This is a genomic window from Micromonospora sp. WMMD967 (genome assembly GCF_029626165.1).
GTDB classification, from domain to species: Bacteria; Actinomycetota; Actinomycetes; order Mycobacteriales; family Micromonosporaceae; genus Micromonospora; species Micromonospora taraxaci.
Genome location: NZ_JARUBK010000001.1, coordinates 4,015,715 through 4,128,559, shown reverse-complemented (window position 1 = coordinate 4,128,559; position 112,845 = coordinate 4,015,715). Strand labels below are relative to the sequence as shown.

Annotated in this window: 113 protein-coding genes and 4 pseudogenes (2 of these 117 only partly in view); 44 read left to right on the top strand and 73 right to left on the bottom strand. The window is 69.9% G+C overall.

All coding sequences use genetic code 11. From position 1 onward, the window contains the following. The 3 genes in view from O7631_RS19095 to O7631_RS19085 are tightly spaced (at most 54 nt apart) and all read right to left on the bottom strand, a layout consistent with a single transcriptional unit that may run on beyond the window. On the bottom strand, positions 1-357 hold the beginning of the coding sequence (locus O7631_RS19095; RefSeq protein ID WP_278145449.1) for a hypothetical protein. Its footprint begins 2,172 nt before the window's first position; the window shows 357 of its 2,529 coding nt (coding positions 1-357); the start codon lies at positions 355-357; its stop codon lies beyond the left edge, outside the window. Beyond that, positions 354-1,679, bottom strand: a complete 1,326-nt coding sequence (locus tag O7631_RS19090) for an SWIM zinc finger family protein (RefSeq protein ID WP_278145448.1) — start codon at positions 1,677-1,679, stop codon at positions 354-356. The genes O7631_RS19095 and O7631_RS19090 overlap by 4 nt, the downstream gene beginning before the upstream one ends. Before the next feature lie 54 nt (positions 1,680-1,733). Beyond that, positions 1,734-3,461 carry a phosphodiester glycosidase family protein gene (locus O7631_RS19085; protein ID WP_278145447.1) on the bottom strand — a complete coding sequence of 576 codons (1,728 nt, stop codon included), beginning with the start codon at positions 3,459-3,461 and terminating at the stop codon, positions 1,734-1,736. Positions 3,462-3,639: 178 nt separating this feature from the next. Between O7631_RS19085 and O7631_RS19080 the strand changes: the two genes are divergently transcribed. The 3 genes from O7631_RS19080 (at position 3,640) to O7631_RS19070 (ending at position 6,312) form a co-directional block, all read left to right on the top strand. Beyond that, positions 3,640-4,383, top strand: coding sequence for an SDR family oxidoreductase (locus O7631_RS19080; protein ID WP_278145446.1), 744 nt, complete (start codon positions 3,640-3,642; stop codon positions 4,381-4,383). A gap of 190 nt (positions 4,384-4,573) precedes the next feature. Next, entirely contained in the window at positions 4,574-4,939 is a 366-nt protein-coding gene (locus O7631_RS19075; RefSeq protein WP_278145445.1) for a PadR family transcriptional regulator, read from the top strand. Then, complete coding sequence (locus O7631_RS19070; RefSeq protein ID WP_278145444.1) at positions 4,936-6,312, top strand: permease prefix domain 1-containing protein; 1,377 nt, start codon at positions 4,936-4,938, stop codon at positions 6,310-6,312. Before O7631_RS19075 ends, O7631_RS19070 begins: the two co-directional genes overlap by 4 nt. Here O7631_RS19070 and O7631_RS19065 read toward each other — a convergent pair. From O7631_RS19065 to O7631_RS19030, 8 genes are read right to left on the bottom strand one after another with little or no spacing between them, the layout of a single operon-like run. After that, entirely contained in the window at positions 6,303-7,109 is an 807-nt protein-coding gene (locus tag O7631_RS19065; RefSeq protein WP_278145443.1) for an IclR family transcriptional regulator, read from the bottom strand. The two genes, O7631_RS19070 and O7631_RS19065, sit on opposite strands and share 10 nt — an antisense overlap. Further along, entirely contained in the window at positions 7,106-7,486 is a 381-nt protein-coding gene (gene pcaC / locus O7631_RS19060; protein ID WP_278145442.1) for a 4-carboxymuconolactone decarboxylase, read from the bottom strand. Before pcaC ends, O7631_RS19065 begins: the two co-directional genes overlap by 4 nt. Next, complete coding sequence (gene pcaD, locus O7631_RS19055) at positions 7,483-8,262, bottom strand: 3-oxoadipate enol-lactonase (protein WP_278145441.1); 780 nt, start codon at positions 8,260-8,262, stop codon at positions 7,483-7,485. Before pcaD ends, pcaC begins: the two co-directional genes overlap by 4 nt. Next, positions 8,259-9,599 carry a 3-carboxy-cis,cis-muconate cycloisomerase gene (gene pcaB / locus O7631_RS19050; protein WP_278145440.1) on the bottom strand — a complete coding sequence of 447 codons (1,341 nt, stop codon included), beginning with the start codon at positions 9,597-9,599 and terminating at the stop codon, positions 8,259-8,261. Before pcaB ends, pcaD begins: the two co-directional genes overlap by 4 nt. Beyond that, positions 9,574-10,146, bottom strand: a complete 573-nt coding sequence (gene pcaG, locus O7631_RS19045; protein ID WP_278145439.1) for a protocatechuate 3,4-dioxygenase subunit alpha — start codon at positions 10,144-10,146, stop codon at positions 9,574-9,576. The genes pcaB and pcaG overlap by 26 nt, the downstream gene beginning before the upstream one ends. Further along, entirely contained in the window at positions 10,139-10,888 is a 750-nt protein-coding gene (gene pcaH, locus O7631_RS19040; protein ID WP_278145438.1) for a protocatechuate 3,4-dioxygenase subunit beta, read from the bottom strand. The genes pcaG and pcaH overlap by 8 nt, the downstream gene beginning before the upstream one ends. Continuing rightward, the gene (locus O7631_RS19035; RefSeq protein WP_347403541.1) at positions 10,885-11,631 is read right to left on the bottom strand and encodes a CoA-transferase; all 747 of its coding nucleotides are present in this window, start codon (positions 11,629-11,631) and stop codon (positions 10,885-10,887) included. The genes pcaH and O7631_RS19035 overlap by 4 nt, the downstream gene beginning before the upstream one ends. A gap of 38 nt (positions 11,632-11,669) precedes the next feature. Further along, entirely contained in the window at positions 11,670-12,488 is an 819-nt protein-coding gene (locus tag O7631_RS19030) for a CoA transferase subunit A (protein WP_278145436.1), read from the bottom strand. 266 nt (positions 12,489-12,754) lie between these two features. Here O7631_RS19030 and O7631_RS19025 point away from each other — a divergent pair, with 266 nt between their 5' ends. From O7631_RS19025 to O7631_RS18995, 7 genes are all read left to right on the top strand, one after another. Continuing rightward, positions 12,755-14,215 (top strand): benzaldehyde dehydrogenase, encoded by a 1,461-nt coding sequence (locus O7631_RS19025; protein ID WP_278145435.1) that lies wholly within the window; start codon positions 12,755-12,757, stop codon positions 14,213-14,215. A gap of 18 nt (positions 14,216-14,233) precedes the next feature. Continuing rightward, complete coding sequence (locus tag O7631_RS19020) at positions 14,234-15,415, top strand: 4-hydroxybenzoate 3-monooxygenase (RefSeq protein WP_278145434.1); 1,182 nt, start codon at positions 14,234-14,236, stop codon at positions 15,413-15,415. 195 nt (positions 15,416-15,610) lie between these two features. Continuing rightward, on the top strand, positions 15,611-16,585 hold the full coding sequence (locus tag O7631_RS19015) for an ABC transporter substrate-binding protein (protein WP_278145433.1): 975 nt from the start codon (positions 15,611-15,613) through the stop codon (positions 16,583-16,585). 65 nt (positions 16,586-16,650) lie between these two features. Beyond that, positions 16,651-17,451 carry an ABC transporter permease gene (locus tag O7631_RS19010; RefSeq protein WP_278145432.1) on the top strand — a complete coding sequence of 267 codons (801 nt, stop codon included), beginning with the start codon at positions 16,651-16,653 and terminating at the stop codon, positions 17,449-17,451. Then, positions 17,448-18,272, top strand: coding sequence for an ABC transporter permease (locus O7631_RS19005; protein WP_278145431.1), 825 nt, complete (start codon positions 17,448-17,450; stop codon positions 18,270-18,272). The genes O7631_RS19010 and O7631_RS19005 overlap by 4 nt, the downstream gene beginning before the upstream one ends. Continuing rightward, complete coding sequence (locus O7631_RS19000) at positions 18,265-19,077, top strand: ABC transporter ATP-binding protein (RefSeq protein ID WP_278145430.1); 813 nt, start codon at positions 18,265-18,267, stop codon at positions 19,075-19,077. Before O7631_RS19005 ends, O7631_RS19000 begins: the two co-directional genes overlap by 8 nt. A 39-nt stretch (positions 19,078-19,116) precedes the next feature. Then, positions 19,117-20,004: a PaaX family transcriptional regulator C-terminal domain-containing protein gene (locus O7631_RS18995; RefSeq protein WP_278145429.1), complete on the top strand. Its 888-nt coding sequence runs from the start codon at positions 19,117-19,119 to the stop codon at positions 20,002-20,004. Here the strand turns inward: O7631_RS18995 and O7631_RS18990 are convergent. The 10 genes from O7631_RS18990 to O7631_RS18945 form a co-directional block, all read right to left on the bottom strand. Beyond that, positions 19,928-21,451: a long-chain fatty acid--CoA ligase gene (locus O7631_RS18990; protein ID WP_278145428.1), complete on the bottom strand. Its 1,524-nt coding sequence runs from the start codon at positions 21,449-21,451 to the stop codon at positions 19,928-19,930. The genes O7631_RS18995 and O7631_RS18990 overlap by 77 nt on opposite strands. Before the next feature lie 60 nt (positions 21,452-21,511). Beyond that, entirely contained in the window at positions 21,512-21,964 is a 453-nt protein-coding gene (locus tag O7631_RS18985) for a MaoC family dehydratase (RefSeq protein WP_278145427.1), read from the bottom strand. 17 nt (positions 21,965-21,981) lie between these two features. After that, entirely contained in the window at positions 21,982-22,863 is an 882-nt protein-coding gene (locus O7631_RS18980; RefSeq protein WP_278145426.1) for an amidohydrolase family protein, read from the bottom strand. A gap of 23 nt (positions 22,864-22,886) precedes the next feature. Beyond that, positions 22,887-23,813: an SDR family NAD(P)-dependent oxidoreductase gene (locus tag O7631_RS18975; RefSeq protein ID WP_278145425.1), complete on the bottom strand. Its 927-nt coding sequence runs from the start codon at positions 23,811-23,813 to the stop codon at positions 22,887-22,889. A 76-nt stretch (positions 23,814-23,889) separates the two neighbouring features. Further along, on the bottom strand, positions 23,890-24,621 hold the full coding sequence (locus tag O7631_RS18970) for an IclR family transcriptional regulator (protein WP_278145424.1): 732 nt from the start codon (positions 24,619-24,621) through the stop codon (positions 23,890-23,892). A gap of 54 nt (positions 24,622-24,675) precedes the next feature. Next, positions 24,676-25,629, bottom strand: coding sequence for a PDR/VanB family oxidoreductase (locus tag O7631_RS18965; protein ID WP_347403513.1), 954 nt, complete (start codon positions 25,627-25,629; stop codon positions 24,676-24,678). Beyond that, entirely contained in the window at positions 25,626-25,832 is a 207-nt protein-coding gene (locus tag O7631_RS18960; protein WP_278145423.1) for a hypothetical protein, read from the bottom strand. The genes O7631_RS18965 and O7631_RS18960 overlap by 4 nt, the downstream gene beginning before the upstream one ends. Continuing rightward, a complete protein-coding gene (locus tag O7631_RS18955) occupies positions 25,829-26,872 on the bottom strand; it encodes an aromatic ring-hydroxylating dioxygenase subunit alpha (protein WP_278145422.1) in 1,044 nt (347 codons plus the stop codon). Before O7631_RS18955 ends, O7631_RS18960 begins: the two co-directional genes overlap by 4 nt. Before the next feature lie 231 nt (positions 26,873-27,103). Next, positions 27,104-27,433 carry a TraR/DksA C4-type zinc finger protein gene (locus O7631_RS18950; RefSeq protein ID WP_278145421.1) on the bottom strand — a complete coding sequence of 110 codons (330 nt, stop codon included), beginning with the start codon at positions 27,431-27,433 and terminating at the stop codon, positions 27,104-27,106. 614 nt (positions 27,434-28,047) lie between these two features. Continuing rightward, a complete protein-coding gene (locus O7631_RS18945) occupies positions 28,048-28,824 on the bottom strand; it encodes a hypothetical protein (RefSeq protein WP_278145420.1) in 777 nt (258 codons plus the stop codon). A 446-nt stretch (positions 28,825-29,270) separates the two neighbouring features. Here O7631_RS18945 and O7631_RS18940 point away from each other — a divergent pair, with 446 nt between their 5' ends. The 3 genes from O7631_RS18940 (at position 29,271) to O7631_RS18930 (ending at position 30,905) form a co-directional block, all read left to right on the top strand. Then, positions 29,271-29,540, top strand: coding sequence for a GlsB/YeaQ/YmgE family stress response membrane protein (locus O7631_RS18940; protein ID WP_269678253.1), 270 nt, complete (start codon positions 29,271-29,273; stop codon positions 29,538-29,540). A gap of 156 nt (positions 29,541-29,696) precedes the next feature. Beyond that, positions 29,697-30,251, top strand: coding sequence for a hypothetical protein (locus O7631_RS18935; RefSeq protein WP_278145419.1), 555 nt, complete (start codon positions 29,697-29,699; stop codon positions 30,249-30,251). A 219-nt stretch (positions 30,252-30,470) separates the two neighbouring features. Then, positions 30,471-30,905: a hypothetical protein gene (locus tag O7631_RS18930; RefSeq protein ID WP_269678248.1), complete on the top strand. Its 435-nt coding sequence runs from the start codon at positions 30,471-30,473 to the stop codon at positions 30,903-30,905. A gap of 146 nt (positions 30,906-31,051) precedes the next feature. On the opposite strand, the gene O7631_RS18925 is transcribed toward O7631_RS18930, so the two are convergent. From O7631_RS18925 to O7631_RS18910, 4 genes are all read right to left on the bottom strand, one after another. Next, a complete protein-coding gene (locus O7631_RS18925) occupies positions 31,052-32,245 on the bottom strand; it encodes a low temperature requirement protein A (protein ID WP_278145418.1) in 1,194 nt (397 codons plus the stop codon). 130 nt (positions 32,246-32,375) lie between these two features. Beyond that, the gene (locus O7631_RS18920) at positions 32,376-33,089 is read right to left on the bottom strand and encodes a GPP34 family phosphoprotein (RefSeq protein ID WP_278145417.1); all 714 of its coding nucleotides are present in this window, start codon (positions 33,087-33,089) and stop codon (positions 32,376-32,378) included. Positions 33,090-33,142: 53 nt separating this feature from the next. Next, positions 33,143-33,862, bottom strand: coding sequence for a hypothetical protein (locus tag O7631_RS18915; protein WP_278145416.1), 720 nt, complete (start codon positions 33,860-33,862; stop codon positions 33,143-33,145). A gap of 19 nt (positions 33,863-33,881) precedes the next feature. Next, positions 33,882-34,781 (bottom strand): ABC transporter ATP-binding protein, encoded by a 900-nt coding sequence (locus tag O7631_RS18910; RefSeq protein WP_278145415.1) that lies wholly within the window; start codon positions 34,779-34,781, stop codon positions 33,882-33,884. 107 nt (positions 34,782-34,888) lie between these two features. Between O7631_RS18910 and O7631_RS18905 the strand changes: the two genes are divergently transcribed. From O7631_RS18905 to O7631_RS18895, 3 genes are all read left to right on the top strand, one after another. Continuing rightward, on the top strand, positions 34,889-36,037 hold the full coding sequence (locus O7631_RS18905; protein ID WP_278145414.1) for a histidine kinase: 1,149 nt from the start codon (positions 34,889-34,891) through the stop codon (positions 36,035-36,037). After that, the gene (locus tag O7631_RS18900) at positions 36,034-36,636 is read left to right on the top strand and encodes a response regulator transcription factor (RefSeq protein ID WP_278145413.1); all 603 of its coding nucleotides are present in this window, start codon (positions 36,034-36,036) and stop codon (positions 36,634-36,636) included. The genes O7631_RS18905 and O7631_RS18900 overlap by 4 nt, the downstream gene beginning before the upstream one ends. 119 nt (positions 36,637-36,755) lie before the next feature. Then, positions 36,756-38,603, top strand: coding sequence for a glycoside hydrolase family 15 protein (locus tag O7631_RS18895; protein WP_278145412.1), 1,848 nt, complete (start codon positions 36,756-36,758; stop codon positions 38,601-38,603). Between the two features lie 104 nt (positions 38,604-38,707). Here the strand turns inward: O7631_RS18895 and O7631_RS18890 are convergent, their stop codons facing one another. Further along, complete coding sequence (locus O7631_RS18890; protein WP_278145411.1) at positions 38,708-39,238, bottom strand: HAD domain-containing protein; 531 nt, start codon at positions 39,236-39,238, stop codon at positions 38,708-38,710. A gap of 130 nt (positions 39,239-39,368) precedes the next feature. Further along, a complete protein-coding gene (locus O7631_RS18885) occupies positions 39,369-40,079 on the bottom strand; it encodes an AAA family ATPase (RefSeq protein WP_278145410.1) in 711 nt (236 codons plus the stop codon). Between the two features lie 194 nt (positions 40,080-40,273). Here O7631_RS18885 and O7631_RS18880 point away from each other — a divergent pair, with 194 nt between their 5' ends. The 4 genes from O7631_RS18880 (at position 40,274) to O7631_RS18865 (ending at position 45,598) form a co-directional block, all read left to right on the top strand. Next, the gene (locus O7631_RS18880; protein WP_278145409.1) at positions 40,274-40,741 is read left to right on the top strand and encodes an NUDIX domain-containing protein; all 468 of its coding nucleotides are present in this window, start codon (positions 40,274-40,276) and stop codon (positions 40,739-40,741) included. A gap of 97 nt (positions 40,742-40,838) precedes the next feature. Then, a complete protein-coding gene (locus O7631_RS18875) occupies positions 40,839-42,029 on the top strand; it encodes a radical SAM protein (protein WP_278145408.1) in 1,191 nt (396 codons plus the stop codon). Between the two features lie 14 nt (positions 42,030-42,043). Beyond that, complete coding sequence (locus O7631_RS18870; protein WP_278145407.1) at positions 42,044-43,048, top strand: alcohol dehydrogenase catalytic domain-containing protein; 1,005 nt, start codon at positions 42,044-42,046, stop codon at positions 43,046-43,048. A gap of 66 nt (positions 43,049-43,114) precedes the next feature. Beyond that, entirely contained in the window at positions 43,115-45,598 is a 2,484-nt protein-coding gene (locus O7631_RS18865; protein ID WP_278145406.1) for a tetratricopeptide repeat protein, read from the top strand. Positions 45,599-45,610: 12 nt separating this feature from the next. On the opposite strand, the gene O7631_RS18860 is transcribed toward O7631_RS18865, so the two are convergent. Further along, positions 45,611-46,270 carry an MSMEG_1061 family FMN-dependent PPOX-type flavoprotein gene (locus tag O7631_RS18860; RefSeq protein WP_278145405.1) on the bottom strand — a complete coding sequence of 220 codons (660 nt, stop codon included), beginning with the start codon at positions 46,268-46,270 and terminating at the stop codon, positions 45,611-45,613. 250 nt (positions 46,271-46,520) lie between these two features. Between O7631_RS18860 and O7631_RS18855 the strand changes: the two genes are divergently transcribed. Both O7631_RS18855 and O7631_RS18850 read left to right on the top strand, forming a co-directional pair. Then, a complete protein-coding gene (locus tag O7631_RS18855) occupies positions 46,521-48,695 on the top strand; it encodes a UvrD-helicase domain-containing protein (RefSeq protein ID WP_278145404.1) in 2,175 nt (724 codons plus the stop codon). Positions 48,696-48,811: 116 nt separating this feature from the next. After that, the gene (locus O7631_RS18850) at positions 48,812-50,038 is read left to right on the top strand and encodes a PQQ-dependent sugar dehydrogenase (RefSeq protein ID WP_278145403.1); all 1,227 of its coding nucleotides are present in this window, start codon (positions 48,812-48,814) and stop codon (positions 50,036-50,038) included. Positions 50,039-50,146: 108 nt separating this feature from the next. On the opposite strand, the gene O7631_RS18845 is transcribed toward O7631_RS18850, so the two are convergent. From O7631_RS18845 to O7631_RS18815, 7 genes and pseudogenes are all read right to left on the bottom strand, one after another. Beyond that, positions 50,147-50,983 (bottom strand): CocE/NonD family hydrolase, encoded by an 837-nt coding sequence (locus tag O7631_RS18845; protein WP_278147970.1) that lies wholly within the window; start codon positions 50,981-50,983, stop codon positions 50,147-50,149. 21 nt (positions 50,984-51,004) lie between these two features. Beyond that, positions 51,005-51,151 (bottom strand): annotated as a pseudogene (locus O7631_RS18840) (CocE/NonD family hydrolase); the annotation flags it as partial. Positions 51,152-51,272: 121 nt separating this feature from the next. After that, positions 51,273-51,803, bottom strand: a pseudogene (locus O7631_RS18835) (CocE/NonD family hydrolase); the annotation flags it as partial. A 354-nt stretch (positions 51,804-52,157) separates the two neighbouring features. Next, positions 52,158-52,736: a TlpA disulfide reductase family protein gene (locus O7631_RS18830; RefSeq protein WP_278145402.1), complete on the bottom strand. Its 579-nt coding sequence runs from the start codon at positions 52,734-52,736 to the stop codon at positions 52,158-52,160. Beyond that, complete coding sequence (locus tag O7631_RS18825; protein ID WP_278145401.1) at positions 52,733-53,167, bottom strand: hypothetical protein; 435 nt, start codon at positions 53,165-53,167, stop codon at positions 52,733-52,735. The genes O7631_RS18830 and O7631_RS18825 overlap by 4 nt, the downstream gene beginning before the upstream one ends. Before the next feature lie 85 nt (positions 53,168-53,252). Beyond that, positions 53,253-55,295, bottom strand: coding sequence for a M6 family metalloprotease domain-containing protein (locus tag O7631_RS18820; RefSeq protein ID WP_278145400.1), 2,043 nt, complete (start codon positions 55,293-55,295; stop codon positions 53,253-53,255). A gap of 181 nt (positions 55,296-55,476) precedes the next feature. Beyond that, positions 55,477-56,394 carry a dihydrodipicolinate synthase family protein gene (locus O7631_RS18815; protein ID WP_278145399.1) on the bottom strand — a complete coding sequence of 306 codons (918 nt, stop codon included), beginning with the start codon at positions 56,392-56,394 and terminating at the stop codon, positions 55,477-55,479. A gap of 238 nt (positions 56,395-56,632) precedes the next feature. On the opposite strand from O7631_RS18815, the gene O7631_RS18810 reads away from it, so the two are divergent. Together O7631_RS18810 and O7631_RS18805 are read left to right on the top strand one after the other, a co-directional pair. Next, a complete protein-coding gene (locus O7631_RS18810; RefSeq protein WP_278145398.1) occupies positions 56,633-57,862 on the top strand; it encodes a PucR family transcriptional regulator in 1,230 nt (409 codons plus the stop codon). 121 nt (positions 57,863-57,983) lie between these two features. After that, positions 57,984-59,324 (top strand): glycosyl hydrolase family 18 protein, encoded by a 1,341-nt coding sequence (locus O7631_RS18805; RefSeq protein ID WP_278145397.1) that lies wholly within the window; start codon positions 57,984-57,986, stop codon positions 59,322-59,324. 40 nt (positions 59,325-59,364) lie between these two features. Here the strand turns inward: O7631_RS18805 and O7631_RS18800 are convergent, their stop codons facing one another. Further along, complete coding sequence (locus O7631_RS18800; protein WP_278145396.1) at positions 59,365-59,634, bottom strand: hypothetical protein; 270 nt, start codon at positions 59,632-59,634, stop codon at positions 59,365-59,367. Positions 59,635-59,874: 240 nt separating this feature from the next. On the opposite strand from O7631_RS18800, the gene O7631_RS18795 reads away from it, so the two are divergent. From O7631_RS18795 to O7631_RS18785, 3 genes are all read left to right on the top strand, one after another. After that, positions 59,875-64,026, top strand: a complete 4,152-nt coding sequence (locus O7631_RS18795; RefSeq protein WP_278145395.1) for a SpoIIE family protein phosphatase — start codon at positions 59,875-59,877, stop codon at positions 64,024-64,026. After that, entirely contained in the window at positions 64,023-64,322 is a 300-nt protein-coding gene (locus O7631_RS18790; RefSeq protein ID WP_269678218.1) for an STAS domain-containing protein, read from the top strand. The genes O7631_RS18795 and O7631_RS18790 overlap by 4 nt, the downstream gene beginning before the upstream one ends. 67 nt (positions 64,323-64,389) lie before the next feature. Continuing rightward, positions 64,390-65,259, top strand: a complete 870-nt coding sequence (locus O7631_RS18785; protein ID WP_278145394.1) for an oxygenase MpaB family protein — start codon at positions 64,390-64,392, stop codon at positions 65,257-65,259. A gap of 638 nt (positions 65,260-65,897) precedes the next feature. Here O7631_RS18785 and O7631_RS18780 read toward each other — a convergent pair. Then, on the bottom strand, positions 65,898-66,365 hold the full coding sequence (locus O7631_RS18780) for an ArsI/CadI family heavy metal resistance metalloenzyme (RefSeq protein WP_278145393.1): 468 nt from the start codon (positions 66,363-66,365) through the stop codon (positions 65,898-65,900). 77 nt (positions 66,366-66,442) lie between these two features. On the opposite strand from O7631_RS18780, the gene O7631_RS18775 reads away from it, so the two are divergent. From O7631_RS18775 to O7631_RS18765, 3 genes are read left to right on the top strand one after another with little or no spacing between them, the layout of a single operon-like run. Further along, positions 66,443-66,817, top strand: a complete 375-nt coding sequence (locus tag O7631_RS18775) for a metalloregulator ArsR/SmtB family transcription factor (protein ID WP_278145392.1) — start codon at positions 66,443-66,445, stop codon at positions 66,815-66,817. Next, the gene (locus O7631_RS18770) at positions 66,814-67,551 is read left to right on the top strand and encodes an MIP/aquaporin family protein (RefSeq protein WP_278145391.1); all 738 of its coding nucleotides are present in this window, start codon (positions 66,814-66,816) and stop codon (positions 67,549-67,551) included. Before O7631_RS18775 ends, O7631_RS18770 begins: the two co-directional genes overlap by 4 nt. Further along, positions 67,548-67,955, top strand: coding sequence for an arsenate reductase ArsC (locus O7631_RS18765; protein WP_278145390.1), 408 nt, complete (start codon positions 67,548-67,550; stop codon positions 67,953-67,955). Before O7631_RS18770 ends, O7631_RS18765 begins: the two co-directional genes overlap by 4 nt. A gap of 49 nt (positions 67,956-68,004) precedes the next feature. On the opposite strand, the gene O7631_RS18760 is transcribed toward O7631_RS18765, so the two are convergent. From O7631_RS18760 to O7631_RS18750, 3 genes are all read right to left on the bottom strand, one after another. Beyond that, on the bottom strand, positions 68,005-68,178 hold the full coding sequence (locus tag O7631_RS18760) for a hypothetical protein (protein ID WP_278145389.1): 174 nt from the start codon (positions 68,176-68,178) through the stop codon (positions 68,005-68,007). Next, a complete protein-coding gene (locus O7631_RS18755) occupies positions 68,175-68,393 on the bottom strand; it encodes a hypothetical protein (protein WP_088946984.1) in 219 nt (72 codons plus the stop codon). The genes O7631_RS18760 and O7631_RS18755 overlap by 4 nt, the downstream gene beginning before the upstream one ends. A 644-nt stretch (positions 68,394-69,037) precedes the next feature. After that, on the bottom strand, positions 69,038-70,249 hold the full coding sequence (locus O7631_RS18750) for a helix-turn-helix transcriptional regulator (protein ID WP_278145388.1): 1,212 nt from the start codon (positions 70,247-70,249) through the stop codon (positions 69,038-69,040). A gap of 332 nt (positions 70,250-70,581) precedes the next feature. Here O7631_RS18750 and O7631_RS18745 point away from each other — a divergent pair, with 332 nt between their 5' ends. Then, positions 70,582-70,926, top strand: a complete 345-nt coding sequence (locus tag O7631_RS18745) for a cupin domain-containing protein (protein ID WP_278145387.1) — start codon at positions 70,582-70,584, stop codon at positions 70,924-70,926. A gap of 65 nt (positions 70,927-70,991) precedes the next feature. Here O7631_RS18745 and O7631_RS18740 read toward each other — a convergent pair whose 3' ends face one another. The 3 genes from O7631_RS18740 to O7631_RS18730 form a co-directional block, all read right to left on the bottom strand. Then, positions 70,992-71,573, bottom strand: a complete 582-nt coding sequence (locus O7631_RS18740) for a dihydrofolate reductase family protein (RefSeq protein ID WP_278145386.1) — start codon at positions 71,571-71,573, stop codon at positions 70,992-70,994. Between the two features lie 63 nt (positions 71,574-71,636). Continuing rightward, positions 71,637-72,476 (bottom strand): helix-turn-helix domain-containing protein, encoded by an 840-nt coding sequence (locus O7631_RS18735; protein WP_278145385.1) that lies wholly within the window; start codon positions 72,474-72,476, stop codon positions 71,637-71,639. A gap of 75 nt (positions 72,477-72,551) precedes the next feature. Beyond that, entirely contained in the window at positions 72,552-73,133 is a 582-nt protein-coding gene (locus O7631_RS18730; RefSeq protein WP_278145384.1) for a hypothetical protein, read from the bottom strand. A gap of 324 nt (positions 73,134-73,457) precedes the next feature. Between O7631_RS18730 and O7631_RS18725 the strand changes: the two genes are divergently transcribed. The 4 genes from O7631_RS18725 to O7631_RS18710 all read left to right on the top strand — a co-directional run bounded on the left by O7631_RS18725 (position 73,458) and on the right by O7631_RS18710 (position 76,849). Continuing rightward, a complete protein-coding gene (locus O7631_RS18725; RefSeq protein ID WP_278145383.1) occupies positions 73,458-73,751 on the top strand; it encodes a hypothetical protein in 294 nt (97 codons plus the stop codon). Positions 73,752-73,998: 247 nt separating this feature from the next. After that, the gene (locus O7631_RS18720) at positions 73,999-74,352 is read left to right on the top strand and encodes a hypothetical protein (protein WP_278145382.1); all 354 of its coding nucleotides are present in this window, start codon (positions 73,999-74,001) and stop codon (positions 74,350-74,352) included. Positions 74,353-74,709: 357 nt separating this feature from the next. After that, positions 74,710-76,743: an acyl-CoA dehydrogenase gene (locus O7631_RS18715; RefSeq protein WP_278145381.1), complete on the top strand. Its 2,034-nt coding sequence runs from the start codon at positions 74,710-74,712 to the stop codon at positions 76,741-76,743. Beyond that, entirely contained in the window at positions 76,715-76,849 is a 135-nt protein-coding gene (locus tag O7631_RS18710) for a hypothetical protein (protein ID WP_278145380.1), read from the top strand. The genes O7631_RS18715 and O7631_RS18710 overlap by 29 nt, the downstream gene beginning before the upstream one ends. Positions 76,850-76,878: 29 nt before the next feature. On the opposite strand, the gene O7631_RS18705 is transcribed toward O7631_RS18710, so the two are convergent. From O7631_RS18705 to rpmB, 21 genes and pseudogenes are all read right to left on the bottom strand, one after another. Continuing rightward, positions 76,879-77,187: a metalloregulator ArsR/SmtB family transcription factor gene (locus O7631_RS18705; protein WP_278145379.1), complete on the bottom strand. Its 309-nt coding sequence runs from the start codon at positions 77,185-77,187 to the stop codon at positions 76,879-76,881. Then, positions 77,184-78,020: a metal ABC transporter permease gene (locus O7631_RS18700; RefSeq protein WP_278145378.1), complete on the bottom strand. Its 837-nt coding sequence runs from the start codon at positions 78,018-78,020 to the stop codon at positions 77,184-77,186. The genes O7631_RS18705 and O7631_RS18700 overlap by 4 nt, the downstream gene beginning before the upstream one ends. Beyond that, positions 78,004-78,891 carry a metal ABC transporter permease gene (locus O7631_RS18695; RefSeq protein WP_278145377.1) on the bottom strand — a complete coding sequence of 296 codons (888 nt, stop codon included), beginning with the start codon at positions 78,889-78,891 and terminating at the stop codon, positions 78,004-78,006. The genes O7631_RS18700 and O7631_RS18695 overlap by 17 nt, the downstream gene beginning before the upstream one ends. Next, on the bottom strand, positions 78,888-79,658 hold the full coding sequence (locus O7631_RS18690; protein WP_278145376.1) for a metal ABC transporter ATP-binding protein: 771 nt from the start codon (positions 79,656-79,658) through the stop codon (positions 78,888-78,890). The genes O7631_RS18695 and O7631_RS18690 overlap by 4 nt, the downstream gene beginning before the upstream one ends. A 1-nt stretch (position 79,659) precedes the next feature. After that, positions 79,660-80,649, bottom strand: coding sequence for a metal ABC transporter substrate-binding protein (locus tag O7631_RS18685; protein WP_278145375.1), 990 nt, complete (start codon positions 80,647-80,649; stop codon positions 79,660-79,662). 130 nt (positions 80,650-80,779) lie between these two features. Further along, the gene (locus O7631_RS18680; protein WP_278145374.1) at positions 80,780-81,532 is read right to left on the bottom strand and encodes a class I SAM-dependent methyltransferase; all 753 of its coding nucleotides are present in this window, start codon (positions 81,530-81,532) and stop codon (positions 80,780-80,782) included. A gap of 108 nt (positions 81,533-81,640) precedes the next feature. Continuing rightward, a complete protein-coding gene (locus O7631_RS18675) occupies positions 81,641-82,831 on the bottom strand; it encodes an aminotransferase class V-fold PLP-dependent enzyme (protein WP_278145373.1) in 1,191 nt (396 codons plus the stop codon). Between the two features lies 1 nt (position 82,832). After that, positions 82,833-84,137 (bottom strand): pyridoxal-phosphate dependent enzyme, encoded by a 1,305-nt coding sequence (locus O7631_RS18670; protein ID WP_278145372.1) that lies wholly within the window; start codon positions 84,135-84,137, stop codon positions 82,833-82,835. A gap of 11 nt (positions 84,138-84,148) precedes the next feature. Continuing rightward, positions 84,149-85,552 carry a Y4yA family PLP-dependent enzyme gene (locus O7631_RS18665; protein WP_278145371.1) on the bottom strand — a complete coding sequence of 468 codons (1,404 nt, stop codon included), beginning with the start codon at positions 85,550-85,552 and terminating at the stop codon, positions 84,149-84,151. Positions 85,553-85,931: 379 nt separating this feature from the next. After that, complete coding sequence (locus O7631_RS18660; RefSeq protein WP_278145370.1) at positions 85,932-86,585, bottom strand: choice-of-anchor M domain-containing protein; 654 nt, start codon at positions 86,583-86,585, stop codon at positions 85,932-85,934. Continuing rightward, on the bottom strand, positions 86,582-87,238 hold the full coding sequence (locus tag O7631_RS18655) for a choice-of-anchor M domain-containing protein (protein WP_278145369.1): 657 nt from the start codon (positions 87,236-87,238) through the stop codon (positions 86,582-86,584). Before O7631_RS18655 ends, O7631_RS18660 begins: the two co-directional genes overlap by 4 nt. Positions 87,239-87,302: 64 nt before the next feature. Continuing rightward, positions 87,303-88,220 carry an anchored repeat-type ABC transporter permease subunit gene (locus O7631_RS18650; protein ID WP_278145368.1) on the bottom strand — a complete coding sequence of 306 codons (918 nt, stop codon included), beginning with the start codon at positions 88,218-88,220 and terminating at the stop codon, positions 87,303-87,305. Further along, positions 88,220-88,963 carry an anchored repeat-type ABC transporter ATP-binding subunit gene (locus O7631_RS18645; protein WP_278145367.1) on the bottom strand — a complete coding sequence of 248 codons (744 nt, stop codon included), beginning with the start codon at positions 88,961-88,963 and terminating at the stop codon, positions 88,220-88,222. The genes O7631_RS18650 and O7631_RS18645 overlap by 1 nt, the downstream gene beginning before the upstream one ends. Then, positions 88,960-89,951, bottom strand: a pseudogene (locus O7631_RS18640) (choice-of-anchor M domain-containing protein). The gene O7631_RS18645 and the pseudogene O7631_RS18640 overlap by 4 nt, the downstream one beginning before the upstream one ends. Then, positions 89,951-91,531 (bottom strand): anchored repeat ABC transporter, substrate-binding protein, encoded by a 1,581-nt coding sequence (locus tag O7631_RS18635; RefSeq protein ID WP_278145366.1) that lies wholly within the window; start codon positions 91,529-91,531, stop codon positions 89,951-89,953. The pseudogene O7631_RS18640 and the gene O7631_RS18635 overlap by 1 nt, the downstream one beginning before the upstream one ends. After that, positions 91,528-93,108 (bottom strand): TIGR03773 family transporter-associated surface protein, encoded by a 1,581-nt coding sequence (locus O7631_RS18630; protein ID WP_278145365.1) that lies wholly within the window; start codon positions 93,106-93,108, stop codon positions 91,528-91,530. The genes O7631_RS18635 and O7631_RS18630 overlap by 4 nt, the downstream gene beginning before the upstream one ends. A 79-nt stretch (positions 93,109-93,187) precedes the next feature. Beyond that, complete coding sequence (locus O7631_RS18625; RefSeq protein WP_278145364.1) at positions 93,188-94,267, bottom strand: DUF916 domain-containing protein; 1,080 nt, start codon at positions 94,265-94,267, stop codon at positions 93,188-93,190. A 128-nt stretch (positions 94,268-94,395) separates the two neighbouring features. Next, positions 94,396-95,868 (bottom strand): choice-of-anchor M domain-containing protein, encoded by a 1,473-nt coding sequence (locus tag O7631_RS18620; protein ID WP_278145363.1) that lies wholly within the window; start codon positions 95,866-95,868, stop codon positions 94,396-94,398. A gap of 53 nt (positions 95,869-95,921) precedes the next feature. After that, positions 95,922-96,227, bottom strand: a complete 306-nt coding sequence (gene rpsN, locus O7631_RS18615; protein WP_278145362.1) for a 30S ribosomal protein S14 — start codon at positions 96,225-96,227, stop codon at positions 95,922-95,924. Then, positions 96,227-96,394 carry a 50S ribosomal protein L33 gene (rpmG, locus tag O7631_RS18610; RefSeq protein ID WP_089006390.1) on the bottom strand — a complete coding sequence of 56 codons (168 nt, stop codon included), beginning with the start codon at positions 96,392-96,394 and terminating at the stop codon, positions 96,227-96,229. Before rpmG ends, rpsN begins: the two co-directional genes overlap by 1 nt. Further along, on the bottom strand, positions 96,394-96,630 hold the full coding sequence (gene rpmB / locus O7631_RS18605; protein WP_278145361.1) for a 50S ribosomal protein L28: 237 nt from the start codon (positions 96,628-96,630) through the stop codon (positions 96,394-96,396). Before rpmB ends, rpmG begins: the two co-directional genes overlap by 1 nt. Before the next feature lie 189 nt (positions 96,631-96,819). On the opposite strand from rpmB, the pseudogene O7631_RS18600 reads away from it, so the two are divergent. After that, positions 96,820-98,114 (top strand): annotated as a pseudogene (locus tag O7631_RS18600) (GTP-binding protein). Continuing rightward, positions 98,111-98,371, top strand: a complete 261-nt coding sequence (locus O7631_RS18595) for a type B 50S ribosomal protein L31 (protein WP_278145360.1) — start codon at positions 98,111-98,113, stop codon at positions 98,369-98,371. Before O7631_RS18600 ends, O7631_RS18595 begins: the two are co-directional and overlap by 4 nt. Positions 98,372-98,609: 238 nt before the next feature. On the opposite strand, the gene O7631_RS18590 is transcribed toward O7631_RS18595, so the two are convergent. The 3 genes from O7631_RS18590 to O7631_RS18580 all read right to left on the bottom strand — a co-directional run bounded on the left by O7631_RS18590 (position 98,610) and on the right by O7631_RS18580 (position 100,699). Then, positions 98,610-99,842: a GTP-binding protein gene (locus tag O7631_RS18590; protein WP_278145359.1), complete on the bottom strand. Its 1,233-nt coding sequence runs from the start codon at positions 99,840-99,842 to the stop codon at positions 98,610-98,612. Further along, on the bottom strand, positions 99,839-100,018 hold the full coding sequence (gene rpmF / locus O7631_RS18585; RefSeq protein ID WP_278145358.1) for a 50S ribosomal protein L32: 180 nt from the start codon (positions 100,016-100,018) through the stop codon (positions 99,839-99,841). Before rpmF ends, O7631_RS18590 begins: the two co-directional genes overlap by 4 nt. A gap of 264 nt (positions 100,019-100,282) precedes the next feature. Further along, complete coding sequence (locus O7631_RS18580; RefSeq protein ID WP_278145357.1) at positions 100,283-100,699, bottom strand: transcriptional repressor; 417 nt, start codon at positions 100,697-100,699, stop codon at positions 100,283-100,285. Positions 100,700-101,614: 915 nt separating this feature from the next. On the opposite strand from O7631_RS18580, the gene O7631_RS18575 reads away from it, so the two are divergent. The 5 genes from O7631_RS18575 to O7631_RS18555 all read left to right on the top strand — a co-directional run bounded on the left by O7631_RS18575 (position 101,615) and on the right by O7631_RS18555 (position 105,153). Beyond that, positions 101,615-102,556, top strand: coding sequence for a permease (locus tag O7631_RS18575; protein WP_278147969.1), 942 nt, complete (start codon positions 101,615-101,617; stop codon positions 102,554-102,556). Beyond that, positions 102,553-103,344: a TIGR03943 family protein gene (locus O7631_RS18570; RefSeq protein WP_278145356.1), complete on the top strand. Its 792-nt coding sequence runs from the start codon at positions 102,553-102,555 to the stop codon at positions 103,342-103,344. The genes O7631_RS18575 and O7631_RS18570 overlap by 4 nt, the downstream gene beginning before the upstream one ends. 95 nt (positions 103,345-103,439) lie before the next feature. Beyond that, a complete protein-coding gene (locus tag O7631_RS18565) occupies positions 103,440-103,727 on the top strand; it encodes an LPXTG cell wall anchor domain-containing protein (RefSeq protein WP_278145355.1) in 288 nt (95 codons plus the stop codon). 103 nt (positions 103,728-103,830) lie between these two features. After that, positions 103,831-104,361 carry a GNAT family N-acetyltransferase gene (locus O7631_RS18560; RefSeq protein ID WP_278145354.1) on the top strand — a complete coding sequence of 177 codons (531 nt, stop codon included), beginning with the start codon at positions 103,831-103,833 and terminating at the stop codon, positions 104,359-104,361. A 117-nt stretch (positions 104,362-104,478) separates the two neighbouring features. Beyond that, on the top strand, positions 104,479-105,153 hold the full coding sequence (locus O7631_RS18555; RefSeq protein WP_278145353.1) for a hypothetical protein: 675 nt from the start codon (positions 104,479-104,481) through the stop codon (positions 105,151-105,153). Between the two features lie 128 nt (positions 105,154-105,281). Here O7631_RS18555 and O7631_RS18550 read toward each other — a convergent pair whose 3' ends face one another. The 3 genes from O7631_RS18550 to O7631_RS18540 form a co-directional block, all read right to left on the bottom strand. Beyond that, complete coding sequence (locus tag O7631_RS18550) at positions 105,282-105,818, bottom strand: GNAT family N-acetyltransferase (RefSeq protein WP_278147968.1); 537 nt, start codon at positions 105,816-105,818, stop codon at positions 105,282-105,284. 167 nt (positions 105,819-105,985) lie between these two features. Further along, positions 105,986-106,378 carry a nuclear transport factor 2 family protein gene (locus O7631_RS18545; protein WP_278145352.1) on the bottom strand — a complete coding sequence of 131 codons (393 nt, stop codon included), beginning with the start codon at positions 106,376-106,378 and terminating at the stop codon, positions 105,986-105,988. 59 nt (positions 106,379-106,437) lie between these two features. Beyond that, positions 106,438-107,499, bottom strand: a complete 1,062-nt coding sequence (locus O7631_RS18540; RefSeq protein ID WP_278145351.1) for a PQQ-binding-like beta-propeller repeat protein — start codon at positions 107,497-107,499, stop codon at positions 106,438-106,440. A gap of 201 nt (positions 107,500-107,700) precedes the next feature. On the opposite strand from O7631_RS18540, the gene O7631_RS18535 reads away from it, so the two are divergent. Beyond that, on the top strand, positions 107,701-109,971 hold the full coding sequence (locus tag O7631_RS18535) for a glycoside hydrolase family 44 protein (protein WP_278145350.1): 2,271 nt from the start codon (positions 107,701-107,703) through the stop codon (positions 109,969-109,971). A gap of 166 nt (positions 109,972-110,137) precedes the next feature. Here the strand turns inward: O7631_RS18535 and O7631_RS18530 are convergent, their stop codons facing one another. The 3 genes from O7631_RS18530 to O7631_RS18520 all read right to left on the bottom strand — a co-directional run bounded on the left by O7631_RS18530 (position 110,138) and on the right by O7631_RS18520 (position 112,599). Then, positions 110,138-110,365, bottom strand: a complete 228-nt coding sequence (locus O7631_RS18530; RefSeq protein ID WP_278145349.1) for a ferredoxin — start codon at positions 110,363-110,365, stop codon at positions 110,138-110,140. Further along, positions 110,362-111,591 carry a cytochrome P450 gene (locus tag O7631_RS18525; protein ID WP_278145348.1) on the bottom strand — a complete coding sequence of 410 codons (1,230 nt, stop codon included), beginning with the start codon at positions 111,589-111,591 and terminating at the stop codon, positions 110,362-110,364. The genes O7631_RS18530 and O7631_RS18525 overlap by 4 nt, the downstream gene beginning before the upstream one ends. 216 nt (positions 111,592-111,807) lie before the next feature. Further along, the gene (locus O7631_RS18520; protein ID WP_278145347.1) at positions 111,808-112,599 is read right to left on the bottom strand and encodes a hypothetical protein; all 792 of its coding nucleotides are present in this window, start codon (positions 112,597-112,599) and stop codon (positions 111,808-111,810) included. Between the two features lie 153 nt (positions 112,600-112,752). Here O7631_RS18520 and O7631_RS18515 point away from each other — a divergent pair, with 153 nt between their 5' ends. Continuing rightward, positions 112,753-112,845, top strand: the start of a protein-coding gene (locus O7631_RS18515; RefSeq protein WP_278145346.1) for a hypothetical protein. It continues 2,997 nt past the right edge of the window; the window shows 93 of its 3,090 coding nt (coding positions 1-93); it begins with the start codon at positions 112,753-112,755; its stop codon lies beyond the right edge, outside the window.

Here is a 112,845-nt window from a genome sequence, read left to right as displayed (position 1 = left end):
GCCCTCCCACGGGCGGCTGCGGGGAATCCGCTCGGCCAGCCGGTGCGCGAGGTCGGCGAGCCAGCCCACGCCCCGCTGCCGGGCCACGTTCACCACCGGCGCCGGATCGGCATCCGTGAGCATGACCGAACTCCGGCCGAGCAGGGCCGCGACCTTCGTCGCTGTGCTCAGCGTGCCAACCGCCGCCACCGCCAGGGCTGTCGCTTCGTGGTGCGCCCACCAGTTGTCCCGCCGCTGCCGGACGTGTGCGACCAGTTCGTCGCCGAGCACGCGTCGGCCCGGTTCGTCCACCTCTTGCAGCACCGCCGCGACGGCGGACACATCACCGCGGGTCAGGGCCTGGAAGAGATCCGTCACACCGTCACCTCCGCCGTCATCGCCACCGCGAGAGCGTGCTTGCACGGGCCGCGCTGACCCCGGTGCTTCGCCCACCAGTGGCAGGTACACGTGAGGCTCCCGTCGGGCAGCCGGCGGACCCGATAGTCCTCGTCGCCGCTGCGTACCGTGGCATGCTCCTCGTCCCGGCGGACGGCGCCCTGCTCCACCAACGTCCGCGCGCCGACCAGGCGGGGGTTGTCCCGCTCGGCTCGACCCGCGTCGTAGGGCATCGCGCGGTGGAAGTACGCCCCCTCGGCGACGTCGAACCCGACCCGACCGGCGGTGCCGAGCTGGGCCAGCGCGGCGCGGACGCGGTCGTCGGGCAACCCGGTCGCGTCGGCCAGCGCGGCGACGTCGACGGTCGGATCCCAGGCGAGCAGCCCGCCGACCAGCTCCGCGTCGTCGATCACCTCGTCACCGGCGAGTGCGAGCAGGGCGGCCCCCTCGCCGGAGAACCCCCGGTACGGCTCGGGTGAGAGGGTCAAGGACAGCCGCAGGGCGCCGGTGTCCAGTTCCCAGGTGCTCGGCACGGCCGGTGACCCGGCGCGCACCGCCGGCCCGTACACCCGCAGGCTCCGTGCGTGTCGGAGCAGCCCGCGCAGCGCCGCGAGCCGGCCCGCGCCGGCCAGGCAGACGGCGCCGGGCACCGGCCGTGAGGTCAGTCGGAGGGTACGTCCGGCGGGCACCGCCCAGAGCACCGAGCGGTCGCGGGCGCCGGGCAGCCGACGCAGGAACGCCACCGCCTCGGCGGCGGGGATCTCGGCGCGCGGTTCGAAGCCGGCGGTGAGCACCTGCACCTCGGCGAAGCCGCGCAACCAGCGACGCGGCAGGGGGACCTTCCGCTCCACCACTGCGCCGTCCATGGTGGAGACGGTGAGGTCGTCGGGGCCGACCGCCACGTGCAGCGGTTCGATCCCGCCGACCCGGGCGAGCGCTTCGCGCAGCGGCGGGTTGACGTCCACGTTCGTGGTGCCGTGCCCGACGACCTCGCCGTCGAAGCCGGCCGGAACGACGTCCATCCGGGCGTACACCCCGCAGCAGCCGGAGAACGACTCGAAGCGCAGCCGCTCCCGGCTGCCGGTGACGACCGGGTCCAGGCTGGCGGAGCTGACCGGCTGGTGGTAGCGGGTGCGGGCCACCTCGGCCACGGCGAGCAGGCCGGCGGCGGCCGCGACCGGTGTGGTGAGAAACCCGGAGAAGAAGCGCGGGTTGGCGGCCGGGCCGCCGCTGGTCTGGAGGTCGAGGCCGGCGGCGCGCAGAGCGGACGGCTGGAGATATCGGTACGTCTGAACGGCGTTCACGGGACACACCGTAGGAGTCCCTACCGACACTTCGAACCTCTGATCGCGCCCGGTCTACCCCGCCTTGGGCAGGAGCACGATCGCGTTGCCGACGCGCCGCTCGGTCACCGGCTCGTGCCCCCAGTAGTCCGTGGGCCTGTTGTAGAGGATGTCGTTGATCACGAGGGTGCTGTCCCCGCCGATGCCGAGCATGATGGCGTCGACCGCCCCCAACCACTTCATCACCGCGGCGGCCTCCGGCATGGTCACGCCGACGCTCACCCCCGGCCGCCGCCCGTCGATCACCACCAGCAGGAGCTGACCGGCGGCGGTGATGCCGGCGAGGGTCCGCGGGTGCCGGTCCAGGAAGAGACTGGTGTGGTAACCGTCGCGGGACCGGTAGCCGTTCGCGCCCACATTGATCCACACCTGGCCGCCCCGCACCAGTGCCGGGCCGCCGGAGACCGCGGCGAACGTCGGGCTGGTCACCCGCTGCCCCTGCGGGTCGAGGATCTGGGTGCCGGGCTGGAAGGCCTTGTTGAGCACGGTGTGGTCGCGCAGCCACTGCCCGCCGGCACCGATCCCCTGGAGTACGCGGGCACCGGCGGGGATGGGGCCACCGGCCGGACTGCGCAGCTGCTTCGCCACCCAGTTGCCGTCCACCACCACGTCCACACTGCCGGTCGGTCCGACCGGCGTCTCCGTCCCCCACTCGGGGCGGAAGACGACGATCTCGTCCGGGTCGGTGCAGGTCTCGAATCGCCACGGCTGGTCGGCGTAGGGCAGGTCGCCGGGCGTACCGCCAGGCGTGGACGGCGGCCGGAGGTCACCGCCGACACCACCGCAGTGCGCGATCTTCCCCGGTTTGCGGTGCAAGCCGTCGACCTGCCACTGCGCACCGTCCGGTGCCTTCACGGTGGTCGTCGAGATCAGCTCCGTGATGCGCAGCGGACCGTTCGCTCCGTTGAGCAGCAGCGCGGTACGCCCGTTCACGGCCTCGCTCAGCAGGTTGTTGCCCTGGACGTAGATGCCCAACGGGTCGCCGTCGAAGCCGTTGAAGTCGGGGTTGTTCGGACTGTCGATGTCGAACTCGCTCGCGTTCACCCCGGCCAGCGCGCCGGCGTACCGGGCGATGTCGCGGACCCGGTCGGCGCTGCGCAGCTCGGGCCCGTGCGCGGCGCCGATCGTCACGGCGGCGTCGGGTTCCACGACCAGGGCCCGGACCTCCCACGGGCCGGTGCTGACCTGCTCCCGGAACGCCTGGTGTTCGACGACACCGGTGATGCCGGCGCTCCGGACCTGCGCGAGCCTCGCCTCCGCCGCCGTGCTGTCGCTGAACGTGCCGAGGTGCACGGCGTAGAGCATGGTCGCGTCGGCCGGCGGGCGATACTGCAGGTCCGCCGGCAGGGGTGGGTCGTAGGTGACCTTTGTGGCCTCCGGGTACCCGGCCGCGTGCAGGTCCGCTACGAAGGTGTCGGCCCGTTGCGAGTCGCGGGTGACCAGGTCGGCGCGTGCCGGCGGGAAGTGCAGCACGATGGTCCACGACGACGAGGCGTGGCCCTGGGTGTACTTGCGGTAGGTGACTCCGGGGGCGGGCGTCTGCACCGACCCGATCCTGGTGACCAGGCTCGCCGGCCCCAGGGGCATCCGGTCCACCGGGTCGGTGAAGGGACGTGAACCGCTCGGGGCGATCGTGCTGGCCTCTGCGGTGGCCGGCGGGGACACGGCCGACGTGACGACCGCCGACCCGATGACGCCGACGAGGGCCAGGACGGTCAGACGAACGCGGTGACGGTGATTCAAGGCGGTTGCCCCGTGGATCGATGCTTGCGGCCACCAGGTGGCGCAGTGGAGTCTCGCATCCGGCGCGACGACGCGCGGCCCGTCGCATCGCCGAGACGGCATCTGCTCGTCGACGCGCCGGAACGCGACGTCCGATCGTCGCCAGACGAATGGTCTTTCGCCGACCAGGCTTGCCGTCATGAACAACGCACTTGACGGCAAGGTGGCCCTGGTCACCGGTGGTGGTCGCGGTATCGGCGCAGCGGTGGCGTTGCGCCTGGCGGAGGAGGGCGCCGATGTGGCACTGACGTTCCAGCGCAATCAGCAACGCGCGGACGGTGTGGTGGACCAGATCAAGGCCGTGGGACGGCGGGCTGTGGCCATGCGGGCGGACAGTTCCGACCCGGTGGCGGTGGTCGGCGCGGTCGACCGGGTCGCCGGCGATCTGGGCCGACTGGACATCCTGGTGAACAACGCCGGCGCGTTCCTGCTCGGCCCGTTGGAGCAGTTGAGCCTGGAGGAGTTCGAGCAGACCGTCGCGGTCAACGTCCGGGCGCCGTTCGTCGCCGCGCAGGCGGCGGTACGCCACATGAGGGCCGGCGGTCGGGTCATCACCATCGGCAGCAACGTGGCCGAGCGGGCGGTCTTCCCGGGTTTCGCGCTGTACGCGATGAGCAAGACCGCACTGATCGGCCTGACCAAGGCGCTCGGACGCGAACTCGGCGGAAGGGCGATCACCGTGAACCTGGTCAATCCTGGGGCCACCGACACCGAGTTGAACCCGGCCGACGGCCCCAATGCCGACACGATCAACGGGTTCACCGCCCTCGGCCACTTCGCGGAGCCGAGCGACGTGGCCGCCACGGTGGCCTTCCTCGCCGGCCCGGGCGGGCGCTACATCACCGGGGCGACGGTCAACGTCGACGGTGGCTTCACCATCTGATCGTCGGCTCACCACGGTCACGTCCATCCTCAACGGTCACGGCCCGTCCCGCCTCAGTCCTGGCGGGTACGGGCCGTGACCGCATCGGCGCGGGGACGACGGTCCCTGGTCGACAGCGTCCGTTGCGTCGCGCTAATACCTAGCAGTACTATGCCTTGCACCTCTAGGGTTGGGAGCGGGGTGATGTCTGGTGAAGGTCGCGAAGGACCTGGTGGCCGCCTCGGCCACGCCGATGGTGCTCGGCATCCTGACCGAGGGTGAGAGCTACGGCTACGCCATCCTCAAACGGATCAACGAGCTGTCCGGCGGCGAGCTCGACTGGACCGAGGGACTGCTGTACCCGTTGCTGCACCGGCTCGAACGGCTCGGCCACGTGGAGTCGAGCTGGCAGTCGGCCACCGGCGAGCGCAGGCGCAAGTACTACCGCATCACCGACAAGGGCCTCGCCGAGCTGGCCGAGCAGCGCCGGCAGTGGGACACCGTCGTGGGCGCGTTGAAGGAAATCTGGCACGACCGGGTGCCACCGACGGTGGACCCCCTGGAGGGCCTCGCATGACGGACCACGACGGGCAGCAGGAGCTGGAGGCCCAGTTCGAGCAGTGGCGCCGGTACGTGCTCCGCCGCCGGGAGCTGCAACCGACGGACGCCGACGAGCTGGAGGACCACCTCCGTGGCTCCGTCGACGAACTCGTCGCGAGAGGGCTGAGCCCGGACGAGGCGTTCCTGGTCGCTGTCAAACGAATGGGCAGCCTCGACGAGCTCTCCCGCGAGTTCGCCCGGGAGCACTCGGAACGGCTGTGGAAGCAACTGGTGCTGACCGGCGACCCGAGCAGCCCGGTCGCCGGCACGCGCTCCCGGCGGGACCTGTGGGCGATGCTCGCCTGCGCGGCGGGCGCGGTGGCGTCGGTCAAGGTGCCCGCGCTGTTCGGGTTGAGCTTCGACGACGACGGCTCGTTCTACGCGCGGAACTTCGCCCTGTTCGCGCTGCCCTGGCTGGCGGCGTTCCTGGCCTGGCGGCGCGGCGCACGACGGTCGGTGATCGTGACCTTGGTGGCGCTGTTCGTTCTCGGCGCGGTGGCGGCCAATGTCTATCCGCTGGCGGACGACTCGCAGTCCATCGTCGTCACCAGCATCCACCTCCCCATCGCCCTGTGGCTGGTGGTCGGTCTGGCCTACGTGGCCGACGACTGGCGGTCCTCGCGTCGACGCATGGACTTCATCCGCTTCACCGGCGAGTGGTTCATCTACCTCGTCCTCATGGGCCTCGGCGGCGGCGTGCTCTCCGCGTTCCTGTTCAACACGTTCGCGGCCATCGGCATCGCACCGGAGGAGTTCATCTCGCAGTGGCTCCTACCGTGCGGCGCGGCAGCCGCGGTCGTGGTGGCCGGGTGGCTGGTCGAGGCCAAGCAGAGTGTCGTCGAGAACATCGCGCCGGTCCTCACCCGACTGTTCACTCCACTCTTCACGGCAGCCCTCCTCGCGTTCCTCGTCGCTGTCGTCTGGACCAGTCACGGCATCGACGTCGAACGCGAGACCCTGATCCTGTTCGACCTGTTGCTGGTCGTGGTGCTGGGGTTGCTGCTCTACTCGCTGTCGGCCCGTGATCCGCTGGCCCCTCCCGGCCCGTTCGACAAACTCCAACTGGCGCTCGTGGTCAGCGCGTTGGCCATCGACGTGCTCGTGCTGGTGGAGATCACCGGGCGCATCACCGACGACTACGGCAGCACGCCCAACCGGGCAGCCGCGCTCGGCGAGAACGTCATCCTGCTGGTCAACCTCGCGTGGTCGGCGTGGCTGCTGCTGACCTTCATCCGTCGGCGCGCGCCGTTCGCCGCCCTCGAACGGTGGCAGACCGGCTACCTGCCGGTGTACGCCGGGTGGGCGTGGATCGTGGTCCTCGTCTTCCCGCCGTTGTTCGCCTACGCCTGACCGACCAGCCGGCTCGGGCCGCCCCGAACGTCCTCCTCGATCCGCTTCGCGGCGACCAGCAGCGGCGGAAGCAGTTCCCGGCGGATCATCTCGAAGGATCCTCGGGTGGCGTGCGCGGAGACGTTCACCGCCGCGACCACCGACCCGTTCTCGCCGTGGATCGGGGCGGCCACCGACCGCAGCCCCTCCTCCAACTCCTGGTCGACGATGGCGTACCCCTGGGCGGCGATCTTCGTCAGGGCGGCGCGGAGCTTCGCCGGGTCGGTGACGGTGCGCCGGGTCAGCGGCCGCAGTTCGGCAGTGGCGAGGTAGTCGTCCAACCAGTCCGCCGGTTGCGCGGCGAGCAGGACCCGGCCCATCGAGGTGGCGTAGGCGGGGAACCGGGTGCCGACGCTGATCCCCACCGTCATGATCCGTTTGGTGGGTACGCGGGCCACGTAGACCACCTCGTCGCCGTCGAGCACCGACACCGAGCAGGACTCGTGCACCTGGGCGACCAGCGCCTCCATGTGCCGCCGCGCGACCTCGGGCAGGCTCAGGCTCGACAGGTACGCGTAGCCGAGTTCGAGGATCCGCGCGCGCAGCGAGAAGAGCCGCCCGTCGGTGTGCACGTAGCCCAACTCGACGAGGGTGAGCAGGAACCGACGCGCCGCGGCCCGGGTCAGCCCGGTCCTGCGGGCCACCTCACTGAGGGTGAGCTGCGGGTGTTCGGCGTCGAACGCCCGGATCACCGCGAGTCCGCGTTCCAGTGACTGGACGAACTCCGGCGATCTCGCCGCGTCCTCGCTCACACTCACCCGGCCTCCTGTCGCAGGGTCTCCCGGGCCACCGTGAACGCCCGGTTCGCCGCCGGTACGCCAGCGTAGACGCCGACCTGGAGCAGGACCTCCGCCACCTCCGCCGGGCTCAACCCGTTGCGCAGCGCGGCACGGACGTGCATCGCCAGCTCCTCGTCGTGGCGCAGGGTGGCGAGCACGGCGAGGGTGATGCAGCTACGGGTGCGCCGGTCGAGGCCCGGGCGGCTCCACACCTCACCCCAGGCGTAGCGGGTGATGAAGTCCTGGAAGTCGGCGGTGAACTCGTCGGTGGCGTCGATCGCGCGGTCGACGTGGGCGTCGCCCAGCACCTGTCGGCGTACCGTCATGCCCGTCTCGTGCCGCTCACTGTCGTTCATGGGTCCCCGCGTTCCTCGTGGAGGTGTTCCAGCAGGAGTCGGCTCACCTGCTCGGGTTGCTCGACGTTGGCCAGGTGCGCCGCCGCGCCGACCACGGCAAGTCGGGCCCGAGGGATGCCCCGGACGATCTCGCGGGCGTGCTCGACCGGGGTGGCCGGGTCGTCCGCCCCCGCGACGACGAGCGTCGGCGCGGTGATGCGGCCGAGGTCGGGTCTGAGATCCATCGCGGCGATCGCCTCGGAGCAGGCGGCGTAACCGTCCGGGGGTGTCGCGGTCAGCATGGCGCGGTGGCCGTCGACCACGTCCGGGCGGGCGGTGGCGAAGGCCGGGGTGAACCACCGCGCCACCACCGCGTCGGCAATCGCCGGCAGACCGGAGCCCCGCACCGTCGCCGCCCGCTGGTGCCACTGACCGGGCGGGCCGAGCGACGGCGAGGTGCAGAGCAGCGCCATCCGCCGTACCCGGTCGGGCGCGTGCGCGGCGAGCCACATGCCCACCATCCCGCCGAGGGACAGCCCCGCGTAGTGGACCCACGGCACGTCCAGGTCGTCCAGCGTCCGCACCAGCTCCCGGCCGAGAAGATCCATGGTGTACGGCCCGGGCGGCACCGCCGAGCGGCCGTGGCCCAGGTGGTCGTACCGGATGACCCGGAACCGCTCGGCGAGCACCGGGATCTGTGGCTCCCACATCGCGGCGGCGGTGCCGAGGGAACTGCCGAGCACCAGCGTCGGCGCGTCGGCCGGGCCGTCGACGGCGAGGTGCAACCGGGAGGTCACCGGTCCGCGCCCCGAACGGTGGCCAGGGCGCTGTCGACGAACCGGTGAGCCGAGCCGAGCCAGCGGTACGGGTCGAGTGCCTCGTCGATCGCGGCCTCGGACAGGTGGGCGCGGATCGTGGGATCGGCGAGCAGCGCGGCGCGAAACGACGGGCCGGCGGCGGCGCGGGTCACCAGGTCGTGGGCGACGCCGCGACCGACGACAGGTGCCAGCCGCGCGGCGACGGCCTCGGCGAGCACCAGGCCGCCGGTGGCGTCGAGGTTCTCCCGCATCCGCGCCGGGTCGATCTGCAACCCGACCAGCATCCGTGCACAGCGGGCGGCGGCGCCGCCGGCCACGTGCAGCAGGTCGAGCAGGGGCTCCCACTCGGCGTGCCAGGCGCCCGCGGCCCGCTCGTGCTCCTGCACCGCCGCGGCGAACACCGTGGCGACGAGACCCGGACCGCGTCGCGCGGCGGCGGTGACGAGGATCGAGTCGACCGGGTTGCGCTTGTGCGGCATGGCCGAGGAGCCACCCCGCCCGGTGCCACCCTCGGCGACCTCGCCGACCTCGTTCTGGGCGAGCAGCCCGACGTCGAGCGCGACCTTGCCGGTGCTCACGAGGAGCCCGCCGAGGGCGGCGGCCAGGTCGAGCCAGGGCTGGCGGCGGGTGTGCCACGGCAGCGGGCTCGACGGGAGGCCGAGGTGCGCGGCGAACCGCTCGACGACCTCCGTGCCGGCCGGGCCGAACGCGGCCAGGGTGCCGACCGCCCCGCCGAGCTGCGCCGGCTGGGCGGCGCGGGCCCGACGCAGCCGGTCCCGGGCCTCGACCAGACCGGTCAACCAACCCGCGGCCTTGAGCCCGAACGTGGTGGGTGCCGCCTGCTGCCCGAGTGTCCGGGCGACCAGCACGGTGTCCCGGTGCGTGTCGGCCAGCCGGGCGGCGGCGTCCACCGCGGCGTCCAGGTGACCCAGCAGCGGGTCGAGCGCCCGTACGGACACCAGGACCAGCGCGGTGTCCAGGACGTCCTGGCTGGTCGCGCCGAAATGCACCCAGCCCCGGGCGTGCTCGGGTACGGCGGCGGTCAGCTCGCCCACGAGCGCGACGACCGGGTTGCCCGCGGCGTCCGCCGCCCGGCCGAGCGCCCCCGGGTCGTACCGGTCGGCGCGGCACTGCTCGACGATCGCCTCGGCCGCCGGTGGGGGCAGGATGCCGACGTCGGCCGTGGCCCGGGCGAGCGCCGCCTCCGCGTCGAGCATCGCCTGGAGCAGGGACCTGTCGCTGAGTTCCGTGTCGACGTCCGGGGCACCGGAGACACCGCCGAGCAGTCGGTCAGACGGCGAAGAAGACTGTCTCATGGTCACCCTGGAGGTGGATGTCGAACCGGAGCCCGTCCGTCGCGGGCGTCGCCAGCAGGGTGTCCCGGCGGTCGGCGTCGACGCTGCGCAGCACCGGGTCGACGGCGTTGGCCGCCGGCTCGTCGGGGAAGTAGAGCCGGGTGACGAGGCGGTGCAGCAGCCCACGCCCGAAGACCGACAGGGCCAGGTGGGGTGCTTCGGTGCCGCCCTCCGGCGCGGGCAGCGGGCCCGGCTTGACGGTCAACAGCCGGTACCACCCCCGCCCGTCGGTCTCGCTTCGCCCGAAGCCCCGAAAGCCGGCGAGCGCGGGGGGCCGGGCCCCACGGGGGTCGTCCGGGTGGTCGAACCGGCCGTCCGGGTCGGCCTGCCAGCTCTCCACCATCGCGTCGACCACCGGCGTCCCGGTGCCGTCGAAGATCCGACCCCTGATCCAGAACGATCCCGGCGTGGACTCGGGTACGACGTACGGGCCGTCGGGCCAGCGCAGGCCGATGTGCAGGTACGGCCCGACGGTCTGCGCGGGCATGACGCCCAGCTGCTCACTCATCGTCGTCCTCGTCCTCGAAGGGGGTGCTGTCCCGCCCGCGCAACACGATGTCGAACTCGTACGCCAACGCCCACTCCGGTGTGGTGCCGGCGTGGTCGTACCGGGCGACCATCCGTTCGCGGGCCTTCGGGTCGCGGACCGAGTTGAAGATCGGGTCCTGGAAGAAGAGCGGGTCGCCAGGGAAGTACATCTGCGTCACCAGTCGCTGGGTGAACGCGCGACCGAAGAGGGAGAAGTGGATGTGCGCCGGCCGCCACGCGTTGTCGTGGTTACGCCAGGGGTACGCGCCGGGCTGCACGGTGACGAACCGGTACCGTCCCTGGTCGTCGGTGAGCGCCCGGCCCACCCCTTCGAAGTTGGGGTCGAGCGGTGCCGGCCAGGTGTCCCGGGCGTCGCGGTACCGGCCGGCGGCGTTGGACTGCCAGATCTCGACGAGCGTGTGGGGCACCGGTCGCCCGTCGCCGTCGCGGACCCGTCCGTGCACGATGATCCGCTGTCCCTGCGGCTCACCGTCGTGTTGACGGGTCAGGTCGTGGTCGAGGTCGCCGAGGCGCCCCTCCCCCAGCAACGGCCCGGTGATCTCGGTCAGCCGCTGCGGCAGGTGGACGAGTGGGTGCTTCGGTGCCCTTGCCACCGTCGACTTGTAGCCGGGGCTGAGCAGGGGCGGGTGGGCGTCGACATCGTCGCGCCGGTAGCTCGGTAGCACCAGGCCGCCGCCGGCCCGGGTGTGCTGGGTGGTCATTGTCGTCTCCCGTCAGCCTTCGTCGCCTCCAGCGCCCGCAGCACGGCGAGTTCCCGCGCCGTCGGTGGCTCGCCCGTGGTCAGCCCCTCCGCGACGGCGAGGGCCCAACCGGTGGCCGCCTGCGCCTGTTCCCGCGTCACACCGGGGTGCAGTCGGGTCAGCGTGAGCTCGCAGGTGACCGGGTCGGGTTCGAGGACGCCGAGATCGGTGATCACCACCCGGGGGCCTCCGCCCCGCAGGCCGAGTCGCTCCCGGTCACCCGGGCCCGTCCCGTAACCGACCGAGGTGACGAAGTCGACCCGTTCGGTGAACGTCCGGAGATCCTGCCGGACGATCACCACGACCTCACCGCAGGAGGCGGCGATCTCCGGGGCGCCACCCGCGCCGGGCAGCCGGACCTTCGGGGCGCCGTAGTCACCTCCGACGACCGTGGTGTTGATGTTGCCGTACCGGTCGAGCTGCGCGGCGCCGAGGAAGCCCACGTCGATCCGGCCGGGCTGGAGCCAGTAGTTGAACACCTCGGGCACCGACACCACGGCGTCCGCCGTGTCGGCGAGGACCCCGTCGCCGATGGACAGCGGAAGCCGGTCCGGCTTCGCGCCGAGGCACCCGGATTCGTAGATGAGCACCAGGTTCGGGGCGTGGGTGGCGCGGGCCAGGTTCGCCGCGGTGCTGGGCAACCCGATCCCGACGAAGCAGGCGGTGCCGTCGCGTAGTTGCCGGGCGGCGGCGACGGTCATCATCTCGTCCGCGGTCCAGCCGGTCGTCGTGGTCTCGTCGGTCACGCCGCCGCCCCGGCCCGGTGCACGTGCTGGTCGAGCCAGGCGCGGAAGGTGTCGCGACGCCGGCTGACGGCGTCCCAGGCCCGGTAGAAGTCGTTGTCCCGCACCGAGTAGCCGTGGGCGTAGGAGGGGTGCGCGCCACCGGGCACCTCGGCCACCGCGGTGACCGCCCAGCCGGGCAGGACGACCTGCCCGGGTACGGGTTCCAGCTCGTCGACGATCTCCTCGACGGTGACCAGGGACCGGTCGGCGGCGAGCACCGCCTCCTTCTGCACCCCGGTGATGCCCCACATCTGCACGTTGCCGTCGCGGTCGGCGCGCTGGGCGTGCACCACTGTCACGTCGGGGCGCAGGGCGGGAACGGCGGTGAGCGTCTCGCCGGTGAAGGGACAGGTGATGGGGCGGATGTTCGTCGTGTGGTCGGGCAGGTCGGTGCCGGTGTAGCCGCGCAGGACGGCGAACGGCAGCCCGGACGCGCCGGCGACGTACCGGTTCGCCATGCCCGCGTGGCTGTGCTCCTCCAACTCGAGGGGACGCGGCCAGGCGTTCTGCACCGCGTCCCGGAAGCGGTGCAGCGACCCGACGCCCGGGTTGCCGCCCCAGGAGAAGACCAGGCGGCGGGCACATCCGGCGCCGATGAGCTGGTCGTAGATGACGTCGGGGGTCATCCGCACCAGGGTCAGATCCTGCCGCCCCTGGCGGATGATCTCGTGACCGGCGGCGAACGGGATGAGATGTGTGAACCCTTCCAGGGCCACCACGTCACCGTCGCGGACCAGGTGTGCCACACCCTCGGCCAGCGAGACGAGCTTCGCCATGAGCCTCCCCGCCCCTGTTCGCCATGCGGACCGCCGTACTCATCTCGAACGTACGGCGGGGGACGGCATCCGTCAACGATGGGATGGTCCGGCCGTCCACAGTGCATCCAAGTCACGCCGAACGATGCGTTGACGCGAGCCGGACCACGTGCCAACGTTCATGCAGAGAACGTCCGTTCGGTAAGCGAACACCTCGGGCTGCTCGTGAGCGAACGCCCGGCACGCCCGACCACCCCCACCGGCCCCACGCTCCCAGGAGGACAGCCATGACACTGCTGGACGCCACGACCTGGCACGGCACGCTGCACAGCGACGGCTGGGTGGAGCCGGCCGGCGGCACGGCGGCCGTGCGGTCCCCCGCCACCGGGGAGGAGATCGGCCGGGTCGGCGTGGCGAACGCCGACGACGTGACGCGAGCCTGCGCCCGGGCCAGCGCCGCGCAGCGCGCCTGGGCCGCCACCGCCTACGCCGAGCGGGCCGCGGTGCTCCGTCGGGCCGGGCACCTGTTCGAACAGCACGCCGCCGAGATCGGCGACTGGATCGTGCGGGAGTCCGGGGGCATCCCGCCCAAGGCCGGCGTCGAGACCGACACCGCAGCCCAGGAGTGCTACGAGGCGGCGGCGCTGGCCTCGCACCCGCTCGGTGAGATCATCCCGAGCGCGCAACAGCGGCTCAGCCTGGCCCGCCGGTTGCCCGTCGGCGTCGTCGGGGTCATCGCGCCGTTCAACTTCCCACTCATCCTGGCCACCCGTTCCGTCGCCCCGGCCCTGGCGCTGGGCAACGCCGTGGTGCTCAAACCCGATCCGCGCACCGCCGTCTGCGGTGGCGTCTCGATCGCCCGGGTCTTCGAGGAGGCCGGCCTGCCCGACGGCCTGCTGCACGTCCTGCCGGGCGGGGCCGAGGTCGGTGAGGCGCTGGTGGCCGACCCTAACGTCCGGGTGGTCAGCTTCACCGGCTCGACTGCGGCCGGCCGCAAGGTCGGCGAGGCGGCCGCACGCCACCTCAAGCGGGCGCACCTCGAACTCGGTGGCAACTCGGCGCTCATCGTGCTCGACGACGCCGACCTGGACCTCGCGGTCTCCGCCGGCGCGTGGGGGTCCTTCCTGCACCAGGGTCAGATCTGCATGACCACCGGACGGCACCTGGTGCACGAGAGCCTGGCCGAGCGGTACGTGGAGCAGTTGGCCGAGAAGGCGGACCACCTGCCGGTCGGCGACCCGAGCAAGGAGCAGGTGGCGCTCGGGCCGATCATCGACGAGCACCAACGCGACAAGATCCACGCGTTGGTCACGGCGAGCGTCGACGCGGGCGCCCGACTGGCGGCCGGAGGCACCTACGAAGGGCTGTTCTACCGGCCGACGGTCCTCGCCGACGTCACCTCCACCACCCCGGCGTACGCCCAGGAGGTCTTCGGCCCGGTCGCGCCGGTGGCCACCTTCGCCGACCAGGACGAGGCCGTGGAGTTGGCCCGGCAGACCGAGTACGGCCTGTCGCTGGGCATCCTCGGCCGGGACGTGATGAGGGCGATGGCCCTCGCCGACCGGATCCCCAGCGGGATCGTGCACATCAACGACCAGACGGTCAGCGACGAGGCGGTGGCGCCGTTCGGCGGGGTCGGGGCCTCGGGGACCGGCTCCCGGTTCGGCGGGCCCGCCGCGAACGTCGAGGCGTTCACCGAGACCCAGTGGCTCACCGTGCGGGGCAGCATCGCGCGGTACCCGTTCTGACCGGAGGGAGCGAGGAAGATGCCGGGAATGCGTACCCAGGTCGGCATCGTCGGCGCCGGGCCGGCGGGGCTCATGCTGTCGCACCTGCTGCACCTGCGCGGGATCGAGTCGGTGGTGCTCGAGAGCCGCAGCCGCGACCACGTCGAGCACCGACTGCGGGCCGGGGTCCTCGAACAGGGCTCGGTCGACCTGCTCTGCCGCGCCGGCGTCGGCGATCGGCTACGACGCGAGGGGCTACGGCACGAGGGCATCGAGCTGCGCTTCGCCGGGGAGTCGCACCGGGTGCCGATGACCGACCTGACGGGCCGGGCGATCACCGTCTACGGGCAGCAGGAGGTGGTCAAGGACCTGATCGCCGCCCGACTCGCCGCCGGTGGCTCGGTCCTCTTCGAGGCCGAGGTCGTCCGGCTGGACGGTCTCGACAGCGCCTCACCGGTCGTCCACTTTCGACGGGACGGGCGTGACGAGGAACTGCACTGCGATTTCGTCGCGGGCTGCGACGGGTTCCACGGGGTGAGCCGTGGCGCGGTGCCCGACGGGGTGCTGACCACGTACGAGCGCGCGTACCCATTCGCCTGGTTGGGGGTCCTCGCCGCCGCCCCGCCCGCGGTGCAGGAGCTCATCTACGCCAACCACGAACGGGGCTTCGCCCTCTACAGCATGCGCTCCCCCGAGCTGTCCCGGCTGTATCTTCAGGTCGCGCCGGACGAGGACATCGCCGAGTGGCCGGACGAGCGGATCTGGGCGGAGTTGCGGGCGCGGTTGGAGACGGTGCCGGGGTGGTCGCTCAACGAGGGGCCGATCCTGGAGAAGTCCATCACCGGCATGCGCAGCTTCGTGGTGGAGCCGATGCGGTGGGAGCGGCTGTTCCTGGCCGGTGACGCCGTGCACATCGTCCCGCCCACCGGCGCGAAGGGGATGAACCTGGCCCTCGCCGACGTCGCGCTGCTCGGGGACGCCTTCGCCGCCTGGTACGACGAGGGGCGCGCCGACCTGCTGGACGCCTACTCGGCGACGGCCCTGCGCCGGGTGTGGCGGGCCCAGCACTTCTCCTGGTGGATGACGTCGATGCTGCACCGACCGGAGCGCGACGACCCGTACGAGACGAAGTTGCAGACGTCCACGTTGCGCTACGTCGCCACCTCGGAGGCCTACGCCAGGAGCCTGTCGGAGAACTACGTGGGTCTGCCCGAGGTCTGAGCGCGGCCACGTCGCGGAGCATTATTCAACTTATTCATGACGGGCGTCAGAAATTCTTGACTTTCAATGCCGGGGTGACTGACCATGGCCACCACAGCGGCGTGCGCCCCCACGCAGCGGTAGTTCACCTGCAGATCCGAGGCATCCGCCGACTTCCGACGCACCCACCACCCCCGCCCAGGAAGGGCCTCGTCAATGAAGAAGGTCATGGCTCTCGGGCTGATCGCCGCTACCGCGATCGCCCTCACCGGATGTACCGACTCCGACGCGTCCGCGCCGTCCGAACAGACCTCGGGTGAGTTGCGCAAGGTCCGGGTCGCGGCGCTGCCCATCACCGAGACCGCCGCGCTCTGGGGCGGCATCAAGGCAGGGCACTTCGCCGAACGCGGGCTCCAGGTCGAGGTGCTGCCCGCCCAGGGTGGCGCGCAGGCCATTCCCGCCCTGATGAACGGCGACATCGACTTCGCGATCGGCCAGCCCTTCGGCCCGTTCCGCGCCGACCTGCGCGATCTCGGCGTCGTCATCATCGGCAACTACGCCTCCTCGTACGCCGACGGCGACGACATCAACGCCGTGGTGGCCTCGGCGAAGTCCGGCATCAAGCGGCCGGCCGACCTCGCGGGCAAGCGGGTCGCGGTCAACAGCCTCGGCGCCGCCGGCGACGTGACGATCATGGCGGCGGTCGAGAAGGACGGCGGCGATCCCAAGGCGATCAAGTTCGTCGAGGTCGCCTTCCCGGACGCCCCGGCCCAGCTGGAGTCCGGCAACATCGACGCCGCCTGGGTGCCGGAGCCGTTCGTCACGCAGTTGAAGGCCCGTGGGAACACCTACGTCGTCGCGCCCTACCAGGCGGTGGTGCCCGGTCTGACCACCCTCACCACGATCACCACCAAGGAACGCACGGAGAAGGACGCCAAGCTGGTCGAGGACTTCACGGCGGCGATGAAGAAGACGTTGCAGTGGGCCAACGACCCCGCCAACATCGCACCCCTGCGGCAGGCCATCAAGGACAACCTGCAGCTGCCCCCGCCGGTGGCCGACTCGGTGCGGCTTCCGGCCTTCGGGTGGGAGGTCGACAGGTCCAGCCTGCAGACGCTCGCCGATCTCGCGCAGAAGTACAAGGTGCTCGACAAGCAACCCAACTTCGACCGTCTCATCCAGCAGAAGTAGCCGGCGCGATCCCGCCCTCCCCGGTCCGGGGAGGGCCTCGCCGCCCGCGTGACGACGGGAGTGACATGCGCGTGTTCTCCACCCGACGCCAGCGCGCGATACGCAGGGCCGTGCTGGGCGCGGTCGGCCTGACCGGGTTCCTCGTCGTCTGGCAGCTGATCCCGACGCTGGGCCTGGTCAATCCGCTGTACCTGCCCTACGTGACGGACGTGCTGGCCCGGCTGTTCGAGCAGCTGGTCGACCTCGCGTTCTGGCGGCGGCTGGGCAGCACCATGACGTCCTGGGCGATCGGTCTGACGGTGGCCACGCTCGCCGCGGTCGTCCTCGGGACCGTCGTCGGGTTGGTGCCGTTCCTGCGGCGCGCGACCCACACGGCCGTCGAGTTCCTGCGCCCGATCCCGTCGGTAGCCCTCATCCCGCTCGCCGTGCTGCTGTTCGGCATCCAGATGCAGGCCGCTCTCGTCATCATCATCTACGCGTCGTTCTGGCAGGTGTTCGTGCAGGTGATCTACGGCGTCGCCGACGTCGACGCGGTGGCCCGGGACACCGCCCGCAGTTTCGGTCTGACCCGGCGGGAGCAGTTGTCGCACCTCGTCCTGCCGACCACCCTGCCGTACCTCATGACGGGCCTGCGGCTCGCGGCGGCGGTCGCGCTCATCCTCGCCGTCACCGCGGAGATGGTGATCGGCAATCCCGGGCTCGGGCGCATGATCGAGCTGTCTCGCTCCGCCGGAGACGCCGCCGGCCTGTACGCGCTGGTCGTGGTCACCGGTCTGCTCGGGCTCACGGTGAACCTCGTCTTCCGGTTCGTCGAACGTCGGGTGCTGTCCTGGCACCAGTCGGTACGGGGAGAGGAGGCGCGGTGACCGCGTACACCGGTCGGATCGCCACCACACGGCGCAGCCGCAACGTCGGGACCCGGATCGCGAGCAGCGTCCTCCACGCGCTGGGGCTGCCGATCCTGCTCCTGGTGCTCTGGGGTGTGGTGGCGACGAGAGCGACGAGCCAGTTCTTCCCCGACCCGCTGACGATCGCCGAGGCGTTCCGGGAGACCTGGGTCGGCCCGGCGTTCGTCGAGGACGTGCTGCCGAGCCTCGCCCGCCTCGGCCTCGGTGTCGCCGCGTCGATCGTGCTGGGCATCGCCGCCGGCACCGTGATCGGCCTGACCCACTGGCTGCGGGAGCTGCTCGAACCGCTGCTGGAGTTCCTCCGCGCCATCCCGCCTCCGGTGCTGATTCCGGTGGCCATGCTCCTGCTCGGGATCACGGACACCATGAAGGTGGTCGTGATCGTCTCCGGGGCGGTCTGGCCGATCCTGTTGAACACGATCGAGGGTGTCCGGGGCACGGACAGCGTCATGACGGAGACGGCGCGTTCGTTCCGGGTGTCCTGGTGGGAGCGGCTCTGGTTCCTCGTGCTCCCGGCCGCGAGCCCACGGATCATGGCCGGTGTCCGTCAGGCCCTGTCGGTCGCGCTGATCCTGATGGTCATCTCCGAGATGTTCGCCTCGTCCTCCGGCCTCGGTTACCGGATCGCCTACTTCCAGCGCAACTACCTGATCGCCGAGATGTGGAGCGGCATCCTCCTGCTCGGTCTCGTCGGCGTCTTCCTCGCCGTAGCTTTCGGTCTCGTCGAACGGCGCGTCCTGCGCTGGTACCACGGAATCAGGGAGGTCAACCGTGCCTGATCGGAGCGCCCTGCTGCGCGTCGAGCACCTGCGGAAGGTCTACGGGTCCGCGACGGGCGACGTCGAGGCGATCGGGGACATCAGCTTCACGATGCGGGCCGGTGAGCTCGTCTGCATCGTCGGGCCGTCCGGCTGCGGCAAGACCACCCTGCTGAAGTGTCTCGCCGGCCTGCTGCGACCCACCAGCGGAGTGGTCGAGATGGACGGCGCGCCGGTGACCGGCCCGAGCCCCGCCATGGCCGTCGTGTTCCAGGAGTACGGTCGCAGCCTCTACCCCTGGCTGACCGTGCGCGGGAACGTCGAGCTTCCGCTGCGGCACAAGAAGCTCCCCCGCGCGGACCGGGACAAGCTGGTCGTCGACGCCCTGGAGGCGGTGGGTCTCGCGCACGCCGCGCGGAGCCACCCGTGGCAGCTCTCCGGGGGGATGCAGCAGCGCGTGGCGATCGCGCGGGCGATCGCCTACGAGCCGGACGTGCTGATCATGGACGAACCGTTCGCGGCCGTGGACGCGCAGACCCGGGCCGACCTGGAGGACCTGGTGCGTGAGCTGCACGCCAGCCGGACCATCTCGATCGTCTTCGTCACCCACGACATCGACGAGTCGGTGTATCTCGGACAGCGGGTTCTAGTATTGTCCACGTCGCCGACCTGGGTCCAGGAGGACCTCGCGATCGACCTGCCGCCGGAGCGCGATCAGATCACGACCCGCGCCCTGCCCCGTTTCACGGAACTGCGGACGCACGTCTACGACCAGATCCAGCGGGCCAAACGCGGGCAGGCCGTGGCCCCGCGACCCGCGCGGTGACCGGCGGCCACAGCAACGAGTGCGCCGAAGGGAACCGCCGTGGGTAGTCGTCAGCCGAAGCAGTTGCTGCTCGCCTTCTTCGGCGAGCATGTCGTCGACGGCGACACGGGGCCGATCCGGGCGAGCGTCCTGATCACCGTGCTGGAGGGTGCCGACGTCGCCGCGCCGGCCACCCGGGCGACCCTCGACCGTCTCGTGCACAGCGGCATCCTGGCCCGCAGCAGGAGTGGCCGGGAGACCCTGTTCTCACTGACGGAGCACGGCGTAGCGGTGCTGCGCGAGGCCAAGGACCGCGTGCGCGGGCCGCGGCCGTTCGACCCCCAGGGCAGCGGGTGGACGCTCGTCACCTTCTCGATCCCGGAGGGGCAGCGGATGCTGCGGCACCGGCTGCGCTCGACCCTCACCTGGGAGGGCTTCGCGCCGATCCGGGACGGGCTCTGGCTCGCGCCCGGCGAGGTCGACCTCGCCGGGTCGCTGGAGCCGCTGCGCCAGGACCTCGCGCCCAACACGGTGGTCGCCTTCCACGCCCGCGAACTCGCCGGTTTCCCCATCGGCGCGAGCGTCCGCGCCGCGTGGGACATCGAGGCCATCCGGCGTGCGCACCTCGCCTTCATCGAGGTGTGGGACGACCCGTCCGCGGCGGCGATGGCGCCCAGCGCCCTGACCGTACGGACGATGCTCGTGGCGGACTGGCTCGCGCTGCTGCGCGCCGACCCGAGGCTGCCGGCCGAGTTCATGGACGCGGAATGGCCCGCCACGAGATCGGTGGACACCTACCGCCGGATGCACCAGAAACTGGCCGGGGCGTCCGCTGCGGAGTTCGCGGCACTCGTCACGGCCCGGCCTGCGGCTAGACGCCGAAACGGGTCCGCAGATCAGCCTTCCGCACCTTCCCCGACGCCGTCCGCGGCAACTCGTCCACGATGACGACGTTCTTCGGGAGCTTGTAGCGCGCGATCCTGCCGTCCAGGCACGCCCGCACGCTGTCGGTGTCCACCGACGCCCCCTCCCGTACTGTCACTATCGCCCACGGCACCTCTCCCCACCGCTCGTCCGGGACGCCGATGACCGCCGCCGAGGTCACCCCGTCGATCTCGGTGAGGAGCTGTTCGAGTTCGAGCGGGTAGATGTTCTCGCCCCCCGAAATGATCATGTCCTTGAGGCGGCCGGAGATGTAGAGGTAGCCGTCGGCGTCCAGGTGGCCGAGGTCGCCGGAGCGGAACCACCCGTCGGCCGTGAACGCCTCGGCGGTCGCCTCCGGGCGCCCGTGGTAGCCGGGGAAGACGTTCGGGCCGGCCACCTCGATCTCGCCGACACCGCCGGTGGGCAGCACCGCACCGGTCGGATCGGTGATCCGCACGTCGGTGAAGAAGTGCGGCAGACCGACACTGCCCTGCTTGACGCGGGTCATCGTCGCGGGCAGCGCGGTCGCACCCGGCGACGCCTCGGTCATGCCGTACCCCTGTGCGAACGACAGACCCCGCGCCTCGTACGCGTTGAGGATGCGGGCGGGCACCGCCGAACCTCCGCAGGTGAGTTTCGTCAGCGTCGACAGGTCGGTCGACGCCCAGGCGGGATGGTCGGCCATCAGCTGGTAGGTGGTCGGCACGCCGCTGAGCATGGTGACCCCGTGCCGTTCGATCTGCGCGAGCGCGCGGCCCGGCTCGAAGCCCTTCTCGATGACCATCGTGGCGCCCTTGAGGATGACGGGTAGGGCTCCCATTCCGAGCGAGGCGACGTGGAACAGCGGCGAGATCATGAGCGCGACGTCGGTGGAGACCACGTCGTAGTCGACCACGCAGTTGAGCGCCACCCAGGTGAGGTTGCCGTGGGTCAGCACGGCACCCTTGGGCCGACCGGTCGTGCCCGAGGTGTAGACGATCGCCGCCGGCTCCCGGTGGGTGGTGTCGGCGTGGTCGGTGAACGCGGCGGCGCTGCGCGCCAGGTGGGCCAGACCGGGGCGGTCCACCGCGCCCTCGCCGGTGACGAGGACGTGCGGAGTCCGGGCGGTCGACGTGGCGGCCGCCACCGGCACCGCGAAATCCGGGTCGTGGATCAGCACCCGTGCGTCGCAGTCCGCGAGCACGTACGCGATCTCCGGTGCGGCGAGCCGGGTGTTGACCGGCACGAAGACGGCGCCGACCTGCGCCGCCCCGAACATCACCTGAAGGAACTCGGGGCTGTTCTCACCCAGGTAGGCGACCGTGTCGCCCCTGCCGACGCCCCACGCGCGCAGCACCGCCGAGGTCCGGTCGGTGGCGTCGGCGAACTGGCCGTACGTCATCGTCGAGCCGTCGCCGTGGATGAGGGCGACGGTGTGCGGGGACTTGAGCCGGCGCTTGACCAACCAGGCGCCGATTCCGTGCTGGTGCATCATCAGTCTCCCGGTGGTGGAGGTGGTGTGCTCACCCGGCCCGACGGACGCCCCCCGGGTTCAGGCGTAGAAGCGGTACAGCCCTCTCGCGACGACCGCCGGCTTGGTGCCGCCCTCGATCTCGATCGTCTGGTCGACAGCGATCTGGTAACCACCGCGCACCTCGACGACCTCGGCGACGATGGCCCGCATGCGTACCCGCGCCCCGACCACGACCGGCGCGGGGAAACGCACCTTGTCGAGGCCGTAGTTGACCTTCGTGGTCACGCCCTTGACCTCGAGCAGCTCGGTCCAGAAGGGAACGGCCAGGGAGAGGGTGAGGAAGCCGTGCGCGATCGGTGCGCCGAACGGGCCGGTCCTCGCCCGCTCCGGGTCGACGTGGATCCACTGGTGGTCGTCCGTCGCGTCCGCGAACAGGTCGACCTGGTCCTGGGTGACAGTGCGGTACTCGGTGTGACCGAGATCGGTGCCGGCGAGGTCGCCCAGCCGCTCGTAGGTGATGGTCGTCGTCATGGCGCTTCCTCTCGTCGTCACCGGGCGAGGCCCAGCAGTCGGGCCGCGTTGTCCTTGAGGATGCCCGGGAGCACGTCCGGCTTGAGATCGGTCGTCTGCACGTCGCGCAGCCACCGGTCGGGGGTGAGCAGGGGGTAGTCGGTGCCGAAGAGCACCCGCCGCTTCAGCACCGAGTTGGCGTAGCGCACCAACTCGGCCGGGAAGTACTTCGGGCTCCAGCCGGACAGGTCGATCCAGGTGTTGTGCTTGTGCGTGGCCACCGACAACGCCTCGTCCTGCCAGGGCACCGACGGGTGGGCCATGATGATCTGCAGGTCGGGGAAGTCGGCGGCGATCGGGTCGAGCAGGATCGGATTCGACAGGCCGAGCCGCAGGCCGTAGCCGCCCGGGGTGCCCGCGCCGATGCCGGTCTGCCCGGTGTGGAAGAGCGCCGGGACGCCGGCCCGCTCAAGGAGCCCCCACAGCGGCGCGTACTCGTCGTGGCTGGGGTCGAAGCCCTGCACCGTGGGGTGGAACTTGAAGCCGCGTACGCCCTCCTCCTCGATCAGCCGGGTGGCGAGGTCGAGGGCGGCCTCCCCGGTACGCGGGTCGACCGAACCGAACGGGATGAGCACGTCGGCGTGCTCGGCCGCCGCACGGGCGATGTCGGCGCTCGACAGTGGCTCGTGCTTCAGCTGGGTACGCGCGTCGACGGTGAAGACGACCGCCGCCATGCTCCGCTCGCGGTAGTACTGGGCCACCGCGCCGACCGCCGGCCGTGGGCCGTCCGTCCGGAAGTACGCCGACGCCGCCGCCACGAGAGGTTCGGGTAGTGAGGCGTGACCGTGGTCGTCGACCTCGATGTGCACGTGCATGTCGATCGCCGTGACGGTGTCGAGGTCGATCGCGGGCTGGTACATGGGGCCAACCTTCGTCGGGCGGGTCAGGACGTCACGGGCTCGAACTCCTCGGGGAGTTTCGGGAAGCGTTCGCCGACGCTCTGCTCGGCGCCGGCGAACGTCGTCGGCCAGGCGTCCACGAGCGCGTCGTACGTCCAGCCGCCCTCGCGGTGCGCTGTCAACGCCGCCTCCGGGTGGGTCCAGATCTGCAGGCGGTCCCCGCCGACCCCGATCACCTGGCCGGTCACCGAGGCTGCCGCGTCGGAGCCGAGGAACGCGACGAGACCGGCGACGTCGTCGGCCGTGCCGAATCCCAGGTCGTGTCGGAAGAACGCGGGCATCGGCTCGCCGTTCGCCTCGGCGCGTACCGCCGCCGCGAAGTAGGGGACGGTGGCGGTCATCGCCGTCGCGGCAACGGGGACGACGGTGTTGGCGGTGATACCGGCCCGCTTGAGCTCCAGCGCCCAGGTGCGAACCATGCCGACGATGCCCGCCTTGGCCGCCGCGTAGTTGGTCTGGCCGAAGGTGCCCCGCTGCCCGGTGGGTGACCCGACGCAGATGATCCGCCCGCCCTCGCCGGCCTGCCGCATGTGCTGCACCGCTTCGCGCACGGTGGTGAACGTGCCGCGCAGGTGGACGTTGACGACGGTGTCGAAGTCGTCGTCGCTCATCTTCCACAGCACGGTGTCGCGCAGCACGCCGGCGTTGGTGACGAGGATGTCCAGCCGTCCGAAGTGTTCGACCGCCGTGCTGACGAGTTCCTTCGCGGTCTCGGTCGGACCGACCGGTGCGACCACCGCGACGGCCCGGCCGCCGGACGCCTGGATTCCCGTCACGGCGTCGGCCGTGGCCTCGGCGTCGACGTCGTTGACCACGACCGCCGCGCCGCGCCGCGCCAGCTCCCGCGCGTAGGCGAGGCCCAGACCCCGTGCGGCCCCGGTGACGATGGCGACTTTGCCGTCCAGTGACATGAGCGCTCCCTGTCGTCGATGGTGGCCCTCCGGGTACTACGCGCACCGGCAACGTAATGCAGAATTTGATCGGGCGTCAACGATTTGCAGTCTTTCCCAGCGCCCGGGAGAGCGTCCGGCCCGCCGCCCGCACCAGCGGGGCCAGCGCCACCGGGTCCGCCCGGTCGTGGGCCACCACCAGCGAGATCGCCGCCACCACACCCTCCGGTACGCGGATCGGAGCGGCCACCGAGAGAGCGTCCATGGTGACCTGACGGTCGCTGACCGCGTACCCGACGCGGCGCACCTCGGCGAGGCAGCGACGCAGCCGCCTCGGATCGGTGATGGTCATCTCGGTGTACCGCTCCAACGGCGCGGCCAGCACCTGCTCCTGCACCTCGACAGGGGCGTGGGCGAGCAGGACCAACCCGACTCCGGTGGCGTGCAACGCGAAGCGGCCGCCCACCCGGGTGAGCACGGGCACCGCGTGCCGCCCGGAGATCCGTTCGATGAAGACGAGTTCGAGGTCCTGCCGGACGGCAAGTTGGACGTTCTCGTGGGTCACCTCGTACAGGTCCTCCATGACCGGCAGGGCAAGTTCCCGCAGCCCCAGACCTCGCGGCGCGAGGGAACCCACCTCCCACAACCGCAGGCCGATCCGGTACCGCCCGTCGTCGCCGCGCTCCAGGGCGCCCCACGCGACCAGCTCCGCGGCCCGTCTGTGCACAGTGGGCACCGGCAGACCGGAGCGACGGGCCAGCTCGCTGAGGGTCAACGCCGGGGTGGCCGAACTGAACGCGTCGAGCAGGGCCAGCACCTTGCTCGTCACCGACCGTCCCGGTTGTGCGCGCACCCCGCCATCATCCCCGCCCGCGCCGGCTGGTCACAGCTCCAGCACGAGTCGGGGCGTACGGGCCCGGGACACACAGATCATCATGGTGTCCCCGGCGGCCCGTTCCTGAGCGGTGAGCAGGCTGTCGCGATGATCCGGCACCCCGTCGAGCACGGGCGTCTCGCAGGTGCCGCAGGTGCCCTCCCGGCAGGACGAGAGGACCGACACGCCGGCCTCCTCCACCGCCTGCAGGATCGGCGTGCCCGGCGGCACGGTGACCGTCCGCCCGGAGAGCACCAGCTCGACCTCGATCGACGTCTCCTCCGCGCCGGTGGTGGCGAGCGCTGTGAAACGTTCGACGTGCAGCCGACCGGGCGGCCAGCCGAGGCACCGCTCCTCGACCGCCGCCAGCAGTGGCTCGGGGCCGCAGCAGTAGACCAGCCTGTCGTCCGGCCGACCCAGCAACCCGGCCAGGTCGAGCAGCCCGGTCTCGTCCTGCGGGCACAGGTTCACCCGGTCGCCGTACCTCTCCCGCAGGGTGGTGGCGAAGGCCATGGTGGCGCGGCTGCGCCCCCCGTACACCAGCCGCCAGTCGGCGCCCGCGGCGTCGGCGGCGGCGACCATCGGTGCGATGGGGGTGATGCCGATGCCGCCGGCGATGAAGAGGTATCTCCGGGCGGCGACCAGCTGAAAGGTGTTGCGGGGCCCGCGCACCCGGACGGTCGCGCCGACGGTGAGCCGCTCGTGCGCCAGCCGGGAGCCACCGCGTCCGTCCGGTTCCCGTTGCACGGCGATCCGCAGGACCGACCGGTCCGCCGGGTCGCCGCACAGGGAGTACTGGCGGGTCAGGCCCGCGCCCAGCTCCAGGTCGATGTGCGCGCCCGGTGCCCAGTCCGGCAGGTCGGCACCGTCCGGCCGACCCAGGCTGATCGCGACGGTCTCCGTCGCCACCTGGTCCCGGCGCGTGACCACCAGCTCCACACCGGCCACCTCGTCCACCGTCACGCCGGCATCGCCAACCGGGTCCGGGGGTCGGGTGCGGGCACGGCTGCGGCCTGGTGGCCCTGCGGGTGGCCCAGCAACCACTCCCACAGCTCGATCGGCTCCTCGGCGAGGCGCTCGGCGCCGCAGTGACAGCTCCCCCGCAGGATGTCGGTGCCCGGCAACCAGTGCACCCGGTACAGCCGCTCCCCGGTGTGGGAACTCATTTCGGTGCTCCCACCGTCCCCGACTCCACCAGCCGGGCCAACATCCGCCGGGCGGCCAAACCGCCGGTGTCGATGTTGATGCTCAGTTCCTGGTACCGGTCCGGCTCGGCGGCGATCACCTTCTCCAGGATGTCGAGCGCCCGCACATCCTGCATGACCACCGTGTGGTTGCTGTCGTGCAGGTACTCGCTGACCGACTCGTCGTCGATCGCGAAGTCGCGCGCCACGGCCCAGAAGTCGTAGGTGGTGTGCTCGGTCGACGGGGTGATCGCGTACACGATCTCGGCGTGGAAGGCCTCGTTGTCCTCGCCCTCGGCCGGCGGGTAGACGCCCTGCGGGGCGATCCGGCTATGCAGGAGGTACAGGCAGGGCGGGTGGTACTCGATGTCCTGCCACCGGGTGATCCGGCCCTGGATCCCGGTCGAGCGGGCGTAGAACGGCGGACACGCGGCGTCGTCCATGTGCCGGCTGACGTGGACGACACCCCGGTCCTCGTCCACTGTGGTGGTGATCGGGGTGTTCGCCACCTCCGGTGTGCCGATGTAGCCACCGTGCAGGTACGTCTCGTGGGACAGGTCCAACAGGTTGTCCACCAGCAGGCCGTACCGCGCGTTCAACGGGGCCATGCCCCGCACCACGGCGTACCGGGGGTCCGCCAGCCACGGCGCGCGGGGAATCGCCGCCGGGTCGGCCCGGTCCAGGTCACCGATCCAGACCCAGACGAAGGAGTCCTGTTCCACCACCGGGTAGGAGACGACACGCGCGGTGCGCGGGATGCGTTGCTGACCGGGTACGAAGACACACGCGCCGGTCGGGTCGTAGGTGAAGCCGTGGTAACCGCAGACGATGGTGTCGCCGTCGAGCCGGCTCTCCGACAGCGGGTAGCGCCGGTGCACGCACCTGTCGGCGAGAGCCACCGCCTGCCCGGCACCGGTGCGGTACAGCACCAGCGGCTCGCCGAGCACCGTGCGGGCGAGCAGGTCCCGCCCGACCTCGCTGCCGTAGGCCGCCACGTACCACTGGTTACGAGCGAATGCCATGCGACCGGACCTCCACGCAGACGAACGTCGATGGAGTCGCATCATCCCGTGCGGCGTCGGCGGCGGGGACCGAAGCTTTCACTGGGTGAAAACCCCGGCGTTCGTCTTCACCGACCTCGGCCGGCCGCAGGCGTCCCGTCGGCACCTGTAGAGCTGCCCCAATTGTGGGGCGGACAGTGCCCGGACGCGGGTGTGTGGCTGCCGCGCTCGGCCCGGCAGCCACACGACGCGTCACTTGTTCTGCTTCTCCTGGCACGGCACGCAGAAGCGGGCATGCGGCAGCACTTCGAGCCGCTCGGCCGGGATGCTCTTGCGGCACCTCTCGCAGAGGCCGTAGGTGCCGTCGCTGATCCGGCCCAGCGCACCGGTGATCTGCTCGATGTTGCGGCGGGCCGCCGCCAGCAGCGCGGCCTGGTTGTGGGCCTCGCCCGGGTCGCCGGTGTCCGCGTTGAGCTCGGTCAGTTCCCGCAACCGGGCCGTCTGTGTGGCGAAATCGTCCGCCAGAGATGCTCGCAGATCAGCCAGCCAACTCTGGTCGACAGTTCGATGATCGAGGCTCATGGCCTACCTTTCCGAAGAGGGGTGCAAAAAGAAAAAAGGGCCGAAGCTCTGATGGCTTCGCCCTGGCGGTCGTTCTGGGATGCAACGATTCCGCGGGAGGGTCTCGCCCGCTTCGCGCCGGGCTGAACAGCCGGTGTGTGGGCGCGATGTGCGACGCGCGGACGACCGGCACCCGCAGGTCGGCCATCGGGCGGGCCGCCGTCGCCATCCGGGCAGCACCGAATGCCGCCACCTCAGTGACGGCAAGCGAGCGGAGAGTCACCGGCGGCATCCCTCCACCATAGGGCGGCATTCGCCACAATGCCAATGCCGCAACCGGGCAGCCCCGCTCCGGGCGGGAGCGGGGCTCGGAGCCGGCGGGACGGTGAGCGAATCAGTTCTGGATCGAGAACGTCGCGACGACGCCGTTGTGGTCGGACTTCGTGCCGCCGACGATGTCGTAGCCGGTCATCCACATGAGCTGATAGTCCGGCAGCCGCTTCCAGAAGTAGACGTAGTCGATGTGCCGGTTGCCGTGCGTCGGAACCCGTTCCCCCGAGACGGGCCGCCCCGGGCGTCGTCGACACCCGGGGCGGCGGCCGGCGGTCGCCGGCGGTGAGACGCGACGGACGGCGTCAGCAGCCGAGCCGTTTGGTCGAGAGAGCGATGTCGTCGATCCACAGGTCGAACTGGCCCGGCGTGGTCCCACCCTGGTAGAGCTGCCAGCCGATCTTCACGGTGTTCACCGTCGGCAAGACGAAGGGCACGTCGTTGCCCCCGTGCTCGGTCGTGGAGGCGGTCAGTTCCGGGTTCGCCACGCCGTCGATCCACACCGCGACGCGGTTGTCCGTCGGGTCAAGTTTCCACTCGAAGCACTGCCAGGTGTCCTCGGTGACCGGGGCGGACTCACGCCAGTTGGTCCAGTCCCCGGTCGGGCCGCCGTCGGCACCCACACCCCAGAAAATCCCGGGGACCGTGGGCGCGTACTGGCCGCCGACCGGACGGACGACCTCCGAGCTACCCGTGCCGGTCGCCTCCACCAGCGTGAAGTGCGCCCAGTCCGGGGCGGTGGGGAAGGCGTCGACGCGCAGCCGCATCCGCCCGTAGAAGCGGTTACCGGGTGCGGCGAAGTCGTCGACGCGCAGGAAGGCGCGCCCGTTGTCGACGGTACGGACGTGCAGGACCTGGTTGCCGCGCCGGCCATGCTCCACGGTGAGCGTGCCGTTGCGGGTGTCGACGCCCCAGTCCAACGTGCTGGCACCGCCCGGCGGGAGCCGCTCGAAGTCTTCACAGAACAACAGGCCACGGGTGGCGCACGAGCGCTGGGAGGCACCCGACGCACCCGCCGGGACACTACCGGCGGTCGTGCCGAGGATCAGGGCGGCGGTGAACACCGCGAGGTAACGACGCATGGTCATCCTTCATGACATCGGGCCCCCACCTCGGCGGGCAGGGGCGGGAACGGCTTTCCCGACATGGCGATCGCCGCCCGCCTCGTCGCCGGCCGGGTGCGCCGACCTGGCGCATCCGACGTTCGGTGTCAGAGATCGTGGCGGGAGGCGCACGTCGGGCAACTGCCCGTCGTCGTGGAGATGGCCCGGCGGTGCGGCGTGCGCCCGTCGAAGAGGCGGGGTGCCGGCACTGCGCTCCCGTGCTGACCGTTCCCAGCGCGGTTGCCCCCGCGCTGCGGCCGAGCAATTCCAGCACACCCGCAACCGCCCCGCAACATCGACACGCGCCTCTGTCTGGTGTCACGTGCCGGCGACGACCCGGCAGAGGCAGCCGCCCGGTGGGGTTTGCCCGCGCGCAGGCTGGGGCAGTGATCAGTCCGACGAGATTTCGGTGGGAGGACATAACAATGGAAATCGCTGGCTTCTTCAGCGCGATCATCATCGGCCTGATCATCGGTGTGCTGGGACGACTGATCCTGCCGGGCAAGCAGAACCTGTCGTTCCTGGTGACCCTCGCCGTCGGCGTCGTCGCCGCGATCGTCGGCACGCTGGTCGCCGGGGCCCTCGGCGTCGACGACACCGCAGGGATCGACTGGATCGAGCTGGGCCTGCAGCTCGCCTTCGCCGTGGCCGGTGTCGCGATCCTCGACCGCACCTACGGCCGCCGCAGGCACTGACCGTCCACGCCGCGCGGGCCCGTCCACACGGAGTGGACGGGCCCGATTCGCGCTGTCCGCGACCTACGGGCCGGGAAGGACTTGACGCGCCGACATCCATCGCTCATGGTCGATCAGGCATCGACAGTCCCGAATGTGTTGACACGGGGAGGACTCATGAAGGCTCTGGTCACCATCGTCTCGGCCGCGGCCCTGCTACTCCTGGCCACGGGCAGCGCGTCGCACGGCCGGCCGGCGGCCGACGCACCCTGCGCCGGGCAGATCCACATCAACCCCGGGTTCGAACGCGGCACCACCGACTGGACCGCCGGCCCTCGCATCGTCGTGCTCGGCGACGCTGCCCGACCCGCGCACACCGGCCGCGCGTACGCCACCTTCGCCGGGCTGGACGTGACGCGTAGCGACCTGCTGCGCACCACCGTCACGGTGCCCGCCGACTGCGACCTGACCGTCCGCTTCTGGGTACGCACCACCACCACGGAGACGACCCGCGGCGACTACCTGAACGTCGGACTGGCCGTCACCGGGATACCCCCGAAGACGAGGTTCTCGCTGGCGTTCGACGGCGGGGCGCAGTGGCGGCAGTACAGCATGTCGAGCGGCACGGCGACCACCGAGCGCACCGCGACGGTCAGCTTCCTCGCCAGCGAGACGGCCGGCAACGGCGTCACGACCTTCGACGTCGACGACGTGACCTTCACGTTGGGCTGACCACCGGGTGGACCACCCCGCCGGCCCTCGCGACGGCGGGTGGCCGTTCCGACGCGAACGAGTGCGTGTCCGGCTCCGGCACACACGCCCGGAATCGCACTGTCCGCGCCGACCACAGACCAGATGAATAGGCAATTCCTACCGACGCGGTGCCGAGCCCCGCTGACGGATGGTCTACCCGTCACGAATTCGTCGTGATCGAACAGACGGGGAAACCACATGATCACCCAGACCGACGTCGCCACCACCGCTACGGCACCGACCCGCTGGCAGGATCGGACCGGACGCATCCTGATGGCGATCACCGCAGCGGCCACCCTGGTGCCGTTCGTCGAGGGCCTCACCCGCCTCGGTGACCTCCCCGAAGACCAGATCCTGACCGAATACTGGCGGACCTGCGCGTACCTCGTCTTCGCCGGCATGTGGGCCCTGCTGGCGGTCGCGCCCCGCAAGCAGCGGGGCATGTGGGAGCTCCTGCTGCTCCACAAGATCGCGGTCACCGTCCAGGCGGCGTTCATCCTCGATGTTCCGCACGCGGCACGGACCCTGATCGCCGACGCGTCCGTCTCGCTGACGACCATCGCCGGCTACGTGCTGTGCCGTGGCTGGTACGCCTGGCGTCGCGGAGCGCTGGGACCCGACGACAACCGCTGACCGTACGTGGCCGTGGTGGTGGTCGTGCCGCCCGGTGCCGACACGATCGCGCACCCCTCCCGGACCACCGTTTCGCGGCCGGCGCTGCCGTCGCATCGGTGACAACCGAGTATGTGCGCGGCCGACATCCCGCACGCCTCGCGTCCTCAGTGGGGTACGGACGGTCGCTCGGGTGGTTTGCCGCTGGCGCGCATCAGGTCGGAGACGGCGATGGCGGCCAGCACGAGGACGGCGGCGACGGCCACGGTCAGCGGCGGCACGAGGGTCATGGTGGGCGCGATCCCGACCAGCACGAGTGCGCCGATCAGCCGAGAGCGGGAGACCCGGGCGAACACCGCGTGCTCCACCAGGGCGCGCCCGATCAGGAACAGGATCGGCCCACCGAGGATGGCGACGGTCCAGGCTGCCTCGGTGCGCCCGAACGGGTGCCTGATCACGATTTCGTAGCCCACGGCGACCGCGACGATGCCCATGACCATGAGGACGTGCGCGAGGAACGCCTCACGGATGAGACGGGGTGGCTCGCGAGCGGCGGCGAGCGCTTCGGGTAGCAGTTGGCCCGCCTTGAAGAGATAGACCCGGAACAGCAGCACCGTGGTGACGAACGAGACGGCGAAGGCCGCGGCGGCTCCACTCTGTCGGGGCGAGGCGTCGCTGTAGGCCGATCCGGTCGTCAGGATGAGCTCGCCGAGGGCGATGATGAAGAACTGCCGGTACCGCTCGGATATGTACTCGGCGGAGACGGGCCACTGCTGTCGAGTGCGCAGGGTCCACGGCGCGGGGTAGAAGAGCAGCAGTGCCGTGCCGTCGATGGCGATCGCGAGTGCCCACAGCAGCCCGCGAGCCGGGTCCGGCAGGATCGCGCCGGCGATCCACGGCACGGCGGACAGCGAGAACCAGAGGAGCACACCGGCGGCGCGGCGCTGCGCCGCGTGACCTCGCAGCGCCGGCACGATGACGAGACCACGGATGATGTGGACCCCGACGTACGCGCCGGCGAACGCCAGGCTCCCGTCGCCGAACGCCCGGGGCACCGTGACCGCCATGATCATGGCACCGAGCATGGCCGTGTAGACCATCCCCTGCAGCTGCGGTGTCTGTAGGTCGTAGATGTCGGTGACCCACGCCGTGACGAACCAGAGGACGAGGAAGGCCAGCAGCAACAGCACCGTCTCGCTGGCGTCGGAGAGGACCGCTCGCCCCTCGGTGAGATCCTCCACCAACCGGTGGGACACCCGGTTCAGGGCGAAGACGAACACCAGGTCGAAGAAAAGCTCCAGGAGGTTCGGCCGCTCAGGTTGCCCTGGCTTACGAAGCAGCGCTGCCGCCTTCGTTGACATCCGGCCGCCGATCCTGCCAGCTTCGTTCGTCCTCCGAGAATTAATATCATTCCTGGCGTTTTGCTCGTGCTGTTACCGCGAGCAACCGCGTTCTTTCACCCGCCTGGGCAGCCCTGCCAGGGCCACGGGGTCAGGGCCGCGGAATGACGGCCGTCGCCACGACAACGCTGTTGATGATGGTCGCGGTGACGGTGCGTGCGACGGCTTCGGCGGCGGCACCGGCTCCCCAGTTGCCCTGCTCGAGTTCCTTCGCGCGGTTGATCACCGGGGTGGTCCAGGGGATGTCCCTGTCGAACTGGGGCAGCGTCCCGCTCGCCGACAGCAGCGCCCCGAGGGCCGCCACCCGGGGTCGCGGTTCGACGCCGTCGACGAGCACGTCGCGTACGTCTCCGAGGAGCACGGACCGACGACCGGTCCCCCCGTCCTCCAACGCCGTCGTGGTGAACAGGCCGAGGGTCCGGCGGCGCGCACGGCGGATGTCGCCACGGTCGACGAGGCGGTCGAGCACCGGGCCGCGCAGCGTCGGCCCGACCGCCGCGAGGACGGTCTGCACACCGCGGGGCTTCTGCGCGACGTAGTCCCACGCGGAGCGCAGGATCGCGTCCGACGGCGGGCGGTCCGGGACGGCCTCGACCCGCGTCGACGAGCCCCGGCCCGAGGTGCGCACCTGCTCCCCGAGCGCCAGGTCGGCGAGCACCGCACCGGCGAGGACGTAGAAGAGCGTGTTCTCCCCGGCGATCACTCCGCTGCCCCGGAAGCCGGCGTTCGGCTGGAACAGGAGCAGCAGGAGGTCCTCGGCGAGGCTCGCCTCCACCCCGTACCCCATGTCTTGTCGCGCGGCCATCGGTCCTACCTTTCACGGTTGTGGTCGTCGGCGCTGGGATTCGCGCGGTGTGGCTAGCGGCGGGGCTCCCAGCGGAAGAGCCGGTTGGCGAGCAGGACGGCGACGACGATCCAGGACAGGGTCGGCGCCAGCAGGACGAGAGATTCGCTCAGGGCGACGCCGCCGTTCCAGGCGTTCACCGTCAGCTCGGTGGCTGCACCCCCGGGCAGCAGTCGTTTGAGCACTGCGAGGTCGGCGGTGCCGGTGGTGCCGACCCAGGTGGCGACACCGATCACGCCGAGGCTGACGGGCAGGGTGGTGACCTGGGCGTGCTCCGGTGAGTTGGTCAGCCCGGCGGTGGCCAGGGCGAGACCGATCATCATGGCCAGGGTCGCGAGGACCGCCACCGCCAGCAGGACGACGTTGCCCGGTTTGCCCGTGATCGCGGCCAGCACGGCCAGGATCGCGGTCACCTGCACCAGGGCGATGGCGGTGGCGGGCAGCAGCAGCCCGGCGAGGATGCCGGCGTCGCTCGCGGCGGTGGAACGCAGCCGCTTGAGGAACAGGTTCTGTCGCCGGGACGCGAGGGTGGTGACGGCGGTGGTGTAGAGCCCGAAGGCGGCCACTGTGAACATCACGATGGCCGCGATGTAGCCGAGGCTGCCGATGGCGGCGGAGGTCTCGTGCTGGCGGACGAAGAGCGCGCTCACCGCCACGGGGATGATGAGGCCGGTGACCATCACCAGCCGGTTGCGGAAGATCTGGATCAGCTCGCCGAATGCGATGGGAAGCATGATTCTGGTCCTTACCGGTTCAGGAGTGGGCAGCGGGCGTGCCGCTGATGGCGCGGAAGACGTCGTCGAGCCGGGTCGCTCCGGCCTGGAGATCCCGCAGTTCGACGGCGTGGTCCTGCGCCCAGCGGAGCAGGGCGTGCAGGTCGTTCTGCAGCTCGAAGGTCTCGATCACGACCTTCCCGTCGTGGCCGACCACGGCCTGCGACGGCAGCGTGGACACCGGCGTCGCCAGCTCGAAGCGGATGACGGACGGCAGGGTGCGGGTCAGCTCGGAGACGGTGCCCTCCCGGTGGAGGGTGCCCTCGTGCATGAGCCCGATGCGGTCGGCGCGCTGCTGCGCCTCCTCCAGGTAGTGCGTGGTGAGCACCACTGTGGTGCCGTTCTCGCGCAGCCGGTCCACCGTCGCCCACAGGGCGTCGCGGGACTGGATGTCCAGTCCGGTGGTCGGCTCGTCCAGGAAGATCAGCTTCGGGGTCCCGTAGACGGCCGTCGCGAAGTCCAGCCGCCGCTTCTCCCCGCCGGAGAGCTGTGCGACCTTCCGGCCGGCCCGATCGGTGAGGTCGACGAGGTCGAGCACCCGGTCGACGTCGTCGGACCGGCGGGTGAGCCGGCCGATCAGGTGCACCGACTCCCGGACGGTGAGATCCGGTGAGAATCCGCTCTCCTGGAGCATGACACCCATCCGGGGACGAACCGCCCGCCGGTCCAGAGGGCTCTGCCCGAAGATCCGTACGGTGCCGGAGGTCGGCTCCCGGTGCCCCTCGATGGTCTCCAACGTCGAGGTCTTGCCAGCGCCGTTCGTGCCGAGCAGCGCGTAGAGCTCGCCGGGTCGCACTTCGAAGGAAAGATCCTTGACGGCGTGGAAATCACCGTAGGTGAGGTTCAGCCGGTCGACTTCGATGACTGGTGTGGTGGACATGCACCCATGACAGCGCGGATCCGGGCCGGCCGTCAGTGGCGCCGCGTCACCACCGCATGTGACGCGGTGTCACTGGTCGACGCCGATGCTTGCCGGATACTGAGGTGGTGACCGCACGATCGGAGCGTTTCACCGAGTCGACGCAGGGACGGCTGCGCCGGCTCACCCTGGTGACGTCGCTGCCGCCCGTCCTGATCGCCGCGGCCGTCCTCCTGTTCAGCGACGCGCACACCTGGTGGCATTTCATCGTCCTCGCCCCCGGTGCCGGCGCGGCGTTGGTGGCCTTCGAGCGGTGGACAGCCAACGACCTCGCCCGGGTCGCCCTTCCGTGTCTGACAGTGGCGGCGGCGGTGTGGCCACTGGGAGTGCTGGTGACCGGCAGCCCCAACGCGTACTGGGGGTTCTGCGCCGTGGGCTCCCTGGCCCTGCGCGAGGTGCGGCGGAAGGTCCGGGCATCTGTCGCGCTCCTGTCCTACGTGGCTGCCGTCGGCGCGACACGGCTCCTGGTGGAGCGCGACGACCCGGGGAGCGTGCTGTTCACCTACGTCCTCGTGCCGACCGTCATCACCGTCCTGGTGACCGTCCTGACGGTCGTCGGCGAACGGTTCTACGACCTCATCCGGGAGCTCGAACAGACCCGGGAACGCGAGGCGGAGCTGGCCGTCGTCCGGGAACGCGTCCGCTTCGCCAGCGACCTGCACGACATCCAGGGTCACACCCTGCACGTCGTCAAACTGAAGATCGCGCTGGCGCGGAAACTGCTGCTCACCGACGCCGAGCGGGCGGAGAAGGAGCTCCGGGAGACGTACGCCCTGGTCAGCGACACCATCGCCCAGACCAAGGACCTCGCGTACGCCCAGCGGCGGCTCAACCTCTCCACGGAGATCGAGAACGCGAAGAACCTGTTCGAGGCGGCGGGCATCCGGGTGCGGGTGACCCGGGAGGCCGAGGTGAACGTCGGCGCCAGCGAACTGTTGGGTCAGGTGTTACGGGAGACGACGACGAACATTCTGCGGCACGCGCAGGCGACCCAGGTGCAGATCACGCTCTCCGAGTCGGGCATCACCATCGTCAACGACGGCGCGACCGGTGACGGGCCGGGCGAACTCAGAGGGCTGTCCGCCCTGCGGCAGCGGGTGGCGGGTGACGGGGGTGAGTTGACCGTGGAACAGCAGCAGGGGCGGTTCCGGACGGCTGCGGTGTTCCCGCCCGCCCGTGCCCGTACGTCAGCGGGTGCGCGGGAGGGCGGGCGATGACGACGATCGTGCTCGCCGACGACGAGGCGCTGCTCCGGACGGCGCTGGCCACGCTGCTGCCCATGGAGGGCGACATCACCGTCCTCGCCGAGGCGTCCGACGGCGCGACGGCGGTCGAGGCCACGCTGCGCCACCAGCCCGACGTCCTGGTCATCGATCTGGAGATGCCGGGCGTGGACGGGCTCGGCGCGGTCGCACAGATCCGTCGTGAGCGTCCCGAGCAGGTCGTCCTCATGCTGACCCGGCATGCCCGGCCCGGCGTGCTGCGCCAGGCCCTGAAGCTCGGTGTGCAGGGCTTCGTCAGCAAGTCCGCCGAGCCGTCGCACATCACCTCGGTCATCGCCACCCTGCACGCCGGCAGGCGCTGGATCGACCCGGAGGTGTCCGCGCTGGCCGTCATCGACGACTGCCCGCTCACCGAACGGGAGGTCGACGTGCTGCGGGTGACCAGCGAGGGTTACTCGGTGGCCGACATCGCCGCCCGGCTGCACCTCGCGCAGGGGACGGTGCGCAACTACCTCTCCAACGCGATGCAGAAGACCCAGACCCGGACCCGCCACGAGGCGGCGCGTTACGCCCGGGAACACGACTGGCTGTGACACCACCACGTCGAAACCCATCGGGTACGCAAACCGGGTGGCGGAACGCGAAAATGACCTAACCCGACAATTTCTCCCCTAGGTTCGATGCGCAGGAGGCCGCCGAACCGGGGAGAGACGTGGACAGCTATCCGGCGATCGAAGATCACGGGCTCATCGGCGACCTGCAGACCGCCGCGTTGGTGACCTGTGACGGGACGGTCGACTGGTTCTGCGCGCCCCGCTTCGACTCGCCGAGCATCTTCGCCGCGCTGCTCGACAAGGACAAGGGCGGGTACTTCCGGATCGCGCCGTGCGACGTGCGGTACGTGACCAAACAGCTCTACCTTCCCGGCACACCCATCCTGATCACCCGGTTCATCAGCGCGGACGGCGTGGCCGAGGTGATGGACTTCATGCCGGTCACCGGCGAGCGGGCCACCGACACGCACCGCCTGGTCCGCCTCGTCACCATGGTCCGTGGCAGCATGCGCTTCAAGGTCGAGTGCCGGCCCCGGTTCGACTACGCCCGCGAAGAGCACCAGTTGGAGACCCACCGCCACGGCTACGTCTTCCGCGGCAGGTCGGCGAGCCTGACGTTCAACCCGGTCGACCCGGTCCGGCACCTGATCGCCGAGCGCGGCGACGTCCGTCTCGAAGACGGCGACCTGGTCGCGTACGGCACCCTGAACCAGGGCGACACCGGCGGAGTGGTCCTCGAGACGGGCGACGCCGACCCGCGGATCTTCTCGCCGGAAGAGGTCCAGGGGATGTTCGAGTGGACCCGGGACTACTGGCGGCGCTGGCTCGAACGCTCGCGCTACACCGGCCGTTGGCGGGAGATGGTCGAGCGCTCCGCCATCACGCTGAAGCTCATGACGTACGCCCCGACCGGCGCGATGATCGCCGCACCCACCGCCGCGCTGCCCGAACTCGTGGGCGGAACCCGCAACTGGGACTACCGCTACACCTGGGTACGGGACACGTCGTTCTCGGTGCACGCGCTGCTCGGCCTCGGTTTCACCGAGGAGGTCAGCCGGTACATGGACTGGCTGGACGAGCGGATCCGCGAGGCCGGCGACCTCCAGGATCCCCTGAAGATCATGTACCGGGTCGACGGCTCCTCCGACCTGCACGAGGAGACCCTCCATCACCTGGAGGGCTACCGCGGCTCGCGTCCGGTGCGCATCGGCAACGGCGCCGCCGACCAACTCCAGCTCGACATCCACGGCGAGGCGCTCTACGCCATGCACCTCGCCGACGAGCAGGGCATCCGCGTCTCACACCAGGTGTGGAAGAGCACCGTCCGGCTGGTCGACTGGCTCTGCCGCCACTGGGACCAGGCCGACGCCGGCATCTGGGAGAGCCGCCACCACCCCCGCAACTACACCTTCGGCCGGGTGATGTCCTGGGTCGCGCTGGACCGGGCCGTCCGCCTGGCCACCCGGACCGGCCGCCCCGGAGACATCACCAGCTGGACCGACCAACGCAACCGCATCTACAACCAGGTCATGGAACGCGGGTACGACCGGGGTCGCGGCACCTTCGTGCAGGCGTACGACGAGAGCGTGCTCGACGCGGCGTTGCTCGCCATGCCGGCGGTCGGTTTCGTCACGCCGAGCGACCCGCTGTGGCAGTCCACGTTGGCCGCGATCGAGAGCGAACTCGTCTCCGACAGCCTGGTCCACCGGTACGACCCGGTCCACTCCCCCGACGGCCTCCCCGGGCACGAGGGCACCTTCAACATGTGCACCTTCTGGTACGTCGAGGCGCTGGCCCGTTCCGGTCGCCTCGACGACGCCCGCCTCACGTTCGAGAAGATGTTCACCTTCAGCAACCACCTGGGTCTGTACGCCGAGGAAATCGCGTCGACAGGTGAGCAGATCGGCAACTACCCCCAGGCGTTCAGCCACCTGTCGTTGATCAATTCGGCGCTGACCCTCAACGACCTGCTCGACACCGAGGCTGACGCCCGACGCCGCCGGTAGAGCGGGCAGCCATTCGCAGCCGGCAGACGCCTCTGGATGGCAGCCCGACCACGGCCCGGAGGATCGTCGCCGTGGGTCGCAGGTCGACCAGGTGGGCGTGCCGGTCACCGATCAGTGGGGTCGATCTGCCCGATCCACCGACGGACCGCCGAGAAATCCGCTTCGGTCAGACCCACGTACGGGTCGACGCGTTGCAGCAGCGCCCTCACCGGGTGGTGTGCCGCGACCCATCGACGGTCAGCGTCGCTTATCTCGTCGTCGAGCCAGACGAACGGGCGGCCGGCTGCCCACCGCGTGAGGGATGCGGTCTTCCAGTGCAGGCCGTGCTCCGGATCGCCGTCGTCGTCCGGCCATTCGACGACCGGCAGGTCGGGGAGCCCGAGCCGTGGCGAGATGACCTCGTTGGCCTCCGCCATCCAGGTCGTCGCCCAGATCAACTGGCCGCCCAGCGCCACCAGCCTCCGCCCGTCATCTGGCTCAAGCCGATCGAGCAGCGGGTTGCCGGTGCGGTCCAGTTGCCGCACGTCCGCACCGCGCGACGGACGCTCCCGGCTGACTCGCCGGGCCCTGAACGGGATCAACGGTCCGTCGACATCTACGAAGATCAGCGGGCTGTGCGCACGGCCAGCGATCATGCTCGAACCGTATCGTGGGTCCATCCGATCCGTGTCAACCGCTGGACGTGACGTGCGACGAGTTCCGCGAGGGAGGTTTCCTCGTCGAGCGGATCCACGAACCGCGACCGTCGGAGCGGATGCGCGAGCACTACCCGGAGGTCGCCGAGCGTCTGTCGTCCTGCCCCGCCTTCATCGTGTTCTCGTTGGTGACCGCGTACGGTTGATCGCGTCGCGAGCCTGACGGAGGGTGAGCCCGAGACGGTTCGCCGCGGGTCAGGCTGTCACCCCGCCGACGCTCGTCGTCAGCACCGAGCCGGTCCAGGACCACACGCACCCGCGTCGCGACGTCGGCGCGGGGCAGCTCCACGCACCGGTAGCCAACCTCACGGTACGCCTCGACGATCGCCGCGTGGATGCCCTCCGCCTGCTCGAAGCTCTCCCATCGTGCCTCGTCACGCCGGTAGATCTCGCGCCACGGCGGTGCCACGAAGACCGTCGGGTGATACCGGAAGCGGGCGACGGCGGCGTGGAAGTGAGCCGGCACCGGCTCGGCGCGGGCTCTGATGAAGCCGACGGTGCAGGGGATCGCATGGTCGAAGAAGGCGGTCCCACCGATCGCGCAGGCGTCCTCGTGGGCGCGCATCCCCATCGCGAGGACCAGTTCGTCGAAGAGGGCGGGATCGTTCCAGGGAAGCAGGCGGCCGCCGATCGCACGTTGATCGGTGACGATGGCACGGCCCGCTTCGGGTACCGCCCGGAATCCGGCCAGGTGCAGCGCGTCCACCAGGGCGGTCTTGCCGGACCCCGGTCCGCCGGTGATGACGACGAGGCGACTGTCCGGCGTCTCGTGATAGCTCATGACCCGCTCTCCCCCGTCGCCACCTGATCCTGCGGTGGGTCGTCGCCTCTCAGCGATCGACAAGCCTAACCGCGTCGAGCGGAGTCACAATGTGCTGACGATGGACCCGTCGTGTCGCCACGGGGTCATCGGGGTCGTGGCGTGGCAGCATCAGCTGTCTGCCGCCACCGGACGCCGTCGTATCGGAGATGCTGATGAGACCCGCCCGCCACTTCACGGCTGCCGCGATCGTGGTCGACGACGACCGTCGGGTGTTGCTGGTCCATCACCACAAGATCGGGATGTGGATCTATCCAGGTGGCCATCTGGCCGAGCAGGAGGATCCGGTGGAGGCGGCGGTGCGTGAGGTCCGCGAGGAGACCGGCATCCACGTCCGTGTCGTCGGCCGGCAGCCGTTCGTCCATCCTGCGGCCCGGACGATTCCCTCACCGTTCGCCATTCTCGAGATAGACATGAAGACCGCCGCGCTCGAGGTCCACCACCACGTCGAGATGATCTACGTCTGCCGACCTGACGGGGGAACCCTGCGTCCACAACTGAGCGAGGTCAGCGCCTGCCGCTGGTTCTCGGCGGCGGAGGTAGAACACCTCGACACCCCACCGGAGCTGCCCGCACTGGTAACCGCCGCGCTCGACTGGCTGGACACCCACAACGAGGAATGACGTCGGCGCCGCAACCGGAATCACGACACTTCACACCCGCCAGCGGGCGTGGGACCATCCGCTGGGGCTTCCATCCGCCGACAGCGAGGGGCCATGCATGACAGACCGCGAGCCCGGCTCCCACTCTCTCGAGAACCTCACCATCTCCCTCACACTGGCCTGCAACCAGGCATGTCGACACTGCTGGGTCGACGCCGGAAAGGCACAGCCCGACGAGCTCGACGACGACGAGATCCGGTCGGTTCTCACGCAGGCGCGCCGCCTGGGCGCTCGACACGTCAAGTTCACCGGCGGTGAACCCCTGCTGCGTCCGGGCTTCGTCGACCTGATGCGCTCCGCGTACGACCAGGGGTTCCGCATCTCGCTGGAGACGAACGGCACGATCATCAGCGCGGCGACGCTGGGCGAGCTCACCCGGATCGGCGACCGACTGCACCTCTACGTCAGCCTGGACGGCGCCTCGGCGGCCACCCATGACTCCTTCCGTGGTCAGCACGGCGCATTCACACGCACTGTCGACAACCTTCGCCGGCTGCGCGACAACGACCTCTACTTCTCCATCCACACCGTCGTCCGCCGGGGCAACCTGCACGAGATCCACGACGTCCTCGACCTGGCCGGCGACCTGGGCGCGTCCCAACTGAAGCTGATCCTCAGCGTGCACGAGCTGGGGCGTGGTCACGGCGTCGCCGACGACGTCATCGACGCCGACGAGCTGTTCGACCTCCTGGCCCGCCTGCCCCCGCAGCGCCTCTGGGACTACGCCTGGGATCCGCACCGATCACGCACGCCGGTGCTGATGACCACCCTTCCGCCCGCCTTCCAACCGGGCGGCGCGACGACCACCTGTGGTTGGAGCAAGTCCTTCCTGGCCGTACTCGCCAACGGCGAGGTGGCCATCTGCCAGGGCATGTACGAGTTCGACCAGGCCAAGGCCGGCAACGTTCGGGATCGCTCGCTGGCCGACATCTGGCAGGAGAGCCCGCTGTTCACCAGCACCCGGGCCTGGCAGGTCGACGACCTGGACGGGGTCTGCGGCAACTGCGCCGTCGCGGAGTCGTGTCGCGGGCTGTGCCGGGCCAGTGCCATCGCCCGCTACCGCGACCTCCGGGCTCCGTACCCCCTCTGCCAGGTGCTCTACGACGGCGGCCACTTCCCCGCGACGATGCTGCGCGACTCCGCTCGTTCCACCCCGTACGCCGAAGCGGAGCCGGCGGCGCAGGACGGACCGGTTCGGCGTCTGCTCCCGCTGACAGCGCTGTCCTCGACCGGCCCCGGTGGTCGGTGAGGCAGGCGGTCTTCGTGGCGCCACGCCACGTCGAGGTCCACGACGTGCCCGAGCCCCGGCGGGCTGCTCAGGAGGTGCTGGTCTCGGTCGGCGCGTGCGGGATCTGCACGTGGGAGCAGCGGGTGTTCCGCGGCGTTCGACCCGAGTACCCGCTCCTCGGCGGGCACGAGGTGGGAGCGGTCGTCCTCGACGCGCCTGCGTCGACGGGCCTGCGCTCCGGCGAGGTGGTCGCCGTCTCACTGCTTCCGCGGTGCGGTGACTGCCCGTTCTGCCGGGCCGGCCGGAGCAACCTGTGCTCGTACGCGAAGGCCTCGGGGCCGCGGCGCCAGCCCCAGGGGCCCCGGGGTATGTCCGACCTGCTCGTGGTCCCGCATGTCGACGTCTTTCCCGTCGGACCGACGGCGACGTGCCAGGACGCCGCGTTGGTCGAGCCGACGGCCTGTGCCGTCCACTCACTCGATCGAAGCGGATGTCGACCGGGAGATCTGCTCGCCGTCTTCGGCCTCGGGTTCACCGGGGCTCTGCACGTTGCCGCCGCCCGCGCCCGCGGCCTGCGCACGGTCGGCGTCGCCACAGCCCGCGACGCGGACGGACGTGCGCCAGTCGAGGCGGACGTGCTCGTCGAGCCGGACGGGCGGGACGTGGCGCGGTGCATTCGCGACGCGGTCGGATCGGAGGTGGCTGCGGCAGTCGTCACCCGTGGCGGCATCGCGTCGATCGAGGCGGCGCTGGACGTCATTGAACTCGGCGGTCAGGTGGTCCTGTTCGAATCCGTGGCCCCGTCGGTTCCGCTCGACCTCAACCTGCCGCGCCTGCGCAGCGGAGAGATCACGTTGACCGGTTCCGTGAGCCACACCCGGGAGGACTTCGCCGCGGCCGCGGCGCTGGTGGCGTCCGGGGCCGTGCCGACCGAGGGCCTGGTCGGCCGAGCCTTCGAACTGGCGGACGCCCAGCAGGCGATGCTGCACGCGGTGGCTCACCCCGGTCGCCGGACGATGGTGCTGCCGAGACCTCGGTGACGGCACCGTCTCATCTCGACCGTTGGTCCGATCACGGGGTGGCGGCGAGGCCCTACGGTGCTAGGCATGCTGGCTGACGTCCTCGTGCGAGCCGTGGAGGCGGCGGTCGGCGCCCACCTCCGCAAGCGTGACTTCGATCGGCGGCTGCGGGGGGCCACCGAACGCGCGGTGGATCGTTTCCGCGACCGGCATCTCTCGGTCGACCGGGAGCTGACCTTGTTCCTCCTGGACGACGCACCGGTGCTGGACCTACCCAGCGTCGGTGAGGCTCTGCGGCAGCTCGTGTTGTACCCGGCCCGCTCGGAGGACCAGGCCGGCCAGGACTTCGCGCAGGTGCTCCGACGCTTCGCCCCGTCGGTGGACGAGCAGAGGATCGACCGGGCGTTGCGGGAACTGGTCCGCTGCCTACGCGACGAGCTTCAGCACCTGCCTGAGCTGCAACCGTCCTTCGCCCTGATGTACCAGCAGCAACAGCTCGAGGTGTTGCGGGCGACGGCTCGGCCGACCCCGCCGCCGCAGAGCGACCGATCGTCGCGGCACAACCTGCCACACCGGACGTACCACCGGCTCGTCGGGCGTGCCACGGAGCTTGAGCTGGTGCTCAAGCGGATGCGTCCCGAGGATCGGACGTGGGTGGTCGTGATCGACGGCATCGGGGGCGTGGGCAAGACGTCGCTGGCCCTGGAGGCGGCGTACCAGCTGATCGACGGCGACCCGGGGCAACGGCAGTTCGACGCGGCGATCTGGGTCTCGGCGAAACAGACCCTGCTGACGGCCCACGGCATCAACACGCGGCAGCCCGAGCTGGCGGTGCTCCGGGACCTCTTCACCGTGATGGGCTCGGTGCTCGGACGCGGCGAACTGATCCAGATGCCGTTCCGCGAACAGCGGGCCGTCATCGGGGAACTGCTCTCCGGTGACACCAGGGTCCTGCTCGTCCTGGACAATCTGGAGACCGTCGACGATGACGAGATCGCCGCCTTCCTGCGCGACCTGCCCCAACCCACCAAGGCGATCGTCACGTCCCGGCACCGCCTCGACGTCGCCTACTCCCTGCGCCTGTCCGGGCTGCCGCTGGACGAGGCGGCGCAGCTGATCGCCGCCCAGGCCGACCAGCGTGACCTCGTGCTGAGTCAGGCGGAGGCGTCGGCGCTCACTCGCAAGACGGGCGGTATTCCGCTCGCCATCGTCTGGAGCCTGAGCCTGATGAACCTCGGGCACTCGGTCGAGTCCGTGCTCCGACGTCTCGGCTCCGGTCACAGCGACATCGCCGCCTTCTGCTTCCGGGAGAGCGTCCGGGCGTTGGAGGGCACGGAGGCGTTGTGGGTGCTCGCGGCGATCGCCATGTTCGAGGATCCCGTGGACCGCACACTCCTCGGCCGCGCGGCGGGCCTCGGCGAGGACGTCGTCGCCCGGGACGACGGCATCCAGACGCTGATCCAGCTGTCACTGATCGATCTGCGGGGCGGCATGTTCACGCTCCTGCCGCTGACCCGCACCTACGTCGAGCGCCTCCTGGACGAACAACCCGACCTCCGCGACCGCGTGCGTACCGCCTGGCTGACCACCATGCTGGAGGTCGCCGCCCAGTACCGGCTCCCCGATCCGAGCTGGCGTGATCTGACTCGGCTGCGCTCCCTCGGCCCGCACCTGCACGTCGCGTACGGGTGGGCGCGGGACAGCGGGCAGGTCCACCATGCGCTGGCGCTCGCCGGTGCCGTGCTGGCCGACCTCGACGCCGTGGGCCGGTGGGACGACCTGCTCGCGACCTGCGCGGAAGTCGAAAGCTACGCCTCCTCCACGGCTGCCGACGATCTGGTCCTGCACACCGGCTGGTACCAGAACTGGATCTACGCGCAGCGCGGTGAGTTCGACCAGGCGTGGCTTGCCCTCGACCGGGTGTCGCGCCTGCCCACCACGCCCGAGGAACGGTTGCGCCATCAGGTCTGCTGCGCGCAGACGTGCCGTCGGGAGGGACGTCACGAGGAGGCCGCGGCGCACCTCGACCAGGCGCAGGCGTTGGTGCCCGACCTCACCATGCCGGCGGCGTCCAGCCTGGTGGCACACCTGACGTTCGAGGCGGGGAAGCTCGCACGCGACCTGGGCGACTGGGACGCGGCCGAGCGCGCCTTCCGCGAGACCAGTCGGGTGTTCGATCCCGAGGCCGTCACCCGGGCGCTGGCCGACGGCGAGACGCCGACGTACGACCCCGAGTGGGCGGTACGTGTTCTCGGCAACCTCGGCGTGGTCGAGCATCGCCGCGACAACCTCACGTCGGCGTCGGCGTTGCTCCAGCGGGCGGTGGACTTCACCCGGGAGCACGGCAGTGCGTCCAACCTGGCAACTCTCCTGATCCGTCTCGCCGACGTCCAGTTGGACCAGGGCCGAGTGCACGAGGCCGCCACGACCCTGGACGAGGCGACCCGGCTCGCCGCCCGGCTGGGGATGCGCGAGGAGGTCAGCGCCGGCGAGCGGCTGGTGCTGAAGCACCGTGACCTCAGCGGGGAGGCGGCACCGGGGCTCGGGTCCGAACCGACGCCGACCGGGTGACGGCAAGGCCTCTCACTCGTACCGGTACCTGAGCGCGTCGGCCTCCGCCTGCTCGATGTCGGCGATCGTCAGATCCGGCATGCGCAGCTGGGCCAGCGTCACCTCGGCCGAGGTCGGCTGCGCGTCCGCCGGCAGCCACTGCTCCGGCTTCCAGGCCCCGCTGCGCAGCAGCGACTTGGGGCAGTGCGGGTAGACCTCGTCGATCCCCACCACCAGCGCGCTGGCCGGCGGCTTACCCACTGCGGTCAGCTGCGACAGCAGGTCTGGGCGGGTGGAGACGCAGGCCCGACCGTTCACCCTGAGGGTCGTGGTGCGCCCCGGGATGACGAACAGCAGCCCGGCGCGCCCGGTCGTCACGATGTTCTGCAGGCTGTCCAGGCGCTTGTTGCCCGTCGCGTCCGGTATCGCCACCGTCCGCGCGTCCAGGACGGCGACGAAACCGGCGGGGCCGCCGCGTGGTGAGACGTCACAGTTGCCGTCGGCGTCCACGCTGGCGACCAGGACCAGCGACGAGCAGGCGATCAGCTGCCGGGTCTGCTCGGTGAGCTCGGTCATCTGCTTGCGTACGGCCGCGTCGCTGGGAAGTGCGTAGGCCCGGCGCAGCGTCTCGTGGTCGCGGACAGCGTCCAGGCACAGCGAGTCGAAGGCGCTGGTGGCAGGGGCTGACGTCATACCGCCGACCCTAACGGACCGTCTCGGCGGAGGACGTCCCGAGAACGCCGACGAGATCACGCCAAAATAGGAGTGTCAATAAGAGAATCGTTATTTGTCGCGGCCACAGGCAGCTCGGAACCGCAAGGAATTGAGATGCCCCTCTCTGCCGATACGTTTCCTGGTCGATGCGGAAGACAACTCCTATGCTTGCCGCCGAATGCACTGCGGCTCATCCGGGCCGAGGGGACACCACTGCGAGGACTAGCGAATGCGCCGGAAGTCTGCCCTGAGCGACGGCACCACCGGGGTCAGCGACGTGCCACCGGACGGCGAGCCGCCGGCCTCCACCACGGAGGGCGTCGCGCGCCGGTCCGCGGTCGCCGAGGAGCAGGCGTTTCTCGACCTGGCCACAGCCCAGCGCGACAGGCTGGTCGACCACCTTCAGGCCGAGCTTTCGTCGGATGCCCTGGACCCGTTGGAGCAGGCCCGGCAGCGGATGCTCCGCCGGCAGTACGAGGAGCTACGGCGCGCACGGGAGGGGCTGGTCTTCGGCCGGCTCGACGGTCGTGACGGCACGGTGCGACACGTGGGCCGGGTCGGTCTCCGCACCGACGGCGAGGACGCTGAGCCGCTGCTCCTCGACTGGCGCGCTCCCGCAGCTCGCCCGTTCTACACCGCGACGGCTGTCGACCCGCAGGGTCAGGCGCGGCGCCGTCACATACGCACCAGGGATTCGGTCGTCGTCGGCGTGGACGACGAGCCACTGGACGGGACGGTCAGCGGGGAACTCGTGGGTGAAGGCGCGCTCCTCGCCGCCCTCGACCAGCGGCGTACCGGCCACATGACGACGGCGATCTCCACCCTGCAACGCGAACAGGACGACATCATCCGGGCCGAGGCGACCGGTCCGCTGATCGTCCAGGGCGGTCCCGGCACCGGTAAGACAGTTGTCGCCCTGCACCGCGTCGCCTACCTGCTGTTCGCCCACCAGAGGATGGCCGACCAGGCCGTCCTGGTCCTCGGCCCTTCGCCACGGTTCCTCCGGTACATCGCCCAGGTGCTGCCCGCGCTCGGTGAGACCGCCGTCGTCTCGGCGACCTGCGACACCCTGCTACCGGGGATCCGCGTGGGCCGCGACGAGAGCAGGCTCGTCGCCGAGATCAAGGGCCGCGCGCTCTGGCAGCTCGCGCTGGAGAACTACGTTTCGTCGCTGCTCCCCCGGCCGCGCGAGATGACGTTGCGCTGGGAGGGTGAGTCCTATGTCATCGCAGCCGAACTGGTGGCGCAGGCGCTCTCCTCGGCGGTGCAGGGACGCCCGTACCACCGCGCCCGCGCGGCGTTCGCCGAGCAGTTGCACCACCTCCTCGCCGAAGCCGTCGTCGAGCATCGCGAGGCGCTGATGGCAGAGATGGAGGAGGGTTTCGAGGACATCCTCGCCCGCGTCGACAGGGACATGCGGCAGGACCACCATGCGGGCCGGAAGCCCGCCGGCAGCGACATCGACGGTTTGCTGTCCGAGGAGGAGGTCGAACACCTCCGTGACCGGATCGCCGAGAACGCCACCATCGCCCGGTTCGTCGAGGCATGGTGGCCCACCCTCGACGCCGGGACCCTGCTGGGTGGTTTCCTGACCGACCGTGCCCTGCTGACCCGGTTCGCACCGCAACTGTCCCCCGAGCAGGTCACCGCCGTCTCGGCCGAGCCTCCCCAGTGGGCGTCGAGCGACATCCCCCTGATCGACGCTCTTGCCGACCTGCTCGGCGAGGTCGACGCGCCGCAGCCACAGGGCGAGTTCGTCGCCGACCGCGCTCGCCGGCAGCGCGGGTGGGTGTACGGCCACGTCGTCATCGACGAGGCGCAGGAGCTGTCCGAGATGCAGTGGCACATGGTGCTGCGGCGGTGTCCCAGTCGCTCCATCACGGCGGTCGGCGACATCGATCAGGCGGAGGCAGCGCACCGCCACACCAGCTGGGCAGAAGCGGTGCGGGCTGCTTTCGGCGACCGCTGGACCGCCGCGGAACTGACCATCTGCTACCGGACCCCGCGTGAGGTCATGGACCTCACCGCACCGGTCCTGAAGAGGGCGGGCAGCCACAACACGCCGCCGCGGGCGGTACGCTCCTCCGGCGTCACCCCCTGGGAACTCACGATCACACCCGGCGAGCTTGCCGGCGCCGCCGCCCAGGCTGTGCGACAGCTGCGGCAACGGTGGTCCGGCGGCACGGTCGGCGTGATCGCCCCCGCGGACCACGTCACCGAACTCCTGGCCGTACTGGATGACGTGCCGGTGCTCACCGCCACCCAGTCCAAGGGGTTGGAATGGGACGCGACGCTGGTCGTCGACCCCCACCGGATCGCCGCTGAGCCGCGTGGCTGGAACGGTCTCTACGTCGCCCTCACCCGCTGCACGCAGGAACTCGGCCAGCTGATTCTCACGCGGTGACCGACGAAGAAGCCGCACGCACAGGCTCCGAAAAGGTTGGATATCGACTCGATTCGATGTAGCGTGGGAACGCTCCCAGACCGCGTCCACCACCACCTTGATCGAGGAGCTGACCCATGTCGCGACGACGTCGTCGCCCGGCCACCATGCTGGCCGGGCTGCTCATCCTCACCCTGTCCGCACTCCTGTCGCCGCCGGCGTCGGCGACCGGCAGCGCCGCCGGCCCGTCCCGCACCCGTGCGGTGCCCCTCACCGAGCTGACCGTGGTATCCGAGCGGGTGGCCTTCGGTCTGCAGCGCCCGATCGCGATCACCGGGCTGCCGGACGGCCGGATGCTGATCGCGGAGAAGGCCGGCACCGTCCGCGCCTACCACCCCGACACCGGCCTGGCGGCCGACCCGGTGCTCGACCTGACCGCCCGGGTCGACACGTCGGACAACGAGCGCGGCCTCCTCGGCATCACGCCCGCGCCGAACTTCGCGCGCACCGGGATGCTGTACGTCGCCTACACGAGCCTGCCGGCCGGCACGCTGACCCTGGCGCGGGTGCCCCTCGGGGCGCCCGACCGGTTGCAGGTGCTGCTCACCCAGGAGCACCCCGAGTACGGCAACCACAACGGTGGGCAGGTGGCGTTCGGCCGCGACGGCTACCTCTACTGGTCGACCGGCGACGGCGGCGGCGCGAACGACCCGTTCAAGTCGGGCCAGAACCTCGGCACCCTGCTCGGCAAGATTGTGCGGATCGACGTCAACCGCTCCTGCGGCGGAAAGCCCTACTGCGTACCCTTCGACAACCCGTTCGTCCGCACGCCGGGCGCGCGGCCGGAGATCTGGGTGTACGGGCTGCGCAACCCGTGGAAGTTCTCGATTGACCCGGTCGACAACTCGCTGTGGATCGGTGACGTCGGCCAGGGCCTGATCGAGGAGATCAACCACATCCGCCCGTCGCAGCGTGGCGCGAACCTCGGCTGGTCCTGCCGCGAGGGCACGCCGGTCTTCGACCAGACGCAGTGCCGGCCGGGCGTGCGGCTCACCGACCCGATCGCCGAGTACGACCACTACATGACGGAGAACTGCTCCATCATCGGCGGTCTGGTCTACCGGGGGTCTGTCACCCCGGAGGCGCGGGGGACCTACATCGCGAGCGACTACTGCTCGACCCGCGCGTTCGCCATCCGTCCCAAGTCCACGGGTGGCTACGAGTCCGCCGAGATCGGCACCTTCCCCACCCAGCCGACGGCGTTCGGCGCCGACGTGAACGGCGAGCTGTACGTGCTCAGTGACCTCCCGGGGTGGCTGAGCAAGGTGCGGTTCGAGCGCGTCCCGCTCCCCCAGCAGGGCTGACCAGGCACCGACAGCGGGACGGCCCGGCGATCGACGACCCTCCACGGAGGGTTGATCGCCGGGCCGTCCCCGTGCGGAGCCGCGCCGCGCGGCCCGCCGGTCAGCCGGTCACAGGCCGGCGGCGTGTGCGGCGGCGGTGCCGCCGACAACGGGAAGGACGATGTTGCTGCTCTTCAACGCGACCCGCAGGTTCGCGGCGGTGGTGTCCGCCTGGCTGGAGTACTGCGGGTAGCTGGCCACGATGATCACGCCGATCCGGTGGCCGGGCTTGAAGACGTAGTCCTCCGGCAGCAGCGGGAAGCTGAAGTTGTACGACTCCCCCGGCACCAGCGGCACACCGACGCGGATCGACTGCCGGTTCTGGGCGTCCATGATGCCCTTGGTGACCAACTCGTAGTCGGCGGTGGCCACCCGCTTCGCCGTCTGCTTGTAGCAGCCGTCGTCCGTCGGGCTGCTCTCGCCCCAGCAGTCCGACGTGTCCAAGGTGATGATCCCCTCGCCGGAGGCACGGTGTGCGACCCGCTCGTCGGTGCCGTAGTCGACCAGGATCGCCCCGAGGTTGGTGTCGGTCTGGTCGGCGGAGGCCCGCAGCTGCACGGTGGGGGTGCCGGAGATGTGCAGCGGCGCGGTCAGTGGCGCGGAGAGGAAGGCCAGCCGGTTGGGCTGCACCACGTCCGGGTTGAGGATCATGGTGTTCTGGCTCTGCGTACGGTTGTCCTGGAAGGCCCCGGTCGCCGGCTTCGCGGTGGGCACCAGCCCGAGACCACCCGCGCCGGTGGTGCCGGGCTGGAGGAACACCTCGGTGTCGGCCTTGCCAGGGATCGGCCAGTCGGCGTGGGTCTCCCACACGTCGGCGGAGCGCTCCAGGTCCACCCGCGGTTCGTCCATGATGCCGTTGGCGACGCCCTGCAACCAGAAGTCGAACCACCGGTGCAGCGTCGACACCCACACCGCGCGGCGTGAGTCGAACGGGTCGACGTGACCCTCCTGCGACAGCCACAGCTTGCGCGGAACGTTGTTCTCCGCCAGGGCGTACCAGAACTTGCTGAAGTGGTCCGGCCGCACGTTGTCGTCGTTGAGGCCATGGTAGAGCAGGACGCTGGCGGTGAACGTTGGGGACCTTCTTGACGTAGCTGCGCTCGTTCCAGAAGGACGTGTAGTCGCCGTGCTCGTCGCCGTCGGCGGCGCCGATCGCGTCGCGCACCGGCTTGCAGTAGTCCCGGCGCTCGGGGTTGGTGACCGTGTTGGCGAGCGACGACACGTAGCTGTTGCCGCGGGTCACCACGCCGTTGCTGCGCACGTAGTCGTAGTACTCGGTCGGTCCGCTGATCGGCACGACGGTGGTCAGGCCCTTCACACCGGTCACCGCCGTGGCCATGGCCAGCGAGCCGTCGTACGACTTGCCGATCATTCCGGTCTTGCCGTTGTGCCAGTCCGCCTTGACGATCTGACCGGCGGCGTTACGGGCGGTGGCGCGACCGTTGAGCCAGTTGATGGCCTGCTTGGCGCTCAGGTTGTCCTGGTTGGCGTTGGTGGTGGGGCAGCCGGTGGAGTTGTTGGTGCCGACCATGTCCAGCAGGATGACCGCGTAGCCGCGTGGCACGAAGTAGTTGTCGTAGAACAGCGGCCACTTGTCCAGCAGCCCGTCGCCGTCGAGGTCCGCCTTGCACTCGGACTCGTTGCCCCGGCATACGGTCGAGTAGTAGGGGCTGGCGTCCATCACCACGGGAGCCTTGAGGCCCTGCGCGGTGGCGGCCGGCCGCATCAGGTCGAACGCGATGATGTCGCGCAGACCGTCGTTGTCGCTGTCGAAGGTGGAGTCGATGAAGAGGCGCTCCCGGATGGCGTCGGCGTAGCCGAACACCGGCTGGGTGACACCGTCCTGGACGACGATCGACGGCGGGTCGTCGGCCGCCTGCGCCTGCGGCGCCGCACCGAGGGCGGCGAGCACTGTCGCGGACAGTACGGCCACGCCCGTGCGCCAGCGCGTTCCCCTTGTAGCCATGCAGTCTCCTTGATGTGTCCGAGGTTGCGTAACGCTACGAGCTGGTGGTCTGTGCCACCACCTGCACGTGTAGGAACTTCGCCGGGTGTGGTTCGACGGGGCCGAGGTCCCTGGCTACGGCTGGCCGGCCAGCACCAGCTCCCGCAGCCGCTGGTCGAGTGCCGGGGCGTCCAGGCCGCCCGGCCAGCCGCGAAGCAGGGCACCCCCCTTGGCCACCAGCACGACGGCCGGCGGCTCCCGCACCGCGTACGAACGCGCGATCGTCTGCTGGTCGTCGAGGACGACCGGATACTCCACCCGGTGGGCGCGGAGGTAGTCCTGGACCTCGTCGGCCTGGTCCGCGCCGGCCACGCCGACGAAGACCACCCGGTCCCGGTAGCTGCGGGCCAGCTCGCTGAGGGCCGCCTGGCTGTCGGCGCAGGTGGTGCACCAGGAGGTTAAGAAGGTGAGCACGACGGGACGCTGCGCCCACACGTCGGCGACGTTGAACGGTGTGCCGTCGGTCAGCGCGCCGGTGAACGCCGGGGCGGCCGGGGCGGTGCTGGGCGCCGGGCGCAACGCCAGGTCGGCGGGGACCGGCCCGGGCAGCGCCGCCGCTCCTCCGACGGTCGGCGGTGCGGGCGCGGGCTCGGGCGTGCTGCATCCGACCAGCAGTGCCGCCGCCAGCACCATCGGCAGGAGTGCCCGCCTCATGACGGGACCACCGCCACCAGCGCCGGGCCCTCGCTGCTGTCCGACGTCAGGTCGAGCGGCGGCCGGCCGTCCACCTCCAGCCGGTAGGAGTCGCGCTGCGGCACGCGTACCGGGATGGCGAACTCGCAGTAGGTGGGTAGGCGCTCGACCCCGAGGTCCTCGGCGAACGCGGCCACTGCGGTCCCGGCCGTCAGCTCACCGCTGGCCACCGCCGCCCCGTCCGGGTCGAGGACCCGGAACGGCGACCGGTTGTGGAAGTGCTGGTACGGACCGGTGCCGGCGCAGTCCACCCCGGCGGCCCGGATGTTGATGTCGCGGACCAGGACGCGGACAGTCGTCGGGGAGACCGCCTCCTCGGCGGCGCCGACGGCGCCGCAGCCGGTCGCGCCGACCAGCAGCAGGGGCAGCAGAGCCATGGTGCGTCGCCGCACGTCATCCTCCTCTCGCCCGCCTGCCGGGTCCGCGGCGGTAGGCCGCCGCGGACCCGGCAGGAACGGGGTCAACCTCGGGCGCGGGTCAGGACTTCTCGACCCGGCACTGCTTGGTCACCGTCTTCGTCGGGTCGCTCTCCGAGGTCGCGGTGAGCTTCACGAAACCGGTCTGGGCCGCGGCGGCGGTGGCACCCACCGACACCTTGACAGTGGTGGCCTTGCCGAACTGCGCGGTGGCGAGCTGGTTGGGCAGCCAGGTCCGCCAGCCCTTGCCTGCCACCTCCGCCGACAGGCGGTAGACGTCCGACTTCAGGTACGCGCTGACGTCCTCCGGGTGCTGCTGCCCGCCGGCCGAGTACGTACCGGTGTTGGTCAGCTCGAACGAGCAGGTCACCCCACGGTTGGTCGGCTTGCCGCCGCCGGTCACCTCGCCCTTGCCCAGTGCCACGTCGTGGCTGCTCGGCCCGCCGCTGCCGTCCAGCGAGCGCACCGCCACCGTGTAGGACAGCGAGCCGGCCGCGTCCCGCTTGAGGTCGATGATGTAGAAGTGCAGTCGGTTGGCCTCGTCGACGTACTCGTACTGGCTGCCGGTGTCCGCGCCGGCGTGGAACAGCGCGTCGGAGAGCTGCCGGTAGTCACCCATGGTGATCTTCTGCGGGGTGCCGTCCGGCCGGTAGAAGTCGATCATGTTGATGTCCTGCGGGTTGGCGTCCACCACCCACTGGAACGGCGCGCTGTCGGCGTTCTTCGTCTTGCTCAGCAGCACGCCGCTGTCCGGTGTGAACGAGTCCGCGCCCATCCGGTCGACGACCTCGACCGTGTAGTTGTTGAAGCTTCCACCGTCGCAGAGCGGGTCGGTGCTGACCCCGCACGCCGGCGACAGGTCCTTGTTCAGCGCGATGTTCACGCCGCTCAGACCCTTCGGGCCGGCATCGACAGCCCGGGCCGTGACCTGCGCGACCACCAGGCCCGAGGAGGCCAGCGACTCCCGGGACAGCCGCAGCACGTGCTCCTCGCCGAGCAGGCCGATCTTGAGCTTGTCCCGCACCGTGTGCAGCGAGCCCATCGAGCCGCCGTTGGTGGGTGGGATCTGCCAGCGGGTGTGCGGACCGCCCGGGCCGTTGAAGGACCCGCGCGACATCATGCTCCAGATCCCGGTGTACGCCCTGCGCAGCGGCTCACCGTACGGGTTGTTGTAGTTGTCGCCGATGCCCAGCAGATGGGTCAGCTCGTGGGCGTAGACGCCCATGCCCGAACTCTCCCCCTGCGTCGAGGAGCCGCCGCCGGCGTTCGGCCACAGCGTCGCCGCCGCCTTCCACGAGGTCCAGTCCACGTAGCGGGTCTTGGCCCAGTTCGGCAGGTTGGGGTCCGGCGGGCCCCAGGCGTCCGGCACGTCCTCCTTGTTCTGGAAGATCATCTGCCCGAACTCCTGCCAGGTCGACGACTCGTCCTGGCCGGCGCTGAGGATGAACACCAACTCGTACTGGTTGGCGACCTCCTCGCCGACGGCCGCCCGCCAGGCGCCCAGGCCGTCGGTACGGATGTTCTTGCTGCACACGTCCCCGCTCGGGCAGGCGCCCGGGTTGAACCCGTTGTCCAACCCGTACTGGTAGGACTTGGCCGGCATCTGGTACGGCCCGAACCCGGTGAGGTCGACGCCGTAGCGGCCGTTGGAGTCCTGCATCCAGTACTCGTGCAGGGTGTGGCCCTTGTTGAGGGTGTTCGGAGTGTTCAGGAAGTCCTGGTAGAACTTCGGCACGTCCGCGCGAGGGATGTTGGTGGCGACGGACTGGGGGTTGCCGAACACCGTCGAGCGGGCCCGCTGGGAGACCGCGAACGTCTCGTCGGGATAGTCGAGCGCCACCAGGGCGATCTTGAAGTTGCGGACCGACCCCGACACGCTGGGGTCGGCCCAGTTCTTGCCGGGCACTGCCTTGTAGTCGTTCCAGGTCATCGTGTCCGGGTTCTGCCACGCCTGCGGGTCGAGAACCTGGAACGGCGCGGTGCCGCCGGCCGGGTTGGCCGGGGCGGCGGCGGCCTGCGCCGCCCCGGTCGCCACGAGCGTGGTCACCACGGCGGCGGCCAGCACGGCCCGCCGCAGCCGGGTTCGATGGGGGGTACGGTGCACGGAACCACCTCTCGTCGGAGGAAAACGCGGTGCCGAAGTCCCGGTGAGGGGGTATCGCGGGACAGCTGTCGGCAGGCCGCGCAGCGAATCTAGGAGGGCGGGCCGGTGCCGGTCACCGTGCAGATGTCGGCAGGTGGGCCGGCGACTTCCGACACCTGAAGGACCGGCGCCCGTCGGCGGATCAGCCGGGGCGGCCCCCGGAGGCCGGTTCGACGGTGGCCGCGAGGGCCCGCAGCACGTCCCGACGCACCCGGTCGGCGGCAGCCACGGGCAGGGGTCCACGCGGTGGGCGGCACCGCCCGCCGAACCGCCCCGCGCAGGTCATGGCGAGTTTGACGGCCTGCACCGACTCCGGCCGGGAGGCCCAGCCGAGGATCGGGTGCAGCTCGGCGTAGAGCGGCAGCGCCCGGCCCAGGTCACGGGCGACGCCCAGCTCGTACAGGCGCACGGCATGCCGGGGCAGCGCGTTGGGCAGGGCGGCGACCCATCCCGTGGCACCACACAGCACCAGTTCGAGGACCACGTCGTCGGCGCCGACCAGCACGTCGACGTGCGGGCAGAGGTCCCGCAGACGGTGCAGCCTGCGTACGTCACCGGTGACCTCCTTGACCGCGACGATCCCGTCGATCTCGGCGACGGTCGCCAGCAGGTCCGGGGTGAGGTCGATCCGACTGGCGCACGGTTCGTTGTGGGCGACCACCGGCAGGCCGACCGCCGCCACCTCGCGGTAGTGGGCGACGACGTCGGCGTCGCGGGCGGCAGGCCCGTCGGGTGGTCGTGCGAGCACGCCGTGGGCGCCGGCCTCGGCGGCCTGCTCCGCCCAGCGGCGGGCCTGCCTGCTGCCGTAGCCGCCGACGCCGGGCAGCACCGCGCAGCCGGCGGGCGCCGCTTCCACAGTCGCCCTGACCACCGTGGCCCGCTCGTCGTCGGAGAGGGCCCGGTACTCCCCCATCGACACGCACGGCGCGACCCCGTGGCATCCCTCGGCGGCGAGCCACCTGACGTGTTCCTGGAGTTGGTCGACGTCGACCGACAGGTCGGCGCGAAACGGCGTGGTGACGGCGACCAGCACGCCGCGCCAGGGCCTACCAGTTTCCACTCGGACGTCCCTTCTCCGCCGGCACCGCCCACTGCCGGGGCGCTGGCGCGGTGCGTATCGGGAACCCTAGGAACGCCCGTCGCCTCCGGTCTTCGGACAGATGCCGGAAGCGTCGCGACGCCGGCCGTCTTTTTGTCGCGAGTTCGAGAGTGGACCTTGCGCGATGGCCTGTCCGCACCGGAGGGTAAGGACTGGCGGTCGCGCGATCCCTGTCACGCAGCGCAACCATGGGAGTCGTATGCACGGTGAGCTCCAGCGAATCGTCGACGCCGTCGCCGCCCGGGTGGGGCGACCCGCCCTCATCGAGGACCGGCGTCAGCGGGTGGTCGCCTACAGCGAGCACGACGGCCCGATGGACGAGGTCCGCCGGACGTCGATCCTGCGCCGGCAGACCACGCCGGAGGTGATCGCCTGGTTCCGGGGCATGGGCGTGCTCACGGCGTACGCCCCGATCCGCACCCCCGCGTGCCCCGACCTGGACCTGCTGGCAAGGGTCTGCGTGCCGATCCGGCACGACGACCTGCTGCTCGGCTTCGTGTGGTTCATCGACGCGGACGGTTCGATGACCGACGCCGACATCGCGACGGCGACCGGTCCCTTCGCCGATCTGTCGCTGGCCCTGTACCGGGAGAACCTGCTCGGCGAGCTCGCCTCGCAGCGGGAGACCGAGGCCACCCGTACCCTCCTGGTGGAGAGTCGGCAGGCGCGCGAGCACGCGGCGCGGGCGCTGCTGGAGGAGGGCGTGGTGGCCGGCGACGGGTCGACAGTCGCACTGGTCGCACAGCTCGTGCCGGCCGGCGGGCGGCAGCCCGACGAGGTGGCCCGGATCGCCCTGGAGCAGGCGTTGGTCACCACGCGCCGCTGGATCGGGGTGCGGGAGTCGCTACACCTCGTCTGGCACGACCACGGGGTGCTGCTGGTCTGCGGCGACCGGGTCGCGGGCCGCCCCTCGCCGGAGGTGGCCGCCGGGCACCTGGACGAGGCGTTGGGGACCGCGACCCGGGGTCTGGCCTCGGTGGAGCGGACGGTGACCGGGATCGGCCAGTCCCGCGCCGGCCTGTCCAGTGCGGTGGAGTCCTACCAGGAGGCCGCGCAGGCCGCCCGGGTCGGTGCGCAACTGCCCGCGCTGGGCCGGGTGGTCTCCTGGGCCGGCCTGGGCATCTACCGAGTTTTGTCCCAACTGGACAGTCAGCATCTCGACGTCGCGGGCGTCCACCCCGGGTTGGAGCGGCTGCTGCGCGACGACGCCCACCAGGTGCTGCTGGAGACCCTGGAGGCGTACCTCGACCTGGCGGGCAACGCGCACGCGACCGCCGAGAAGCTCCGGCTGCACCGGACGACCCTCTACTACCGGCTGCAACGGGTGGAACAACTCGCCGGGACGGACCTCAAGGACGGCAACGAGCGGCTGTGTCTGCACCTGGCCATGAAGCTCGGTCGGCTCAGCGGCAACTACCGTACGGCGTGACGGTAGTCGGGCGGGTGCGCTGGCCCTCGCCGCGCCAGGATCTGTAAACAACCCTTGATATTAATCGTCACGGACGTCAATATGTGGAGGTCGCGGGTCGCCGAAGCCTGGGGAGTGAGCCATGAGAAGCCGCCGGATCCTCGCAGTGTTGGCCGGGGCGGCGATGACCGTCACGGCCACCGTCGCCTTCGTTCCCAGCAGTACGGCAGCCATGTCCTCGGTCAACGCCGTCCCGATGGTCGCCTGCACCGCACCGGGCTGGGCCGAGGGCAACACCTACCAGGCGGGCGCCCAGGTCACCTACGGCGGCCGGCTCTACCAGGCTCTGGTCACCCACACCGCGCACCCTGGCGCGGGCTGGAACCCGGCGGCGACCCCGTCACTGTGGCGGGATCTCGGCGGGTGCTCGGGGACCACCCCACCCCCCACCACGCCACCGCCGACGACTCCGCCGCCCACCACGCCGCCACCGACCACACCTCCCCCCACCACGCCGCCGCCGACCGGCGGAACCTGTGCGGTGAAGTCGCGGCCCACCGGCAAGGTGTTGCAGGGCTACTGGGAGAACTGGGACGGCGCCTCCAACGGCGTGCACCCCGGGCTCGGCTGGATCCCGATCACCGACAGCCGGCTCACCCAGCACGGCTACAACGTGATCAACGCGGCGTTCCCGGTGATCCGCGCGGACGGCACGGTCCTCTGGGAGAACGGCATGGACGCCGGCGTGAAGGTGGCCACCCCGGCCGAGATGTGCCAGGCCAAAGCGGCCGGCGCCACCATCCTGATGTCGATCGGCGGCGCCGCCGCGGGCATCGACCTGAGCTCCGCCGCCGTCGCCGACCGGTTCATCGCGACGATAGTGCCGATCCTGACGAACTACCACTTCGACGGCATCGACATCGACATCGAGACCGGCCTGACCGGCAGCGGCAACATCAACACCCTGTCCACGTCGCAGGCCAACCTGATCCGGATCATCGACGGCGTGCTGGCCCGGATGCCGTCGAACTTCGGCCTGACCATGGCACCCGAGACCGCCTACGTCACCGGTGGCAGCGTGGTCTACGGCTCGATCTGGGGCTCGTACCTGCCGATCATCAAGAAGTACGTGGACAACGGCCGACTCTGGTGGCTGAACATGCAGTACTACAACGGCAGCATGTACGGCTGCGCCGGCGACTCGTACCCGGCGGGCACCGTGCAGGGATTCACGGTGCAGACGCAGTGCCTGAACAACGGCCTCACCATCCAGGGCACCACGATCCGCGTGCCGTACGACAAGCAGGTCCCGGGCCTGCCCGCGCAGATCGGGGCCGGCGGCGGTTACCTGTCGACGTCGCTGGTCACGCAGGCCTGGAACTCCGTACCCGGTCTCAAGGGCCTGATGACCTGGTCGGCCAACTGGGACGGGTCGAAGGGCTGGACCTTCGGCGACAACGTGAAGCGCCTGCAGGGCCGCTGACGGGCGGTCGCGCGGCAGCGCGGCCGCCCGGCCGGAGTGGTCAGTCCTCGCCAGCGGGTCGACTGCGCACCACCAACTCGTCGATCTCCAGCCGGCCGACGCGTAGCTCCCGCACGATCGCCCGGCGGATCGTCAGCCGCCCGATGGCAAACGCCCCGACGGCGACGGCTCCGACGGCCAGCGCCCCCACGGCGAGGGCTCCGATCGAAGCTGCCCCCACAGCCCACGCGCCCGCGGCCGCCGCGCCGGTCGCCACCGCGCCGTTGGCCCGCGTCCCGGTCAACCGCGTCACGCCCACCTCACGCCTCACTCCTTCATTGTCGGCGTACCGCCGGCTGCTCGCCCTCCCAGATTCCGAAGAAGGTCAAGGCCGGTGCCCCCCACGGACTCCGTCACCGGCTGTTCTGTTCCAGGCCAGCAGACCGGACGTGCCTTAAGATTCCGCGAGGTATCTGCGCCGTCGGCACGTCGGCGCGAATGGCGGCACCGATCCGGGCGGCGAGACGGTGCTGCTGGGTCAGGGCGTGCGGTTCGAGGGAGTGTCGCAACGATGAGCAGCGCCGCACAAGGGCCGTTTACCAGGGAAGATGTCTTCGCTGGCGACGGCGAGATCGGCCGTGACCTCGCGAAGGTGGACTGGGCATCGACTCCGCTGGGGGATCCCGCACTGTGGCCGCAGAGCCTGCGGACGGCGGTGAGCATTCTGCTGTCGTCGCGCTTCCCGATGTGGATGGCCTGGGGTCCTGAGCTGACCTTCTTCTGCAACGCCGCGTACCGGCGTGACACCCTCGGGCGCAAGTACCCGTGGGCTCTGGGTCGACCGGCCAATGAGGTGTGGGCGGAGATCTGGCCGGACATCGGCCCTCGGATCGATCGGGTGCTGACCACCGGTGTCGCGACGTGGGACACGGCGCTGCTGCTGTTTCTGGAGCGGTCCGGTTACCGGGAGGAGAGCTACCACACCTTCTCCTACAGCCCGCTGCGCAACGACGACAACGCCCTGATCGGCATGTTGTGCGTGGTCAGTGAGGACACCGACCGTGTCGTCGGCGAGCGGCGGATGGCCACGCTGCGTGATCTCGGGTCCGATCCCAGTGTGGTGCGTACCGAAGAGGAGATGGTGACCTTCGCCGGCCGGCAGCTCGGCCGCAACGACCTCGACCTTCCGTTCACGGCGATCTACCTTCTCGACGACGACGGCAGCGCCCGTCTGGCGGCGGCCGCCGGCATACCCGCAGGTCACTCCGCAGCCCCGAGCACGATCGCGGCCAACGAGTCGACCCCGGTGTGGCCGGTGGCCGCGCTGGCGCGGGGCGAGTCACCGCTCGTCCCGCTCGATGGCGCTCCGTTCGCGGACCTGCCGACCGGGGCGTGGTCGCAGCCGCCCACCCAGGCGCTCGTGGTGCCGCTGCTGCAACAGGGCGACACGCCGTACGGCTTCCTGGTGGCCGGCCTGAACCGGTACCGACCGCTCGACGACGGGTACCGGGGCTTCGTCGAACTGGCCGCGGGCCACGTCGCGGCCGGCATCGCCAGCGCCCGCAGCTACCAGGCGCAGCAGCAGCGGGCCGAGGAACTCGCCGAGATCGACCGCGCCAAGACGGCGTTCTTCTCCAACATCAGCCACGAGTTCCGCACTCCACTGACGTTGATCATGGGTCCACTGGACGAGTTGCGTACCCGCCTCGGCGACACCGACGAGGAGGTGCGCGAGGAGTTGCGGGTCATGCACCGCAACGGGCTGCGACTCGGAAAGCTGGTCAACGCGCTGCTCGACTTCTCCCGGATCGAAGCCGGCCGGATGGAGGCCCACTACGAGCCGGTGGACCTCGCCGCGGTCACCGCGGATCTCGCCAGCGTGTTCCGCTCCGCCGTCGAACGCGCGGGTCTCACCTTCGAGGTGGACTGCCCCCCACTACCCGAGCCGGTCTACCTCGACCGCGGCATGTGGGAAAAAATCATCCTGAACCTTCTCAGCAACGCCCTGAAGTTCACCTTCGACGGCGCCATCCGGGTACGGGTGCGGGCAGAGCACGGCCGGGCCGTGGTGACAGTTGTCGACACGGGGATCGGGGTGCCCGCCGAGGAGATGCCCCGACTGTTCGAACGGTTCCACCGCATCGACAACGCCCGGTCACGCTCGAACGAGGGCAGCGGCATCGGCCTGGCGCTGGTGCGGGAACTCGTCGGGCTGCAGGGTGGTGACATCAGCGCCGACAGCACCATCGGCCAGGGCACCGCCTTCACCATCGGGCTGCCCTTCGGTAGCGGTCACCTGCCGCCGGGCACCGTCGCCTCCGGCGGGGAGCGCGACGTGTCCGCCGCCGCCGAACCGTTCGTCGAGGAGGCGCTGCGCTGGCTCCCGCAGGAGCCATCAGCGGGTACGCCCGCAGAGGTCGCCGGACCCAGCGGGTGGGAGACGACGACAGACGTACCACCTGGATCGGCGCGCATCCTGGTCGCCGACGACAACGCTGACATGCGGGAGTACCTCAGCCGCCTGCTGCTCGCGGCCGGCTACCGGGTCGAGGCGGTCAACGACGGTCACCTGGCCCTGCAGGCGGCACGCGCCAGTCAACCCGATCTCGTCGTCAGCGACGTGATGATGCCGGGCCTGGACGGTCTGCAACTGGTGGCCGCGCTGCGCGCCGAACCTCGTACGGCGGGCACTCCCGTCCTGCTGCTGTCGGCGCGGGCAGGGCAGGAGGCCTCCATCGAGGGGTTGGAGGCGGGGGCGGACGACTACCTGGTCAAGCCGTTCTCCGCCGCCGAGTTGCTGGCCCGGGTGCGGACGAACGTGACGTTGGCCCGGCTGCGCAACCACCACGCCCGGTGGCGCACCGCCCTGATCGACTCGCTTCAGGAGGCCTTCTTCGTCTGCGACGAGAACGGCGCCGTCATCGAGATCAACACCACCTTCACCGACATCCTCGGCTACGGCCCCGAAGGGCTTCCCTATTCCGCCAATCCCCCGTGGTGGCCGAGCCGGGAGACCGAGCCCGAGGCATACCAGCAGGTCACCGAAGCGCTCACCCAGCTCACGGGTCAGACCAGCGGTGCGTACACGATCCCGGTGACGCACCGGGACGGCCATCGCCTGTGGGCCGCCGCCGCCTTCAACCAGGTGCAGGACCCGGACACCGGCCGACGGGTGATCGTCGGCACCTTCCGCGACGTCACGGCGGAGCACTACGCCGTGCAACGGGAGAGCGCACTGGCCGCCCTGAGCATCCGCCTGTCGCAGGCGGACAACCTCGCCGACGCGTTGCACGGCGTCCTCGACGAGCTACAGGGGCTGTGGCGCGCCACGCGCGTTCTCGCGGCTGTCTTCGACGGCTCCCACACCCCGACGATCACCGCGACCGATCCTCACCAGCGCTGGGACACCCTCACCGACCAGCGCCGGCGGATGCTCACCGACCTGCGCGATCGGCCCCTGCTCACCACTGTCGCGGACCACACCACGGGCGTCGGAATCGCCGTGGAACATCCCCACGGCACGATGGTCCTGTGGATCGACCTCGGCGAGAGGCGCCCCGTCACCGAACAGGACGAGACCCTGCTGGCCCTGCTGGGCGGCCACCTCGGCCAAGGGCTGCGCCGGGTGCAGCACATCGATCAGCAGAGGGAGACCGCCCTGGCGTTGCAACGGGCCATCCTCGGCCCGGCACAGCTGCCCAGCGGCTTCGCCGCGCGGTACGCGCCCGCCACCCGGCCGTTGAAGGTCGGCGGCGACTGGTACGACACCATCGCGCTCGCCGACGGGCAGATCGGCATCGTCGTCGGCGACTGCGTCGGTCACGGACTGCGGGCCGCCACCGTGATGGGCCAGCTCCGCAGCGCCTGCCGTGCCCTGTTGCTGCAGGACTCCAGCCCGTCGCGCACGCTCACCGCACTCGACCGTTTCGCCGCCCAGTTGCCCGGAGCCCTGTGCGCGACGGTCTTCTGCGGCGTCCTCGACCCGACGACCGGCCAGCTGCGCTACGCCAGTGCCGGGCATCCTCCCGCCATTGTCACCTCACCCGACGGCGACACCCGGTTGCTCGACCAGGGCCACTCCCGCCCCCTCGGCGTTCGAGGCAACGCCGAGCGGCCCGAAGCCGAGGAACGGGTGCCGGCGCGGGCCACCCTGATGCTCTACACCGACGGGCTCGTCGAACGCCGCCGCCAACCGCTCACCGCAGGCATCGGGCACGTCGTGACGGTGATCCAGAACGGACGCGCCCACCCCATCGAGACCCTCGCCACCGACGTCATGGATCAACTCAGCCCGCCGGGGGGATACGACGACGACGTCGCGGTCCTGCTCTACCGTCACCCTGGGCCGCTGGAACTCGACTTCGCCGCCGAACGCACCGGCCTCGCACCTGTGCGCAGCGCATTGCGAAGCTGGCTCGAGCGTTGCGGGCTGAGTCCCACCAACGCCTACAACGTCCTGGTGGCCGCCGGCGAAGCCTGCGCCAACGCCATCGAGCACGGACACCGCGACAACCCCGGCGGACGGATCCGGCTACGGGCCACCGCCACCGCCGACGGCCTGCACCTCAGCGTCACCGACAGCGGGCACTGGAAGACACCTCAGCCGGAAGCCGGCAACCACCGGGGACGAGGCCTGCTCCTCATGCGGGCCCTGATGGACGCCATCACCGTCACGCCCAGTGCCACCGGCACCACCATCGACATGCAGGCGAGGATCCCATGAGCACCACACTGACCCTCACCACCGACCAGCAGCCTGACGGCGCCCTCGTCCTCACCGCGACCGGGGAGGTCGACATGAGCAACGCCGCCGACTTCGGGGACGCCCTCACCCGCGCTGTGGAAGCCGCCCCCGGCCCGCTCACGGTCGACCTGACCGCACTGGAATATCTCGACAGCGCGGGCCTGGCCGTCCTGTTCCCCCACGTCGAGCGGATCCACCTCGTCGCCAGCCCGCTCCTGGCTCCCGTCCTGACCATCGCCGGGCTCGCCGACCTGATGACAGTCACTCCTGCCTGACAGATCCCCAAGCCTTTGGCAGGCTTACGGTCTGGCCCCCACATCCGACGGCAGGAGATGCCCACCGATGAAAGGCCGTTACGCCAACCTGACCCGAATCCGGACCCTCGACCCCGAGCGCGACTACCTGGACATCTACCAGACCATGTTGCGCTACGAGTTCCCGTGGGACATGAAGCTCGGCCTCAATCTCGCCTTCAACAGGTCCTTCTCCATCCCCGCCATCGCCGCGGTGCACACCACCACCGGTGAGCTGACCGACCGCACCCAGAAGCGGATCGACGACACGGGCCTGCTGATGTACGAGATGGTGCTCAACGGCTTCGAGCAGCCCCGTGGGCGGGACGCGTTGCGGCGCGTCAACCAGATCCACCGCCCGTACGACATCGGCAACGACGACTTCCGGTACGTCCTCGGCTGCCTGGTGGTCGTTCCGACGCGGTGGCTGCAGGAGTACGGCTGGCGCCCGCCCTGTTGCCACGAGCGGCAGGCCACCTACCTGTTCTACCGAGAACTCGGCAGACGGATGGGCATCACGGACATCCCCGGGTCGTACGAGGAGTTCGAAACCTGGTTCACCACGCACGACGCCGTTCACCTCCAGCCCAACGACGACGCGGCGGCCATCGAACGCGCCACCCGGATGCTGATGCTCACCCGGATCCCCCGGATCCCCCGGATGCTCGGACCGCTGGGGAACGCGCTGGTCAGTGCCATGTACGACGCGCCACTGCGGCAGGCGATGCGCGTCGACGCGCCGCCGTGGCCGGTCCGGGCCGGCCTGCACACGGCGCTGAAGCTGCGCTCGCGGTCGCAGCGGTGGTTCGGCGCGCCACGGACGACGGCGCTGTTCGCCGACGGGATCAAGACCAAGAGCTACCCCGACGGGTACGAGATCAGCCAGCTCGGCCCGCAGCACGACGGCGTGCACGAGTAGGACGACGCCTTGACCTGGTCCAGGCCGGCGAGGCCGACCTCTTCGGTGTGAACTCTCGGCAAATCGGTTGGAGGGGGCTTGGAGCGAGGTCAGACCGACCGACCTGCCTTGATCGACTCCATTTCGGCGAAGTCGCGGTATCAACCCGTCCCGGACACCCCCACATCAGCGAAGTCGTGTGGATCATGTGTGCGATCGGCGTGTGGTCGGTGCCACCCGTCGGCAGCGTCATGCGGATCACCACCGCCGGCGCCCCCCTGCCCAGCCAACGCATCCATGTCGGCGAGCCGGAGCCGCCACGCGGACACGAGAGGCATGCCGCTCATGTCTGCCCTCGTGCGGCACGGCTTGGCGGAAGACCGATTCGCCCACGCCGACGATAATCCCGCCGGCTGCGACACCCTTCGGCCGCAACTGCCTGCGGGACCTCCAAGACAGCACGTCGGAGAGTTGAAGCGGACTTGGAGCGGCATCTCTGTGACCTCCGGCAACGCTGCCCGCACGCTGCTCGGGGCATCCTTTGGATCCTTGTGGTGTCGCGCTGGTTGCCGACGTTTCACGCTGCCTTGTGCCCCCTTGTGGCCCAGCACTGCGCGCCCGCCTTGTGGATCAATGACGGGCGCGCGAGTGCCTAACGATCAGCAGCAGTTCGATGCCGCTCCACTGGTGGCCGGCTGGCTTTCGGCGTCGGTCGATTCGCCGCAGCGGCACTCACCCTCGGCCGTCTTGGTGAGGGTGTCGGCGTCAGCCTTGACGGTGTAGACCTCCCATGGCTCGTTGCCGGGGCCGCGCACCCACACCTTGTCCTGGAGTGCGTAGCAGCACTCGGTGTTGTTCTCCTCAAGGGTGATCAGGCCGGAGTCGGTGAGGCGCTTGGTGGCGGCGTTGACGTCGTCGGTGCTGGCGACCTCGACGCCGAGGTGGTCCAAGACGGTGGGCTCGTCGGCCCCACCCTCAAGGAGCACGAGCTTGAGTGGCGGGTTCTCAATGGCGAAGTTGGCGTAGCCGGGGCGGCGCTTGGCCGGCTCGACGCCAAACAGCTTGCCGTAGAAGGCCACGGAGCCTTCAAGGTCGGATACGCGCAGGGCGAGCTGGACACGGGACACGACCATCTCCTTGTCTAGATGCTTATCGAATCAAGACCTACGTTGCACCCTGTTTCGAAGTCTGTCAAGCTAGACGAATGTCGAAACAAGAGCTGCCGGTGGTGGACCTCAACGCCGTGGCCTGCTGCTCCCCGCTCGCGGTCCGCCCCATGGACGCCGAGCAGGCCGCAGTGGTCGCACCGCTGTTCAAGGCCCTCGGGGATCCGATCCGGCTGCGACTGATGTCGATGATCGCTTCGGTACCGGAGATGTGCGTCTGCGACCTGACCCCGGCGTTCGACCTGTCCGGGCCGACCATCTCCCACCACCTCAAGGTGCTGCGCGAGGCGGGCCTGGTCGACTCGGAGCGGCGCGGCACCTGGGTCTGGTACCGGGTGAAGCCGGAAGCGTTCCGGCAGCTCGGCGCGCTCCTGGACATTTCCGCCGCCCCGGCCGCCAGCAGTACCGCGTGAGCCTTGGCCTGCCCCGGCGGGCCTCGGCGGAGTTCGCCGGCACCGCCCTCCTCGTCGCCGCCGTGGTCGGATCCGGGATCGCCGCCGCCCGGCTCTCCCCCACCGACGTCGGTCTCCAGCTCCTGGAAAACGCGATCGCCACCGCACTGGCCCTGGGCGCGCTGATCCTGACCTTCGGCCCGGTGTCCGGCGCACACTTCAACCCGGTCGTCTCCGCCGTCGACTGGTGGCTCGGCCGCCGCACCGGCACCGGCCTGACCGGGCGGGACCTCGCCGCCTACACCGCCGCACAGACCGGCGGAGCCATCACCGGCGCGGTCCTGGCTCACCTGATGTTCGACCTGCCTGCCGTAACCTGGTCCCGCACCGAACGGACCGGGGGAAACCTGTGGCTGGCCGAGGTGATCGCCACCGCCGGACTGGTCGTCCTGGTCTTCGCCCTCGCCCGCTCCGGCCGCACCACCGCCGCCCCGGCCGCCGTGGGCGCCTACATCGGCGCGGCGTACTGGTTCACCTCGTCGACGTCGTTCGCGAACCCCGCCGTCACCATCGGCCGAGCCTTCACCGACACCTTCGCCGGTATCGCCCCAACCTCGGCACCCGGCTTCATCGCCGCCCAACTCGTCGGCGGCCTGGTCGCCATCGCCGCCCTCGCCGCCTGGTACCCCCACGCCGCCGACACCGCCGAAGCCGTCGTCGTCCCACACCTCACCCAGGAGACCGAAGCTCGATGAGCAGCAAGCCCACCGTCCTGTTCGTCTGCGTCCACAACGCCGGCCGCTCCCAGATGGCCGCCGGCTGGCTGCGCCATTTCGCCGGCGACACCGTTGAGGTCCGCTCTGCCGGCAGCGAACCCGCCGACCACATCAACCCGGTCGCCGTCGAAGCCATGCGGGAAGTCGGCATCGACATCACCGACCAGAGCCCCGCCACGCTCACCTGGGACGCAGCCGAAGCCAGCGACGTCATCATCACCATGGGCTGCGGCGACGCCTGCCCCGTCTTCCCCGGCAAGCGCTACGAAGACTGGAAGCTCACCGACCCCGCCGGCCAACCACTCGACGTCGTCCGCCAGGTCCGCGATGACATCAAGGTCCGGGTCGCCGCTCTGCTCGCCAACCTCCACGGCGAGCGGTGACCCTGCCGCTCGGCTCGGTTTGGCTGGCAGCGATGCTGTACTGCTGGCATCAGACGAGGCGCTGGATGCGCACCTTCGGGTGCACGTTTCTCAGGTGTCCATGCTTGTGCTGGCGGACCTGTTCGTCCCAGACCTCCTGGTCGTAGTCCGGATCTGGCGGGATCCACCTGTGGGAGCCGTCGCTGTAGTGGAACTTCTCGTCGCCGGGCCGCAGGATGCTCACCGAAGCCAGCCGAGGAAGCGTCTGTGCAGCGCCCCCGCCGGCACCCAGGTCAGGTCCTCGGAGGCCCGCACCAGTTGGGCACCTAGGTAGAGAGCCAGGGAGATCGGAGCGTCGTCGAACTCGGCGCGTAGCTCGCGCTGCCGGGTGCGGCAGGGCCACGGCGCATCGCAGCCGCCGCAACTCCAGATCGGCAGCACCGGGCCGTGCGTGGTCACGCGCGGCCTCCGAGCAGCGCCGCCGTCAAAGACCGCGCCTGCCAACTCGTCGCCCAGTTCACCTGCCAGCACGGGTACGGCGTGAACCGCGACCACCACGCGCGGCAGCCGGCGCGAAGGCCGTCTTTCCCGGGCAGATGTACGACCAGGATTCCCGCTCGGTTCGCTCGTGCCCGCCGGCGAGTCGCCCAACCGACCTGCCAGCACGGGTGCGCCGTGTGCGGTGCCCACCACGTCCGGCAGCCGCCGCACATCCCGTTGAATCCTCGGACGTGCACCGGGGTGACTGCCTTCTGCTGCCCGTTGATCACTGCTCACCTTCCTGCGGCCAGTGACCACGACCGATCGGTATCCGGTGCCTGGCGCGGCATGGCAGGTCTGCTTCACAGCGACAGACGTACCGCCAGAGCCGCCACGACCACACCGGCCGATGCCTGCGGGCGAGCGTCAGCGCGGCGGCCGAGAGGTATTCGTCATAAGAGACGCGCCGCACGGACCCTCCTCCTTTGAGCACGAGGACGGCTCCCTGCCCTCGAAGCTGAGGGACACGGCGACCAGGCGTTACCCGCACCGCCCGCCGCATCCCGTGAGCACGAAGCTACGGTGGGTCGCGGAGCGGAATGGGTAAGGTTCCTACCCCTGGCTTACGAGAGCAGCCCGACCTTGACCGCAAGGTCGCGGGCGTCGTCACGAGTGGAACGCGGGCCGTCGAGCAGGTCCAAGGTGATCTGACGGGCGTACCCGTTGAAGCGGATCGTCTCCGGGGCCGACTCGTATGCCTGCCGGAGGGTCGACACGGCTGCCTCCTTGTCATCCTTGCCGTAGTGCGCCCGCGCGACCTCGATGAGATGACGGGCCCGCCGCGGCCTCGACGGGATCGCCGCAGAATCATGACGGTTTGCCTGTCGCACCGCCTCACCGGACTTCTGCAACTCCACCGCCACGGTCACCGCATGAGCGCCCATGATGACCTGCGAAAACGATGTCTGCGGCTGATAGAAGCCCTGCGGCAGGCGCTGCGCCACCCGGTCCGCGCGATCCCAATACCGCCAGGCTCGCCCTTCCTCACCAGCACGAGCGGCGGTATATGCAGCCTCGAAGTTCAGTGCACCCCAGAGCGCCAACAGGTTCGTGTGCCCGTCAGCCGCGCCCAGCTCCAGCGCCGACAGGAGGTCGAGGGTCACGGCCGTCGCGGTGTCCCAGTCACCGGCATCCCGATGCACCTGGCACAGGAACCATCCCGCGCACGCCACCGCCTCCGGGTCGCCGGACTCCTGCGCCGCCACCATCGCCCGGTCCGCGACCCGCCACAACAACTCCGCCGCCGGCTGATAAGCAAGAAACATCTGCGTCAGCCCGAACGTCTCCGCCAACAAGGCCTGAGCCTGCCGACGCTCAACGCCCTCGTACGCCAACGCTGCGCGCTGCGCGTCGCGCAGCAGCCCCGGCAACAACCCGCCCAGCACCGTGCGGTGGTCCGACGCCTGATGGCGGGCTCGCCATGCCACGGCAAGGCGCTCCCTCAAGCTCGTCAACGACTCCGGAGAAACCTCGTCGGACATGGTGAAGCGGTTCACGGCGTCCCGGACGGACGCCAGCGCGGGGTGTTCCGGCCCGTTCACCGCAGCAGACCGGCCACCCAACTCCCCGGCCAACGCGGATACCTCGACTTTGAGAGCACGAGCGATGCGATCCAGCATGTGAATACGCGGCGGCAGGATGCGGTCGGTCTCCACTGCCTTGACCCACTCGGCGCTACGCCCCACCAACCCACCGAGCACCGCACGGGTCTTCCCAGACCGCTCGCGATAGACCTTCAACCGCTGCCCGAACGTCAACTCCGGCAAGGAATCCATCCCGGACCTCCTCTTAGCACGGGACGCATCGTCGGCACCCAGGCCGCCGTACGACCCGACGCTACCGGCCTGTCCGCTGCCTCATAACCCCCACACGCCGCGAGTCAGCTTGCACGCTCAGCCGGAAGGTGAGCTACGTGCCCGGCTCGAAGTTCTGGAACCTGCAATGGCGGGATTTCGGCGTCCTGATCGCGATGACCGTCGTGCTGTCCCTGCTTTCGCTCTGGTGGGTACGCCGCCGACTGGTGTGACGGCACGGCCGGTGAGGGGGCGGGCGGAGCGACTGCCGCCACCGGCCAGCGCTGGGAAACGACTTCCCTTAGTGTTCGGCAATGCAGATCATCGAAGGCGCGGGTCGATGGACCGCGCCCGCCGGGACCGCCAACGACTGGGTCGAACACTTGAGGGTGCCGGACCTGTCGGTGGGAACGTACTGCATCCCGGCGGGTGGTCTCGACGATCAGAGCCCGCACACCGAGGATGAGATCTACGTGGTCACCGCCGGTCGGGCCCGAATCGTGACCCCGGACGGCGCAGCCGAGGTGGGCCCGGGTTCGGTGATCTTCGTGCCGGCCGGCGAGGAACACCGGTTCGACGAGGTGACCGAGGACCTGGCGCTGCTGGTGGTGTTCGGTCCGGCGTACGGCTCGCGCGCTCCGGACCGGCGAGCCGGGTAGTCGGTCCCAGCCTGGCTACAGGTCGATGGCCGCGCCGGGCAGCGCCGTGTCACCGATCGATTCGGTCAACGGCGCACCCGATAGCGCAGGTGGAGCACCCGGTTGCCCTGAATCACCACGTCGGGATCCTCCAACAGGTGCTGCGCGTCGACCGACCCGAAGTAGCGCTTGCCGGACCCGAACACCACGGGTACGACGTCCATGCGCACCTCGTCGACCAGCCCTGCGGCAAGCACCTGACCACCGACGTCGCCGGCGGCGACCTCGACGAGGCGGTCACCCGCCAGCTCCTGCGCCTTGGCCACGGCTGCCTCGACACCGTCGACGAAGTGGAACGGCGCCTCGGGGTTCCAGCCCTCGGGCGCCGGCCGGTGCGTCACGACGACCACGTGGTCGACCCCGCCCGGAGGCTTCCCGTCCCAGCCGTCCGTCATGTCGAACACGTGGCGGCCGGCGATTGTCGTCCCGATCCGGTCCCAGTACGGCCGGGTGTGGTCGTAGGACGCCTGCGACACCTTCAACACGCCGCTCTCGTCGAGCGGCACGTCACCGCTGAGCAACCAGTCGAACAGCCCGCCGGGCTGGTCGTTCTCGTCCGCGATGAAGCCGTCCACCGACACCGAGCCGTACATGACCACTTCGCCCACGGGCGCTCCTCTGCTTGGATCCCCTCAGGTTAGAGGCTCGTGGGCTGCCGCTCTTGTAAGGAATCAATCGGTCGGCAGCGGCCAGCCGTCCATGACGTGGCCGGGATGTTCACGCAGGAACCGCCGCCTGACGTCGACGTACCGTGTGGGTGTGAGGCCGGTGAAGGCCCGGAACTCGTGGCCGAAGTGGGCCTGATCGAAGTAGCCCGCTCTGCTGGCGAGGTCGGCCCAGTCGATCGGCTCGGCGGGGTTGATCGAGAACACGCTGGCGGCGAAGCGGTAGGTGCGGGCCAACCGCTTCGGCGTGACGCCGACGAGCTGCTTGAACCGCTGCGTCAGGTGAGTGCTGCTGACACCGGCGGAAGCCCTCAGGTCGTCGATGGCCACCGCCCCGCTGGTCGCAGCGATGACGCTGCTCGTGTGGCGGATTAGCCCCAGACCGGCCGTGTCGGCCAGCCGTCGCATCAGCTCCTCCTCCAGCAGTGTCAGCATCTCGTGCGGCCCCTCGGCGGTAGCCAGCCGGTCTCGCAACTCGGCAACGGCGGCCCGACCCCAGACCTGCTCCACCGTCACCGGTCGGTCGCACAGCTCGACCGCGGGCATCGGCAGGAACGGCGCCAGCCCCCACGGCTTGACGTGCACGCCGACCGACCGCGTCGGCAGCGGGTAGCTGAACTCGAACGCGCGGGTGGGCGTCGTGACCACGCAGCCGTCGGCGTACTCGGTCGTCTCGATGTCGGTGCCGCCGCGGATGCGAAACGGTGCACCGAGGTTGACGATGAGCAACGCCGCCGGCATCGGCGGCAGCGTCAGCCGGGCGTACGGCGGCGCGCCCTCCAGGTAGTAGAGGTCGTCGATCAGCCCGTCCAGCGGCGGTCGCGGCACTCTGGACACGTACTCCACGCCCACAGCATCACCGACGCCCCGCCGGAGCCGTGCGCCGGGATGGCCTCGACCGACGCCGATCCGGAGACCAGTTCAGGTTCTGTCGCGCTGGCGGCGGGATTCGATGTCGCGCAGCACGTCGGGGTCCCACTGGCTGGCGTTCCAGTCGTCGCTGGTCGGAGTGGGCGACAACGGCCAGCCCCGGTCCTGCCCGGTGACCGGCGGATAGTGTCCGGCGACGATTCGGTCGACGTCAGCGATCAGCCGCAGGACCCGCGCCCGGCTGTGCAGCACGCCCCCGACCAACGCGGCAGCTCCGAGTGTGCGCAGAGCCGCCTGGCCGAACAGGACGGCCGGGGCGGATCGGTCAGAAGCGAGCCAGGCCACGGCGGCGCTCACGAAGAGGCAGGTGGAGAAGACGCGTATGCCCCAGTGACGGCTGTACGAGCGGCCGGAGGAGCCGTGCGCCTCGGCGAGTTGACGGGTGCCGCGGCCCCAGATCAGCCCGCTGACGACCAGGCCGATGATGGCGGCGATCAGGGTCAGGTTGGCCAGGAGGTATCCGAGCGCTGCTGCCGTGCTGGACGACGACGGCGGACCGCCCCGGTCGCCCAAGGTGCCGAAAACGGCCACGGCGATCGCAGCTATGGCGTAGACGATGGCGATCCCGATCACGAACCAGGTCGCGATGTCCCAACCGTCAGTCCTGACCGAGGGCGGCGGGGTCGAGGACCGACACATGTGGCCTTGGCCGGGGTGTGCGAGTTCGGCTCCACATTTCGTGCAGTGCACAGTGTTCTCCTGAGCGGCGCGGCCCAGGCTTCGCCAGGCCAGCTGAGCTGGGCATCTCGTACCTCGCCGCACGGGGTGAAGATCCGCCGGATTCGGTGCGAAGGGAATCATGCCCCGTCGGTGCCGATCCGGCGACCCCGTTTCCCGCGAGCTCTTGCCTTCGGCAAGTCGGCGGTCCGCATCCGGCGGTGGTGCATCATGCTGCCTGTGCGTGCCGAGCGTCTGAGCTTCTTCGTCAAGTCTGTCCGGGTCGTCCCCGAAGGCTGGCGCCTGGACGGTGAGCCGGGGTATCACCCGCAGCACTGGGCTCGTCCCGGGGACCGCTTCGACACTGCATGCGGCGAACACGGCAGGCCGGAGCGGGACGTGAACCTGGTCGTGGTGGAGCTCGGCGAGTCTCACGCCATCGTGACTGGTTTCGGCGGCGACCAACTCCAACCCGACGACATTCTCTCCGGAGAACGCCTTCTTGAGTCCGACGAAGCCTTCGGAGGCTGGTAGCTGGGGCGGCCCGTCGCAGTGGGAACCGCAGCGCCGCTGTCCACGCCTCGTCTCGGGCTGCCGTATCCGCAGCCTCCTCGGCTTACGGCTACAGGCTTCCCGAGTCGGGCCAGTTGGACCAGTGTGTGTTGGGTTGCAGTACGGGCCTGTACAGCCCGACGTCGCCGGTCGTCAGGACATCGGCAAGCTGGCAGAACGTCTCGGATTGGCTTGGTAGTGACCCGCCAGCCAGGTCGGGATGGTTCCAATGGTCAAGCCGCAGAACCTCAGGTATGTCCACCGGGATCCGGCGTCGCAGTTCCCCCTCATCAGCCAGGAGAAGCTCGCGATGGCGCGGAACGAGCCGACGCAGCACGTCGATGAGGTCCTCGCCAGCCTCGGCGGCAACAGCGATCTCCCGACCACGAAGCACTACCGGACCTCGACCACGAAGCACTACCGGACCTCCCCGGTAGATCTCGGGCTCGTCGGGGTCCTCCAACTCGTCCCAGTTGTCGACCCGATCGAGGAAATCGCCGTTCTCAAAGCCAGGTCGCCGATGGTCAGGCAGTTGCCGAACACATGGAGCACGTCAGAAAGGTTGCCGGCCCGTGGCGAGTAGCCGACCGTCTCGACGATGAGGGCCCACTGTCCGGCGTCGCGGTACGCGTGCAACCGTGCGTCGACAGCGTAGTAGTAGCCATTGTCGAGGTCCGGGAACAGGAACTCCTCGGCTGCGGCGTCGAGCTGTTCGAGGACTTCGGCCGAGCGCACAGCCCAGCAGTCTAATCTGCCACGCTTGTCGGTGCGGGAGCAGGAGGCGATGCACCCGGTCCATGCGGCGATCATCGGCGCGTTGCGCAGCAGGATCGGCCGAAAGCACTGACCGGTCGGCGCTGCCCGAACTCGGCCGGCCCGGCGCGGCTATCCTTGATCGAGTACGACCTGTGCGTATATGTCCGCTAACTGAGGGGGGACCGTGCCCGATCAGATCGACCTCGCTCGCCTGCGGCACGTGCTCGACGGACCGTGGGCCGCAGTCCGCAACGCGCACCGGGAGCACCTCGACGCGCGTTTCCTCCCGGTGTACGGCGAGACCGGTGACCAGGCACGGGAGCGGATCTCCCGGTTGCTGACCGAACTCCCCGCCGAGCTGGGTATGGCGTCGGCCTTCCCCACCGAGTACGGCGGCAGTTCCGACGTCGGCGGCTCGATCATCGCCAGCGAGATGCTGGCGCAGGTCGACCTGTCGCTGATGGTCAAGGCCGGCGTGCAGTGGGGCCTGTTCGGCGGGGCGGTGCACGCTCTCGGCACCCGACGGCACCACGACGCCTATCTGCGGGACATCATCTCCGGCGAGATCTTCGGCTGCTTCGCGATGACCGAGACCGGGCACGGCTCCGACGTGCAGCAGCTGCGCACGACCTGCACGTACGACCCGCAGACGCAGACCTTCGACCTGCACACCCCGCACGAGGCGGCCCGTAAGGACTACATCGGCAACGCCGCCCGGGACGGGCGGATGGCGGTGGTCTTCGCGCAGCTGATCACCAACGGGCGACGGCACGGCGTACACGCGTGGTTGGTGCCGATCCGCGACGCGCAGGGCAACCCGATGCCCGGCGTGCGCATCGGCGACGCCGGGCCCAAGGCCGGGCTGCTCGGCGTGGACAACGGGCGGCTCACCTTCGACCACGTGACGGTGCCGCGGGACATGCTGCTGGACCGTTACGGCCAGGTCGCGCCGGACGGCACGTACTCCAGCCCGATCGAGAACGACTCCCGGCGCTTCTTCACCATGCTCGGCACCCTGGTCCGAGGTCGGGTCAGTGTGGGTGGCGCCGCGTCGGCGGCCACGAAGTCGGCGCTGACCATCGCGGTGCGCTACGGCGACATCCGCCGCCAGTTCGGCACGCCCGACGCGGATCGGGAGGTGCTGCTCAACGACTACCTGGCCCACCAGCGCAAGCTGCTGCCCGCTCTGGCCACCACGTACGCGTTGCACTTCGCCCAGACCGAACTGGTCGCCGCGCTCAACGAGGTGCAGGGCGGCGACGAGCCGGTCGACGAGCACCGCCAACGAGAGCTGGAGTCCCGGGCCGCCGGTCTCAAGGCAGCGCAGACCTGGCACGCGACCCGCACCATCCAAATGTGCCGCGAAGCCTGCGGCGGCGCGGGCTACCTGGCCGAGAACCGGCTGCCCAGCCTCAAGGCCGACACCGACGTCTTCACCACCTTCGAGGGCGACAACACGGTGCTGCTGCAACTGGTGGCCAAGGGGCTCCTCACCGGCTACCGGGACGAGTTCGGCTCGCTGGACGGCTGGGGGCGGGCCTCCTTCGTCGCCGAGCAGGTCCGCGAGATGGTGCTCGAACGCACCGCCGCGCGCTCGCTCATCGAACGGCTGATCAGCGCCGTGCCCGGCCGTGACGAGGAGGTCGCCGTCACCGACCGCGGCTGGCAGCTCAAGACCTTCGAGGACCGCGAGAAGCACCTCCTCGACGGCGCGGTCCGCCGCCTGCGCAACGGCGCGGCCACGAAGAAGGACCGGCCCTTCGACATCTTCAACGACGTCCAGGACCACGTCCTGAGCGTGGCCGCCGCGCACATCGACCGGGTCACCCTGGAGGCGTTCGTCGCCGGCGTCGACGGCACCGCCGATCCGGCGGTCCGTGCGCTGCTCTCCCGCGTCTGCGACCTGTACGCGCTCAGCGTCATCGAGACCAACAAGGGCTGGTTCCTTGAGCACGGCCGGCTCACACCGGCCCGCTCGAAGGCGATCACCGGCGTCGTGAACGGACTACTCCGGGAACTACGCCCGCACATGCGCGACCTCGTTGACGGGTTCGCCATCCCCCAGGAGTGGCTGCACACCGCGATCCTGCGCGAGGAACCCCTCCGGCAGGAGACCATGACCGACCACGACCACGCCGGTGATCCACAGGTGGTCCCGGCGTACGCCGCCGGTCGGCGAGGGCAACAAGATGGAGATCCAGAGCCTGCCCACACGTGAGGGCGCCTATGTCATCGGCACAGTAGCGACCGTCGACGACGCCATCCCCGCGCTCAACCCGACCCAGCGCCGCAAGGGCAAACCCGTCATCCGAGTACGCCAGTGATCGCCGATGTGACACTGCCCGCGCGATGGTCAGGACGAGTGCTCGGCATGGTGCAGCACTTCCGCGATGAGTCGCCTGGTGGCCTCTCCGTGCAGTGTGTAGGTGACCTCTCGGCCGCGCCGTTTGCGCCGGATCAACCGGGCGTCCTTGAGGTACCGAAGGTGGCGGGCGATGATCGTCGAATCCGCCGACATGGCCGCCGCCAGCGAGGCCGGCGTCTGGTCGCCGTTCTGCAGCAGCATGAGAATGCGGATCCGGTGCTCGTACGCCATCGCTCGCAGCACCACGACCGCGCGGTCCAGCGTGCGCCTCGTCTCGTCGAGGCGTGCGGCGCTCATGCCGATGCCCGCAGGCGGACGATCGCCGTGAGTCTCGGCTTGACCAGCCGAGACAGCACTGTCGACAGAGCCAGGACGGCGGTGGCTGTCAGGGTGATGCTCGCGCCGGCGGCGACGTCCCAGCGGCTCGACGCGTACAGGCCGCCGAGGCCGCTGAGAGCGCCGAGCGTGACGGCCAGGGCGGTGATGATGCGCAGCCGGTGCGACCACTGACGTGCCGCCGCCGCCGGGGCGACGATGAGCGCGAGGGCAAGGATCGTGCCGATGGCCGGAACGATCGTCACGACCGCCACCTGGATGGCGAGCAGCAGCACGACATCCCAGGTGCCGGTGGAGAAGCCCGCCGCCTGCGCACCAGCCCGGTCGAAGCCGGTGTAGCGCAGTGGGCGCGAGCAGGCCAGCAGGACGGCCGCGACGACGACGAGCGCCACCGCGGTGGTCACGAGGTCCTGCGGGCTGACGGTGAGAATTGACCCGACGAGGAACGATGTCAGGTCTCGGCTGAAGCCGCTCTGGGTGGCGACGAGCCCGGCACCGAGCGCGAAGCCGCCAGAGAGCAGGACGCCGGTGGCCGCAGCCGTGTTCTGGCTTCGTCGGCGACTGAGCGCGGCGACGCCCAACGCGACGATCGCGCCCGCGACCACACCGCCGATGACGATGTTGACGCCGATGATCGAGGCGGCGACCACCCCGGGGAAGGTGGCGTGGGTCAGTGCCATGGTGAAGAAGGACAGTCGACGGAGCACGACGTGAACGCCGACGAGCCCGGCGAGCGCGCCGGCGAGCAGCACCTCGGCCGTGGCCCGGTGCAGCGCGTCATCCCACCAGTTCATGGGGGGACCTCCTCGTGTTCGAGACGTCCCGCCCGTGGTGGCGTCTCGACCGCAGCGCGCTCAGCGGGAGCAGCAGCAGATAGGCGAGCACGAGCAGCAGGACGACGGCGGAGGCCGAGGTCAGGGAGATGCCGTAGTCGACCGATGCGGTCCAGCTGGCCAGCAGGCCGCCGTAGGCGGCGATGAGGATGAGCCCGGTGCCGATCACGGCCATCAGTGACAGGCGTGTGGTGAGCATGCGGGCGGCCGCGGCCGGCACGATGAGCAGCGCCACCACGAGGATGGTGCCGACGGCGCGTACCGCGGCGACGACGACGAGCGCGACGATGATGTTGAGCAACAGATCGAGCCAGGCAATCCGGAAGCCGGCGGCGGCCGCTCCGGCCGGGTCGAAGGTTCGAAAGACCAGGGCACGGGCGCTGATCAGCAGCAGTCCGAGGATGACGACCGCAAGCACGGCGGTCTCCGCGATCTGGCGCGGCGTCACCGTCAGGATGCGCCCGAAGAGAAAAGACGTCAGATCCGAGGTGTACGAGGAGCGCCGCGACACGAGCAACACGCCCATCGAGAACATGGCGGTGAGTGCCACGGCGGTGGAGGCGTCGTCGGAGAGCGCCCCGCCACGGCTGAGTACTGTCAGCACCACTGCGGTCACGACGCCGGCGACCAGCGCCCCGACGACGATGCCCTCGATGCCGCCGGCCAGGAACCCGATGACGACGCCGGGAAACACGGTGTGCGTCAGCGCGTCGGAGACGAACGACAGACGGCGGACAAAGACGAAGACACTGACCGGTCCGCAGATGAGGGCGAGCAGCGCGAGCTCGGCCAGGGCACGCCCCATGAACGGTACGGTGAACGGCTCGATCACGGCTCCACCAGCACTGTCCGGCTGTCGGCAACCTCGATGGCGTGTCCGCCGTACGCGCGGCGCAGGGTATCGGCCGTCAACGTTTCGCCGGGCCGGCCGACCGCCCACTGCCGGCCGTTGAGCACGCAGACCGTGTCGGCGAGCTCATGTGCGAGCGTCAGGTCGTGGGTGCTCAGCACCACTGTGGTTCCGGCCGCACTGAGGTCGCGTAGGACGGAGAGAATGGCGTCCTGACTCACCGCGTCGACGCCGTTGAACGGCTCGTCGAGCAGTAGCAGCCGTGGTTCTCCAGCGATGGCACGGGCAAGCAGCACCCGCTGGCGTTGGCCACCGGAGAGCACGCCGAAGTGCGTCCTCGCGTGATCGGCGAGGCCGAGGCGGTCGAGCGCCTGGTGAGCGGCCTGACGGTCGGCGCTGCGGGTGGGACGCCACCAACCGATGCGTCGGTAGCGGCCCATCATGACGACCTGGCCGGCGGTGACGGGGAAGTCGGCGTCGAGAGAGTCGGTCTGCGGAACGTACCCGGTGCTGGTCCGGGCGTGGGACGGCGTACGCCCGAGCACGGTGGACGTACCGGCGAGGACCGGCACCAGGCCGAGCATCGACTTGATCAGCGTGGACTTGCCGGCGCCGTTCGGCCCGATCAGGGCCAGGCGCTGCCCGGGCAACAGGTCGAGGTTGACGTCGGTGAGCACGGGCGTGCCGTGGTAGCCGACGCTCACCTCGGTGTAACGAAGGGTGGCGTCGGCCACCGCGACATCGCTCATGTCAGCCCCCCAGGCCCTCGACGATGACCCGGGTGTTGTGCTGCTCGGCGCCGAGGTAGGTGCCCTGGGGCGTGCCTTCGGCGCCGATGCTGTCGCCGAAGAGGGCGTCCTCACCGCCGATGACCTTGACGCCGGCCTGGGTGGCGATCGCCTCCGCGCTCTTGGGCGGCAGCGAACTCTCGGTGAAGATGGCCTTCGTACCGGTCGCCTTGATCCTTGCGACGAGATCGTTGAGCTGCTTCGCGCTCAACTCGGCGGAGGTGTCGAGGCTGGGGATGACCGAGCCGACGAACTCCAGCTTGTATCGGTCGATGTAGTAGCCGAAGGCATCATGGTTGGTAACCAGCTTGCGCTGATCGGCGGGGATCTTGGCGAAGGCCGCTTCGTTGTCGGCGTCGAGCTTGTCGAGTTCGGCCGTGTAGCTCTTCAGGTTGCTGGCAAAGGCAGCGGCGTGCGTGGGGTCGGCTGCGGCGAGACCCTTCTCGATGTTGGCGACCATCGTCTTGGCGTTCTGCGGGTTGTGCCAGATGTGCGGGTCGTGCTCCTCGCCCTCGTGCTCGCCTTCACCCTCCTCGTGGCCTTCTTCGCCCTCCTCGTGGCCACCCTCACGCAGGGTGACACCCTGACTGGAGTCGACGACGGTGCCCTTGAAGCCGGCCGACTCGACGGTCCGGTCGAGCCACTCCTCAAGGCCGACACCGTTCTTGACGACGATGGCGGCCTTGCCGATCGCCTGGATGTCGGCCGGGGTGGGCTCGTAGTCGTGCGGGTCCACGTTCGGCTTGATGATCTGCGTGACGGTGACATCGCTGCCGCCGATGACGCGGACGAAGTCAGCCACCTCGGGGGTCGTGGCGACCACGGCGAGCCGGGTGCCGCCGGAGGCGCTGCTCCCGCCCTCGGCGTCGTCACCCGAGCCGCCGCAACCGGCAAGAAGAACGAGCGCGGCGGCAGTCGCCGCGGCGATGAAGGTACGTTGTCCATGCTTCACGAAAACACTCCATTCCTGAGATGCGGAACGGTAATCGTTTTCGCTAAGTATCGTCTAATAGCGAGATGACGACACGTGCATGCATCCCCAGCCGCACTCGGGGTCCGGCCGGTCGCGCCTCAGGGCACCCTCAGGCCACCGCCGCCAGCGCCGCGTGCCTGCCACATCGCCAGAGGATTCCGGCCTGGCCAAATCCGGCTTCACGAGCGGCGGTGGTATGCCATGACGCTGGCGCGGTGAACTCGACCGGCAGGTGGCTCCCGAAGATCGCCTCCCGCTGTGCCAGCAATGGGCGCAGCGCCTCCAGGTCCGCTATGTCACTCCACCACTGCGCCCAGGCAAACTCCGCAGCGGCCTCAGGGTTCAACGCGCCCATCAGGGACGGGAGCCCTTCGTCGGGCATGAGGTCCGCGACGATGAGCAGCCCGCCGGGGGCCAGGCAGCGTCGCGCGTCGTCGTAGAACGCGCGCACCTGGGCCGGCGGCAGGTAGTGCAGGGTCATGACCACCGTGAGCAGGTCATAATGGCCACCCGCGTGGTCCACCCAGCCCGGCGTTGACAGGTCTCCCTCCAGCACCCGCACCTTGCCCGTCAGGGCACCGCGCGCCAGCGCCAGCAACACCGGATCGATGTCCATGAGGGTGACTTCGGCGTCGGCCCACCGCCGCACCATCCGCTCGGCCAGTAGCCCGGGGCCGCCGCCGAGGTCCAGCACACGACCGGGTGCCCGACCACACACGGCCTCGGCGACCCGGCACAGCGTCTCCTCGAGGCTGGCGAGGTGTGGCACGAATCCTTCCATGACCTGGGACCATGTCTCTCGCCACCGGACGGTCTGCGTGTAGTCGAGCGCAGTGTCGGGCGCGCTGGTGGTCGTTGCCATGGGTGCACTCCGGACGACGCGTGGACGGAAAGGCTAACGATAACGAGAGCCATTTCCGCCAGGATAGGCGAGGCGAGACGGAGGAGCCGGCGAATCGCACCGTGTCGGTCAATCCCGGTCGAGTTCCACCAGGACCGACAGGAGCCGGTCCACCTCCTCGGCCGTGTTGTAGACGTGCAGGCTCACCCGTACGGATGCCGTCTTTTCGCCCTGGTCACCCTGACAGTGACCGTCCGCGCGAACCAGAAGTCCGTGCGCGGCCAGGATGAAACCGAGATCGTTGGAGCCGATCAGGCGGTGGCGAAAGGCCACGATGCCCTGGCGTTGCTGGGTCGAAGTGTCGGCAGCCAGGCTGCTCTGACAGCCCAGCACCTCGATGTTGGACAGCGTGCGCAACCCGTCGGTGAGCCGTGCGCCGAGCGCGGTGTTCCACCGGGCGATGCGATCCAGGCCGGCAGCGTCGAGCCAGTCCAGCGCGGCGACCAGGCTGATGATGCCACTGGTGTTGGGCGAGCCGCGCCAACCGGCTGGCTCGTAGGTCGGACCACGCTGATTGCGCGCCCAGATCGCGCCGGTCCCGGGCAGGGCCATCGTCTTGTGCCCGGAGAACACCACGAAGTCGACGTCGGTCGTCGCGGTGGACAGCGGCAGGTGCCCCACGCCCTGCGCGGCGTCGAGGCAGATGGGGATGCTCGGTCCGGCTGCCGAGCGCAGCCTGTGCACGTTCATGTCGTTGCCGTAGACGTGGTGCACGTGGGTCGCGGCGATCAGGCGGGTTCTTTCGTTGATCATCGCGGCGAGCTTGGACGTGTCGTAGTCGTGGGCTTCGTCGTAGGGCATGGCCCGAACGCCGATGGACACGCCCTGGTGACGCAGCAGCTCCTCGACCTCCAGCCAGGGTGCGTTGTTGGCGGCGTGATCGGCGAACGGCACGACGATCTCGTCGCCGTCGCGCAGCTGCGGGGCGAGCCAGTCGCGGGCGATGGCACGCAGGCCCTCGGTGGTGCCGCTGACGAAGTGCACTCCGGAACGCTGCGGCGCTGGGTCGTCGAGGAAGCGGCGCAGTCGGTCGCGGGCCTGCTCGATGCGGGTGGTGGTCCGGTTCGCCCACGGGTACGTGCCCCGCGCGGCGTTGGCGTTACCCGTCGTCAGATAGGTCAGGACGGCGTCGAGGACCGCCTGCGGCTTCTGCGACGTGGCGGCGCTGTCCAGGTACGCCACGTCGGGGTTGGCGGTGACCTGCGGGAACTGGGCACGCAACCCCTCCTGCCACGGGTGCAGCTCATCGAGAGCGTCCATGTCAGTCGCGTACGAGCTCGGCGCCCGCGTCGCGCCACGCGATGATCCCACCGTCGAGCGACCGCACGTCTGGATGACCCATCCGGGTCAGCAGAGCGGCGTACCGGGCGGACTTCTCCCCCACCGGGCAGACCAGCAGCACCGGCTGGCGGCGACCGAACGGCAGCCCACCGTGCAGCAGCTCGGCGAAGAGCTCGTCGACGATGTTGACCGAGCCGTCGATGTGCAACGCCTGGTACGCGAACGGGCTGCGCAGGTCGACCACCAGCCCTCGGCGCTCGGCGATCCACCGCTCCGCTTCCGCGACATCGACGGTCGCCGCCTGCCTCACCTCCACGTCGGTCACTGTACGAAGGGAGTTGCGTCGCGGTGGCCGGCCGAACAGCTCGGGGCGCCTCTCCCGCAGGTAGCTCATGTAGCTCTCGACGCGGTCACAGACGATGAAGACTGCCGTGCGACGTTCGGTGAGCTGCGCGTCGATGGCGCGCAGATGGCGTACGGCGCCCTGGTAGGCGCCGCCACCGGTCGGCCCGGCGAGCGTGCCGCACCGGCGTACGAGAGTCAGTAGACCGTCGATGGCGTCGTCGGCGGTGATCGTCTCGAGTGCGTCGTACACGTCGGGGTCGAAGAGGCCGACCTCGTGCACCTCGTCGATGGTGCGGATCCCCGGGATGAAGTCGGACTTGTGTGCCACCAGCCCGACGACGCGTACGTCGGGATTGTGCTGGCGCAGCGCGGCTGCCACGCCGGTGGACGAGCCGGCTGTGCCGACGCAGGCGATGAAGTAGTCCGGGGCTCGACCGTCGAGGTCCTTTACGATCTCGGGGCCGGTGCCGTTCAGGTGTGCGTCGACGTTGAGCTCGTTGAAGTACTGGTCGGTGTGCAGGTAGCCGCCGCCCGATCCGGCGAGCCGGTGGTACATCCTGGTCAGCGGGTCGTCGGTGTCGGTGGGGTCGAGGCATTCGGCCTGGCCGGGCAACTCGTCGATCTCCGCGCCGAGCAGCAGGAGCAGGTCCTTGATCTCGGCGACCTTCATGCGGTTGGTGACGCTCTTGAAGGTGAGGCCATGCATGCCGGCGATGACGGCGAGGGCCTTGGCCGTGTTGCCGCTGGACAACTCCACGACGGTGTCGCCGCGCTCGAGGGCCTGGGTGAGCAGGGGCCGGGCCATGTTCCACGCGGCGCGGTCCTTCAAAGAACCGAACGGGTTGAGCAGCTCCATCTTGGCGTACAGGTCGATGTTGCGCAGGCCGTGCACGACGGCGTCGATGCGTACCAGCGGTGTGTTGCCGATGGCTTCCGTCATGTTGTCGAACCTCATGGTGCCTCCGCACGGTGGTGAACGGGCCAATACTGCTCGTCGAGGCACCATCGCCACGCGCCGTCGTCGCGATAGAGCGCGACCTTGCGGCCGATCGGCTGACGCAGCGCCTGCGTGGCGCTGAAGTCCATGAGGTAACCGGCGGTGTTGACGAAGGCCAGTAGGTCGCCGGTGCGGGGCCGGGAGGGAAGGAAGACCTTGCGTCGGGTGATGAGATCCGCCTCGAGACAGAGGTTGCCGAACAGGTACACCCCTGCTGGTCCGGGACCGGCCGGGGTCGTGCGGTGCACGACGACCGGGTCCATCAGGACGCCGTGTTCCTCGAGGCTGACATCCCGTGCGTTGCAGTCCAGGCGCACGATCGTGTCGCCGTTGGCCTCGTCGCGGACCTCGAGGACGCTGGCCAGGACCAGACCGCACTGGTCGAGCAGGGCCCGACCCGGTTCGACGTGCAGGTCGTACATGTTGTCCAAGAGCAGTGTCCCGAGCGGGCGGCGATGCTCGGGCGAGAGGGTTCGCAACAGCCGATCGAGGTACGCCGCCCCGGAGACGGGCCGGTGTGCGGGGTACAGGCTCAACGAGCCCCGAACGTGGCCGTTTTCGGCGCGTAGACCGTAGCCGTGCCCGTTCCAGGTCAGCGGTGCCCGCTTGCCGAGCACCGCCTCGGTCAACGCGGAGGTGTACTGCTCCCACTGCCCGCCGTCAGCGAGATAGTCGACGCCGAACCCACCGCCGACGTCCACCGACCATGGCCGCAGACCGCGCCGGCGGCACTCGTCCAGCGCACCGAGGCAGCCCTCCAATGCCGCAGCCTTCTCCGGCAGCCCGATCGTGTCGAGGTGAAACGCCACTCCGACCAGGTTCAGGGCGTCGGCGTGTTTCTCGACCGCGTCGAGGATCTCGCTCGTCTCGGCGGCCGGCACCCCGAAGCGGCTGCGACGGCTGCCGAGCTGCACGCCCGACGAAGCGAAGCCCGACAGGCGTGCCATCACCCGTACGGGCGGCAACGACCAGTCCGTGACCAGCCTGGCAAGCGTCGCCAACTCGTCGACCGAATCAGCGCTGACCGTGACGCCGGTACGGGCGCTCAGCCAGAGGAACTCCTCGTTCTTCGGCCCGGTCGCCACGATCCGCTGCGGCACGAAGCCCGCACCGAGCGCGTGCTGCAGCTCAGCCAGTGACGCGACGTCGATGCCCGCCTCGGTGGTGGCGAGTTCACGAACCAGGGCACTGGACCGGTTGGCCTTGTGCGCGTAGTAGATCTGACCGGACAGGCGATGATTGGTGAAGACCGAACGAAATGCGGCGATGTTGTGCCTCAACTGTTGCGGCAGAATCACGCCGAGCGGGGATCCCAACGCGTCGGATAATTGCGCCATGAGGGTGGTTTCGTCGAGCACCGACCGCAGCGTCGGATCGATTCGCGGAGTCAGGTGAAGGGGCAATGCGACTCCTCAGATGAGTCGTGGTGCCACGGACGCCGCCACCCCTCGCGCCAGGAAACCTTCGTGGCGACGGCCTGCTCCAACGTAACCGATGTTCCTACGCCGGCCAAGGGGCGTTGGACGAACGACCTTACATAGTCAATTGTGCATACGTGCTTGCGTAATGGCTGCCTATTCGGCGAACCGTGCGAGCATGGCGGAAGTTCCATTTCTTCCCCTGCTCTAGGGCACACGGCAACGCGCGGCGCCTACCAGAAGTAGGCGCCGCGCGTGACTGGCTCTCGCCTGCCACCAGAGCGGATCGACAGTGGCGGGTCAGCTTCGGCGGATCGGGTCAGGACAAAACTTCGAAGGTGAAGGTCTTGGCACCAGAGCTCACGGTGGCGCCGGTGGAGGCGAGCTTTCCGGTGACCTCGAAGGTGACGGCGTAGGTGCCGGCAGCATCGAAGCCCCAGTTGGCGTGGGCGTGGGTGTTGTAGTTGACGTTGAGGCTGTCGGGTAGGCCGTTTCCGCTGTCGAAGAGCACCGTCGGAGTGCCGCCGGAGACTGTGTAGATGCTGAAGCCGGCAGGGCCGGAGACGCTGGTGAGTTTGAAGGTGACCCGGTTGTTCTGGAAGACGCCGCTGGGCACCTCGGTCGTGTTCCACCCGGCCCAGAGCAGTCCGGCGGCGCTGGACTGCGGCAGGACCCACGCCTGACCGCCGGTGCCGAGGAAGGACCAGGCCGAGCCGCCCGGAATGGTGATCTTGGCCGTGTTCGGCACCCGGAAGAGCACGTCGGCGGGGTTACGTTCGACGCTCGTGGTGCCAGTGCCGTCCAGGACGTTGACGCTCAGTGCGCCGGCGGCGTAGTCGACGTCGATCACGTCGACGTGGCCGCTGGAGAGCACCACCGGTGCCGCGGCGACGGGCGTGGCGGTCCCGGCGAGCAGTGCGGTGGTCAGGAGCAGGCCGGCGAAGAAGCGGCTTCGGGTACGCACCGCGTTCATGACTTGACCGTGAAGCGAAGCGTGGTGGGCTCGGAGGTCACTCGCTGACCGGTGGCGGCCAGGGTGCCGGTGGCACGGACAGTCACCTTGTAGCTTCCGGCCTGGTCGAACGCCCAGTTGGCGTGCGAGTGGTCACCGGCGGTCACCGTGATGGCGTCCGGGAGGCCATCACCGCTGTCCGCCAGGACGGTTGGCTGGCCGACGGCGTTTTCGGTGTAGATCGCGAGCTGGCCGGGGCCGGTAACCGACCTCACGGACAGCGTCAGTGCGTCGCCGGTGAAGACACCGGCCCCGACCTCCTCGGCGGCGATGCCCGGCCAGATCAGGCTGGAGTTCTGGATCTGCGGCAGGAGCCACACCTTGGACACGCCTGGGGTGCCGAGGAACGCGAACGCGGGGTCGGCCGGGACCGTGACCTTGGCTTGGCGCTTGACGATCAGCTTGACCTCGTCGGCGCCGTACTCGACGTCGTTCTCCTCGTCATGGACGCCGACCTCCAGCGCGCCGTCCTCGTAGGCGATGTCGACGAGGTCGAGATGGCCGGAGTTGAACACCACGGCGGACGTGGTGGCGGCCTGGGCGGGCACGGCCGTGGCGACCAACGCCACGCCCAGGACACCTGACGCCAGCAGATGACGGATGGTGCTGTGCACGAAGAGACTCCTCTCTCCGCGATGGTCCCGAGTGGACCAACGCTTAATGAAAACGATAGTCGTTTTACTTGTTCTGCGATAGGGCTGGACGAGGGCTCGGTGGGGCGGCATCGCCCCGTTCGGACCCGAGACTTCGTCGCCACCGCCTGGCCAGCAGGCCGTGTCGCGGCGCGACCAGCCAGGCGGTGAGGAAGACCGTGGTGGCGACCAGGACGATGGTGCCGCCGACCGGTGTGTCGTAGCTCCAGGACAGATACAGCCCGACAAGTGCCGACGTGCCGCCGATCACCGGGGCGAGCAGCATCATCACGCCGAGGCGGTCGGTGAGCAGGCGGGCCGCCGCCGCCGGGGTGATCAGCAACGCCAGGACGAGGATGTTGCCGATGGTCTGCAGGGAGATCACCACGGCCAGGGTGACCAGGACATAGAGCACGATGTCGAGCCAGAAGACCGACAGCCCCATGGAGCGCGACATCTCCCGGTCCAGACAAACCGCCACGAACTCCTTGTGCAGGGCGAGCACCAGACCGAGGATGACCAGGCCGGCACCAGCGACGACGTAGAGGTCCCGGTCCGGGATACCGGTGATCGAGCCGAAGAGGAACTGTTGCAGCGATCCGGCGTATCCGGGGGCCTGCGAAATGATCACGATTCCGAGGGCGAAGGCACCGACGAGGAAGACGCCGATGATCGAGTCCTCCTTGACCCGCCGGTTCTGCGAGAAGATCGCGATCAGCAGGGCGGTGGCCACACCGGCGACGGCGCCACCGAGCACCAGGCTGCCCTGAAGGACGAAGGCGACCGCGATGCCCGGAAAGACCGCGTGCGCCACGGCGTCGCCGATGAAGGCCATCCCGCGCAGAACGACGTAGCAGCCGACGACCCCGCAGACGATGCTGGACATGACCGCGATCGCCAGCGCCTTGGGCAGAAAGGCGAGGTCGGGGTTGAGCAGGTCGGTGATGAAGTCAGCGATCGACATCAGGTTGCCCTCACGAGCTTCAGCAGCGGGGAGGTTTCACTCACCCCGAAGGTTGTCGTCCACAGCTCGGCGTCCTGCAGATCCGCTGGCTGTCCGTCGGCGACGATCCGGCCGTTGAGCAGGACCAGGCGGGTGCAGGAGTCGACCGCCGCGACGAGATCGTGGGTGGTCATCAACACCGCGCGGTCCTCTCTCGCCAGGCTGACAAACAGGTCACCCAGCAGTTCCTGCGTGGGCATGTCCAGTCCGGTGAACGGCTCGTCCAGCAGCAGGATGCGTGGCGCGAGCGCGAGGGCGCGGGCGACCAGGACGCGTTGCCGTTGCCCGCCGGACAGCTCACCGACCGGCCGGTGCCGTAACCCGGTCAGCTGTACGCGGTCCAGTGCGTCGCCGACGGCCCGCCAGTCGGTGACGCCAGGCCGGCGGAGCAGACCGATGCGCCCGGTCCGGCCGCTCATCACAGCATGTTCGACCGAGATCGGGAACTCCCAGGTGAACTCGTGGCGCTGCGGGACGTAACCGATTTCGGAACGGCCGGGCCGCGACGGCTTGCCCTCCACTGTCACGGTGCCGCCACGGGCGCGGGTCAGTGCCAGGATGGCGCGGAGCAGGGTGGTCTTCCCGGCGCCGTTGGGCCCGAGCAACCCGACCAGTTCCCCCCGGTCCAGGTGCAGCCGGATGTCCCGCAGGACGGGCCGGCCGCCGAGGTCCACGTCCAACCCTTCGATCTCGAGCGCTCTCACCGCTGGCCCTCCGGGCGTCTGGCGGCGCGTTCCTGTTCGGCCCGGCGCTTCGCGCCGCGTCCCCGTAGCAGCAGGAGGACCAGTCCGGCAGCGAGCAGGGCGGCCGTGCCGGCCAACGCGATGAGCAGTAGCTTCGTGGACGGGCGGTCGGCTCGTCGTCCGCGCTCCGGCCCTCGTCGGCCGATGCCTGCCCGGCTGCTGCGGGAGTGTCCGCGACGGCGGCGAACGCCTCGTCCGCGCTGGTGGTGTCGCCGACAGCGAAGCGCAGCGTGCGGGTCGCCGACACCGTCTCGCCGTTGACCAGGTCGGCCGACGCCTGCACCGCGACCAGGTAGACGCCGGGTGCGGTGAATACCCAGTTGGCGTGGGTGTGGGTATTGACCTCGGCCCAGAAAGGCTGCGCGGTCGCATCGGCGGAGCGCCAGAGCGGCTGCGGTGCGGCGAAGTTGCCGGACTGCAGGTACGTGGTGAGGCTGCCCGGTCCCTGTACGCCGAGCAGGGTCAGGGTGACGCCACGGTCGATGGTCTGCATCACCCGGGGGTCCTGGGTGTTCCAGCCGAGCCAGACAACGTTCTGGTTCTGGGTCTGCGGCACCACGTACACCCTCTTGCCGGCCTCGACGCCGAGGAAGGCGTACGCCGGGTCGTCGGGGACGGTCTGCAGCGCCGCGTCGGAGACCCGGAGCAGGGCCTCGTCAGGGTCGCGCCACACCGGTTGCGCCTGTGTGCCGTCGTGGATCAGCAGTGTCCACTGGTTGTCCACGTAGCGGGGACCGATGTCGACGTGACCGGTGGCGAGTTCGGTCCGGCCGGTGGTCAGGGGTTGGTCGGCGGCGATCGACTGGCCGAGGCCCGGTGTCGGCTCCGCCGCTCGGGCGGGGGCCTGCGTCGTGGCCAGCACGACCATCGTGGCCACAGCGCAGCGCAGGATGGCACTGGTCGTAGGTGGGCGGCGTTGCGCCCGTCCTGCCGTCACTGGCTCCTCCATCACTTGTCCGTCAGGCAGTCGTGCAGCGACTCGGCGTTGAACCGCATCATGTCCGTGTAGGTGGTGACGTTCCGATCGAAGGTGTCGCCGTACAGCGCGCAGATCCGCAACCTTTCTTCCCGGGCCACCTCGGTGAGGGTGGTGGATCGGGCGGCCAGGTTGGGTTCCAGGAAGACGGCGGGGATCTTCAGGTTGCGAATCGTCTCGGTGAGCCGGCGGCGGTCGGCGAGGCTCGGTTCGGTGGCGGGGTTCGGAGTGACGAAACCGGAGATCTGGATCCCGTACGCCTGACCCAGGTAACCGAACGCGTCATGGGTGCTGACCAGATGCCGGCGCGACGGCGGGATGCGGGCGATGATGTCCCGGACCTGGGTGTCGAGCATCTCCAACTCCTGGATGTAGGCCGACGCGTTTGCGCGGTAGTCCGTCGCCCCCTGCGGGTCGACGCCGATCAGGGTGTCCCGGATCAGCTCCACATAGGAGATGGCGTTGCGGACGTTCTGCCACAGATGCGGGTCGATCTCGCCGTGCACGTGCTTGCCGAGTACCGCCTGCGGTAGCTGGTGGACCTGGGTGCCGGGCCGGCCGAGGAACCGGAACCTGCGGTCACCGGGCACCTCCAGCAACGCCTTGTTGGGCACCTCGACGACGGTGCTGGCCGGGTCGTACACCCGCTGGTTGGCCTCGCCGCTGCCCTCCGGGTCGGCGAACAGGTAGAGCCGCCGCTCATCGAGGTCGACAGTGACGTCGGCGTGCCCGGAGTTCAGCACCTCCGCGCCTGCCATCCCCGGCACCGAGTGCGGATCCACCCCGACGGCGAAGGTGAACACCTGCTCCCCCAGTGGGATGGGGGCGGTTTCCGGGGTAACCGCCAGGTGCGCCCGCATGGTCAGCCGGTAGACGCCCGGCTTGGTGAACGCCCAACTCATGTGCGTGTGCGCGTCGGGTGGCAGCGTGGCGGTGTCGTCGCGGTAGCCGTTGGCAGCGTCGAAACCGTCGCCGGAGTCGACGGAGAACGATGGGTTGCCGAACGACTCGGTCAGGTACGCGAATATCCGGCCCGGCCCGTCCGCGGCTGTCGCGCTGAGCAGCACGTCGGAGGAGCGGTTCGCGCCCTGCGCCGCACCGGTGCCGCGTACCCGCATGCCCAACCAGATGGTGTCCAGCGACACGTCCTCGACCAGGGGGATGATCTCCGCGGCGTACTTCACCGCTCCCTCGGCCAGCGAGATGTTCGGTACGCCGTCGCGCAGGTTCGCGTCCAGCGCCTTGATGACGGCCTGCTCCTCCAGAAGTAGGTAGTTGCTGAACGCCACGTCGGCGTAGACCACATCCCGAACGTCCCGCAGCGACGGCCCGTAGCTGTGCGGGTCGGCGTTGTCGGGCACCAGGGACGTGACCGCCACCCGCTCACCACCGACGTTGCTCACCAGATCCCGCAGGATGCCGGTGGTCGTGATGACCTGGACCCGGTCGTCGTCGGCGGTCAACGCCACCTCCGACCGGCAGCCGGCGACCAGGCCCAGGATCAGCAACGACAGGATCGCCTGCCGAAGCCGTGGCACGACCAGCGGGTTCATGCGTCTGCCGTCGAAAGGCCGGCACGGCGGCGACGGCTCATCGCCACCAGCAGGACCCCGACCGCCACGAGGAAGACGCCGGCCGCTGCGGCCGTCAGCACCCAACCGGCACCGGTACGCGGCAGGGGCCCGCCCCCGCCCTGATCCGCACCGCCGTTCCTGTCACCGTCAGCGCCGCTGCCGGAACCGAAGCCGCTGTTCGGGTTGGTGCTGTCGCCAACGGCGAGGGTGAGCGTCTTGGTGTCGGTGACCGCCTTGCCGGCGCTGGTGGTGCCGTTCATCTGCACGGCGAGGCGGTACAGGCCGGGTTTGCTGAACGCCCAGTTGCCGTGCGCGTGGGTGTTCAGCGGGATGCTCAGTTGCTGCGGGAACGCCTTGGCCGAGTCGAACAGCACGTCGGCCTTGCCGAACGAGCCGGTCAGGAAGAGCGCGAACCGGCCGGGCCCGTCGACGCCCTTCAGCGTCCACGTGACGTCGCCCTTGACACCCGAGACGACGGACTCGTGCTGGGTGTTCCATCCGGGCCAGACGATCCCCGCCTGCTGCGACTGCGACAGCAGCCACACCGCGTCACCCTGCTTGCCGAGGAAGTCGGCGCCGGCCGGCACCGTGATCTTCGCGTTGTCCTTGACCTGCAGGACCACGTCGGCGGTCTCCCGCCACACCGGCGGACTGGTCCGGTCATCCTTGATCCGGATCGTCCACTTGTCTCCGGACAGTTGGGGGCCCATGTCGACGTGTCCGTCGGCAATCACCTTTCGGGCACCCGTGCTGTCGGTGGCTGCCGCCTTCGCGGCCGCCGCCAGCGGGGCTGCCGCGGGTTTCGGCGCAGCCGCGGGTGCCGCGAACGCGCGCGCTGCCAACTGCCCGTCGGACCCCGGCACCTGCTTGGCGGGAGGCGCGAGCGGCGCCTGCTCGACCGGGCTGATCGCCGGCACGCGCACCCGGTACGTCGTCTCCACGCTGACCTCCCGGCCGGAGCGCAGGGTGGCCGAACCAGTCAGAGCCAGCCGGTAGTCACCGGCCGCGTCGAAGGCCCAGACCACCCCGCCGGTACGCGTCGCCACCGGCAACTGCACCGTCCGCGCCAGGCCCGGGCCGCTGCCGAAGAGCGGGGTCGCCATACCGAGGCCCGACAGGGTGTACGCCGTGAACGTTCCCGGGCCCTCGACCGAACGCACGGTGAGAGCCACCGTGTCGTCGGTGACGACGCCGGGGCGTACCCCGGTGGTGTCCAGCGCTGGGAACCCGCTGTCGCCGGCGGACAGTGACCACACGGCGTGCCCCGGCGAACCGAGGAACGCAAAGCTCTTCCCTGCCGGCACTCGGCCGGCCAGCCCGCCAGCCGGGCCGAGCACCACCTCGGCCGGGTCGTGTCCCGCCGCGTCGCTGGACACCTGAGTGGCGTCGCGCAGCCGCAGCGACATCGTGTCACCGTCGAGCGCGACGGAGACCAGGTCCGCACCCGCCGCGGTGACCGTGGCCGGTTCAGCGGCCGCCGGCCCTCCCCCGGCAGCCAATGCCAGTACGGCCAACGCAACGCCGGCGGCGCCGGCGCGCATGGTTCTCATTCTCATTGCTTGCTCCCCAGACGGCTGTGTAGTAGATCGGCGACGTGACGCGGCGTTGACACCGCTCGGTTCCGGCAGGTCGATGTCATCCCGCGTCCCGTGGCGCGCGGTCGATGTCCGGCTGTCTGTTGTTCGTCTCCCGGCTGGCCTCGGCACGGCCCTCCGCCCGGGCGGCGGCCACCGCCCGAGCGATCTGTCGGGTCCGCCGCCGGCGGGCGGCGATCAGCACCCAGCCGACGAGTGCGAGCAAGGCCAGGAGAACCAACTGCGGCCAGGGCACCGCCCAGACGGAGACCCGGGCCGTGCCGGCCGTCGGCTGAGGGTCGAGAACCTGGTCGCCCACGGCGGCGGGTTTGACGGCGGAGCTCGTGGTCAGCCGGAACAGTGGCGGCACGTCCGTCATCCGGACGGTGGTGGTCAGTTCTCCGCCGGGCAGGATCTCCGGCAGGGCCGCCGCGTCGACCGAGCGCCGGCCGAGGCCGAACGGTCCGGCCGCGGCAAGCGTGGGCTGCCCGGCAAGCCGGATATTCCCGGTGTTACGGACGGTGTAGGTAGCGGTGAGCGTGCCACCGGCGAGGGGGTTCAGCGAGCCGGTGTGCCGTACCCGAAGGTTCTCGACGGTCAGCGCCGGTTGCAGCTCGCCGGTGACCCGCAGGTAGATCCGTGCGCCGACTCGGTGGTCGACGGCGACGTGGTTGCCCTGCGCGTCCGCCGACGTGGTGGCGAGCGAGGCGACGATCCCCCCGGCGTGGTCCCCGGGCGTGGCGTTGCCCGGCACGGTGAGCGTGAACGGGATGTCCAGGCGGGACGTGGACGGGACGGTCACGGTACCGCCGGTGAAGCGGACCCAGGCACCGACGTCGGTGGGTTTCTGACCGCCCGCCAGCAGGTCGAACCCGCCTTGTGCGGTGGTGAACGCGTCGCTGGCGTACAGGTTGACGGTCAGCGGGCGCGCCGAGTGGTTGGTGACTGCCACGTAGTCGGTCACTGCGGCACCGGGGTCGAGCTTGTAGGTGAAGGCCGGCCGACCGTTCGGGCCCTTCGCAGTCGACGGCGTCACTCCCCAGGTCACGGCTGGCTGCGCCGACGGCGCGGGCGGCCTGGGCGGTGCCGGGGCCGCGGCGAGCAGGACGATGCCGGTGGCGATGGCGGCGAACAGACGCATGGTGGGGATGGATTCCGTTCCTGGATGCGAGGGGCGAAGCGGGGTGGGCGGCTCGCGGCAACGGCCACCCACCCCACGACCGTCCGGTGGCGCGGTTCAGCGCCGGGCCACCGGACGGGTTCGGGCGATCAGATCGCGGTGAGGGTGAGGGTCGCGGAGTACGTCCCCGCGGCCGTCTCGGTGGGCAGACTCAGCCGCAGACCCGCGCCCAGTTGCGCGGTGCCCCGCCCGGCACCGCCCGGTGCCGCTCCCAGCACGGCACTGTTGCCGAGACCGCCGCCGGACCCGACGACGTACGGCGTGACCTCCGGGCCAGCGACGACACCCTGCCCGGAGCCCTGGGTGATCACCCGAGGGCTCCAGCCGAGGTAGCCGGAGCTGAACGTGGCCCCGTCCGGCCCGGCGAAGTCCGCCGGGATCTGCCCGGAAGCGCTCCACCCCGGTCGGGCGGCGCGGGTGTCGGTCACCGTGACCGGGCGCAATTCACCGTTGCTCTCCCACCGGTCACCACCGCCCGTGAGCTGTGCCGGTGGCAGCACCACGGCACGGTCGTCCGGGTTGACGCTGATCACCAGAGAACCCTGCGTCTCGTCGATCGACGCGGTGATCGTCTGCGAGGTGCCCGGCTCCTGCGGCGGGAACGCCACCCAGAGAGACACGGGCTCGCTGGTCGCTACCACCTCGTGACCGTCGCCGTACAGCTTGGCCACGTACTCGCAGGCGTTCAGCTCCCGAGTGGCCGTGAACGAGTAGCTCGCTCCCGCCTCACCCGCGATGATGCTCCAGTCGTCCGCGCCGGGGCACCTGCTGAACCAGTGGTAGTGGTCCAGCTCGGTCTGCGGCGTCTGCACCGCGTTGAGCGTCACCGTGTCGTTGGGCTGGTACTCGTCGGCCATACCGCTGACCGACAGGCTGACCTGCGGCCCACCGCCGGACAGCTCGCCGACGACGAACGAGTAGTCGACCGGCCCGGTGCTGACCGTCGTGCCGTTGGTCAACGTCGCGTCGGCCTGGAACTTCAGGGTGTAGCTACCCAGCGCGCCGAACGCCCAGTTCGAATGCGCGTGGGTGTGCACCGGCACGTCGATCGCGTCCGGCAGACCGTCGTCGGAGCGGAACTTGATGATCGGACCGCCGAACGAGTCCTGCGTGAACAGCGTGACGGTGCCCGGTCCCTGCACATCTACCAGGCTCAGCCGCACCTTGTTCCCCTCGAACACCCCCGAACCGAGCGTCGTGGTGTTCCAACCCGGCCAGAGGAGATCCGGGTCCTGGGTCAACGGGAGGAGCCAGACCTGACTCCCCGCCGGCCCGAGGAAGGCGAACCGAGGATCGTCCGGGACGGCCATCGCCGCCTCCGGCAGAACCTGGAACATCACGTCCGCCGGGTCCCGCGTCACCGAAGGGCTGACCGTGTCGTCGTTCACCTTCAACGACAGCGTTCCACCCTCGTAGTGCACGTCGAGCGCGTCGGTGTGCCCCTTGGACAACACCACCTTCTCGGCCGCCGACGCAGCGGTCGGCCCCAGCACGGTGCCGGCGACCACCACCGCCCCGGCAACCAGGGCCGCGAAGCCGCGAGCCCTCAGAATCGCATTCATACCTCCCCTTTCAGCACCGCGCGTACCAGCGCGCGGCGGTACATGTGGTGACATCACCAGGACGCCTTGCGCACACCGGGCAGCTCGCCACGCAGAGCCAGCTCGCGGAACCGCACCCGGGACAATCCGAACCGGGTCAGCACGCCGCGCGGCCGGCCATCGATCTGGTCGCGCGAGCGCAACCGCGCCGGGCTGGAATCCCGCGGCAGCCGACTGAGCCGACGGACCGCGTCGGCGCGTACCTCCGGATCGGTGTCCGGATGGGCGACCAGCCGCTTCAGCTCCGCGCGCCTCTCGGCGTGCCGGGCTACCAGTTCCTCGCGGCGCGCCTGCCGATTGACCAGGCTCCTCTTGGCCATCAGCGGGCCTCGCGGAACTCGACGTGCCGGCGGACGACCGGGTCGTACTTGCGCAGGACCATCCGGTCCGGGTCGTTGCGGCGGTTCTTGCGGGTGACGTACGTGTAACCGGTGCCGGCAGTGCTGCGCAGCCGCACGATCGGTCGCACATCGGTCTGGCGGGCCATCAGAGCTTCACCCCCCGGGCGCGCAGCTCGGCGACGACCTTCTCGATGCCCTTGCGGTCCACGGTCTTCAGCGCCTTCGTCGTCAGGGTCAGGCGGACCCATCGCCGCTCCGACGGCAGCCAGTAGCGGTGGTTCTGCAGGTTCGGGTTCCACCGGCGGCGGGTGCGCCGGTGGGAGTGGGACACGGCGTTGCCGAAGCTCGGCTTCGCGCCGGTGACGTCACAACGTCGGGACACAGTGCACGCTCCTCACTGAGGTTGACGATAACGACAACGGTTTTCAGTTCTACATCATCTGTTCGGTCGGAGCTGCACCGGGCCGCTCGTCAACGACCTCCACCAAGGCCGGGCACACCTGCCGTTCGCCCGCCCACCCCCGTATGCCTAGAATGACAATCGTTTTCATTAAACGTCGAGAGGAGTGCGATGCCCTCGTCACCACAGGCCCCGACCCACGTCGTGGCAACGGACGCTGACACCCGCCCGTCGTTGACCGTGCTGTCCGGGTTCTGGCCGGCGGCGACCTTCGCCGTCGCTCGTGCGCTGCTCGCCGCCGACGAGTCGCTGCTGCTGGTGCGGCACGACCTCGACGGGATCCGCGACGGTGTCGTGCGTCGGGTGGTTCGCACCGGTACCGGCATCGTCGAGGACGAGCGGGTCGTCCTGAGACACGGTTGCGTCTCCTGCACCCTGCGCGACGACGTGCTGCCCACCCTCGTCCGGCTCGCCCGTAGCCATCCTGGCCAGGACCTGGTGCTGATGCTGCCCGAGGTGGTGGAACCGGAGGCTGTTGCCGCCGCCTGCGCCCACTGCCTCGTCGACGGTGAACCGATCACCGAGCTCATCCGCGTCGACTCCTACGTCACCGTCCTCGACGCCGAACACCTGCTCGACGGCCTCGCCAGCACCGACGACCTCACCGCACTCGGCATCCAGGCCGCCGAGGACGACGACCGCGCGCTCGCCGATGTCGTGGTCCGCCAATCGAGTACGCCGACACCCTGGTGCTGTGGGGACAGTCCCGGGAGGGTGCCTTCGACACCAGCCGACTGTCAGTCCTGCTGCGGCGGATGGCGCCGTGGGCGGTGCACTTCCACGTCGACGGTGACCGCGTCGACGCCAGTACGCTGACCCACCAACTGCGCCACACCCACCGGCACCGGCCGGAGACCCCCGGGCTGCTCGCCCGCGGTCTGCAGGGCTACACGCTGGGTTCGCACGAGCCGGAATCCGACTGCGGTGTGGTCTCCGCCGTCTTCCGCGCCCGCCGCCCGTTCCACCCGCAACGCCTGCACGACGTCCTGGAAGACGTCAACGCCGAGATGATCCGCTCCCGAGGTCACCTCTGGCTGGCCAGCCAGCCCGACACCGTCGTGGCCTGGGAGTTCGCCGGCGGTGGTCTGGCCATGGGCTCGCTCGGACACTGGCTGGTGAGCCTGCCCGAGGACCGCTGGGAGCACGTCGAAGACCAACGCCGACTCGCCGCCGCCCTGGAGTGGGACCCCTACTACGGCGACCGACACCAGCACCTGGTCTTCATCGGCCTCGACGTCGACCCCGTCGACCTGCACCGCACCCTCACCCGCTGCCTGCTCACCGACGCCGAACTCGCCGACGGCGAGGCGACCTGGCGTACCTACCACGACCCGTTCGCCGGCTGCTTTCCCCTCGGGGTGGAGGAACTGGCAGACAACGAGACCGAAGGAGCACAACCCGCATGAAGCCCGGAATCCACCCCGACTACCGTCCCGTCGTCTACCGCGACAAGGGTGCCGACTTCGCCTTCCTCACCCGTTCCACCGCCACGAGCGACCAGACCATCGAGTGGGTTGACGGCAACACCTACCCCGTCATCGACGTGCAGATCTCCTCCGCCAGTCATCCCTTCTGGACCGGCAAGCAGCGCCTGCTCGACACCGCGGGCCGAGTCGAGAAGTTCCGCCGGAAGTACGCCCGCCGGGGGCCGCAGAGCGCGTGACCACGGGGTGCCGTCGACTGGACCGGCCGGTGCCGCAACCGGGGATGGCTGTCGATACTCGCCCCCGAGCTGGTTGCCCTTGGCGACCGGCTCCCGGGCGAGCATCAACAGCGCTCCAGCGGGACGGCCCTCAATCCCTCTCGATCTTTGAAGACGCCGAGACCGCGGGCGGTCCCGCCAACGCCGACGAGCGCCCCGCCGTCGAGGACATCATCCGGGCTCAGGGTGTCTGCCATGGTCAGACCTGAACCGGGTCGACATTCTCGTGTTCACGCAGGTCGCTCAGGTCCCACTGAGGGAACGGGTCGGGCAGCGTCCGCCAGGCATCCTTTCCGGCGGCGATCTCGGTGTCGGTGAGCAGGCAGGCGGTCAGGGCGGCCCGCAGGCGCGGGCCGTCCAGGTCGACACCGATGAGGACGAGTTCCTGCTGCCGGTCCCCGAAGACCGGATGCCAGCGGGACTCCAACTCGATCCGCTCGTCGGGGTCCTCGGGCCACTCTCCGGAGACCACGACGGGCACGCCGATCGGATCGCACCGGCCCGCAGGGCCGGCCTGCGACCACAGTGCCTGCACGTCAGGGCGGCTGGCCAGCCACAGGAATCCCTTCGACCGCACCACACCGAACACGTCCAGCCCGCCGGCCAGCAGGTCCCAGAGCCGCTGCGGGTGAAACGGCCGGTGGTCGCGAAAGACGATGCTGGAGATGCCGTACTCCTCGGTCTCCGGCACATGCCCGCCGTTGAGCTCGGCTACCCACCCGGGCGCCGTCTCCGCGCGCTCCAGGTCGAACCGGCCCGTGTGCAGAATTTCCGCCGGGGCCACCCGGCCATGCACGGCACGGACCTGTCGAGCGGCCGGGCTCAGACGGGTCAGCAGCGCCTCGACCACCGCCAGGTTCTCCGGGGCGACCAGGTCGGTCTTGTTGACCACCAACACGTCGGCGAACTCGATCTGGTCGACCAGCAGGTCGGAGATGCTCCGGTCGTCTCCCTCGTACGCGGCCAGCCCACGCGCCTCGAGGGTTTCCCCCGCCTCGATGCGGGCCAGCAGGGCCGCCGCGTCGACCACCGTCACGGTGGTGTCCAGCCGAGCCAGGTCATCCAGGACCTGCCCGTCCTCCACGCCGAAGGCGAACGTCGCGGCCACCGGCATCGGCTCGGAGATGCCGCTGGACTCGATCAACAGGTAGTCGAAGCGACCCCGCCGGGCCAACCGGGCCACCTCGTCGAGCAGATCGTCGCGCAACGTACAGCAGATGCAGCCGTTGGTCAGCTCGACCAGCCGCTCCTCCGTCCGCGACAATGCTCCGCCGTCCCGCACCAAAGCGGCGTCAATGTTGATCTCGCTCATGTCGTTGACGATCACCGCCACCCGCAACCCCTCGCGGTTGGCCAGCACGTGGTTGAGCAGGCTGGTCTTGCCCGCGCCGAGGAACCCGGACAGCACCGTCACCGGCAGCCGGCCGGTCACGGCTGATCAACCACCTGACGCCCCTTGTACAAGCCGCAGTGCGCACAGGCTCGGTGCGGCACCACCATCTCCTTGCGCGGACACGGACAGGGCGTCAACTGCGGCACAGTCGCCTTCCACTGTGCGCGACGATGGCGGGTGTTGGACCGGGAAATCTTGCGCTTGGGCACGGCCATGAAAGGACTCCTCGATACGGGTTCAGCATATGCTAATGGATCCCGTTTTCAATAAGGAGTTCGGGGCTCGCCCACACCAGAACCGACGACTCGACACGCGTGCCGCCGGTCGGGACCGAGCTATCCACCCCGGCACGGGCCTAGGGTTCGTCCGCGACACGGGTCTGACTCAGCCCTCGGGGACGGCACTCCGATCTCCTGGAGCGACCAGGACCGAGCCCTCCGAGCCTCCAGTCGCCTTCGCTCACATGATCTGTTGATCGCTCAGCGCGCACACTCGGCACAGGTGCCGAAGATCTCCAACGTGTGACCGACGTCGACGAACCCGTGCTGTGCGGCAACCTGGTTGGCCCACCGCTCGACAGCCGGCCCGGCCACCTCAACCGTACGCCCGCAGTCTCGACAGACCAGATGGTGATGATGCTTGCTCTGACTGCACCGGCGGAAAAGCTGCTCGCCACCCGGCAACCGGGTCGAGTCGATCTCGCCGGCGTCCACCAGCAGCTGCAAAGTCCGATAGACGGTCGTCAGACCCACGCCGGCCTTACGTGCCAGCAGCATCTGGTGCAGTTGCTGCGCCGAGTGAAAGCCCTCGACCTCGCGCAGCAGCGCCAGCACCTCTGCCCGCTGCCGGGTGTTCCGGGTCACATTAGGCATCGTCTGGTTCACCGTGGCCGCCATCCTCCCATGAAGTGGGCGCCGCCGGCTTACCGCTTCCGACACTTCGCCTCGCTGCCCGTCAGACCATTATGCGTCGTCGCGCATGAGTCGCCGCACCGTCCCCCGACCCCTGGCCTGCTGCGAGGGCAGGCAGACCGACCCGCTGCGCAGGAGCACAAAACCGACGGCGGCGCGGGTATCGGAAACCACTGCCAATAAGGCACTGAAGCGACAGCGGTCACCCGTGCGGGAGTGCAGGTCCAGCAGCGCTGGCGATGTCACGGAGAGATTACAACGTCCAACCATCTATCGACATCGACTACCAACACCACGAAGGATTCCCTCACACACTCCGGTCACCTCAGGACCCGTTCTCTGGAGAGAAGAGGACATGAGTAGGCCCGCACCTGGAGCAGCCACGCCTCCGCCGCGCTCGTCGCCTCCGTCCTGGCAGCCGCACCATGACCATCGCGGCTGGCGCCACGACCGCGCGCGCCACTCCCTCCACCCACGACACTCCCCCGACCACCACCGGCGAGTCGTCGGGCTCGCGCGACACCTCGCCGCCCACGTGGGTTCAGGCCGAGTTCGTGCAGCTCCGGGCAGTTCTGACGCAGACGGCTGACCCTGCGGTTTGCCGACGAAAACCCATCGCTCTCGATACACTCACATCGCTGTTGGCGTGTGAGTGAACCAGAGGTCGGCACACATGTTGCTGCACAGCCTCGGAGGAGGGGCAGGCAACCGAGCCGACGCCATATCCACATGCCCAGCACAGAAGGGGGCGGCGTGGCCGCATCCGAGCCCACCACCTCGTCGAGCACCAGGACAGCGGCCGACCGCCCGGCAGCGTCCGACACCTCTGACACGTCACCAGGCCTCGACGCCGTCCAGCACGAACACGGTCACCGGTCCCCGTTTCCATTCGCCGGGCGGATCGGTTCGGTCGAGATCCTCGCCGCCGTACTCGTCCTTCTCATCTTCCTGCGCGACCCCCTGGCAAGGCTGCTGTCCGCGCCCTCACTGGCGACCTGGACGACGGTGTTCGTGTCGGTGATGGTGCAGGCCGTGCCATTCCTCGTCTTCGGTGTGCTGCTGTCCGCCGCCATCGCGGTGTTCGTACCCCGGTCCTTCTGGGCCCGGGCCCTGCCGAAGCACCCGGCCCTCGCCGTACCGGTCGCCAGTGCGGCAGGGGTGATCCTGCCCGGGTGCGAGTGCGGGGCCGTACCGATCGCAGGTTCCCTGATCCGCCGCGGTGTCACACCGGCGGCGGCACTGGCGTTCCTGCTCGCGGCGCCGGCGATCAACCCGATCGTCCTCGCCGCGACCGCCGTGGCGTTCCCCAACAATCCTGAGATGGTCCCTGCCCGCGCGGTCGCCAGCCTCGTCGTCGCCATGATCATGGGATGGCTCTGGCTGCGTCTGGGCCGCACCGACTGGATCCGGCTCCCGCACCGACCGGACCTGGACGGGCTGCGACGCGGAGAAGCGTTCTGGTCCGCCGTACGGCACGACGTTGCCCACGCGGGCGGGTTCCTCGTCATCGGCGCGATGGCCGCGGCCACCATCAACGTCGTCGTCCCCGAACAGTGGCTGCAGACCCTCGCCGACCAGCCGGTGCTCTCCGTGCTCGCCCTGGCCGCGCTCGCGGTCCTGCTGTCGATCTGCTCCGAGGCGGACGCGTTCGTCGCCGCGTCCCTGTCGCAGTTCTCCCTCACCGCTCGACTGGCCTTCCTGGTGGTCGGCCCGATGGTCGATTTGAAGCTCATCTCCATGCAGGCCGGCATCTTCGGCCGCCGCTTCGCCGCCCGATTCGCGCCGGCCACCTTCACGGTCGCCGTCGCGGTCGCCGTCATCACCGGGATGGTGCTGCTGTGAACCGGATGGCCCAGGCCTGCGTCATGATCTTCTTCGGGGCGGCAGTTCTGCACGCCAGCGTCACAGACCTCTACCTGCGCTATGTCAAGGAAGGGCTGCGACCATTCCTCATCGCCGCCAGCCTCCTGCTGATCGTCGCCGCGGTGATGACCCTCTGGTACGACCTGCGTCCCGACGCGGACGGGCCCGAGGCCCAGAGCGACCCCACCGGCGGGACTCGGCGGGAGAACGCCGAGCAGAACCCGAGCGGGCCAACAGCCGAAGAGATTCACGGCGAGCACACCCACCATGAGCCACGAGTCGCCTGGCTGCTTCTCCTACCCGCTCTTGGGCTGCTACTCGTAACTCCACCCGCCCTCGGCTCGTACGCCGCCGGCCAAGCAGGCACCGCACTCACCGCCCAGCAGGACAACGACGACTACCCTCCGCTGCCCGCTGGCGATCCGGCGACCACCACCGTCTTCGACTACGCCGCCCGAGCCCTGTTCGACAAGGGCCAGTCGATCGGCGACAGGCGTGTCCAACTCACCGGCTTCATCACCCCGGGGCCCGACGGACAACCCATCCTCGCCCGCATGATCTTGTCTTGTTGCGCCGCCGACGGCCGACCCGTCAAGCTCGGCATGGCCGGCAAAGCGCCCACCGGTCTGGCCAACGACACCTGGATCCAAGTCACCGGCCGATACTCCGACCGCGTCACCCGTGACCCCATCAACGACGAAGAGATCCCCTATATCGAGGTGGAGACCTGGCGACAGGTGACCGCACCCAAGGACCCGTACGAGTAGCCGGTGCGATCCGGCGCCGTCGGGCGAGACGCCCGCGTCCTTGGCGGCCGCACGACGGCCGCGCGTCGCCCGGTGCTGCCCGTGCCGGCGCGACCGTGGTCACCATCTGCGGAAAGACCATCCCGGCCACCCAGGTCACCGTGGCGGCGGGCGGTCGCTCGTTGACCTTCCGTACGCCGCCCTGCCCGGCCGGTACCACCACGGTCGTCGTGAGCACCGACGGTGGAACCTCCAACGGGCTGGCATTCCGCTACGTCCCGCGGAGCCTGCCGGTGACCGGTGACACGATCGCCGCGCCGTTGACGGTCGGGGCGATGCTGGCTCTTCTCGGCACCGTTCTCTTGCTGTTCAGCCGGCGCCGCCGCGCTGGTCGAATCGACTGACCGACAGTCCCGGCCAGGGCCCCGACCGGGCCCTGGCCGGGCTCGCCTCGGCCGTAGGCGATGCCGGCGTCGCACGGACTGATTGTCATGGAAGGCTGCCTGAGTGCCCTGGGAAGCCGCGACGCCACGTCGCCCACCATCGACGCCTGTCGGCCTGACACCGGTCGACCGCTCGCACCGGGCGGTGCTGAGCAATCTTGGTCAGCTGTATCGACATGACCTGTCGGAGGCCTACGGTCATCTCCCCAACGACGATGGCACGTTCAACGACCGACCGCTCGACCGGTTTCTCGCCGGCGTCGACCCGCAGAGCCGCGCCTGGTTGATCACTGCGGCCGGTCAGACAGCGGGCTTTGTGTTGACGACCCCGGCCGAGGGTGGTATGTCCATCACCAGCTTCTTCGTTGTCCGTGCGCTGCGCCGCACCGGAGTCGGTCGCGCCGCTGCCGTTCACGTCATCTCCCTGTCCCCGGGCCGGTGGCGCATTGGCTTTCAGCGTTACAACCCCGGCGTCGAAGCGTTCTGGTCGACGGTCGCAACCCAGGTCAGTGGGACCACATGGGAGATCTACGACGGCCCCACTGCCGAGACACGACCCCCCGATACGTTCATCAGCTTCACCACCTCCGGCTAGTCCGGGTCGCGGTCTCAGTTCCTCCAGCTACGACGCGATCGGGCACCCAGAGGCCGCTCACCCGACCGTAGTACGGCACAGGACCGCCGCGCGCCGGACGGCCTGCAGACTGGAGGCGTGATCAGACTGCGGTTGTACAAGGCTCGCGAACGGCAGCGCGTCATCGATCCTGCCGATCTCGAGGTCACCTACTTCGCAGTCGACCCCGAGATCAAACCGGTCTTCGAGCACGCCGGCGTCATGGTGTGGGTCAGCGACCCCGACCACTGCCGGGTCGAGCGGCGCGGCGGCGGCCGGGATCTTCACCTGGTCGAGTCCGGCACGAACGTCCTGCCCCGCGCCCGCGGCCTGGAGGTCCTGCGTGCGCCCGACGCGGACTACCGCTGGGTTCACAGCCTGGACTGGCGCTGGGGCGCAGGTGAATACCTCGACCGCGACCGTGTCGGGGCGATCGTCGACCGGGCCCTCGACATGGAACCGTGGGCAGTGTCGCCGGAGGGCCCTGTTGGCCTCGTGCACCTGTCCTACCTGATGTGGTTTCACAACGGCGCTATGGCAAACGGTGTCGCCTGGCCGCTGGACGACTGCACCGCCGAGCAGATCGTCGCGTTCACTGCGGCCGCAAACTACTTCGAGCTCGACGACATCGCCGACCTGATCGGCCGCCCCGCACCAGATGACGCGCTCAGCCACAAGTACTGGGATCTCAGCAGCCCGTTCGGCCAGGATGCCTCGCTGATCCGCGACGCGCTCCGATGCAAGCTCGTCGAGGCGCCAGCGGATTGGGACTAGCGATAGGCACCTCCTCCCACGCTAAACCCGCCCATCGGTACCGCACGTGCCATGGTGAGCGGATCAAGGGCTTGGTCGGCGCACCAGCGGAGGACGACTCTCAGGCGGGACGGTCGCTGGTTGACCGCTTACAGATCCATCGCGTAGACCCGGACCTGGCGGCCGGTGTCCGGCTGCACCGTCTCGCGCTCCAGCGTCATGCCCAGCTTGACCATCACTCGCGCTGACGCCTCGTTGCCGACAACATGGATGCTGACCAGTCGCCGCAGTCCAAGCTCGGCACGAGCGTGGGCGACCACGGACTGGGCCGCCTCGGTAGCCAGGCCTTGGCCCCAGTGCGCGCGGCCAAGCCGCCAGCCGATCTCCACGGCCGGCATGATCTCTGGCAGGAAGGTCGGCACGGCCAGCCCGGTGAAACCGGCCAGCTCGCCGGTCTCCTTGATTTCCACCGCGTACAACCCGAAGCCGTGCTCATCCCAGTGCCGCCGATAAGTGGCCAAGCGCTCTGCGGTGGCCGCCCGGTCCAGGGTGCGGCCGTCATGGATGTAGCGCATCACCTCGGGCTGTGCGTTCACCGCGGCGAAGCCGTCCAGATCGGTGCTGTGCAAGCCTCGCAACAGCAGGCGCGGAGTCTCCAGGGACGTGGGATCAAGGAGACCGGTCATGTCAAACACGCCCCTTCGTAGCATTACGGCGACGGGACTCGGTTCCGAGCCGCGATGTCCCAACGGCCGGTGGCACCGTCGATGAGCTCTCGCAGCATGCCGGCGTGACCGCCAATGACAGCGACCGGGATAAGGCCGGTCTGACGTCAACGGGTTCCTGACTCCCGCTAGCCGGCGGCCGCCTCACGTTGGATCTGCTCGAATTGAGCGGCCATCGCAGCGGCCAGGGCCTGCGCGGCGGACAGCGGACGAACCATGACCGTGAAGTCATCGATCAAGCCGCTCTCGTCCAGGTGCAGGAAGTCACAACCCTCGACGGCCACGTCGCCTATCCGCGCCTCGAAGACCAGCGCGTGGTCACGGCCGCCCTCGCCGTTCAGCTCACGGACATACCGGAAGTCCTCGAAGACCCGCAGCACACCCCGCAGGATCGCTGCGGTGATTGCCTTGCCCGGATAGGGCTTGAACGCCACCGGGCTGCGAAACACCACGTTGTCGGCCAGGGCCGCCTCAAGGGCATCGGGGTCGCGTGCTTCCACCGCCGCACGAAAGTCGATCACCGCTCCAGCGTACGGCTTGTTGCGCCATCAGCCTCCTGTCGAGGCGGCGTTGAGCCGGCTCACTGTGTTGGACGCGGCCAGATGCCGTCAGCCACAAGGGATCGGGTCAGCTTGGTCGAGATGTCGAGCGTGGTGAGGTGGCCTTTGCCCATCGCGTGTACCAAGGTTCGACCGTCGGAGAGTAGCCGGTCGGTGGGTGCGGGAAGTCGCATGCGAGCCGCGATCACCCCGCCCGGGGTCAGTACGACGAGATGGTTACCGGAGCGAGCGAAGAGCGCACCTCCAGGGACGGGCACACCACCACAGGTGGCACCGTGCGGGAGGTCCACCACTTCTGTCCGGGCACCGCGGTCCAGGTCGATGATCGTGACGCCGGTGTCTTCGGCCAGCCACAGCGTCCGGCCAGTGAGGATCGGCGGCAGCGGTGGCAGGTCACGGTCGTGCTGCCACAGGACTTCCACACCGCTGCCGGGACTCAGGGCCATGACGGTGCGCCTGCCGCTGAGGAAGACGACGCGGCCGTCATCGTCGACATTGAAGGCGAGGCCGGAGTCGGGAAAGCACACCGGTTCCGGCAGCGCCCACTCACTCCTGGCAGCGCCGGTTCGCGCATCCAACAGCAGCAGCGCCGCCTCGTTGGCAGTCGCGATCAGGACCGCATCAGCCGGGGACCGCTCCAGGCCTGATCGCACAGGCAGAGGCCAGGCCAAGCTGCTGCCTGCCGCAAGCTTTGGAAACTGACCCGGTAGAGGCTCGCCATTGTCCAGATCCACTCGTATCAGCGGACGGTAGCCACGCCATCCGCCGAGGAACGCGATGGATCCGCTGACACTGAGGTAACGGTGCAAGCTCAGGTTCGGGGTCGACCAGCTCCGCTGCCCGCTGTGCATGTCGAAGCAGTTGAGGACACCAGCCTGACTCAGGTAGAGGCAGCGCTCGCCTGCGATGACGCTAGTGCCCCAGCAGTCCTCGACGCCCTGCTCCCATAACGGCGTCCCGGTCCCAGGGTTCAGTCGAACCAGACGTGAGTGGCGCTCCGCCACGACGAGAGCGCCGGGTGCCGCCGCCGATGTCGACTCGCTCGCGCGCAGATGCAGAAGCCGTGACCAACGAACCGTCAACGAATGATCCACAACTCAGTGTGTCTCACCATCCTGAAGCTGTGGTAGCGCGCCGGTGGGGCTTCGGATGGGCCCACCCAGCGCGATCGCGCTCGACTCAGCATGATCCACAACGGGTTGGGCGGCGTTGACTCGAAGCCAGGTAAGCGCAATCCTGTGGAAGCGCTCCCATCGTCGAGCTTCTATCCGAAAGGAATGCTCGTGCGTCCCACCACCGCTCTCCTCCCGGTCGTGCTCGCCACGGCCCTCGGCGGTCTGGTCCTACCGGAGCCCGCCCTGGCCGTAGCCGGCCCGGCGCTGGCCGTGGACACCACCACCGCCCGACACCAGATCAGCCCCTACATCTACGGCATGAACTTCGCCGACGAAGCCCTCGCCCGCGACCTGCGGCTGCCAGTGCACCGGTACGGCGGCAACGCCACCACCCGCTACAACTTCCGCGCCGACACCACCAACCGCGCGGCGGACTGGTACTTCGAGAACATCCCCAACGACAACCCGAGCCCGGACGATCTCCCGGCGGGCTCGGAGACCGACCGGTTCGTGCGGCAGAACAAGGCCACCGGTGCCGCCACGGTCATGACGATGCCGATGCTCGGCTGGATCGCCAAGGACCGGTCGCGGGCATGTGGCTTCAGCGTCACCACGTACGGCCCGCAGGAGTCCACCGATCCGTGGGCGCCGGACTGCGGCAACGGCAAGAAGCCGGACGGTTCACTGGTCACCGGCAACGATCCGGCGGACACCAGCATCGCCGTCGGTCCGGAGTACGCCACGGACTTCGTCAACCACCTCAAGGGACAGTTCGGCGCCGCCGCCGACGGCGGAGTCCAGTTCTACAACCTGGACAACGAGCCGGACCTGTGGCACTCCACCCACCGCGACGTCCGCCCGGTCGGACTGGGCTACGACGAGCTCCGCGACCGCACCTACGAGTACGCCGCCGCGATCAAGGCCGCCGACCCCGGCGCGAAGACGCTCGGTCCCGTCGGCTGGGGCCTGAACTCGATCTTCTTCTCGGGCCTGGACCAGGACACCTGCTCGCGTACCGGCTGCTGGTCGAACCCACCGGACAAGGCCGCGCACGGCGGCCAGGACCTCGGCCCCTGGTACCTCGACCGGATGCGCGAGTACGAGCAGCAGCACGGCACCCGCATCCTCGACTACTTCGACGTCCACCTCTACCCGCAGCAGGCCGGCGTGCTCGGCGACGCGGCCGGAGACGCCACCACCCAGGCACTGCGACTGCGCTCGACCCGCCAACTCTGGGACCCGACCTATGTGGACGAGAGCTGGATCAACCAGCCGGTCCGGTACATCCCGCGCCTGCGTGAGCTGGTCGACCAGCACTACCCGGGCACGAAGATCGCGATGACCGAATACAACTGGGGCGGCTACGGGTCGCTCAACGGCGCTCTCGCCCACGCCGACGTCCTCGGTATCTTCGGCCGCGAAGGACTCGACCTGGCGACCCTCTGGACCGCGCCGACGGCCGACCAGCCGGTGGCCAACGCCTTCCGCATCTACCGCAACTACGACGGCAAGGGCGGCGCGTTCGGCGAGACGTCCGTCCGGGCCACCAGCGCCGACCAGGGCAAACTGGCGGTGTACGCCGCCGAGCGCAACGCCGACAAGGCACTCACACTGGTCGTGGTCAACAAGACCGGCGACGACCTGACCAGTTCGGTCGCGCTCACCGGTGCCTCCGCCAGCACCGCCCAGGTCTACCGCTACAGCGGGGCCAACCTCGCCGGTGTCGTCCGGGAGGCCGACCAGCCGGTGACCGCAGGCGGCCTCACGACCACCTTCCCGACCAACTCGATCACCCACCTGGTGCTGCCGCGCGCCACCACGCCCGGCGACACCCAGGCGCCGACCGTCCCGGGCAAGCCGACCGCCGGCACGATCACCAGCGACAGCATCGCGCTGGCCTGGACGCCGTCCACCGACGACACCGCCGTCACCGGGTACGACGTGCACCGGGTCGACGCCGCCGGCACCGTGAAGGTGGGCACCGCCACCGGCACCACGTACACCGTGACGGGGTTGACGCCGGACACCCCGTACACCTTCGTGGTGACCGCCCGTGACGCGGCGGGCAACGTCTCGGCGGCCTCGCCCGGCCTGAGCGTGCGGTCCGCGCCCGCCGCGCCGACCGGCGGCTGCACTGTCGCCTACACGGCGAACAGTTGGCCGGGCGGCTTCACCGCAACCGTGACGATCAAGAACACCGGCACCACCGCGATCGACGGTTGGAAACTCGCCTTCGACTTCCCCACCGCCGGCCAGAAGGTCGGTCAGGGCTGGTCGGCCACCTGGAAACAGAACGGAGCGAGCGTCACCGCGGACAGCATGAACTGGAACGGCAAACTCGCCCCCGGCGCGTCGACCGGCATCGGCTTCAACGGCACGTGGAGCGGCACGAACCCGGCGCCGACCGTCTTCACCCTCAACGGCCAACGCTGCGGCTGACCTGAGAGACGCCTGTTCCGTCCCACACTGGCGGAGGGGGCCGGGGCGCAGTGCCGCCTCGGCCCCCTCTCGCTCTCGATCGGCGGCCCGGTTGCGGCAGTGCGACCCGCCTCGTCGCTGATCTGCCGAACGTGCGCCGTGGGCGCGGGCCAGGGATCGTTCCGGGTTACTCCTGCGGCGCGATCAGCCGGTCGTCGTCGGCGTCGCGGACGGTGATCGCCTCCACCGGGCACGAGTCGGCGGCGTCGATGACGACCTCGTCCGGGGCGACGACCTCGGCCCGCGGCGCGGACAGGCCGTCGACCAGACGGAAGTGCTCGGGCGCGGTGCCGGCGCAGATGCTCGTGCCGATGCAACGGCGCGAGTCCACCCCGATCCGCCAGGTGGCACTCACCAGGCCACCGGCATGCCGAGCAGGCCCCGCACCAACATGCCCCGCTTCCACTCCAGCTCGGCCTCCGGTACGGCGAGCCGCAAGCCGGGCAGCCGAGTGACGATGGTGGCGACGGCGACCTGCAACTCCATGCGGGCCAGCTGCGCGCCGACGCAGTGGTGTACGCCGTGACCGAAGCCCAGGTGCGGGTTCTGCTCACGGTCGAAGTCCAGCCGGTCCGGATCGGCGAAGACGGTACCGTCCCGGTTCGCCGACGACAGTGAGCCCAGAACCGGCTGACCGGCCCGGACCAGCACCCCGCCGACCTCGACGTCCTCCTTGGCGTACCGAGCGAAGGAGGATCCGACGCCGAGCGGCACGTACCGCAACAGTTCCTCGACCGCGGCCGGCACGAGCGACGGGTCGGCCCGCAGCCGAGCGAGCTGGTCGGGGTTGTGCAGCAGGACGTAGATGAAGTTGGGGATCTGCGTCACCGTGGTCTCGTGGCCGGCAGCCAGCAGCCCTCCGGCCAGCTCCACCAGCTCGGTCTCGCTGAGCCGATCCTGATTCTCGTCGCGGGCCCGCACCAACGCGCCGAGCAGGTCGTCGATCCCCGGGTCGCGGCGGCGCTCGGCGACCAGACCAGCGATGTAGCCCCAGAGATTGTTCAGGTACTCCTGGACCGTCTCCTCTGGCAGGGAGGTGGTCGAGACGATCGCCTCGGACCAGATGTGGAAACGGTCGCGGTCGGCGTACGGGACCCCGAGCAGCTCGCAGATCACCTGGATCGGCAGCGGCGTGGCGACGTGCTCCACCAGGTCGGCCGGAGGACCGAGCCGGACCATGTCGTCGATCAGCGTGTCGGCGATCTCCTGGGTTCGGGGACGCAGCGCCTCCACCCGACGTGCCGTGAACGCCTTCGCCACCAGCCGGCGCAGCCGGGTGTGATCGGGCGGGTCCATGGTCAGCATGCCGCTGTACTGCTGGCGTGGGGTGAGCCTGGGCTCGTCGCGCTCGACGGCCGGGGCGCGGCCGAACCGCACGTCGCCGAGGACCAGACGGACGTCCTCGTAGCGGGTGGCGAGCCACGCCTCCTCGCCGTAGGGGCACTTCACCCGGGTCATCGGCTCGTTCTCGCGCAGCTCGCCGTAGGTCGGATCGACGACGAGGCGGTCGGGCACACTGAACGGGTACGGTCGCGCGGGCGGAATGACACGGCTCTCGGTGGTCTGCGCGCTCTCCGTCATCCGGGTTCCCTTCGTCGAGACGGCGTGATCCTCGGGCCGGACCACGTTCAAAGCGGCGCCGCGTTGCCCGAGGCCAGCGCTTGCGGACAGCACATATCCACGCTCAGTGATCTCTCGACATCGGATCGTAGCGATAGATAACGATGATCGCCATGGAGGTCGGCCCGCCACCATCGCGACAGCGGACTTGTGGCCCGGGAGACGACGAGGTGCCCGCTATCCTCCGCCGCCGTACACGAAGGGCTGCACAGCCCAGTAGTGCGCGGCGGCAGACGGCACCGAGCCGACGGCGAGAACCCACTCGTCGCCGAGCGTGCCGATGACGAGGTCGCCCTTCTCGAACCGCAACACGATTCCAGCGGAGACCGTGTCGCCGTCAGGGCCGAGGATGACGGCGCCATCGGCAAGCCGCTCGCCGATGAACCCGGACAGCACGTCCGGATGCCGCGCCGGACCGACCCTGATCTCGCCGTGCTCGTCCAGGTCGGTGGATCGGTACGGCTTCTCCTTGGCGAGCAGGAGTTGGTCGCCACGGCCGTGCAGATTGACCGGCATCCCGCCTTCGAAGTACAGCCAGGCATGCAGCAGGCTCTCGGCGTCCGGTTCGCGCCGTCCCTCGGACCAGTGCCGGGCCTCGGTCACGGCGTCGAGCCGCCGGCCCACCGCGCCCTTCAGCCACGACGCGACCATTTCGGGATCGCTGAAGCCCACGTACGGCACCGGGTGCTCGATACTCAGCGCCTGCCACACGGCGCGGGCGGTGGCCTCGTAGACGTCGCCCAGGCCGGTGTCGACGTCGGTGGTGACAACGTCGGTGACAGTTACCCGTACCTCGGTGGGAGATCTATGCAGAGCCCACCGGGCGCCCAGCTCAGCTTCCCGCCGGTGTTCGTCGGTCGCGGCGGCGGTCACCTCGACGTCGGACCGATCCGACGCTGCGACCTCGACCGTCACCTTGGCGAATCGCGAGGAACGACTCGTCTGTGCCAGCAGGCGGAAGGTCGTCACGACTGCGATGGTTCCAGGCAGGTTCCGGCCTTGGCGTGCGGGGCCGGGCAAGCCGACACGACGCTCGTCGCTCGATGACTCCATCCTGATTGCCGCGACATCCTGCTTGTCCACGTCGGAAGACGGAGGCCGGCGAAGCCTTACCATGCGAGCGTGGCTCACATTGCCCGGTCCCGTAGGCCGTACCCGCTGCTTGTCGCCGCTGTGGTTCTGGTGGCGCTCGGCGCGGCCACGGCCTGGGCTATC

Excerpts from the sequence above, each read along its gene's own strand:
- O7631_RS19080 (WP_278145446.1), top strand. The coding sequence starts at position 3,640 with ATGAACAACGCACTTGACGGCAAGGTGGCCCTGGTCACCGGTGGTGGT.
- O7631_RS19070 (WP_278145444.1), top strand. The coding sequence starts at position 4,936 with ATGACGGACCACGACGGGCAGCAGGAGCTGGAGGCCCAGTTCGAGCAG.
- pcaC (WP_278145442.1), bottom strand. The coding sequence starts at position 7,486 with ATGAACGACAGTGAGCGGCACGAGACGGGCATGACGGTACGCCGACAG.
- pcaB (WP_278145440.1), bottom strand. The coding sequence starts at position 9,599 with ATGAGACAGTCTTCTTCGCCGTCTGACCGACTGCTCGGCGGTGTCTCC.
- pcaG (WP_278145439.1), bottom strand. The coding sequence starts at position 10,146 with ATGAGTGAGCAGCTGGGCGTCATGCCCGCGCAGACCGTCGGGCCGTAC.
- pcaH (WP_278145438.1), bottom strand. The coding sequence starts at position 10,888 with ATGACCACCCAGCACACCCGGGCCGGCGGCGGCCTGGTGCTACCGAGC.
- O7631_RS19035 (WP_347403541.1), bottom strand. The coding sequence starts at position 11,631 with ATGATGACCGTCGCCGCCGCCCGGCAACTACGCGACGGCACCGCCTGC.
- O7631_RS19030 (WP_278145436.1), bottom strand. The coding sequence starts at position 12,488 with ATGGCGAAGCTCGTCTCGCTGGCCGAGGGTGTGGCACACCTGGTCCGC.
- O7631_RS19025 (WP_278145435.1), top strand. The coding sequence starts at position 12,755 with ATGACACTGCTGGACGCCACGACCTGGCACGGCACGCTGCACAGCGAC.
- O7631_RS19020 (WP_278145434.1), top strand. The coding sequence starts at position 14,234 with ATGCCGGGAATGCGTACCCAGGTCGGCATCGTCGGCGCCGGGCCGGCG.
- O7631_RS19015 (WP_278145433.1), top strand. The coding sequence starts at position 15,611 with ATGAAGAAGGTCATGGCTCTCGGGCTGATCGCCGCTACCGCGATCGCC.
- O7631_RS19010 (WP_278145432.1), top strand. The coding sequence starts at position 16,651 with ATGCGCGTGTTCTCCACCCGACGCCAGCGCGCGATACGCAGGGCCGTG.
- O7631_RS18990 (WP_278145428.1), bottom strand. The coding sequence starts at position 21,451 with ATGCACCAGCACGGAATCGGCGCCTGGTTGGTCAAGCGCCGGCTCAAG.
- O7631_RS18985 (WP_278145427.1), bottom strand. The coding sequence starts at position 21,964 with ATGACGACGACCATCACCTACGAGCGGCTGGGCGACCTCGCCGGCACC.
- O7631_RS18980 (WP_278145426.1), bottom strand. The coding sequence starts at position 22,863 with ATGTACCAGCCCGCGATCGACCTCGACACCGTCACGGCGATCGACATG.
- O7631_RS18975 (WP_278145425.1), bottom strand. The coding sequence starts at position 23,813 with ATGTCACTGGACGGCAAAGTCGCCATCGTCACCGGGGCCGCACGGGGT.
- O7631_RS18960 (WP_278145423.1), bottom strand. The coding sequence starts at position 25,832 with ATGAGTTCCCACACCGGGGAGCGGCTGTACCGGGTGCACTGGTTGCCG.
- O7631_RS18955 (WP_278145422.1), bottom strand. The coding sequence starts at position 26,872 with ATGGCATTCGCTCGTAACCAGTGGTACGTGGCGGCCTACGGCAGCGAG.
- O7631_RS18950 (WP_278145421.1), bottom strand. The coding sequence starts at position 27,433 with ATGAGCCTCGATCATCGAACTGTCGACCAGAGTTGGCTGGCTGATCTG.
- O7631_RS18945 (WP_278145420.1), bottom strand. The coding sequence starts at position 28,824 with ATGCGTCGTTACCTCGCGGTGTTCACCGCCGCCCTGATCCTCGGCACG.
- O7631_RS18940 (WP_269678253.1), top strand. The coding sequence starts at position 29,271 with ATGGAAATCGCTGGCTTCTTCAGCGCGATCATCATCGGCCTGATCATC.
- O7631_RS18935 (WP_278145419.1), top strand. The coding sequence starts at position 29,697 with ATGAAGGCTCTGGTCACCATCGTCTCGGCCGCGGCCCTGCTACTCCTG.
- O7631_RS18930 (WP_269678248.1), top strand. The coding sequence starts at position 30,471 with ATGATCACCCAGACCGACGTCGCCACCACCGCTACGGCACCGACCCGC.
- O7631_RS18925 (WP_278145418.1), bottom strand. The coding sequence starts at position 32,245 with ATGTCAACGAAGGCGGCAGCGCTGCTTCGTAAGCCAGGGCAACCTGAG.
- O7631_RS18920 (WP_278145417.1), bottom strand. The coding sequence starts at position 33,089 with ATGGCCGCGCGACAAGACATGGGGTACGGGGTGGAGGCGAGCCTCGCC.
- O7631_RS18915 (WP_278145416.1), bottom strand. The coding sequence starts at position 33,862 with ATGCTTCCCATCGCATTCGGCGAGCTGATCCAGATCTTCCGCAACCGG.
- O7631_RS18910 (WP_278145415.1), bottom strand. The coding sequence starts at position 34,781 with ATGTCCACCACACCAGTCATCGAAGTCGACCGGCTGAACCTCACCTAC.
- O7631_RS18900 (WP_278145413.1), top strand. The coding sequence starts at position 36,034 with ATGACGACGATCGTGCTCGCCGACGACGAGGCGCTGCTCCGGACGGCG.
- O7631_RS18890 (WP_278145411.1), bottom strand. The coding sequence starts at position 39,238 with ATGATCGCTGGCCGTGCGCACAGCCCGCTGATCTTCGTAGATGTCGAC.
- O7631_RS18885 (WP_278145410.1), bottom strand. The coding sequence starts at position 40,079 with ATGAGCTATCACGAGACGCCGGACAGTCGCCTCGTCGTCATCACCGGC.
- O7631_RS18880 (WP_278145409.1), top strand. The coding sequence starts at position 40,274 with ATGAGACCCGCCCGCCACTTCACGGCTGCCGCGATCGTGGTCGACGAC.
- O7631_RS18875 (WP_278145408.1), top strand. The coding sequence starts at position 40,839 with ATGACAGACCGCGAGCCCGGCTCCCACTCTCTCGAGAACCTCACCATC.
- O7631_RS18865 (WP_278145406.1), top strand. The coding sequence starts at position 43,115 with ATGCTGGCTGACGTCCTCGTGCGAGCCGTGGAGGCGGCGGTCGGCGCC.
- O7631_RS18860 (WP_278145405.1), bottom strand. The coding sequence starts at position 46,270 with ATGACGTCAGCCCCTGCCACCAGCGCCTTCGACTCGCTGTGCCTGGAC.
- O7631_RS18855 (WP_278145404.1), top strand. The coding sequence starts at position 46,521 with ATGCGCCGGAAGTCTGCCCTGAGCGACGGCACCACCGGGGTCAGCGAC.
- O7631_RS18850 (WP_278145403.1), top strand. The coding sequence starts at position 48,812 with ATGTCGCGACGACGTCGTCGCCCGGCCACCATGCTGGCCGGGCTGCTC.
- O7631_RS18830 (WP_278145402.1), bottom strand. The coding sequence starts at position 52,736 with ATGAGGCGGGCACTCCTGCCGATGGTGCTGGCGGCGGCACTGCTGGTC.
- O7631_RS18810 (WP_278145398.1), top strand. The coding sequence starts at position 56,633 with ATGCACGGTGAGCTCCAGCGAATCGTCGACGCCGTCGCCGCCCGGGTG.
- O7631_RS18805 (WP_278145397.1), top strand. The coding sequence starts at position 57,984 with ATGAGAAGCCGCCGGATCCTCGCAGTGTTGGCCGGGGCGGCGATGACC.
- O7631_RS18795 (WP_278145395.1), top strand. The coding sequence starts at position 59,875 with ATGAGCAGCGCCGCACAAGGGCCGTTTACCAGGGAAGATGTCTTCGCT.
- O7631_RS18790 (WP_269678218.1), top strand. The coding sequence starts at position 64,023 with ATGAGCACCACACTGACCCTCACCACCGACCAGCAGCCTGACGGCGCC.
- O7631_RS18785 (WP_278145394.1), top strand. The coding sequence starts at position 64,390 with ATGAAAGGCCGTTACGCCAACCTGACCCGAATCCGGACCCTCGACCCC.
- O7631_RS18775 (WP_278145392.1), top strand. The coding sequence starts at position 66,443 with ATGTCGAAACAAGAGCTGCCGGTGGTGGACCTCAACGCCGTGGCCTGC.
- O7631_RS18765 (WP_278145390.1), top strand. The coding sequence starts at position 67,548 with ATGAGCAGCAAGCCCACCGTCCTGTTCGTCTGCGTCCACAACGCCGGC.
- O7631_RS18750 (WP_278145388.1), bottom strand. The coding sequence starts at position 70,249 with ATGGATTCCTTGCCGGAGTTGACGTTCGGGCAGCGGTTGAAGGTCTAT.
- O7631_RS18745 (WP_278145387.1), top strand. The coding sequence starts at position 70,582 with ATGCAGATCATCGAAGGCGCGGGTCGATGGACCGCGCCCGCCGGGACC.
- O7631_RS18720 (WP_278145382.1), top strand. The coding sequence starts at position 73,999 with ATGGTCAAGCCGCAGAACCTCAGGTATGTCCACCGGGATCCGGCGTCG.
- O7631_RS18710 (WP_278145380.1), top strand. The coding sequence starts at position 76,715 with ATGGAGATCCAGAGCCTGCCCACACGTGAGGGCGCCTATGTCATCGGC.
- O7631_RS18705 (WP_278145379.1), bottom strand. The coding sequence starts at position 77,187 with ATGAGCGCCGCACGCCTCGACGAGACGAGGCGCACGCTGGACCGCGCG.
- O7631_RS18700 (WP_278145378.1), bottom strand. The coding sequence starts at position 78,020 with ATGAACTGGTGGGATGACGCGCTGCACCGGGCCACGGCCGAGGTGCTG.
- O7631_RS18690 (WP_278145376.1), bottom strand. The coding sequence starts at position 79,658 with ATGAGCGATGTCGCGGTGGCCGACGCCACCCTTCGTTACACCGAGGTG.
- O7631_RS18680 (WP_278145374.1), bottom strand. The coding sequence starts at position 81,532 with ATGGCAACGACCACCAGCGCGCCCGACACTGCGCTCGACTACACGCAG.
- O7631_RS18675 (WP_278145373.1), bottom strand. The coding sequence starts at position 82,831 with ATGGACGCTCTCGATGAGCTGCACCCGTGGCAGGAGGGGTTGCGTGCC.
- O7631_RS18670 (WP_278145372.1), bottom strand. The coding sequence starts at position 84,137 with ATGACGGAAGCCATCGGCAACACACCGCTGGTACGCATCGACGCCGTC.
- O7631_RS18660 (WP_278145370.1), bottom strand. The coding sequence starts at position 86,585 with ATGAACGCGGTGCGTACCCGAAGCCGCTTCTTCGCCGGCCTGCTCCTG.
- O7631_RS18650 (WP_278145368.1), bottom strand. The coding sequence starts at position 88,220 with ATGTCGATCGCTGACTTCATCACCGACCTGCTCAACCCCGACCTCGCC.
- O7631_RS18635 (WP_278145366.1), bottom strand. The coding sequence starts at position 91,531 with ATGAACCCGCTGGTCGTGCCACGGCTTCGGCAGGCGATCCTGTCGTTG.
- O7631_RS18630 (WP_278145365.1), bottom strand. The coding sequence starts at position 93,108 with ATGAGAATGAGAACCATGCGCGCCGGCGCCGCCGGCGTTGCGTTGGCC.
- O7631_RS18625 (WP_278145364.1), bottom strand. The coding sequence starts at position 94,267 with ATGCGTCTGTTCGCCGCCATCGCCACCGGCATCGTCCTGCTCGCCGCG.
- O7631_RS18620 (WP_278145363.1), bottom strand. The coding sequence starts at position 95,868 with ATGAATGCGATTCTGAGGGCTCGCGGCTTCGCGGCCCTGGTTGCCGGG.
- rpsN (WP_278145362.1), bottom strand. The coding sequence starts at position 96,227 with ATGGCCAAGAGGAGCCTGGTCAATCGGCAGGCGCGCCGCGAGGAACTG.
- rpmG (WP_089006390.1), bottom strand. The coding sequence starts at position 96,394 with ATGGCCCGCCAGACCGATGTGCGACCGATCGTGCGGCTGCGCAGCACT.
- O7631_RS18595 (WP_278145360.1), top strand. The coding sequence starts at position 98,111 with ATGAAGCCCGGAATCCACCCCGACTACCGTCCCGTCGTCTACCGCGAC.
- rpmF (WP_278145358.1), bottom strand. The coding sequence starts at position 100,018 with ATGGCCGTGCCCAAGCGCAAGATTTCCCGGTCCAACACCCGCCATCGT.
- O7631_RS18580 (WP_278145357.1), bottom strand. The coding sequence starts at position 100,699 with ATGGCGGCCACGGTGAACCAGACGATGCCTAATGTGACCCGGAACACC.
- O7631_RS18550 (WP_278147968.1), bottom strand. The coding sequence starts at position 105,818 with ATGACCGGTCTCCTTGATCCCACGTCCCTGGAGACTCCGCGCCTGCTG.
- O7631_RS18525 (WP_278145348.1), bottom strand. The coding sequence starts at position 111,591 with ATGACGGAGAGCGCGCAGACCACCGAGAGCCGTGTCATTCCGCCCGCG.